Below are 109,324 nucleotides of genomic sequence, written 5' to 3' on the forward strand. Positions count from 1 at the left end.
ATCGACGCTGCGCCGGAAGAGAAGGCACGTGGTATCACGATCAACACGGCCCACGTCGAGTACGAGACGGCTTCGCGCCACTACGCGCACGTTGATTGCCCGGGTCACGCCGACTACGTGAAGAACATGATTACCGGTGCGGCGCAGATGGACGGCGCGATCCTGGTGTGCTCGGCCGCTGACGGCCCGATGCCCCAGACCCGCGAGCACATCCTGCTGGCGCGTCAGGTCGGTGTGCCGTACATCATCGTGTTCCTGAACAAGTGCGACATGGTCGACGACGAAGAGCTGCTCGAACTCGTCGAGATGGAAGTGCGCGAGCTGCTGTCGAAGTACGACTTCCCGGGCGACGATGTGCCCATCGTCAAGGGTTCGGCGCTGAAGGCGCTCGAAGGCGACCAGTCGCCGATCGGCGAGCCGGCGATCTTCGCGCTGGCCGATGCACTCGACAGCTACATCCCGACGCCCGAGCGCGCCATCGACAAGCCCTTCCTGCTGCCGATCGAGGACGTATTCTCGATCTCGGGTCGCGGCACGGTGGTGACGGGTCGCGTCGAGCGCGGCGTGGTCAAGGTCGGTGAGGAAATCGAGATCGTCGGCATCAAGGCCACGGTCAAGACCACCTGCACCGGCGTGGAAATGTTCCGCAAGCTGCTGGACCAGGGTCAGGCCGGCGACAACGTTGGCGTGCTGCTGCGCGGCACCAAGCGTGAAGACGTCGAGCGTGGTCAGGTGCTGTGCAAGCCGGGTTCGATCAAGCCGCACACCCACTTCACCGGTGAAGTGTACGTGCTGTCGAAGGAAGAAGGCGGACGTCACACTCCGTTCTTCGCCAACTACCGCCCGCAGTTCTACTTCCGTACCACGGACGTGACCGGTTCGATCTCGCTGCCCGAAGGTACCGAGATGGTGATGCCGGGCGACAACGTGTCGATCACCGTCAAGCTGATCGCCCCGATCGCCATGGAAGAAGGTCTGCGTTTCGCGATCCGCGAAGGCGGTCGTACGGTTGGCGCCGGTGTCGTCGCCAAGATCATCGAGTAAAGGCGGTCGTACGGTTGGCGCCGGTGTCGTCGCCAAGATCATCGAGTAACAACCATTCGTGCGGAGCCATAGGGTTCCGCACTATCGCTCTTTGGGAACAAGATCATGCAAAGCCAGAAAATCCGCATCCGTCTGAAAGCTTTCGATTACCGTCTGATCGACCAGTCGGCGCTTGAAATCGTCGATACCGCCAAGCGCACCGGCGCCGTCGTGCGTGGCCCCGTCCCGCTGCCGACGCGTATCGAGCGTTTCGACCTGCTGCGTTCGCCGCACGTCAACAAGGCATCGCGCGACCAGATGGAAATCCGTACTCACCAGCGTCTGATGGACATCGTCGATCCCACCGATAAGACCGTCGATGCGCTGATGAAGCTGGATCTGCCGGCCGGTGTGGATGTCGAGATCAAGCTTCAGTAAGTCCAGGCTTGCATTTCTTTCGATAGGGCCGGTATAATCCGGCCCTTGTGCCTTTTGGCGCAATTTATTTGTTCGACCCCCGGTCAATCGAAACCGGGAATCAGGAGAAAAAAATGAGTCTAGGCCTTGTAGGGCGCAAGGTCGGCATGACTCGCATCTTTGCCGAAGATGGTAGAACCATCCCGGTGACGGTGCTTGACGTGTCCGACAACCGTGTGTCCCAGATCAAGACGCCTGAAACCGACGGTTACTCCGCGGTTCAGGTGGCTGTGGGTAAGCGTCGCGCTAGCCGCGTCGTCAAGTCTCTCGCCGGGCATCTTGCCAAGGCGGGTGTCGAGCCCTGCCGCATTCTGCGCGAATTCCGCGTGGATGCAGAACAGATCGCTGCCTTCAAGGCGGGTGATGCTGTTGGTGCAGACCTGTTTGCAGTCGGCCAGAAGGTCGATGTGACGGGCGTGAGCATCGGTAAGGGTTTTTCTGGTGTCCAGAAGCGTCATAACTTCGCATCGAACCGCGCGTCGCACGGTAACTCCGTGTCGCATAACTCGCCGGGTTCGATTGGTATGGCGCAGGATCCAGGTCGTGTGTTCCCGGGTAAGCGCATGGCCGGTCAATACGGCAATGTTCAGCGCACCACGCAAGGTCTCGAGATCGTGCGTGTGGATGTCGAGCGTCAGTTGCTCCTCATCAAGGGTGCGGTTCCGGGCTCCAAGGGTGGCGACGTTGTCGTTCGTCCCGCGATCAAGGCTTGAGGGCGGATACGCAATGGAACTGAAACTATTGAATGATCAGGGTCAAGCTGCGTCGACGCTGCAGGCGTCGGATGTGCTGTTTGGTCGTGAATACAACGAAGCGCTGATTCACCAGCTCGTGACTGCCTATCTGGCAAATGCGCGCTCGGGCAATCGTGCGCAGAAGGGCCGTGCGGAAGTCAATAAGTCGACCCGCAAGCCGTTCCGCCAGAAGGGTACGGGTAACGCCCGTGCCGGTATGGCGTCCAGCCCGCTGTGGCGTGGCGGCGGCAAGATCTTCCCGAATTCCCCTGATGAGAACTTCTCGCAGAAGGTCAACCGCAAGATGTATCGCGCCGGCGTGGCGGCGATTCTCTCGCAGCTGGCTCGCGAAGACCGCCTTGCCGTGGTCGAGGATTTCAGCGTCGAGGCGCCGAAGACCCGCATGCTGGTGCAGAAGCTCAAGGGTATGGGTCTGGACTCCGTGCTGGTGATTACCGATGGCCTGGACGAGAACCTGTTCTTGTCCTCGCGTAACCTGAATCAGGTGTTGGTGCTCGACGTTCACGAAGCGGATCCGGTTTCGCTGGTGCGTTTCCCTAAGGTGCTGGTCACCAAGGGTGCGCTGGCCAAGATGGAGGAGTCGTGGCAATGAGCGCAATTAGCCAGGAACGTCTGCTGCAGGTTCTGCTCGCACCGCAGATTTCGGAAAAGGCGACTTACGTCGCCGACAAGAATGAACAGGTTGTGTTCAAAGTTGCTTCCGATGCCACCAAGCCCGAAGTGAAGGCAGCTGTAGAGCTGCTGTTCAAGGTCGAGGTCAAGTCGGTTCAGGTCCTGAATGTCAAGGGCAAGGTCAAGCGCTCCGGCCGTACGATCGGTCGTCGCAAGGACTGGAAGAAGGCCTTCGTCTGCCTCAAGCCCGGCCAGGAAATCAACTTTGTGGCCGGGGAGTAATCAATCATGGCACTGGTAAAACTCAAGCCTACTTCCGCCGGCCGTCGTTCGATGGTCAAGGTGGTGAACCCTGATCTGTACAAGGGTCGTCCGTTCGACGGGCTGCTCGAGAAGAAGATCAGCAAGGCGGGCCGCAACAACACGGGTCGCGTTACCGTGCGTCACCAGGGTGGCGGCCACAAGCAGCACTATCGCGTGATCGATTTCCGTCGCAACAAGGACGGCATCGTGGCCAAGGTCGAGCGTATCGAGTACGACCCCAACCGCTCAGCGAACATCGCCCTGCTGTGTTATGCCGACGGCGAGCGTCGCTACATCATCGCGCCGCGTGGCGTGGTGGTGGGGCAGTCGATCGTCAGTGGCGTCGAGGCGCCGATCAAGGCCGGCAACGCACTGCCGATTCGCAACATTCCCGTGGGTTCGACCATCCACTGTGTCGAGATGATGCCGGGCAAGGGTGCGCAGATGGCGCGCGCGGCCGGTACGTCGGTGCAGCTGCTGGCGCGCGAGGGCGTGTATGCCCAGCTGCGCCTGCGTTCGGGTGAAATCCGTCGGGTTCATATCGAATGTCGCGCAACGATTGGCGAAGTCGGTAACGAAGAGCACAGCCTGCGCAAGATCGGCAAGGCGGGTGCAAACCGCTGGCGTGGTATTCGCCCGACGGTTCGTGGCGTGGCCATGAACCCGGTGGATCACCCGCATGGTGGTGGTGAAGGTCGTACCGGCGAAGGTCGCGTTTCGGTCAGTCCGTGGGGCACGCCTGCCAAGGGTTATCGTACCCGCAGCAACAAGCGGACCGACACGATGATCGTGCAGCGTCGTCACAAGCGTTAAGGGGTAACAGATGGCACGTTCTATTAAGAAAGGCCCGTTCATCGACGCTCACCTTCTGAAGAAGGTCGACGCCGCGCGGGCGAGCAACGACAAGCGCCCGGTCAAGACCTGGTCGCGTCGCTCCACCGTTCTGCCCGACTTTGTCGGTCTGACCATTGCAGTCCATAACGGTCGCCAGCACATTCCGGTCTACGTGTCCGAGAACATGGTTGGCCACAAGCTGGGCGAATTTGCTCTGACGCGTACCTTCAAGGGTCATGCGGCGAGCAAGAAGGCGAAGAGGTAATCATGGAAACCAAGGCAATTCTCCGTGGTGTCCGCCTCTCGGCGCAAAAGGGTCGGCTCGTGGCTGACCTCGTGCGCGGCCGTCCTGTCGGCCAGGCGCTCAATGTGCTGACCTTCTCGCCGAAGAAAGGCGCGAAGATCATCCGCAAAGTGGTCGAGTCTGCAATCGCGAACGCAGAACACAACGACGGTGCTGACATCGACGCACTGAAGGTCAAGACGATTCATGTGGAAGAGGGCACGACCCTCAAGCGCTTCACCGCGCGTGCGAAGGGCCGGGGAAATCGTATTTCCAAGCCGACCTGCCACATTTACGTGACCGTTGGCGAGTAAGGAGTACATATGGGTCAGAAAATACATCCCACCGGATTCCGCCTCGCCGTCACGCGTGACTGGACTTCCCGTTGGTACGCTTCGAGCCAGGATTTTTCGAAAATGCTTCAGGAAGATCTGAAGGTTCGGGACTACCTGAAGAAGCGTCTCTCGCATGCATCCGTGGCGCGTGTCGTGATTGAGCGTCCGGCCAAGAATGCCCGCATCACCCTGTACAGCGCCCGCCCGGGTGTGGTGATTGGCAAGAAGGGTGAAGACATCGAAGCGCTCAAGCGCGATCTGCAACAGATCGTCGGGGTGCCGGTTCATGTGAACATCGAAGAGGTGCGCAAGCCCGAGATCGATGCCAAGCTGATCGCCGACTCGATCGCGCAGCAGCTGGAAAAGCGCATCATGTTCCGTCGCGCAATGAAGCGTGCGATGCAGAATGCCATGCGCCTGGGTGCGCAGGGCATCAAGATCATGAGTGCCGGTCGTCTGAACGGCGCCGAGATCGCGCGGACCGAGTGGTATCGTGAAGGTCGTGTGCCGCTGCACACCCTTCGTGCAAACATCGATTACGGTGTTTCCGAAGCCAAGACCACCTACGGCATCATCGGCATCAAGGTCTGGGTTTATAAGGGCGAGATGCTTGGCCGCAACGAGCAGCCGGTGGTCGCTGAACCCGAAGCCGATAACCGCCGTGGCCGCCGTGGCGCGCCCCGTGATGGTGAAGGCCGTCCGGGTCGTCGTCCCGCTCGCCGCGAAGATAGCAGGAGTGAATGATGCTGCAGCCGTCGAGAAGAAAGTATCGTAAGGAGCAGAAGGGCCGCAACACGGGTGTTGCCACCCGTGGCGCCAAGGTGAGCTTTGGTGATTTCGGCCTGAAGGCGGTCGGTCGTGGTCGTCTGACCGCACGTCAGATTGAAGCGGCTCGTCGTGCCATGACCCGCCACATCAAGCGTGGTGGCCGGATCTGGATCCGCATTTTCCCGGATAAGCCGATTTCGCGTAAGCCGGCTGAAGTTCGGATGGGTAACGGTAAGGGCAATCCCGAGTATTGGGTCGCTGAGATCCAGCCGGGCAAAGTGCTCTACGAAATGGATGGTGTTGACGAGACGCTCGCGCGTGAAGCTTTCCGGCTTGCTGCCGCCAAGCTCCCGCTCGAGACCGTATTTGTGACCCGTCAGTTGGGGCAAGCATGAAAGCGAGTGAACTCCGCGCCAAGAGCGCTGATGAATTGAACCAGGAGTTGCTCGAGCTGCTGAAGGCGCAGTTTTCCCTGCGCATGCAACATGCAACACAGCAGCTGGGCAACACGAGCCAAATGGGTAAGGTGCGACGCGACATCGCGCGTGTCCGTACGCTCCTTCGCGAAAAGGCGGGTGTCTAATGAGCGAGCAAGCAGAAAAGGTTCGCCGCGCCCTCGTCGGGCGCGTGGTGAGCGACAAGATGGACAAGACGGTGACCGTTCTCGTTGAGCGTCGGGTCAAGCACCCGCTGTACGGCAAGATCATTACCCGTTCTGCCAAGTACCATGCACACGTCGAAAATGGTGCCGCCACGCAGGGCGACCTCGTCGAAATCGAAGAGTGTCGTCCCTTGTCGCGCACCAAGACCTGGCGTGTCACGCAAGTGCTCGAAAAAGCACGTGTGATCTGATCAGGTTGGTTTGCAATTTTTGCAAGAACAGCTTGGCGCTTTAGCGCCAAGCTGTTATACTTTCAAATCTTGCTCCGGGATTCGTCGGGGCATCCTACCCTGACGGGTTCCAATACTGACCGCGCTGCGGGATAAGTTGGAGATAAATTCATGATTCAAATGCAGTCCAGGCTCGATGTAGCCGACAACACCGGCGCGCGTTCGGTGATGTGCATCAAGGTGCTCGGCGGCTCCAAGCGTCGTTATGCCGGTATCGGTGACATTATCAAGGTTACCGTTAAGGATGCTGCGCCGCGCGGCCGTGTCAAGAAGGGTGATGTCTACAACGCCGTTGTTGTGCGTACCGCCAAGGGTGTCCGCCGTCCGGATGGCTCGCTGGTCAAGTTCGACAACAACGCTGCTGTGCTTTTGAATAACAAGCTTGAGCCCATCGGTACCCGCATTTTTGGGCCCGTGACGCGTGAGCTGCGCTCCGAGCGGTTCATGAAGATCGTCTCGCTGGCGCCTGAAGTGCTCTGAGGAGTCGATGAGATGAACAAGATCCGCAAGGGTGATGAAGTTGTGGTGCTGACCGGCAAGGACCGGGGGCGCCGTGGCTTGGTGCTGCGTCGCGTCGATGACGAGCATCTGGTGGTTGAGGGTGTCAATCGGGTGAAAAAGCATGTTCGCCCGAATCCTCTCAAGGGTGAGGTCGGTGGCATCGTCGAGAAGGATATGCCGATCCATGTTTCGAACATCGCGCTGTTCAATCCCGCATCGCAGAAAGCTGATCGCGTCGGGATCAAGGTGCTTGAGGATGGCCGCAAGGCGCGCTTCTTCAAGTCGAATGGCGAGCTGGTGGATGCCTAAGGAGTGACAATGGCTCGCTTGCAACAAGTTTACAAGGACGCTGTGGTGCCTGAGCTGCTGAAGCAGTTCAGCTACAAGTCCGTGATGGAAGTTCCGCGTATCACCAAGATCACCCTCAACATGGGTGTCGGTGAGGCAGTTGGCGACAAGAAAGTGCTGGAGCACGCGATTGGTGACATGACCAAGATTGCCGGTCAGAAGCCGGTTGCCACGAAGGCTCGCAAGTCGATCGCCGGCTTCAAGATTCGTGACGGCTACCCGATTGGCTGCATGGTGACGCTGCGTGGACCGAAGATGTACGAGTTCCTCGATCGTCTCGTGACCATTGCGCTGCCGCGTGTTCGTGACTTCCGCGGTATTGCTGCCAAGGGTTTCGATGGTCGTGGCAACTACAACCTGGGCGTCAAGGAACAGATCATTTTCCCGGAAATCGAGTACGACAAGATCGACGCGCTCCGCGGTATGAACATCAGCATCACGACGACGGCCAAGAGTGACCAAGAAGCGCGTGCGCTTCTGGGTGCATTCAAGTTCCCGTTCAAGAATTGAGGGTGATATGGCGAAACTGGCTCTGATTAATCGTGAAGAGAAGCGTCGCAAGACGGTGGCGAAATTCGCTGCCAAGCGCGCTGCGCTGATTGCACAGATTAACGATATGAAGCTGTCGGACGAAGAACGCATGACGGCTCGTCTTAACCTGCAGCAACTGCCGCGCAATGCAAGCCCGGTGCGTGAGCGTAATCGTTGCGCGCTGACGGGGCGGCCCCGCGGTGTTTTCCGCAAGTTTGGTCTGTGCCGTAACAAGTTGCGCGAAATTGCATTCCGCGGCGAAGTGCCTGGCATGACCAAGGCGAGCTGGTAAGGAGAATAGATAATGAGTATGTCCGATCCTATCGCCGACATGCTGACGCGTATTCGCAATGGGCAGCAAGCCCAGAAAGCGAACGTGAGCATGCCTTCGTCGAAGCTGAAGGTCGCAATCGCCAAGGTGCTGCAGGACGAAGGCTATATCGACGGCTACGTCGTGCGCGAGTCTGCAGGCAAGGCCGAGTTGGAGCTTGCCCTCAAGTATTATGCGGGCCGTCCCGTGATCGAGCGTATCGATCGCGTGAGCCGTCCGGGGTTGCGCGTATATAAGGGCAGCGATGACCTGCCGCGCGTGATGAATGGTCTGGGTGTTGCCATTGTGTCGACCCCCCAAGGTGTGATGACCGATCGTGCTGCCCGTACCAATCGGGTTGGCGGTGAAGTCATCTGCCTCGTGGCCTAAGGAGGAATCTTATGTCTCGTGTAGCTAAGAATCCGGTCGCCATTCCGAGTGGTGTCGAGGTTACGATCTCGGCAGCCGAAGTTGCGATCAAGGGGCCGCTGGGTACGGTTCGTCAGGCACTGAGCGCGGCGGTTGTGCTCGAACGTGACGGCGACAATCTGGTCTGCAAGGCACGCGAAGGTGTGCCCAATTCCGGTGCGATGTCGGGTACCGTGCGTTCGCTGGTGAACAACATGGTCATCGGCGTGACGAAGGGCTTCGAGCGCAAGCTCAACCTGGTGGGCGTCGGTTATCGTGCCCAGGCCCAGGGCGACAAGTTGAATCTCTCGCTGGGTTTCTCCCATCCCGTGGTGCATCAGATGCCCGCCGGTGTGAAGGCTGAAACTCCCACTCAGACCGAGATCGTGATCAAGGGTATCGACAAGCAGCAGGTCGGTCAGGTTGCGGCCGAGGTACGGGCATACCGCGCTCCCGAGCCCTATAAGGGCAAGGGCGTCCGTTATTCGGACGAAGTGGTTGTGCTCAAGGAAACCAAGAAGAAGTAAGGCGGTTCGTCATGAACAAAAAAGAAACTCGTCTTCGCCGTGCGCGTAAAACTCGCGCCAAGCTCGCGGAGCTCAAGGCGGTGCGCCTCACCGTGTATCGTTCGAATGCGCACATGTACGCGCAGGTGATTTCCGGTTGTGGCTCCCGCGTGCTCGCGGCAGCGTCGACCGTGGAGCCTGCGGTTCGTGCCGAGCTCGCCAACGGTGGCAATAAACAAGCAGCAGCAGTGGTCGGCAAGTTGATTGCCGAGCGTGCCAAGGCTGCCGGGATCGAGACGGTTGCGTTTGACCGCTCGGGCTTCCTCTACCATGGCCGCGTCAAGACGTTGGCTGAGGCTGCCCGCGAAGGCGGCCTTAAGTTCTAAGCGAGGATTCGAATGGCTAAGCAGCAAACCAAGCGCCCGCAAGCCTCCGACGAGCGCGACGACGGAATGCGTGAAAAGATGGTCGCGATCAATCGCGTGACCAAGGTTGTGAAGGGCGGCCGGATTCTCGGTTTCGCCGCTCTGACCGTGGTCGGCGATGGCGATGGCGGCATCGGCATGGGCAAGGGCAAGTCGCGTGAAGTGCCGGTTGCGGTGCAGAAGGCAATGGACGAAGCCCGGCGTAAGCTCTCCAAGATCTCCCTCAAGAACGGTACGCTCCAGCACACCGTCATTGGCAAGCATGGCGCCGCTTCGGTGCTGATGCAGCCGGCACCCCAGGGTACCGGAATCATCGCCGGCGGTCCGATGCGTGCCGTGTTCGAGGTGATGGGCGTGACCGACATCATCTGCAAGTGCATCGGTTCGACCAACCCGTACAACGTGGTTCGAGCCACGATCAACGGGCTGATGGCGATCAACACCCCGGCGGAAATTGCTGCCAAGCGTGGCAAGTCTGTCGAAGAGATCCTGGGGTAAGCGATGACCGACAAGAAGATTAAGGTCACCCTCGTGAAGAGCGTGATCGGTACCAAGCAATCACACCGTGCGACCGTTCGTGGTCTGGGCCTGCGTCGCCTGCACCACTGCGTCGAGTTGGTCGATACGCCGGAAGTTCGCGGCATGATCAACAAGGTGTCCTATCTGGTTAAGTACGAGGCTTGATATGCGCCTGAATACGATTAAACCGGGCGCTGGCTCGAAGTTTGCCGCCAAGCGCGTCGGACGCGGCATCGGCAGTGGCCTGGGCAAGACCTGCGGTCGCGGTCACAAGGGGCAGAAGTCCCGTGCCGGTGGTTTTCACAAGGTCGGTTTCGAAGGTGGTCAGATGCCCCTTCAGCGCCGTCTGCCGAAGCGCGGCTTCGTGTCCCTGACGCGCGCCCGCAACGCCGAGGTTCGTCTGTCCGAGTTGGCTGCTTTGCCGGTCGATGAAGTCGATCTGCTGGTTCTGATGCAGGCCGGCGTCATTCCGGCTGATTCGCTATCCGCAAAGGTCATTCTTTCGGGCGAGATCAGCAAGAAGGTCGTGCTGCGTGGCGTCGGGGCAACCGCCGGTGCGCGTGCTGCCATCGAGGCGGCCGGCGGCTCGGTCTCTGCAGAGTAAGCAAAGGTACGATTGTGGCCAAACCAGCTGCCGCGGTAGGGAATGCCGGGCGCTTTGGTGATCTCAAGAACCGGCTGTTCTTTCTGCTCGGTGCCTTGATTGTTTATCGCCTGGGCGCACATATTCCTGTTCCCGGAATCGATCCCCAACGACTTGCGGAGCTCTTCCAGTCGCAGTCGGGGGGGATCCTTGGGGTCTTCAACCTTTTCTCGGGCGGAGCGCTTTCGCGCTTCACGATCTTTGCGCTCGGGATCATGCCTTACATTTCTGCCTCCATCATCATGCAGTTGATGACGGTCGCGGTGCCGCAGTTCGAGGCGCTGAAGAAGGAAGGTGAGGCTGGTCGGCGCAAGATCACCCAGTACACGCGTTACGGTACCCTGGTGCTGGCGTTTGCGCAGTCCCTCGGGATTGCAATGGCACTTGAAGGGCAGGCTGGACTGGTGCTTGATCCGGGCCTGATGTTCCGCCTGGTGAGCGTGGCGACGCTGGTCACGGGAACGATGTTCCTGATGTGGCTGGGTGAGCAGATCACCGAGCGTGGTATCGGCAACGGCATCTCGATCATCATTTTCGCCGGCATTGCGGCGGGGTTGCCGAAATCGATTGGCGGGTTGTTCGAACTGGTTCGTACCGGGGCGATGCATCCCTTCACGGCGTTGCTGATCTGCGTATTGGTGGTGGCCGTCACCGGCTTCGTGGTGTTCGTGGAGCGTGGGCAGCGAAAGATTCTGGTCAATTATGCCAAGCGGCAGGTCGGCAACAAGGTGTACGGGGGACAGAGTTCCCATCTGCCCCTGAAGCTGAACATGTCAGGCGTGATCCCGCCGATCTTCGCGTCGAGCATCATTCTCTTTCCGGCGACGCTGGGTCAGTGGTTCGGAGCTTCCGAGAGCATGCGATGGCTGCGTGACATCTCATCGACACTGGCGCCAGGGCAGCCGATTTACGTGATGCTGTATGCGTTGGCAATTGTGTTCTTCTGCTTTTTCTACACGGCGCTGGTTTTCAATGCCCGTGAAACAGCAGACAACCTGAAGAAAAGTGGTGCTTTCGTTCCGGGAATTCGTCCGGGAGATCAAACCGCACGGTATATCGACAAGATCCTGATGCGACTGACCCTCGCGGGTGCGGTTTACATCACCTTGGTCTGTCTTCTGCCGGAGTTTCTGATTCTGAAGTGGAACGTGCCTTTCTACTTTGGCGGAACGTCACTGTTGATCATCGTGGTGGTTACGATGGACTTCATGGCCCAGGTGCAGGCGTACGTGATGTCGCACCAGTATGAAAGCCTGTTGAAGAAGGCAAACTTCAAGGGAGCGGGACTCCCAATCAGGTAAGTGGCGATGGCGAAGGAAGACGTTATCGAGATGCAGGGGGAGGTTCAGGAGAATCTTCCCAATGCAACGTTCAGGGTGAAGCTCGAGAACGGGCATATGGTTCTCGGACATATCTCCGGGAAGATGCGGATGCATTACATCCGGATCCTTCCCGGGGACAAGGTAACGGTTCAACTGACGCCGTATGACCTGACCAAGGGTCGGATCGTATTCCGGACCAAGTAGAAGATATTAGAAACAGGAGCAAAGCATGAGAGTTCAGGCTTCAGTAAAGAGGATCTGCCGTAATTGCAAGATCGTCCGTCGCAAGGGTGTGGTGCGGGTCATCTGCACGGATCCGCGACACAAGCAGCGCCAGGGTTGATCTTGTCAGTCCCAGGTATTAAAATTTAATGTTTAGCGTTTTGGGGTAAACGAATGGCCCGTATTGCTGGGGTAAACATTCCCAACCACAAGCATGCCGAGATCGCGCTGACCGCTGTCTATGGGATCGGCCGTTCGCGTGCTCGGAAAATTTGCGATGCTGCTGCCATCGGCCGCTCGGTGAAGGTCAAGGATCTCACCGAGTCGGACATGGAGAAGCTGCGCGATGAGGTGGCTCGGTTTGTGGTGGAAGGCGACCTGCGTCGCGAAGTGACCATGAACATCAAGCGTCTGATGGACCTGGGTTGCTACCGTGGTGTCCGTCACCGTCGTGGTTTGCCGTGTCGCGGTCAGCGCACCAAGACCAATGCACGTACCCGCAAGGGCCCGCGCAAGTCGATCGCCGGCAAGAAGTGATAGGATTTTATTATGGCTAAGACTGCAACAAAGGTCCGCAAGAAGATCAAAAAGAACGTGGCAGAAGGGATCGTCCACGTTCACGCGAGCTTCAACAACACGATCATTACGATCACTGACCGTCAAGGCAATGCGCTTTCCTGGGCAACCGCTGGCGGCGCTGGCTTCAAGGGTTCGCGCAAGAGCACGCCGTTTGCTGCTCAGGTCGCTGGCGAAGCGGCTGGCAAGGTGGCGCTGGAATGCGGCATCAAGAATCTTGAAGTGCGCATCAAGGGTCCCGGCCCCGGGCGTGAGTCTGCTGTTCGTGCGCTGAATGCACTGGGGATCAAGATCTCCAGCATCACCGACATCACGCCGATTCCGCACAACGGCTGCCGTCCGCCCAAGAAGCGCCGTATCTGACAAGGAGTTGAAACGTGGCTCGTAATCTCGACCCGAAGTGCCGTCAGTGCCGTCGCGAGGGTGAAAAACTGTTCCTGAAGGCTGAGAAGTGCTTCACCGATAAATGTGCCATCGAGCGTCGCGCCTATGCGCCCGGCCAGCATGGTCAGCGTTCCGGTCAGCGTCTTTCCGGCTATGGCGTTCAGCTGCGCGAAAAGCAGAAGATCCGCCGACTCTATGGTGTGCTTGAAGCGCAGTTCCGCCGGGTCTATTCCGAAGCGGATCGCCGTCGCGGTCAGACGGGTGAAAACCTGCTGCAACTGCTCGAAGGACGTCTCGACTCCGTGGCCTATCGGATGGGCTTCGGCGGTTCGCGTGCCGAATCGCGTCAGGTCGTGCGTCATAACGGCGTGCTGGTTAACGGCAAGCGCGTGAATATTCCGTCGTACCTGGTCAAGCCGGGCGACGTGGTTGAACTCGTTGAGCGCGTTCGCGGTCACCTGCGTGTCAAGGCTGCGCTTCAGGCCGCCGAGTCGCGCGGTTTCCCGGAGTGGATCGAGATGGATACCAAGGCTGGTAAGGGTGTCTTCAAGGCCTATCCGCAGCGTAGCGAACTGCCGCCCACAATCAATGAAAGTCTGGTTGTGGAACTGTATTCCCGGTAATCGGGAATCGAGCTTCTAGTTCCGAGGAAATGTAGATGCAAAGCAATGCACTGCTGAAACCACGCATCATCGACGTCCAGAGTATCTCGCCGGTTCAGGCGCGAGTCACGATGGAGCCGTTCGAGCGTGGCTTCGGCCATACCCTGGGAAATGCGCTGCGGCGCATTCTCCTTTCCTCGCTGCCTGGGCACGCAGCGACGGAAGTGACGATCGAAGGCGTCCTGCACGAGTACTCGACGCTGGACGGCATGCGCGAAGATATCGTCGACCTGCTGCTCAACCTGAAGGGCGTGGTGTTCAAACTCCACAACCGTAGCGAGGCGACGCTCAGGCTCGTCAAGTCGGGTGAGGGGCTCGTGACTGCGGCAGATATCGAGACGGGTCATGACGTCGATATCATCAACCCGGGGCATGTCATTGCGCATCTTGCACCGGGTGGCAGTCTCGACATGCAGATCAAGATCGAGGAAGGGCGCGGTTACGTGCCCGGCAACAGTCGCCCGGCAAATGCCGAAAGCAAGACGATCGGACGCGTCGTACTCGATGCGTCGTTCAGCCCGGTGCGCCGCGTCAGCTATCTCGTAGAGAGCGCTCGCGTGGAGCAGCGTACCGACCTCGATCGTCTGGTGATCGATATCGAGACCAATGGCGCCGTCGATCCTGAAGAGGCGATTCGGTATGCCGCTCGCGTGCTAATGGATCAGTTGTCGGTGTTCGCGGATCTCGAAGGCACGCCCGTCACTGACGTGGTCAAGCCTGAAGTGACGATTGATCCGGTACTGTTGCGTCCGGTGGACGATCTCGAATTGACGGTGCGTTCGGCCAACTGCTTGAAGGCCGAGAACATCTATTACATCGGCGATCTGATCCAGCGTACCGAGACGGAACTGCTCAAGACCCCGAATCTGGGGCGCAAGTCGCTGAATGAAATCAAGGAAGTGTTGGCCACTCGCGGGCTGACCCTGGGGATGAAACTGGAAAACTGGCCGCCGGCCGGGCTTGAGAAGCTCGGTTAAACGGTATCAGTGAAGTGAGGAATTAATATGCGTCACCGTAATGGTCTTCGCAAGCTGAACCGGACCAGCAGCCATCGTCAGGCGATGTTCCGTAACATGGCCAACGCGTTGCTGCGCCATGAAGTTATCAAGACGACCCTTCCGAAAGCGAAGGAACTGCGTCGCGTGGTTGAACCGATGATTACGCTGGGCAAGAAGCCGAGCCTTGCAAATCGTCGTCTGGCCTTCGATCGCCTGCGTGATCGTGATATGGTCGTCAAGCTGTTCGACGCGCTGGGTCCCCGTTACGCTGCGCGTAATGGCGGTTACCTGCGTATCCTGAAGTGCGGTTTCCGTGATGGCGACAATGCACCGATGGCCTACGTCGAACTGCTGGATCGTCCCGATGGCGAACTTGCGGTTGAAGAGGAAGCTGTTGCTGCCTGAAGCGGGTCTTTGTAAAATTCGCTTGGTATAAGAAAAGGTCGGGGATACCCGGCCTTTTTTTTGTCCATTCGTTCGCAACGGGGAAATGCAGATGAGCGTGATTCTGGTGACCGGTGGCGCCGGCTATATCGGTTCGCATACGTGTCTCGAGCTACTCAGAGACGGGCACGAGGTGGTCGTGGTCGACGATTTTTCGAACGCTTCGCCACTTGCGCTGGCACGTGTCGAGGCCCTCGCAGGGCGCCGTTTCCTCGGTGTTGCCGAGATCGACGTGCGCGATCGTGTGTCCCTGCGTGCGGTCTTTCGTGCGCATCGAGTCGATGGCGTCATCCACTTTGCCGCGAAGAAGGCGGTGGGCGAGTCCGTGCGCGAACCATTGGCGTATTACGATAATAATCTGGGTGGTCTGGTCGCCTTACTCGACGTGATGGGCGATGAAGGGGTGAAGCGGATCGTCTTCAGTTCCTCGGCCACAGTGTATGGCGATCCGGCCTCGGTGCCGATCACCGAAGACTTTCCGACTTCAGCCACCAATCCCTATGGCCGTACGAAGCTGATGAGCGAGCAGATCCTGTCTGATCTCGCGGCAGCCGATCCGCAGTGGAAGGTGGTGTTGCTGCGCTACTTCAACCCCGTGGGGGCGGATGAAAGCGGGCGCATCGGAGAGGATCCGAGGGGGATCCCGAATAACCTGATGCCCTACGTAAGCCAGGTGGCGGTGGGGCGGCTCAAGGAGCTCCAGGTGTTCGGCAGTGACTATCCGACAGCGGACGGTACGGGGGTACGTGACTATATCCATGTGGTCGATCTGGCGCGAGGGCATGTGGCTGCCGTGGAACGCTTTGATGCCCTGCCTTCGGTGGCGGCAATCAATCTCGGCACAGGCTGCGGATACAGCGTACTGGATGTGGTGCGTGCGTTCGAAAGGGCATGCGGCCGCCCCATTCCCTACCGGATCGTGCCGCGCCGGGCAGGCGATGTCGCGCAGTGTTGGGCAGACCCGACTCTCGCACGGGAACTGCTGGGCTGGCAGGCCAGCCGCGGCCTGGATGAAATGTGCGAAGACGCCTGGCGGTGGCAGCAGGCCAACCCCGAGGGATACCGCGATCGCTAGCGCGCGAGGTGTTACCAGTTGCGGCGGATGCGGTTCTTGTATTGGACGTCATGCGGCAGTACGCCCTGCATGGCATCGAGATGGACACGAAAAGCCTCGGTCGCCTTGGCGAGGTCAGCCGGTGAGAGATGAGGCAGTTCGCGTTGGCGTGCGGTCATTCTGGCCAGTTGCTCGAAGGCGAGCTTGCGTGCGCCTTCGTCCGCCGGGAGGAATACGCCCAATCCGGCATCCTTGAGCGTCTTGAGGAACTGGATGCGGCGCTCGACCCTTTCAGCGTATTGCGCGCTTGCCGTATGTTGGGGCTCTGTCATGGCAGTATCCGATCAAGTGGTCCTGCCCCTATCCTCGTGCCGAATCGTCGGTTGGGCAAGCGCTGGTGACGAGTCGAGTGTAAAGGTTCATGTCGCTTCAGGCGAAAGTGCTTTGGCAAGGTAGCGGCCGGTGTGGCTGGCCGGGCAGGCGGCGACGGCTTCGGGAGGCCCTGCGCACACGATCAGGCCTCCGCCGCTGCCGCCTTCCGGGCCGAGGTCGATGATCCAGTCCGCCGTCTTGATCACGTCGAGGTTGTGTTCGATGACGACAATGGTATTGCCGTGATCGCGCAGGCGCAGGAGGACTGTCAGCAGCAACTCGATATCCTGGAAATGGAGGCCAGTGGTGGGCTCGTCGAGGATGTAGAGTGTGCGTCCCGTGTCTCGCTTCGACAGTTCGAGTGCGAGCTTGACACGCTGGGCTTCACCCCCTGACAGCGTTGTCGCACTTTGCCCGAGGCGGATATAGGAGAGCCCCACGTCGGCAAGGGTTTCGAGCTTGCGCGCAATGGCGGGGACGGGACGGAAAAATTCGAGCGCCTGTTCCACGGTCATTTCAAGGACGTCATGGATGGTGCGGCCCTTGTAGCGAATTTCCAGTGTTTCGCGGTTGTAGCGTTTGCCATGGCAGATATCACAGGGCACGTACATGTCGGGAAGGAAGTGCATTTCCACCTTGATCATGCCGTCGCCCTGGCAGGCTTCACAGCGGCCCCCCTTTACGTTGAACGAGAAGCGTCCGGCACTGTAGCCTTTCGCCCGGGCATCCGGTACGCCAGCGAACAATTCCCGGATCGGAGTCATCAAGCCGGTGTAGGTCGCGGGATTGGAACGTGGGGTGCGGCCGATCGGCGACTGATCGACGGTGATGACCTTGTCGAAGGCTTCGAGCCCCTCGACCGCGTCGCAGGCAGCAGGCTCGCTGTTCGATCCGTATAGCGTCTGCGCCGCCATTGCCGCCAGGGTGTCGTTGATCAGGGTGGATTTTCCCGAACCGGATACGCCGGTCACGCAGGTAAACAGGCCCACCGGCACCGTGCAATCCACGCGCTTCAGATTGTTGCCGCGAGCGCCACGAAGATGAACCAGGCGCGCCGGATCAGGCGCCACGCGTTTGGGCGGAACAGGGATCCGTCGCCGTCCCGACAGGTAGTCGGCGGTGACCGACGACACCGAAGCCATGACCTCCTCCGGTTTGCCGCAGGCCACGATGTGACCACCATGTTCGCCGGCGCCCGGGCCCATGTCGACGAGATAATCGGCGCTGCGGATGGCATCCTCGTCATGCTCGACCACGATCACGGTGTTGCCGAGGTCGCGCAGCCGGCGCAGCGTTTCGAGCAAGCGGTCATTGTCTCGCTGATGCAGGCCGATGGAGGGCTCGTCGAGCACGTACATCACGCCCGTCAGGCCCGAACCGATCTGGCTGGCGAGTCGAATCCGTTGCGCCTCTCCACCCGAGAGCGTGTCCGCGGAGCGATCGAGAGACAGGTAATCAAGCCCGACATTGTTCAGGAAACTGAGGCGGTCCGAGACCTCCTTGACAATCTTCTCGGCAATGCGCGCGCGCTGCCCGTCCAGCTTCAATTGGTCGAAAAAGGCCTTGCATTCGCCGAGTGGCAGACGACTGACGGCGGGTAGCGGCTGGCCGCCGATCAGCACATGGCGTGCATCGCTGCGCAGCCGACTGCCTTCGCAGGCGGGGCAGGTGCGTGTACTGCGATACTTGAGCAACTCCTCACGTACCGCAGCGGAGTCGGTTTCCCGCAAACGACGTTCGAGGTTGGGAATGATGCCTTCGAACGGGTGCTCCTTTGCGACCATGCGTCCGTTGTCGGCCATATACACGAAGGCGATCCTGTCCTTGCCCGAGCCATGCAGAATGATCTCGCGAACCGTGGGCGGCAAGGCCTCGAATGGCGTCTCGATGTCGAAGTCGTAATGCGTCGCGAGGCTGGACAGCATCTGGAAATAGAACTGATTGCGCCGGTCCCAGCCCCGGATTGCGCCCGACGCGAGTGACAGGTCCGGGTGCGCAACGACACGCTGCGGATCCAGGAAGCCGATCTGCCCGAGACCGTCGCAAGTCGGGCAGGCGCCGGCGGGGTTGTTGAAGGAAAACAGGCGTGGCTCCAGTTCTCCGAGGGCGAAGCTGCACACCGGGCATGCAAAACGGGCAGAAAACAGGTGTTCGTTACCGGTGTCGATCTCGAGCGCAATCGCACGTCCATCGGCATGGGTGAGCGCGGTTTCGAACGATTCGGCGATCCGTCCACGCATATCGGAACGGACCTTGAAGCGATCGACGACCACATCCACCGTGTGGCGCCGCCCTTTTTCCAGGGCAGGCATGGTGTCGAGCTCGTATACCTCGCCATCCACGCGGACGCGCACGAAGCCCTGCGCACGCAGTTCGGAGAACAGGTCTTGCTGCTCGCCTTTGCGTCCCGCGACGACGGGGGCGAGGATCATCAGGCGCGTATCGGCTGCCAGACCGAGAACATGATCGACCATCTGGGCGACGCTCTGGGCTTCGAGCGCATGCTCGGGGTGATCCGGGCAGTGAGGTGTGCCGGCCCGGGCATACAGCAGGCGCAGGTAGTCGTGAATCTCGGTTACCGTGCCGACGGTGGAGCGCGGGTTGTGGCTCGTCGCCTTCTGTTCGATCGAGATCGCCGGAGACAGGCCTTCGATCAGATCGACGTCCGGCTTTTCCATCAGCTGCAGAAACTGCCGGGCGTAGGCCGACAGCGACTCCACGTAGCGACGCTGCCCTTCCGCGTACAGGGTGTCGAAAGCGAGAGACGATTTTCCCGAGCCGGACAGGCCGGTAATGACGGTCAGCCGGTTGCGCGGAAGGTCGAGATCGACGTTCTTGAGATTGTGCGTGCGGGCACCGCGGATGCGGATGTCGTCCATGAGCGTGGCTGCGCAAGGGGTAACGTGAAACTATATAAGAGAGAAGGCGCTCCGGGCCAATGTTAGAATGACTTCCTTTTTGCCGCAGCCCGCATGTCCTCAACTTTACGCGATCCGATGACGCCCGCCGAGCGTCGGGCGGGAATCAGCCTCGCTTCCATTTTCGCACTGCGCATGCTGGGCTTGTTTCTGATACTGCCGGTGTTCGCCGTTCACGCCCATACCGTGCCGGGTGGGGACAACCTGACATTGGTGGGGCTCGCGATCGGTGCATACGGCGCGACACAGGCTTGCCTGCAGATTGCGTTTGGCGCGGCGTCTGACCGATTCGGTCGCAAGCCGGTCATCCTGTTCGGTCTGTTGTTGTTCGTCATCGGTAGTGCAGTGGCCGCCACTGCAGGCGACATCTACGTCATCATCGCCGGGCGGGTGCTGCAGGGCGCGGGTGCAATTTCGGCTGCCGTCACCGCACTGGCAGCCGACCTGACCCGTGATCAACATCGCACCAAGGTGATGGCGATGATCGGCTCCAGCATTGGGCTGGTGTTTGCCGGATCGATGGTGGCTGCGCCCTTGCTGTATTCCGTTATCGGCATGAGCGGCATTTTCTGGCTAACTGCGGCGCTTGCCCTGGTGGCAATGGCGGTCGTGGTGTGGGTCGTGCCCGAGGCGCCGCCGGTACCGCGTGCGAACGCCGGCAGTTTTGCCGATATTCTGCGCGATGCGCAGTTGATGCGCCTGAATTTCGGCGTGTTTGCGCTGCATCTGATCCAGACCACGATGTGGGTGATGGTGCCGGCGGCACTGGTCAAGTCCGGCGGCCTTGCGCTCGTCGATCACTGGAAGGTCTATCTGCCGGCAGTGCTGCTGTCATTTGTGGCGATGGTGCCGGCGGTCATCGTTGCGGAGCGTCACAACCGCCTCAAACAGGTGTTCAATGGCGCGGTCCTGCTGCTTGCCGTGGTCCAGTTCGGGCTCTACTTGTGGAACGACAGCCTGTTCGCGATCGCCTTGTGGCTGACGCTGTTTTTCGTCGCCTTCAATATCCTGGAGGCAACGCAGCCGTCGTGGATTTCGCGCATCGCGCCGCCCGCGGCTAAAGGAACGGCGCTCGGCGTCTATAACACCCTGCAGTCCATTGGGCTGTTCGTCGGCGGATTGCTCGGCGGCTGGCTCGGACAACGATTCGGTACGGCAGGTGTCAGCCTGGCCTGTGGGGCGCTGGCGCTGGTCTGGTTAACGCTGTCTTCCACCATGAATCCTCCTCCGGTCCGCGCGGTTGCCGCGCCGGCCCGGAGTTGACATACCACTGAAAGGAGAACGGGATGGCATCCCTGAACAAAGTCATTCTGATCGGCAATCTGGGCAAGGACCCCGAGACCCGCTATGCGCCGAGCGGCGACGCGATTACCAACCTGACCCTGGCGACGACCGAGACCTGGAAGGACAAGTCGTCCGGAGAGCGCCGCGAGGCGACAGAGTGGCACCGTGTGGTGTTCTTCGGCCGGGTTGCCGAAGTCGCAGCGCAGTATCTGCGCAAGGGCAGTCAGGTGTATGTCGAAGGCCGGCTGCAGACGCGAAAATGGCAGGACAAGGACGGACAGGATCGCTATACGACCGAAATCCGCGGCGACGAAATGAAAATGCTTGGTAGGCGCGAGGGTGGTGGCGATGCGCCGATGCGTGGAGCGGACGCTGGCGGCTACGATGCACCGACATCAGCGCCCGCGCGTCAGCCTGCGGCAGCGCCTGCGCCGAAGCCAGCCACCGGCGGCTTCGGTGACTTCGACGACGATATCCCGTTTTAACGCGCGGTTGATCGCGTCTTCTCATTCGAACCCGGCATGCCATCGAGGCTGCCGGGTTTCTTCTTTTGGCGAGCGGTGGTTCAATACGTAATCTGGATATTTTCTGGAGCAGGCCGCCTTGAATCGTCGTCAATGCATGCGTTTACTCGTCGTGAGTGCAGGAATGCTGCCCATGCTGAACGCGTGCATGCCGCCTCCGGAACCTTTGCGCTTCGGCGCCAACGCCTGGCCCGGCTATGCTTCACTGCGCGCCGCCGAGGTTCTCGGGCTGATTACCCCGGCGCAACTTCAGGTGCTGGATTTCCCGAGTACATCAATGGTGCTGTCGGCATTTCGCAACGGCATGATCGATGTTGCCGGTCTGACCCTGGACGAGGCGCTGATGCTTGCAGCCGAGGAGCAGGCGCCACGAATCATTCTCGTTTTCGATTTCTCGGCGGGAGCCGATGTTGTTCTCGCCCAGCCAGGCATCGTCAGCGTGGCCCAGTTGAAAGGGGCGAGGGTGGGGGTCGAAACGGAGGCCTTGGGGGCGTACCTGATCGGGCGAGCACTCGCCGGCGCCGGGTTGTCCGCTGAGGATGTCGATATCGTCTCAATCCCGCTTGATGGTCACGAATCAGCCTTTGTTGCCGGCCAGGTGGATGCACTGGTGACCTTCGATCCGGTACGTTCGAGCCTGCTGGCACGTGGGGCGAAGCTCCTGTTTTCGTCGCGTGCGATACCGGGAGAGATCGTCGACGTGCTGGTGGTGCGCGCGCCCTTGCTGGCAAGGCGCAAAGCCGACTTGCGCGCACTGGTCGATGCCCACTTTGCCGGCAGAGCGCGGATGCTGGCCAATCCGGCGGATGTCGCTGCCAAGCTGGAGGCCCGACTGTCTTTGTCCGAGGCACAGTTCCGCGCAGCGCTGGGCTTGATGGAAATGCCCGATGTGCCCGCCAACAGGCGTCTGCTCGGCCAAGGGGAGGGGGGGCTGGCGGCGACGCTGGAGCGCATGGGCCAGGTCATGCGTTCGCTGGGGCTGCTGGAGCAGGTGCCCGTGCTGGACGCACTGCTGGTCCCCGACCTGATTCCGGAGTACTGACATGGCACCGCGGACCCCTTTGCGACACATGTTGCTGATCTTGCTTGCAGGGGTTGGACTGGTCGTGGCGGTGGGGCAGTTCACCTTCATCATCCAATCGTATTCCCGCGAATCGCGCGCACAGGTGGGCGCCTTGCTCCGACACGCTGGCGGAACGTTGGCCGCCAACCTCGAAGCCGCCATGCAGAAGGGCGACGACCGTTTCGTCGATCACCTGATCGCGCAGCAGATCACCCTTCCCGATCTGCTCTATGCTGCCTTGGTCGATGCGGATGGACGCGTGATCGCGAGCAGCCTGCCCGGTCTGCGCGGGTTCGGGCTGGAGCGGTCAGTCCATGGCGCCCCGCCACAAGCGATGGTGGATGAGGTGCGCCGCACACGCAGCGCGCAGCTTGCCGAGGATGTCGCGCGGCAGCGCCTTTGGGGCATCTTTCCGGTGCGGCTGCCGGCGGGCAAGGGTGAGCTCAGGGCGCCGCAGGTGGCCTATGTTGTGTTGCTCTCCGATGTTGCCCGTCTAGAGCACGCCGCGGTGCGCAATGCCTTCAGTCAGAGCATGGTCGTACTGGTGCCGATCCTGCTTTTGTCACTGGCCATCTGGGCGATGCTGCGAGTCCTGTTGACTGACCGCATTGAGCGTCTGCTGGCCTACTCGCGCTCGCAGGCGAGTGGCGGCGAGCTTCCCGAGCCGGTGTCCGGAGCCGATGAGCTGGGGCAGTTGGGAGAAGAACTGGGATGCCTGATGCGCGAGGTGCTGGCCTCGCGCGATTTCCATGTTCGCCTGCTTGAAAGCATGCCCAATCCCATCTGGCGGGCCGGCGCCGACGGCCGGCGCAGTTTCTTCAATCGGGCGTGGCTCGATTTCACCGGGCGTTCGCTCGACCAGGAGTGTGAGGACGGATGGACGGAAGGTGTTCATGATGACGATCTTGCACGCTGCCAGGCGGTTCAGGCGGCTGCGCTGGAACGGCGGGCGCCCTTCGTGATGGAGTACCGTCTACGCTTCAACGACGGCAGCGAGCACTGGATTTCTGATCATGGCCAACCGGTGTTCGCGAATGATGGCGGGTTTCTGGGCTATCTGGGAAGTTGCTACGACCTGCAGCAGGTGAAGTCCGCGACCGCGGCGGTTGCTGCAAGTGAAGAACGTTTTCGCGCGCTGGTCGAGCATACCCTGGTGGGCGTATTTCTCATTCGCGACGGACGTGTCGTGTATGCGAATCCCCGTCTGGCGGAGTGGTTGGGCTATCGCGCGGACAGCATTGTCGGTGTGCCGGTTGCCGCGTTGCTGCATCCCCAGGACCTGCCGCTTGCCGAAGAGCTGATCCGGCGCCGCGAGCAGGGCGATACTCGCTACACGTCCAACATGCTGCGGGCGAAGCGGCGCGACGGGAGTCACTTCTTCATTGAGGTCTATGGCACCCGGATGCAGCATGATGAGGGGGCTGTGATCATTGGCACGGTACTGGACGTCAATGCGCGTGAGGAAGCGCTGTCTGCGCTGAAGGCGGCAACCGAGGTCGTGGAGGCGAGTCCGACGATTCTGTTGCGTTGGAAACTCGAGCCCGGATGGCCCGTATTCTACGTATCGGAGAATGTCGATCGCTGGGGATACTCTCGTGCGCAGGTGCTGGCGCCGGACTTCGCCTTTGCGTCGCTCGTCCATCCCGACGACCTGCCCCGCGTAAGCGATGAGCTGGCGCACCATATCGCTGCCGATGTGCGGGAATACGTGCAGGAATACCGCATCCGGACTGCGGATGGCGTCTATATATGGATTGAGGGCTTGATCCGAGTCAGTCTGGACTCGGAGGGGCGGCCGCATTACTGCGAGGGATTGGTAACGGACATCTCCGCACGGAAGGAAGCGGAGCTCGAGGTCAGGCAGCTCAACTCGGAGCTGGAAGCCAGGGTGGTGCAGCGCACGACGGAACTCGAGCTTGCCAACAAGGAGCTGGAAACCTTCACCTACTCCGTTTCCCACGACTTGAAGGCACCGCTGCGTGGAATCGACGGTTACAGCCATCTGCTGCTTGAGGACCATGCCGATCGTCTCGACGATGAAGGCAGGGCCTTCGTCAACAACATTCGCGCCGGGGTGAAACAGATGGCACGGCTGATCGATGATCTGCTTGCCTACTCGCGCATGGAACGGCGCAGCCTCCAGCGCGCAGAGGTCAACCTTGGCGCAGTTGTGCGTGGCATACTCGGCGAGCGGGCCGGCGAGCCTGATATGACGCTGGCGGAAGTTGACGTCGACGTTCCTGATATCGCGGTCCAGGCCGATCCAGAAGGGTTGGCGCAGGTGCTGCGCAACCTCGTCAGCAATGCCCTGAAGTATTCCCGTCATGCCGACCCGCCCCGGATCGGCATTTGTGCCCGCAAGGAAGGCACAGTCTGCCATCTGTATGTTCGCGATAACGGAATCGGTTTTGACATGAAATTTCACGATCGCATTTTCGAGATATTCCAGCGCCTGCAGCGGGCTGAAGACTATGCCGGCACGGGCGTGGGGCTCGCGATCGTGCGCAAGGCAATGCAGCGAATGGGAGGGCGGGTGTGGGCCGAGAGCGCGCCCGGAAACGGTGCCACTTTTCATGTGGAGTTGCCGCTATGAGTGAGCTACCGACAAGCGCTCGACCAATCCTGCTGGTCGAGGATAATCCGGCCGACCTCGATCTCACGCTGCGTGCGTTCAAGCGCCGGCACCTCGTCAACCCGGTACTGGTTGCGCGCGACGGCCAGGAAGCGCTCGATTTCGTGCCGCGATGGGAGGCCGGGGAGGCTTTGCCGCTGGTCATATTGCTCGATCTCAATCTGCCAAAGGTCCATGGACTTGAAGTGTTGCGTGAGTTCAAGGCCCGCGAAACGACGCGTTCAATACCGGTGGTGGTATTGACGACCTCCGACGAGGATCGGGACATTGGCAGGGCCTATCAGCTCGGTGCCAACTCCTACATCATGAAACCGGTGGATTTCGAGAACTTCGCCAGTGTCGCGGCCCAGATAGAGCTCTACTGGTGCGCGCTCAACAAGCCCTCCAGCCCGGCCTGACGACGCATGCCAGATAACGTGATTCGACTGCTGTACATCGAAGACAATCCGGTCGACGCCGATCTGGTGAGGCGGACCTTGGCGCACGATCTGCCGAAGGCCAGGGTGAGCGTTGCGGGCACGCTGGCGGAGGGCCTGCGTGCCCTGGAGCACGATGGCGCCTTCGACATCGTGCTCGCCGATCTGTCCCTGCCTGATGGCAGCGGGATGGAGTTGCTCGGCATCGTGCGCGGGCGCGGGCTTGGACCGGCTTTCGTCGTCCTGACCGGCTCGGGTGACGAATCGGCAGCCGTGGCGGCGCTCAAGTCGGGGGCTGACGACTATCTGGTAAAGGGGGCGGACTATCTCGCACGGCTTGCGGGCACGATCAGGTTTGCGATTGCGCGAGCCCGCGAGGAGCCGCTAGGCCATCGGCGTCCGATTCACGTCCTTTATGCCGAGCAATACCCGTTCGATGCCGAGATGACATTGCGCAAGCTTGCGCAATCGGCGCCACACCTTCGATTCGACCTGGTGCGTGGCACCAAGGCTGTCATCGACCGGCTCAGCGCGGGGCGCGATGTGGCGAGCTATGACCTGCTGCTGCTCGACTATGCGCTGCCGGGCATGAATGCGCTTGATCTGACCAAGGCCCTGCGCCGCGATCTCGGGCTCGACATTCCGATCGTGATCGTTACGGGCCAAGGGTGCGAGGAGTCGGTGGCGCAAGCCTTGCGTCTGGGGGTGTCGGACTATCTGATCAAGCGCGAGGGCTACCTCAACGAGTTGCCGCTGGTCATAGACAGTGCCTTTCGCCAGGCCGAACTGGTGCGTGAGCGCACCGCACTGAAAGCGATTGCAGAGCGTTTGCGCCTTCATTCCGCTGTCATCGAGAGCACCCACGACGGCGTATTGATCACCGATCTCGAGGGGGCGATCGTTTCTGTCAATCAGGCCTTCACGGAGCTTACCGGCTATACGCGCGACGACAGCATGGGGCGCAATCCCCGCTTCCTGAGTTCCGGGCGTCATGACCGCGGCTTCTACCAGACCATGTGGGCGACGCTGCTTCAGACTGGACGGTGGCAGGGTGAGCTCTGGAACCGTCGCAAGAATGGCGAGCTCTATCCCGAATGGTTGACGCTGAGTGCCGTATGCAACGAAGCGGGTGAAGTCACCAACTATGTCGGAGTGTTCACAGATATCAGCAAGCTCAGACAGACCGAGGCCCGACTGAGCCACCTCTCGCACTATGATCCGCTCACCGACCTGCCCAATCGGCTATTGGTCATGTCTCGGCTCGAGCACGCGATTGAAGTCGCGCGGCGCAGGAGGGGGCACGTTGCGGCGATATGCCTCGATCTCGATCGCTTCAAGACCATCAATGATAGTCTGGGGCACCAGGCCGGTGATGCGCTCCTGCGTGCGGTCGGTGCGCGCTTGCGTACCCGCCTGCGCGAGGAGGACACGCTCGGACGTTTGGGTGGCGATGAATTCATGATACTGCTCGAGCACGTCGACGCGCCGGCAGCGGCTGCGCTCGTGGCCCATAACCTGATCGAAGGCTTGACCGAGCCGTTCGTGCTCGACCATGGTCAGGAGGTTTTCATGCATGCGAGCATCGGCATCAGCCTCTATCCCGATGATGCCGACGACCATATGGCGCTGGTGCGCAATGCCGATGCCGCGATGTACCGCGCCAAGCAACAGGGCCGCAACACCTACCAGTTCTACACCGAAGATCTGACACGATTTGCCTTCAGGCGTCTGGACCTTGAAACGCGTTTCAGACGGGCGCTCGGCAATGGCGAATTCGTCGTGTTCTATCAGCCGGTGCTGTCGATGGAAGCCGGGCATCTGCTTGGCGCCGAAGCGCTGGTGCGCTGGCAGCCCCCCGGCGAGGACATGATCGCGCCTGCCGACTTCATCCCGATAGCCGAGGAGACCGGACTCATCGTCCAGCTTGGCGAATGGGTGCTGGGAGAGGCCTGTCGACAGGTTTGCCGCTGGGATGCGGCCGGGCTGCTGCTGCCGTCCGTGTCGGTCAATCTCTCGGTGGAACAGGTGCGCCGGCAGGACGTCGGATCAATGTTGCTGCGTGTGCTCGCGCAGACCGGCCTTGCGCCGCAGCGGCTGGAGATCGAGTTGACCGAGAGCAGTCTGATGCAGCAGGGTGAGAAGGCCGCGCAATTGCTCGATCTGCTGAAGCATCAAGGCGTGAGACTGGCCATAGACGATTTCGGGACCGGTTACTCTTCCCTTGCTTACCTGAAGCGATTTGCCATCGACAAGCTCAAGATCGACCGCAGTTTCGTCAAGGATCTTGCCAAGGGCAGCAATGACCTGGCCATTGCCTCGGCCATCGTCGCCATGGCCAAGGCGCTCGAGATCGCCGTCCAGGCCGAAGGCGTCGAAACCGAAGCGCAGTTGGCGCTACTGAAGTCGATCGGGTGCGGCTGTTGGCAGGGTTATGCCTGCAGTCCGCCGGTGTCGGCCAGCGAATTCGAGCGCCGTTTCCTGCGCGCGGGCCTCATCGCATCCGCATAGCGTGCTCGGCCAGCGCATCGGACATGCGCGAGAGTGCCTCGTCCAGTGTGGCGCGGGGGCAGCCGAAATTCAGTCTGACGAAGCCCGGAAGCCCGAATCCCTTGCCATCCGACAAGCCCACCCCGGCATGTTCGAAAAAGGCCGCGGGGTCGTCGATCCCGCTGTCGCGACAATCGATCCAGGCCAGACAGGTTGCCTCCGGGCTGGTCGTACGCAAACCCGGCATGGTGGCAACCGCTTCGAGCACGCGGGCCCGGTTTCCGCGCAGATAGTCGAGCAATGCCCTGCGCCAGGTGTCGCCGTCACGATAGGCTGCTTCTGCGGCCACCATGCCGAGGACGTTCACTTGTGGCACGATGCCGCGCATTGCGCGCCGAAAGCGCCGGCGCAGCTCGGCGTCGGGAATGATCGCAAACGATGCGTACAACGCGGGAATGTTCCAGGTCTTGGACGGCGCCATCAAGGTGATCGTGCGGCGGGCCACCGCGCTGTCGAGCGCGGCAATCGGAATATGTGGACGATGTTCGTCGAGTACCAGGCCACAGTGAATCTCATCGCTGCAGATCACCATGTCGCGTTTTTCGGCGAGATTGGCAATCCACGTCAGCTCGTCGCGATCGAATACACGGCCAACAGGGTTGTGCGGATTGCATAGCATGAACAGCCGCGTGCGCGCGCCCAGCGAGGCCTCCGTCGCTTCGCGGTTCCATTGCCAGCGTCCGTCTTCGAGTTCGAGCGGGCAGGTGAGCAGCTTGCGTTCGCTGTTGTCGGGCGCGAACAGGAAAGGAGGATAGATTGGCGTGGCGGTGAAGACACTGTCACCCGCTTCGCCAACGGCCCGGCAGGCGAGATTGAAGCCGGTCACCACGCCGGGTAACCAGATCAGCCATTCGGACTCGACCTGCCAGCCGTGGTCATTGGCGATGGCGTCGATGACCACGGCATTGAGCGACGGCCAGGCTTCGGTGTAACCGAAGATGCCGTGATCGATGCGCTGATGCAGTGCGTCGATCACGGCTGGCGGTGCGGCGAAGTCCATGTCGGCCACCCAGAGTGGCAAAATGTCGCGCCCTGCGTAGCGGCCCCATTTTTCACCGGGAACGGCTGTGCGATCGTGTGGTCTGTCGAAATTGAAGGTCATGTTCGTGGCTGCTGGCGCTGGAGCGAGGAGTGTAACGTGAGGTTTGTCATGCATCACGTATCGCGCAGTGTGGATACAATTGCGCGAAATAACGAGAAGAAGACGGGACGCTGATCATGAACGATATTACAGTGAATCCAGATGGCATTCATGCCGTCGACTCGGGTTATGGTGACCGGCCGCGAGTGGCCGCGGTGCACCTGATTGTTGATAGTGGCCGGGCCGCGGTGATCGATACCGGGTCCAACGCCTCGGTTCCGCGCATCCTGAGTGCGCTGGCAAGCCTTGGCATTGCACCCGGGGCGGTGGATTGGGTGGTGCTGACACATATCCACCTCGATCACGCGGGAGGCGCGGGCAGTCTCATGTGTGCCTTGCCCAACGCCAGACTGGTGGTGCATCCGCGCGGTGCCCGGCATATGGAGGATCCGTCGCGGCTGTGGGAGGGTGCATCGGCGGTTTATGGTGCCGAGCAGACCTTTCGCTTGTACGGCCGGCTGGTGCCGGTGCCCGCGTCGCGCATTGTTGTCGCCGATGACGGGCTCGAGTTGCCGCTGGGCGCGCGGCGCTTGCGCCTGATCGATGCACCGGGGCATGCCCGTCACCACGTCGCTATCTGGGATTGCCTCGCCCATGTGTTCTTCACTGGAGACATTTTCGGCATTTCCTACCGCGAACTCGATGTGGATGGTCGAGCGTTCATTTTCCCGACCACAACGCCGTCGCAATTCGATCCGGCAGCGATGCACGAGTCGATTGATCGCATGATGGGGTTTGAACCACGCGCGATGTACCTCACGCATTACAGCCGCGTGACCGATGTCGAGCGTCTGGCCGGCGACCTGCATCGTCTCATCGATACCCAGGTTGCGGTTGCGCAGGCCGCGCGCGGAGATGGCGTTGCGCGCCATGTGGAAATTCTTGCCGGGTTGGAGCAGATCGTGCGCGAGGAAACGGCGCGTCAGCACTGGGCCCTTGGTGAAGAGGACGCCCTGGAGCTGTTGCGCATGGACCTCGAGCTCAATGCCCAGGGGCTGGGCGTATGGCTCGACAGTCTGCGTGTCGAGGAGGTGTTGAGCCATTGAGGCGAGGCACGCAGTCAATGGCGGGTGCTGGCGTAAAATCCGTCTTCCTCCCATAGAAGAGCCATGCCATGCAGTCTGCCGCTGCCGTATCTCCCATGTCCGCCACGGAGGTTGATCTCGAGCGTCGCTTCGGCGGCGTTGCCCGCCTGTATGGTGACCGGGCGCTCCCACGCCTGGCGTCGGCTTCGGTCTGTGTGGTGGGCATCGGGGGGGTCGGGTCGTGGGTGGTCGAGGCGCTGGCGCGCAGTGGCATCGGCCATCTGACGCTGATCGACCTCGATCACGTGGCGGAGTCGAACATCAACCGGCAGGCGCATGCGCTGGATTCCACGCTGGGGCAGGCCAAGGTCCTTGCCATGCGCGCGCGTGTCCTCGACATCAATCCCGTGTGCCAGGTGACGACAATAGACGATTTTCTGACCCCCGAGAACGTCGCCGATTTGCTCGCCGGGTTCGACCTGATCGTCGATGCCATCGACAACGTGCGCGCCAAGGTCGCCATGGCGGCGCATTGCAGGCAGCACCGTATGGCCCTGATCATGGCTGGAGGGGCGGGGGGAAAGACGGACCCGACGCGCATCCGGGTGGATGATCTGTCACGAACCGAGCAGGATCCGTTACTGGCCAAAGTGCGGGCACAGCTGCGAAAGGTTCATGGCTTTCCACGTGATCCACGGCGAAAATTCGCCATCGAGGCGGTCTATTCATGCGAGCCGCTGCGCTACCCTTCCGCCGCCGCTTGCGAGACAGGCAGGGGTCCGCAAGGGCTGGCGTGTGCCGGTTACGGTTCGAGCATGGCGATGACGGCAAGCGTCGGCTTGTTCGTCTCGGCCCGGGCGCTGAATCATTTGCTCGAGACTGTGGTCTGAAGCCACTTACAGCAAACGGAAATCTCCATGAACCACGACACGACGGCGACAAGCAGGGGGGTGATCCTGTTTGGACATGGCGCACGCGACCCGGAGTGGGCGGGGCCGATGCAGCGCATTCGCCAGAGAATGCTCGAGCAGGCGGGCGACCAGCAGGTCGAACTGGCTTTTCTCGAATTCATGCACCCGACCCTCGATCTTGCCGTCGATGCGCTGGTCGCACGTGGCGTTACGCGGATTACCATCGTGCCTGTGTTCCTTGCCCAGGGCGGTCATCTGAAGCGTGATCTGCCAGTATTGATCGACGCCGCACGGCAGCGTCACCCAGCGTGCGAGTTTCGTCTGGGCACGGCGGTCGGTGAGGCCCCGCGCGTCATTGACGCCATTGCGGAGTACGCCCTGATCGCGCTCGACTGAGCGCTTCGCTGGTGTGGTGCGTGGCTGACCTGGACGGGCGGGATGCTTGACGGTCTTAATTATAAGAATATACTTATATACATGACCAAGCTTACCGTCCCCTTCCTGTTGTCCGCCCTCCTGTGCACTACGGCACTGGCACAGGCGGACGTGCCGACCCTGTTGATCGAGTCCCGTCCGGTCGGGACCTCCCAGCCCGCCGAGGCCACCATAGAGGCTGTTCGTCAGGCCACGCTTGCCGCGCAGGTTTCCGGCCGAATTGTCGAGATGCGGGTGGATGCGGGTGATCGAGTCCAGCGCGGCGATGTGCTGTTGCGTATCGATGCTGCGGAGGCAAGCCAGGCCGTGGCCGGCGCGCAAGCCGGTGTGGCCCAGGCCGAGGCGGTCAGGATCAAGGCGATAAGCGATTACGAACGCACCCGCAGTCTGTTCGAGCGCAAGTTCGTCAGCCAGTCGGCGCTCGATCAGGCGCGTACTGCGCTGGATGCGGCCGATGCGCAACTGCGCAGCGCGCAGGCCGGGCGTGGACAGGCGTCGACCGTTGAGGGTTACACCCGAATCGTGGCGCCGCTGTCCGGTCTGGTGGCCGAGCGTCATGTCGATGCCGGTGAAATGGCACAGCCCGGAACCGCGCTGCTCACGCTGTACGACCCGTCGGCGCTGCGTGCGGTGGTCGATCTGTCCCAGCAGCGCCTGTCCGAACTCGGTAAGCCGCCATTCCGAGCCCGAATCGAGCTGCCCGATATCGGACGCTGGGTGGACGCTGCCGCCGTCACCGTGCTGCCGGCTGCGGACGCACGCACGCACACCGTGCAGGTCCGGGTGGAACTTCCCGCCGGTTCCGAGGATGTACTGCCCGGCAGCTTTGCCCGCGTGCACTTTTCATCCGCCGCGCAGGCGCGTCTCGTCGTGCCATCCACTGCCATCCTGCGGCGTGGTGAATTGACCGCAGTCTATGTGGCCGACGGCAAAGGCGGCTTCGGCTTGCGCCAGCTGCGTCTGGGCGAAGCCGCCGGAAGCGAGGGCGGCGTCGAGGTGCTGGCCGGACTACGCAGCGGTGAAACCATCGCGCTCGATCCCGTGCGGGCTGGCATCGCGGTCAGCGCCGCGGGCCGGCATTGAGCAGGCGGGCGGACATGAGCGCATCTCTCGGCTTGTCCGGTCGCATCGCGGCCGCCTTTCAGCGCAATGCCCTGACGCCGCTGATCGCCATCGTTCTCCTGCTCGCCGGCCTGTTCGCCACGCTGGTCACGCCCAAGGAAGAGGAGCCGCAGATCGACGTCACCATGGCCAATGTCATCGTGCCGTTTCCAGGGGCCTCCGCGCAGGATGTCGAGGCACTGGTCTCCCGTCCGGCCGAGCAGGTGTTGTCGCGCATGGCAGGGGTCGAGCACGTGTATTCGGTGTCGCGCCCCGGCATGGCCGTGATCACCGTGCAGTTCGAAGTTGGCGTGCCCAACCAGACCGCACTGGTGCGCCTGTACGATACCGTGCACTCCAACCGCGACTGGCTGTCACCGCAGCTTGGCGTGGGGGAGCCGCTGATCAAGCCCAAGGGCATCGATGATGTGCCCATCGTGAGCCTGACGCTGTGGACAGCGGATGTCGAGCGCGCGGCCTTCGACCTGAAACAGGTGGCACGCGCCGCCGAACTCGAGCTCAAGCGGCTGAAGGGTACGCGTGACGTCACCACGATTGGGGGGCCGGGGCGCGTCATACGGGTGATGCTCGATACCGAGCGCATGAATGCCCACCATGTGACCGCTCAGGATCTGCGCGCGGCATTGCAACTGGCGAATGCCTCGCAGCCGGCCGGCAATCTGGTAAGCGACAATCGCGAAGTGCTGGTTCAAACGGGCACTTATCTCGAGTCGGCCGAGGACGTGCGCAGACTGGTGGTCGGGGTGACCGATAGCAGGCCGGTCTATCTGCGCGATGTGGCCACGGTCGACGACGGTCCCGAGCAGCCTTCCAGCTATGTGTGGTTTGGAACCGGCGCTGCTGACAAGACGGGCCAGGCAGGGGTATTCCCGGCGGTGACGCTGTCGATTTCCAAGAAGCCGGGCGCCAATGCCGCCGATGTCGCCGATGCGGTGATCCAGCGCATGACCGCGCTGCACGGATCGCTGGTGCCGGATGGTGTCGAGTTCAGTGTGACCCGCAATTACGGCCAGACGGCGAACGACAAGGCGCAGAAGCTCATTGGCAAGCTCGCGTTCGCCACCGCCGCCGTCGTGGCATTGGTGTTTTTTGCGCTTGGGCGGCGCGAGGCGATCATTGTCGGTATTGCTGTATCGCTCACGCTGGCGGCCACCCTTTTTGCATCGTGGGCATGGGGCTTCACGCTCAACCGGGTCAGCCTGTTTGCGCTGATCTTCTCGATCGGCATCCTGGTCGATGACGCCATCGTCGTGGTCGAGAACATTCACCGCTGGCATACGCTCGAGCCGGATACGCCGCTGTGGAAACTGATTCCGAAGGCTGTCGACGAGGTGGGCGGTCCGACCATTCTTGCAACCTTCACCGTGATTGCCGCATTGTTGCCGATGGCGTTCGTGACGGGGCTGATGGGGCCTTACATGAGCCCGATTCCGATCAACGCGTCGATGGGCATGTTCATCTCACTGGCGGTGGCGTTCATCGTCACACCGTGGCTGGCGCAGAAGCTGCTCAAGTCGGTCGACGCGCATCACGATGAAGGTGGAGACAGGCTGACACGCAGGCTCGACGGCATCTTCCGCCGCATCATGACACCGATGCTCGACACGCGCACTGGTGGGCGGGCGCGCCTGCGCCTGTGGCTGATCGTGCTGGCGCTGGTCGGCGGATCCCTGGCACTGCCGGTGTTCCAGTTGGTGGTGATGAAAATGCTGCCCTTTGACAACAAGAGCGAGTTTCAGGTCGTGCTCGACATGCCGGTCGGCACGCCGGTGGAAGAAACGGCGCGCGTGTTGCGTGAAATCGGCGCCGAGCTTGCGACGGTAGACGAAGTGACCGACTGGCAGGCCTATGCCGGCACCGCGAGTCCGATCAATTTCAATGGTCTGGTGCGTCAGTATTACCTGCGCAGCGCGCCCGAGCAGGGCGATATTCAGGTAAACCTCGTCGACAAGGCGCACCGAAGCCGCAAGAGCCACGAGATTGCCGTTGCAGTACGCGACCGAGTGACCGCGATTGCGCTGCGCAATGGCGGCAATGCCAAGGTCGTCGAAGTCCCGCCGGGCCCCCCGGTGATGTCGCCCATCGTGGCCGAGATCTACGGTCCCGATTACGCGGGTCAGATCGAGGCTGCGAAGCGCGTGCGGGCCGAGTTCGAGGGCACGCCGGATATCGTGGGCGTGGATGATTCGATCGACGAGGCGGCGCCCAAGTTGGTCTTGCGTGTCGACCAGGCAAAGGCCGCCCGCATGGGCGTCTCGCAGTCGGATATCGTCGAGGTGGTCAGACTCGGTCTCGCGGGTGAGGATGTCACGCCGGTCCACGGTGGCGACAACAAGTACGAGATCCCGGTGCGCATCCGGTTGCCGGCGACCCGTCAATCCGATGTGTCGTCGCTGCTGGCGATGAAGGTTCGCGCTCGTTCGGGTGTGCTGGTTCCGGTATCCGAACTGGTCGAGGTTGCCGAGACGCGGCGCGAACAGATCCTGTATCGCAAGGATCTGCTGCCGGTCGTGTATGTCACGGGCGACATGGGGGGCAATCTCGACTCCCCGCTCTATGGCATGTTCGATATTCGAAGCAAGGTCAAGGACATGGCGCTTGCGGGTGCGCCGGGGCTGGCGGGCACACTGGGCGAATGGTTCATTCATGCCCCGTCCGACCCGTACGCCGGTTATCAGCTGAAGTGGGATGGCGAATGGCAGATCACTTACGAAACTTTCCGCGACATGGGACTGGCCTACGCCGTCGGATTGATCCTGATCTATCTGCTGGTGGTGGCGCAGTTTCACAGCTATCTGGTGCCGCTGATCATCATGGCGCCGATTCCGCTCACCCTGGTTGGGGTCATGCCCGGACATGCGCTGTTCGGGGCTCAATTCACCGCGACCTCGATGATCGGCATGATCGCGCTTGCCGGCATCATCGTGCGCAACTCCATTCTGCTGGTGGATTTCGTCAATCAGCAGGTGCGTGAAGGTGTCGAATTCGGCGAGGCGGTCATTCGCGCCGCGGCGGTGCGTGCCAAGCCGATCGGGCTGACCGGTCTGGCGGCGATGATTGGCGCCATCTTCATCCTCGATGATCCGATCTTCAACGGTCTGGCGCTGAGCCTCATTTTCGGCGTGTTCGTATCTACCGTGCTCACCCTGGTCGTGATCCCGGTGCTGTATTTCGCGGCGATGCGCAAGCGTCTGCCCCAACTGACGGGAGAATCCGCATGAAACTCACCACCAACCAGTACGTGCGCATTTTTGCTGGCGCTTTTGTGCTGATTTCGCTCGCACTCGGCGTAGAGGCCTCGCCGCTCTTTGTGAACAGGAATTTCCTGTGGTTTACGGTCTTCGTCGGCGCAAACCTGTTCCAGAGCGGATTTACTGGCTTGTGCCCGCTGGAGAACATCTTGCACAAGCTGGGCGTCAAGGATCGGTATTGATGATTCCCCTGCGCTGTAAACGGTCGTCGCACGGAGGGACTGTCGGGGCGCTACAATCGCGCTGTTTCCATTCAGACCGGGCCGTCTTTCATGAACGATCATGCCTCGCCTCCAGATCGGCGCCTTGACCGGCGCATCCCACTCGGGTGTTCCGCCGCGATTCTGCTTGCCGGCGGACAATCGATTGTTGCCGAGTGTGTGGAACTGGGCGTGGGCGGCATGACCCTTCGTGCCGCCTACGTACCCGGCGAATATGAGGTGATCGAGGTTGCAGTCATGTCGCCCAGCGAGCGGGTGGAACGTCCGCCGCTGGTCACCCGGCTGAAGGTCATGCGCTGCCATGCGCTGGGTGACGGACGGTACGAAATCGGCGGTGCCATCGTGCGCGTGGTGGGATGATGGCGTCGATGCTGTTGCCCAGTGTCTGCGGCACCGTGCGCTCAGCCTTGTCTGCGGCGTAGCAGCAGCCACACGGAAAGCAACAGGATTGCGCTGAAGCTGAGCAGTGACCAATTGGCCAGCGACCATCCGAGAAAGGTCCAGTCGATCGCGCTGCAATCGCCGGCACCGCGGAACAGCATCGGCAACACTTCCGTGAGCGGGAAGCTCTCCATCAGGTACTCCAGACCGGGGCCGCATTCGGCGATGCCGGGTGGGTGAAGCTGCAGCCAGCTCTGGTTTGCGGCCACGCCCGCGCCCCCGACGGCACTCGCGCCAATCAGTATTGCGTAGACGCGCTGACCCCAGCTGTGCGGCCCATGCAGACCGCCAACAAGCGCGATCAGGCCGACTGCGACCAGTGCATAGCGCTGCATGATGCACATCGGGCACGGGTGCAGGCCCACCACGAGTTGCAGGTAGAGGCCGAAACCGAGCATGGCGGCGCACAGGGCGAAGAGCCCGAACATCAAGGGGCGGAAGGGGGTTCTGGACAGGGGCATCGGGTTGTTCCGGGACGAGGCTTGAAAAAGCGGGATTGTAGGTGATTCGTGTGCAGCGACGCTTCGTAATCATTCGCGGCAGAAAGTTCCGTTGCCCGCTGCCGGATGCTTGGCTGAACAACCGGTTCAGCTGCGGCGTGTCAGTTGCCGGACAACGACTCGCCGGGCAGTGCGCTGATCAGCATGTCGATGAAAGCGCGTGTTTTCGCCGGCATCAGCCGTCGCCCGGGGAACACGGCCCATACTGTGTTCGACGGCAAGCACCAGTCCGGCAGAACCCGGCGCAATTCGCCTCGGCGCAGGTAGGGCGCGGCAAAGTAATCGGGCACGGCCGCAATCCCGGCCCCCGCGCGTGCCATGCGAATGAGCAATTCGGGCGAGTTCGCCGTGATGCGGCCGGCCGGCATGATCTGCAGTCGTTCCTCGCCGCGCTGCAAGGTCCATTTTACCGGCTCGCCATTGCCACCCAGAAGGCGCAGCGCGGAGTGCGACGGCAATTCGGCAGGCGCTTCAGGGGTGCCGTGGCCGGCGAGATAGTCTGGCGCGGCATACAGGCCGTTGGTGGTGGTGGCCAGTCGGCGTGCGGCAAGCAGGCTGTCTTCGGGAAGTTCGCCGATGCGAATTGCGAGATCGAATTTTTCGCCGAGCAGATCGACCCGTCTCGGCGACAGGTCGAGTTCCAGTGAGATGGCCGGATGAAGTCCGACGAACGCGCCCAGCATGTCGGTCAGCAGCAACGTAGCGAAATCGCTCGGCATCGACACCCGCAAACGCCCGCTCGGCTGTGCCTGCCGGTGTGCGGCGAAGCTTTGCACCGCCTCGACTTCCGCTGCGACCTGGCGTGCGTGTTCGAGCAGGGCCTGGCCGAATTCGGTCAGTTGCAGCCTGCGCGTCGTGCGCTGGATCAGGCGCTCGCCGAGGCGCTCCTCGAGCAGGTTGATGCGGCGCGACACGGTCGACTTTGGCAGGCCGATCCGGTCTGCGGCGCGGCTGAAGCTGCCCAACTCGATTACTCGGGCAAAGATTAACAGGTCATTGGCGTCAAATTGTTCCATTTTCGGGATAATCTTATCCGATTTGAGGTCTTATCGGCATGATTGTTCAGGAATAGAGTGCATCCATCGAAACCACTCATGAAGGAGCACAAGATGAACATCCTCCAGATCAATGCCAGCGCCCGCAGTGAAGGTGCAAACTCCACCCGTGTCGCCAATGCGATCGTCGAGCGCCTGCTTGCGGCGTCGCCGACGGCCCAACTGACGATCCGCGATCTGGCCACGAACCCGCATCCGGTTCTTGACGAGGCTGCACTCGGTGCCTTGTTCACCCCGGCCGACAAGCGTACGCCGGCGCAGGCCGCGCGTGCCGCACTGGACGACGCCCTGATCGCCGAGTTGCAGGCGGCCGACGTGCTCGTGCTTGGTGTGCCGATGTACAACTTCGGTATCCCGGTTCAACTCAAGACCTGGGTGGATGCCGTGGCCCGTGCCGGCGTCACGTTCCGCTACACGGAGAATGGGCCTGAAGGGCTGGTCAAGGGCAAGAAGGTTTATGTGGCGCTGGCGCGTGGCGGCCGCTATCGTGGCACCGAGCTGGATTCGCAGGTGCCCCACCTGAAGGCTTTCCTGGGCTTCCTTGGTATGACCGATGTGGAGTTCATCTTCGCCGAGGGATTCTCGATGGGGCCGGATGCCGCTCAGCAGGCAATGGCTGACGCCGAGGCTGAAATCGCCCAGGTACTGGGCTGAGCATGAGGGGGGCGGATTGCCCCCGAGCGACAGGGGAAGACGACATGAAGACTGACAATATTCGCCCGGCCTTAGATGCCGAGATCGTGCTGCAGCCGCGCACGGTCGAGCAACTGGTCACCGGGCATCCGACCTCCGACGGCGCAGGGGTCAAGCTCACCCGTGTTCTGACCCAGCCGCTGCAGCGGCGGCTGGACCCCTTCCTGATGCTCGACGCCTTCGGCAGCGACAATCCGCACGACTATATCGCCGGCTTTCCCGATCATCCTCACCGCGGTTTCGAGACCATTACCTACATGATCGCAGGTCGCATGCGGCATCGCGACAGCGCGGGCCATGAAGGCTTGCTGGAAAACGGCGGTGTGCAGTGGATGACGGCCGGTCGCGGCGTGATCCACTCCGAAATTCCGCAGCAGGAAGAAGGTGTGATGGAGGGTTTTCAGTTGTGGCTGAACCTGCCCGCCCGCGACAAGCTGTGCCCGCCGTGGTATCGCGATTTCGGCGCTGCGGAGCTACCCCGGTTCGAGACCGGAGATGGCGCGGCGGTGACCGTCATTGCCGGCACCAGTCATGGCGTGAAGGGTGCGGTGACGCGGGATGCCACGGCGCCACTGTATCTCGACATCCACCTTGATGCGGGTGCCACCTTTACCCAGGCGCTGCCGGCCGCACACACTGTCTTTGCCTACGTCTATCGGGGTGAGGTGGAGATCGGCAGCACGGTGGTGGCTGCGCAACGCATGGCCATCCTGGCGCAGGACGACGGCGCCGATGGCGTCGTGATCCGCAGTGAAGTGCCGGCGCGCTTGCTGCTCATCGCCGGCCGGCCACTGAACGAGCCAATCGCACAATATGGCCCGTTCGTGATGAACACCGAGCAGGAAATCTATCAGGCCTTGCGCGATTTCCGCGAGGGACGGCTGGGCGACCCCGCCGACGCATGAACGCGGATGCGTACGCATCCGCGCTCTGCGGCCGGCACTGGTCGCGTTTGCCCAAGCTCACCGAATCGCGCCGCCGGTCTGCTCAGGCCCGCGCCAGCGCCTCCAGCGCCCGGACCTGCTGCAGAATGGGGTCGGGAATCGGCTGCCGACCGGCGAGCATGGCCTGGACGACTGCCACATTGTCGGCGATGGACGGGCTGTCCGGCAGGCCGGAGAGCGGGGGCGCGCCACCTTCTTCGCCGGCAACGCCGATGCGCGCCACACCGTCGACGTACACCTTCATCTCGGGGCAGCGCCTCGGGTTGGCGTAGATCTCACCCTCTGTTCCGCGCAACAGCATGGCGTGTCCACCGTCGGCGCGCAGGAATTCGTCCATACGCTCCAGGTATTCCGGGTGCGTGACCGCGACCACTCTGACGCTACGGCCGCGGCAGGGGTCGAGCAATTTGGCCATCGTATGTGCGCTGCTGCGAACGCCCATGCGCTGCCGCAGTGCGAGCAGTCTGTCGAGACCGGGCAGCAGCGCGCTTACCTGGATGCACGACAGTCTGTGCGTTGCCAGCTGCGCACCGGCCTCCGCGGGGTCGCGTGCCGGGACGGTTCCCAATGCGGCCAGCAATTCGAAAGGGCTGACCCGGGTTTCGAAGTCGTGGCGGCCCTGGATGAGCACCGGCACGCCTGCGCGCGCGAGCAACTGGGCGACGAGCGGCATCAGGTTGGGTTGACGACGCGCGCCGTTGTAAGTCGGCAGGACCACGCATCGTGGGCCGGGTGGCACCTCGATCTGCGCCCCTTGCGCATCCATGGCCTGCTTGAAGCCGAGCAACTCGTCGAGCGATTCGCTCTTGATGCGCAATGCGATCAGGATCGCACCGAGCTCGAGGTCGGCCACGCTGCCATCGAGCATGCCACTGAAGAGCGCGGTGGCGGCATCGCGCTCGAGTGAGCGCGCGCCCTTGGCGCCACGCCCGATTTCCTTGATCATGGGAGCACAGTTCATACGGCGGGATTATCCGCTGCCCTTGCCGCTTGCGGTAGGGTTGCGGACTGTCCGCGGTGTGATTTCATGCGAATTTCTCACGGAGCGCGAAACAAGATGGAAGTCGGATTCATCGGACTGGGCCTGATGGGCCGCCCCATGGCCCTGAACCTGATCAAGGCAGGGCATACGGTGCACGTGTGGAGCCGGCGCCGCGAGTCGATGCAGCCCTTGCTGGATGCCGGCGCCGGTGATTGTGCCAGCGCGGCGGATGTCGCCCGCCGTGCGTCGGTGACCATCAGTATGGTGGCCGATGCACCGGACGTCGAACAGGTCACGCTGGGTGTCGGCGGTGTGGCCGAAGGCGCACGTGCTGGTCATGTCCATGCCGACATGAGCACGATTGCACCGGCTGCCGCGCAGGCGATTTCGGCCGCACTCAAGGCGCGCGGCGTCGACATGATCGATGCGCCGGTGTCGGGAGGCGAGGTCGGCGCCATTGCAGGTTCGCTCACCATCATGGCTGGCGGCGATGCGGCGGCGTTCGAGAAGATCAGGCCGGTGTTCGAAGCCATGGGCAAGTCGGTGACGCTTATCGGCGATGCCGGTGCGGGCCAGGTCGCCAAGGCATGCAACCAGATCCTGACCGGCGTCGGCGTCGCGGCCGTGGCCGAGGCGCTCAACTTTGCCACCCGCAGTGGCGTCGATGCGGCGAAGGTGCGTGAGGCACTGCTCGGGGGCTTCGCCTATTCGCGCATCCTCGAAAATCACGGCCAGCGCATGCTGGATCGAAATTTCCGCCCCGGTTTCAAGGCCTGGATGCACCAGAAGGACATGCGTATCGTGCTTGAGGAGGCGCATCGCCTTGGCCTGGCGCTGCCTTCGTCGGCGGCTACCGCGCAGATGTTCAATGCGATGGTAGGCAGCGGGCTGGGCGAGGACGATTCGATCGCCATGCTCAAGCTGCTCGAGCGCATGAGTGGCGGGAGCGGTGAATGAAGGTTGGACTGGTCGGTCTCGGGGCCATGGGCATGCCCATGGCACGTCACCTGATGGCCGCCGGGCATGCGCTGGCGGTGTGGGCGCGGCGCCCCGAGTCCGCTGCAGTGCTGGCGCGCGAAGGCGTTGCGGTATGCGCGACCCCCGCTGCGCTGGCGGCGCGCAGCGAGATCGTGATCAGCATCGTGACCGGCAGCGTTGACGTTGAGGCGCTGATCACGGGCCGGGATGGCCTGGCGCAAGGCTTTGCCGCCGGCGCGATCCACGTCGACATGAGCACCATTGCGCCGGAAACGGCGCGTCGCATGGCCGCACATTGCGCGGGCATCGGCGTCGGCTGGCTCGATGCGCCGGTGTCGGGCGGTGCGCAGGGCGCGCTCGACGCCACGCTGGCGATCATGGTGGGCGGTGACGAGGCGACGCTCGAACGCGTGCGCTCGCTGCTCGAGGTGCTGGGCACGCGCATCGTGCATGTCGGACCCGCGGGCGCCGGTCAGGTGGCCAAGGCGTGCAACCAGATGGTCATGGTGTCGGCCATCCAGGCGTGTGCCGAGGCCATGCATCTGGCCAGAGCCCATGGCGTCGATGTCGGCGCGGTACGGAAGGCGCTGATGGGTGGCTCGGCCGCATCACGCATGCTCGACCTGATGGGCGGACGCATGGTGCGTCGTGATTTCGCTGCGGGCGTCGAAGCCCGCCTGCACCACAAGGACTTCGGCATCCTGATGCACGAAGCCGTGACGCTGGGCGTTCCGCTGCCGGTGGCGGCGCAGGTGTGGCAGCAACTCAACGCGCTGATGGCGTCCGGTATGGGGGGCGACGATACCGCGAGCCTGCTGCGGGTGCTGGAGGAAACCCGGCGCACGGACTGAGTGCGCGCGCTCAGTGCTGCGGCACGGGCGGCGCCAGCTCTGTGACGCCGGCCGCGCGCATGCCCTTGAGCAGTGCGGTCAGGGCGTCACCGGGCAAGGGGCGGCTGGACAGAAATCCCTGGTACATGTCGCATTGCCAGTGTTGCAGCAGGCGCAGCTGGTCGAGTCGCTCGACGCCTTCGGCGACAACGCTCAGGCGCAGGCTGTGGGCCATGGCGATGATCGTCTGCGCGATGGCCGCATCGTCGGGCTCGTCGACGATGTCCTTGATGAAGGAGCGGTCGATCTTCAGGCGATTGATCGGAAAGCGCCTCAGGTAGGCGAGGCTGGAGTAGCCGGTCCCGAAGTCGTCCACCGCGATCGAGACCCCCAGCGCCTTGCACCGGCTGAGCGTGTCGGAGCTCCGTTCGGGGTCGCGCATCACCAGGCTCTCGGTGAGCTCGAGCTCAAGACAATGGGTCGGCAGGCCGGTGGCCTGCAACACGCTGGCGATCTGCGCGGGCAGGTCGGGCTGGTCGAACTGGCGTGCCGACAGATTGACCGCGACGGGGACCTCGATCAGGCCGGAGACGCGCCAGGCGTGGGCCTGTGCGCACGCGGTGCGCAATACCCAGTCGCCGATGGGCACGATCAGGCCGGAGTCTTCCGCGATCGGGATAAACGCGTCAGGCGGCACCAGTCCGCGTTCCGGGTGTTGCCAGCGCAATAGCGCTTCCATGCCGGTAATCTCGCCGCTCGCGACATCGAGTTGCGGCTGGTAATACAGCACGAACTCCTTGCGTTCGAGCGCGAGGCGCAGTTCGTTCTCGATCATGAGGCGTTCCGAGGCGCGGCGCGACAGTTGCTGATCGAAGAATCGATAGGCGTTGCGACCGGCTTCTTTGGCCTGGTACATCGCGGCATCGGCATGCTTGATGAGGGTTTCCGCGTCGGCGCCGTCGTCGGGGTAGATAGCAATGCCGATGCTGGGCGAGATGGTCAGGCGCTGTCCGCGAATGTCAAATGGATCTCTCAGGGCGGCGAGGATCCTGCTCGCGACTTCGACGACCCGGCCGCGGTCGTGCAGCGACGGCAGCAGGATGACGAATTCGTCGCCGCCGGTGCGAGCCACGGTGTCGTCAGCGCGGACGCAGCTCATGAAGCGTCGAGAGACGGCCTGCAGCAGCAGATCTCCGGCCTGATGGCCGAGAGAATCATTGACGTATTTGAACCGGTCGAGATCGAGAAAGAGCAGGGCGAGCTGCCTGTCCTGGCGTTTGCAGCGCTCGAGGGCATCGCTCAGGCGCTGGCCCAAGTAGTTGCGGTTGGGCAGTTCGGTCAACGCATCGTAGTGGGCGAGAAAGCGGATGCGGGATTCGGCCGCCTTGCGTTCGCCGATGTCGCTGGCGATGCCGAGGTAGCCCCGAATGGTCCCATCCGGACCGTGCAGTGGTGATACCGAGAGGCTGGCAGGGAAGGTCTCGCCGTTCTTGCGGCGCAAGGTGAGCTCTTGCTGCGTGGATACGATGCCGTCGCGGGCGTCTCCGACCAGGGCCAGGAATCCCTTTCCATGCATGCGCTCGAGGCGGTCGACCTCTTCCGCCGGATAGAGCAGTACGGGGGTCGCACGACCACAGACTTCGGCCGCCCTCCATCCAAAAATCCTCTCGGCTGCGGGGTTGAACAGCTCGATCAATCCCTCAGGATCGGTCGACACGATGGCGTACTCCGACCCGTCAAGGATGGCCCGCTGCAGGGTCGTGGTGTTGCGCAGGCTGCGTTCGGCCTCCGTGCTGCGGGCAATCTCGGCCTGCAGGGCGCTGTTGCTGCGCTCGAGTTGGTGGTTCATGTGTTCGAGCGCACTGGTCTGGCGTAGCACTTGCCGCCTGACGCTGCGGCTGCGCGACTGCAGCAGGATGACCAGCGCAGCGCCCAGAAAACCGATGAGGGGGCCCCCCCAGCGCAGCGTCTCCACCGACGCGCTGGGCTTGAGCAGGTAGTGTCCGGCAAGCGGAGAGACCTCGACGAGCCAGTGCTGCTGCCCGACGCGGATCTGCTCTACGTACATCATCGCCGCCGGGCGCAGGTCGGGATCCTGATAGATCGGTGTCGGGTGGCTGCCGGCCAGGTCGATGATCTCGATGCTGACGTCTCGCGCGTCGCGGCGATTGCCGAGCAGGCCGGGCACGAAAGATTGCGGGTCGACGATCCTGCGCCCTGCGGGCGTGTCCAGCTCACGCTGTATGCGTTCGACCTGTTGCGCAGCGGCGCGCTGAAACCTTGAAATGCCCTGGGCTTGCTCCATCTCGTGGGCCTGGCGTTCAACCTCGCCGATGACGGACCACAGGGCAATGAAAACGATCACCGGCAGTCCCAGTTGTGCCAGCGAGGCCAACACCGGTAACAGGGACGGCCGCTTCATCTTGAGGGTCATCGTGGCGCTGCTGCCATTGGCACCATGTCGCTCACGAGCGTGCATCCGCGCGCGGACGACCGTACCAGCGGAAGCGCTCGATCACGTCGGCCATCTCCGCAGCCGAGAGCAATACCGGTTCGCCCAGTTGCAGCGTGCGCCAATACTGTTCGCACAAGGTCTCGAACTCGATCGCCTGCGCCAGTGCATGGGCGAGATCGCGCCCGTATACGACCATGCCATGGTTCGACAGCAGGCAGGCGCTGCGACCGGTCAATGCGTCAACGACGCGATCGGAAAGGGCCTGCGTACCGAATGTGGCGTAGGGCGCGCAGCGGACGTCGGTGCCGCCGAAGCGCGCAATCATGTAGTGGAAGGCGGGGATGCCCCTGCGCTGACAGGCGAGAGCTGTCGCAAAGGGGGCGTGAGCGTGCACGATGGCGCCTGCCTGCGGAAAGGCGGCATAGATATCGCGGTGCAACTGCCATTCGGACGAAGGCGCCAGCGGTCCCCTGCTGGTACCGCTGCTATCCAGTTCGGCCATGTCCGCGGCCGTGCAGGCCGTGGCGGCGATACCGCTGGGCGTGATGAGGATGCGCTTATTCCAGCGCACGCTGGCATTGCCCGAGGTGCCGACATTGAGCCCCGCCTCGCCCATCGCGATCGCGGTTGCGAGCAATTCGTCGCGCAAGCCGGTTTCGGTCACGCTCACGCGTTGACCCCGGCATAGGCGGCGCGCAGATCCGAGGGTGCGATGACCCCGCGTTCGGTGATAATGCCCGAGATCAATGCGGCCGGCGTGACATCGAAGGCTGGGTTCGCGGTACGGGTGCCGGGCGGCGCCAGCTGCACGGTCACGGGATGACCGTCCTCCTGGGCGCCCGGACCGGTCACGCTGCAGACCTCGGCGGCGCCGCGGTCCTCGATCGGGATGGCCGCGCCATCGGCGCAGGCGAGATCGAGTGTCGAGTGGGGCGCAGCGATATAGAAAGGCACGTTTGCTGCACGCGCGGCCAGCGCCTTGAGCAGCGTGCCGACCTTGTTGGCGCTGTCACCGTTGGCGGCGATGCGGTCGGCGCCGGTGATCACGACATCCACTTCGCCATGCATCAGTAGGTGACCTGCGGCGTTGTCGGCGATCAACAGGTGCGGTACCCCCGCCTCGCGCAGCTCCCACGCGGTGAGCAGCCCCTGGTTGCGCGGACGGGTTTCACTGACGATGACTTCGATGTCTATGCCGGCGCCGTGGGCGGCATAGACCGGCGCGAGTGCGGTGCCCGCGCCGAGGGTCGCCAGCCAGCCGGCATTGCAGTGGGTCATCACCCGCAGCGGGCGTCCGCCCTGGGCAGGGTGTGTGCGCAGCAGGGCCAGTCCGTGCTCACCGATCGCCTCGCAAGTGGCCGCATCATCAGCACAGATCGCGCTCGCCGCCGCCCACGCCGCTGTCACGCGTTGCGCTGCAGGCAACGGCCTCAGGCGGCTAGCCATGCTTTGCAGTGCCCAGTGCAGATTGACCGCGGTGGGGCGGGTGGCGGCGAGCAGGGCAAGGGCGTGGTTGAGTGTTGTGTCTTCGGCGCCGTCACGTGTCAGTGCGAGGGCAAGGCCCATGGCGGCTGTTGCCCCGATAAGCGGCGCGCCGCGGACCTGCATCGAACGGATTGCATGCGCGACCTCGTCGAGGGTGCGCAGACGGACCTGCCTGCGCTGCCACGGCAGCGCGGTCTGGTCGAGGATCAGCAAGCTGTCGCCATCGCGGCACAGCGTTGGAACGGGTTGCACAAACATGGTGTGGATGATGGGAGCCTGATCCCGGTTTGTCGCGGTGAAATTGCCGCATGCAGACGCTGCAGACCCCTTTCTCCTGCTCTCAAGGGCAAGTTAAGGCTCGGAATGTGCCAGTCCTCGGACGTCTTCGCAAGTCCGGCTTCGTTTCGGGATGACGCTTGCCATCTTCGGCCGCTCTGCGAGAATGCGGAAACGACCAATGCCCATCTGTCCGGACGCTCATGCCGCACTTTCCCGCTCCACTCCAATCCCGCCTGCCGGCGGTGGGGACGACCATCTTTACCGTGATGTCGCGCCTGGCGCAGGACACCGGCGCCATCAACCTGTCGCAGGGTTTCCCGGACTTCAACGCCGAAGACGCCTTGTTCGATCGGGTTTCGCACTGGATGCATGCCGGGGCCAATCAATATGCGCCGATGGCGGGCTGTCTGCCGCTGCGCGAAGCGATCGTGCGCAAGGTCGAAGCCCTGTATGGCACGGCTTACGACGTCGAACACGAGGTCACGGTTACCGCTGGCGCCACCCAGGCGCTGTTCACCGCGGTGGCGGCGCTGGTGCATGCAGGGGACGAAGTCATCGTGTTCGAGCCCGTGTACGACGCTTATGGCCCCGCAGTCGAACTGGCCGGCGGAAAGCTTGTGCGCATGCAGTTGCGGGCGCCGGACTATCGTCCTGACTGGGCTGCGGTGGCGGCAGCCATCGGGCCGCGGACGCGCATGATCATGATCAATTCGCCGCACAACCCGACCGCAACTGTATGGTCCGCCGACGATTTGGCCAAACTGGCTGCGCTGACACGCGGCAGCGGCATCATTGTGGTGTCGGATGAGGTATACGAACACATCGTGTTCGACGACCAGCCGCATCGTGGGTGTGCCGCACATCCGGAATTGGCTGCACGCAGCATCGTGGTGTCGAGTTTCGGCAAGACCTATCACGTCACTGGCTGGAAGGTGGGCTACGTGGTGGGGCCGCGCGAGTTGATGGCAGAGTTTCGCAAGGTTCATCAGTTCAACGTGTTCACGGTCAATACGCCGGTGCAACTGGCGCTGGCCGACTACATGGCCGACGCCGAGCGCTACCTGCGACTGTCGGCCTTCTATCGGGCCAAGCGCGATCATTTCTGCCATGCGCTGGCCGGCTCCGGATTCGAGTTGCTGCCGTCGCATGGCACCTACTTCCAGCTCGCGCGCTACCGCGCGCTGTCGGACAGGCCCGATACCGATTTCTGCAATTGGCTGACGCGCGATGTCGGCGTGGCGGCGATTCCGTTGTCGGCGTTTTTCGCCGACGGGCGTGACGAAGGGGTGATCCGCTTCTGTTTCGCCAAGAACGAGGCCACGCTCTCTGCTGCCTGCGAGCGCCTTCGGGGCGTCGAGCCGATGGCCGGGCGCTGAACCGGATGCGGCGCCGGTTCGCACGACGCGCGTGGTAAACTGCAAAGCCTCTTCATCTGCCCGTCATTCCTGTCCATCGTGCGCAATCTGCTGATCTTCTTGCTGGTTCTGGGTGGTATCTGGTGGGTGCGTCGTGCCCTGCAGCGCATGGGCGATGCCGCGCGGAAAGCGAGGAGGCAGGACCGGCTCGATGAGCCGGAACGCGTACTGGCCTGCGCCCATTGTGGCGTACATGTGCCGGAGAGCGAAGGCGTGCGCGACGGCAGCGGCTTCTACTGTTGCGAGGCGCATCGTCAACAGGGTGACACGGGCCGGGGAGGCTGAACTTGGCCGAGTCCCGGGGCGCCGAGGTCGATCCTTCCCGCCAGCAGTCGCTGCGCTACTTCAATCTGTTTCGCCTCATCATGTCCGGCATCTTCATTGTTGCCGGGCGCGAGCTCAATCTGGGCAGCGAGCATCCGTCGATCTATCTTGTCGGATCGGTGTGCTATCTCGCCTCCATTCTCGCGCTCGGTTTTCCGGATGCGGCAAGATTCTTCGGCTTCAATCGCCTGGTGACGCTGCAGGTCGTGCTCGACGTGATCCTGCTTACCGTGATCATGTGGGCCAGTGGTGGATTCCGCAGTGGCATGCCGGTGTTGATGATGATCATGCTGGCCGGCGCGGGGCTGGTGGCCGAAGGGCGCATGGTGCTTTTTCTGGCCGCCGTGGCCACCGTCGCCGTGCTGGCGGAAAACGGCTGGCGCTATATCGCCGACGGTACCCCGGGTGATTTCCTGCAGGTGGGCATTACCTGCGTGGCCTTCTTCGGTATCGCTCTGGTGGCGCGCTTGCTCGCCCAGCGAGCAAAGTACAACGCGACGCTGGCGCAGGCGAGAGGCGAGGCGCTCGTCAGTCAGCAGGCGGTCAATGAGCGCATCATCCGCGACATGCGCGATGGCGTGATCGTGCTGGGGGCCGATGGTGTTGTACGCCAGGCCAATCCCCAGGCCGCGGCACTGCTCGGCCTGCAGCGCATCGAGGGGCTGATGCTGGCCGATATCGACCACGGTTTTGCCGATTGCCGCGAGCAGTGTTGTGGTGCCGATGGCCGCATGATGCGCCTGGGCGCTGCCCGCCGGCTGCTGCGCTGCCGCGTGATGGAGGCCGACACGGAGGCCGCCGTGGGCGGCGATGCGCTGGTCTACATCACTGATTTCGAGGACATCCAGCGTCAGATGCAGCAACTCAAGCTTGCTGCACTAGGCCGTCTGACCGCCAGCATGGCGCACGAGATCCGCAATCCGCTCTCCGCCGTGAGCCAGGCAGCCGAGCTCTTGCAGGACGAAAAGCGTGCCGACATGCAGGCCCGGCTGGCACGCATCATCAACGACAACGCCAGTCGTATCGAACGCATGATTCGCGACGTGCTGGCGCTGGGGCGCAGGGAGCAGGCATTGCCCGAGGCTCTGCCACTGGCGCCCTTCGTGGCTGAAGTCGTTGATGCGCAGGGCTTGCGCGGCGACGCCGAATGCGCCGTGTTCGACATCGACATCGACCCTGCGCTGACGCTGGCGATCGACCGTGCCCACCTGCACCAGATACTCGACAATCTGCTGTCCAATGCCCGCCGCTATTGCACCGGGAAAGCCGGTGCGGTGCGCGTCCATGGCGCCATCGGTGAGGACGGCCTGGTCTGCCTGCATGTGCGGGATGATGGCCCGGGCATCGAAGAGGCATTGCGGGTGCAGGTGTTCGAGCCATTTTTCACTACCCACGCAAAGGGGACAGGACTCGGGCTTTACATCGCGCGTGAGCTTGCCGAGGCGAACGACGCCACGCTCGAGTTGCGGCCGGAGACGTCCGGTGCCCACTTTGTGCTGACCGGACGGAGTCGCCCATGAACAGTCAGGATCGTCGCAACCGGAGCGCCAGTGTTGACGTGCTGGTGGTGGATGACGAAGAGGACATTCGCGAACTCCTCGAGTTGTCGCTGTTGCGCATGGGTCTGGGGTGCGATGCCGCGGGCACGGTGGCCGAGGCACGGGCGCTGCTTGCCGAGCGGCGGTATCGCCTATGCCTGACCGATATGCGCCTGCCTGATGGTGACGGCCTCGAGTTGGTGGAGTTCATCCAGCACCATCAGCCGGGCCTGCCGGTGGCGGTCATCACCGCGTTCGGCAGTATCGAAACGGCCATTCGTGCGCTAAAGGCGGGGGCCTTCGACTTCGTCACCAAGCCGGTGGAACTGAAGGCCTTGCGCGAACTCGTCACCCACGCCCTCAAGCTCCAGCCGCCGTCGGGCGAGGCCGCGCCCGACGGACGGCGCAACCTGATCGGTTCTTCTGCGGCGCTGGCACAGTTGCGGGTGCAGGTGGACAAGCTCGCCCGCAACCAGGCGCCGGTGTTCATCCATGGCGAGTCGGGTACCGGCAAGGAGGTCATTGCGCGCCTGATCCACGGTCTGGGCGCGCGTGCGGCGGGTCCATTCGTGCCGGTGAATTGCGGCGCGATCTCCCCCGACCTGATGGAGAGCGAGTTCTTCGGACACCGCAAGGGCAGTTTTACCGGCGCGACCGCCGACAAGGAGGGCCTGTTTCAGGCCGCGCATGGCGGCACCCTGTTCCTCGACGAAGTGGGTGAGTTGCCGCTTGCGATGCAGGTCAAGCTGCTGCGTGCGATTCAGGAGCGTGCGGTGCGACCGGTGGGGGCGCATGCCGAGGTGGCGGTGGATGTACGCATTCTGTCGGCCTCCCATCGCGATCTGGCGCAGCTGGTCAATGAGAACCGATTTCGCCAGGATCTGTACTTTCGCATCAACGTGATCACGCTGCGGGTGCCGCCGCTACGCGAGCGGCGCGAGGATATTCCCGCCCTTGCGGAACATGTGCTGGCGTTGCTTGCGCAGCGTGAGGGTGGGCCGGTACGCAGCCTTGCAGCCGGTGCATTGGCGGTGCTGCAGCAACATCCGTTTCCGGGAAACGTGCGCGAGCTCGAGAATCTGCTCGAACGTGCCTGTGCCATGTGCGATGGCGAGGAAATCACGACGGCCGATCTCGACCTGCATCCCACCGAGGGGCTGACCCAATCGATGCAGCTCGGCAGATTCGAAGATGACGGCGAGGACGACTCCGACGACGAACGCATCCGTATCCTGCGTGCCCTCGACGAGACACGGTGGAACCGGTCGGCGGCTGCACGCCAATTGGGCATGACGCTGAGGCAGTTGCGTTACCGTTTGCAGAAATGGGGTATGGACTGAGCGCAGCGGGCACGGCCGGCTTCAGCCGGCGAGATCCTCGAGCAGGTTGATGGTGCGATTGGTGGCGCCGCGGTTGATGGCGGCAAAGTCCAGCCCCGCTGCGGACATTGCCTCGAGCCGTGGTCGATTGGCGAGCAGTTCGAGCGCAGCGCGCATGCCGTCTTCCGGGTTCGACCGTCTCTCTGCGGCGCCATGTGCGATCGCCTGTTCGGTGACCTGGGCGAAATTGAAGGTGTGCGGGCCGACCAGCACTGGTGTACCGACGGCGCAGGCCTCGATCAGATTCTGCCCTCCGAGCGGGAGCCAGCTGCCGCCGATCAGCGCGATGTCGGACGCAGCGTAGTAGGCAAACATCTCGCCCATCGAGTCGCCCACCCAGACCCGCGTGTCCGTGGATACGTCCGTGTTGTCGCTGCGGCGCTGGGTCTGGAGGCCCTTGGCGGCGGCCAGTGCGGCAACCGTGTCGAAGCGCTGGGGGTGGCGCGGGACGACGATCAGCAATGCCTCGGATGGCGCCAGCTGCTTGAAGGCATCCAGTAGCGGGCCCTCTTCGCCATCGCGCGTGCTTGCTGCCAGCAGTAGCGGCCGCTTGCCGCAGCGTGTGCGAAAGATGTGCGACAGGGCGGCGGCCTCTGCTGGCGGTGTGCTGTCGAACTTGATATTGCCGGTGATGCTGACGCGACGCGCGCCGAGCGCACTCAGACGTGCCGCGTCCGCAGCCGTCTGTGCGCCCAGTGCGCTCAGGGCGCCGAGCGTCAGCGCGGTCAGCGACGGCAGGCAGGCATATCGCCGCGCCGACCGATCCGAGAGGCGGGCATTGGCCAGCAGCACGGGTATGTGAAGGCGGCGACAGGCTGCGAGCAGGTTGGGCCACAGTTCGGTTTCCATGATGACGCCGAACTGGGGGTGAAAGTGGCGCAGGAAGCGACGGGCAAAAAAGCCCAGGTCGTAGGGGAGATACACGCGCAACACCCGCGGCGAGTCGGCAAAAAGGGCCTTCGAAGTCGCCCGCCCGGTGGGCGTCATGTGCGTGAGGATGATGGTGTGCTCCGGCCAGCGCCCCAGCAGCGCCTTGATCAAGGGTTCGGCGGCCCGCGTCTCACCCACCGATACCGCATGGACCCAGATGCTCGCCCCCGGGGTGCGTACATCGTAGATGCCGAAGCGCTCTCGTACGTGCTTCAGGTAGGCCGGCTGTTTGCGGGCGCGCCACAGCAGGCGTAGCAGGGCCAGTGGAAGCGCAAGAAGCCACAGCAACGAGTAGGAAATACGATGGAGCATCAAGGCCGATTGGAACGGAACGGCGAAAGTATAAGGGCGTGACGTGGTAGTCGGGCAATCGTCATGAGGGTCGTGAGATAATCCGCGCGTCTTCAAATCCCGTTTTCAATAAACCATGAAAATCCTCGTCACCGGCGCAGCCGGCTTTATCGGCATGCACACCTCTCAGCGCCTGCTCGCCCGCGGCGACGAGGTGGTTGGTCTCGATAACCTCAACGACTACTACGATCCCACGCTCAAGGAGAGTCGGCTGGCACGCCTGACGCCGCATCCGGCCTTCCGTTTCGTCAGGATGGATGTCGCCGACCGCGCCGGCATGGAGCGACTGTTCGCCGAGGAAAAGTTCGATCGCGTCATCCACCTCGCCGCACAGGCCGGCGTGCGCTACTCGCTGCAGAACCCGCATGCCTACATCGACAGCAATATCGTCGGTTTCATGAACATCCTCGAAGGCTGCCGCTACGGCAAGGTGCAGCACCTCGTGTACGCGTCGAGTTCCAGCGTGTACGGCGGCAACACCAGGATGCCGTTCTCCGAGCACGACAGCGTCGACCATCCGGTAAGCATGTACGCGGCCACCAAGAAGGCCAATGAGCTGATGGCTCACACCTACAGCCATCTGTACGGCCTGCCCACCACGGGACTGCGCTTCTTCACCGTGTATGGGCCGTGGGGACGGCCGGACATGGCCCTGTTCCTGTTTACCAAGGCGATTCTAGAAGGCCGGCCGATCGACGTCTTCAATCACGGCAAGATGAAGCGCGACTTCACCTATGTGGACGACATCGTCGAAGGCGTGCTTCGTACCCTCGATCACGTTGCCGAACCCGATGCCGGCTTCAATGCCGATCAGCCGGATCCTGGTCGCAGCAAGGCGCCGTTCCGTGTATTCAACATCGGCAACAACAATCCGGTCGAGCTGATGGCCTTCGTCGAGGCGATCGAAAAGGCGCTCGGACGCAGTGCGCAGAAGAACTTCATGCCCTTGCAGGATGGCGACGTGCCCGCAACCTATGCCGATACTTCGGAGCTGAACGAGTGGACCGGCTTCATCCCCGCCACCAGCGTGAGTGACGGCGTCGGCCGCTTCATCGAGTGGTACCGGGGCTATTACGGCGCCTGAGCAGGGGTGTGGCCCCGCGTCTTGCGGGGTCAGCCGGCAAATGCCGAAAACCGTGCCGGTCTGAGCCCGGCCGCAGTCAGGTCGTCGGCAAAATCCGCGCTGGCGAGGTAGGCCAGTTCGACCTCGCGCGGGGTGGTGAGGCTGTCGCAGGCGAGCAGTGCGGCATCGACCCGGCCGGGGTGAACATGCACCAGCGGGCGTGGGCCGAGTACGGTGAGGAAGGCCTGCATGCGGGGCCGGAAAGGGTGCGTGGCAGAAAAGTCATGCAGCCCCGAGAAGCCCGCGTTGGTCGCGATTCCGGCAGCGTCCGCCAGACGTTTGAGTGGGCGTCCCAGCTGCGCGATGAACAGGGCCTTGGGTGTGGCGACGCCACGACGGATACAGGCGCCTGCGGGTTCCACGCAGTTTCTCAGCCAAACCGTTCCGGCCGCGTAGCGGCGCTGCACTTCGGTCACGACCGCCTCACGAACTGTCGGCAACAGGTGCACATGCTGATGGCCGTCGATATAGTCCGGCGCTGCGTTCCAGCGTGCCTCGAAGGCATCGAGCTGGGCACGCAGTTCGTCACGTACGGCCTGTGCCGGCAGGGCGTGAAGGAGGGCGCGCGGCAGCAAGCGGGAAAGCGGCGGCAGGCGGCCGGCAGTCGTCAGTCCCTTTGCCGCGCTCAGGGGCCGGTGATCGGTAAGGGTAAGATGCAGGCCGACGTCCGCGGGACAGCTGGCGACGGTGTCCTTGAGGATGGCTGCGGCACGTGCCCAGTCGGCGCAGTTGGTCATGCAACTGGTAGCCGACAGGCAGCCGGCGGCAATGAGTTCAATAATGGCGTCACTGACGCCCGGCGCCAGGCCGAAGTCGTCTGCGCACAGCACGAATGGTTTCGAAGCGGAAATATTTGACATTGCAATCCGTTGTAACAGGTGATCGGTCAACGCACCAGCGGGGTGCCTCGTTTACCGTGTATTCCTCCGCGCCGGAGGTTCTTCGTGCGAGTGTGCGACCGTGTCACGTCCTGATCTGAATGAAGCGCTTGCCACCCCCGCCGTCAAGGCGAGAGTTGAGCGCCCCTTGCTGTCCGTGGTAATCCCGCTGTTCAACGAGAGCGGTTCGTTGCCGGCCCTGCACGCGCGCTTGCGTGCCGTGCTCGATACCATGGACCTGGCCGGCTACGAACTGGTCTTCGTCGATGATGGCAGCCGCGACACGACCTTTGCCGAAGTGGCCGCCCTCGGGGTCATGGATCCGACGGTACGCGGGCTTCGCTTTGCGCGCAATTTTGGCAAGGAAGCCGCCATGGCTGCCGGATTGCGCGCCGCGATCGGCGACGTGATCGTGTTGATGGACGGCGATCTGCAGCATCCGCCCGAACTCATTCCGGAGATGATGGCACGCTGGCATGGCGGGGCGCAGATGGTCACTGCCGTACGTGGCTCGCGCGACACCGATCCCTGGTTGCGGCGGCAATTGTCGCGCGGTTTCTACAGCCTGTTCCGGCGCGTCTCCGAGGTTGCGCTGGCCGAGGGCGGTGGGGATTTCCGACTGTTCGATCGTGCCGTCGTCGACGCCATCAACAGCCTGCCCGAGCGCACGCGATTCATGAAGGGCATTACCAGTTGGGTCGGGTTCCGTCAGGAAACGGTCGATTTCGAACCCGCCGAGCGTGCGGCAGGTGCGTCGGCGTGGTCGCTGCTGCGCCTGCTGCGTTACGCCATCGATGGTTTTTCCGCTTTCAGCACGCTCCCGCTGAGGGTGTGGTCGCTGATTGGCATTGGCATGGCGGCATTGTCCGGCACCTATGGTTTGTGGCTCGTGCTGCGCACCATGGTGTGGGGCATCGATGTGCCCGGCTACGCGTCCATCATGGTGGCGGTGCTGTTCATGGGCGGGATCCAGCTGATCAGCCTGGGCGTGCTGGGCGAGTACGTTGGGCGAATTTTCACCGAGGTCAAGGCTCGTCCCCTGTATCTTGTTTCGGACCGGATCGGATTTCAGGAGCAGGCACGTTGAGCAACGCGGCAACAGGTACCGCCAACGGGCGTTGGATCGGGGCAGTATCGGGATTCGGGGCACTGTCCGGCGCCCGGCTTGGGTGGGGGGTGCTGGCCGGCATGAGCCTCTTCGTGCTGCTGTGCTTCAACCAGTACGGCATCAGCAACGACGAGGAGGTGCAGCATGTCTACGGTCGCTTGCTACTTGACTTCTATGGGTCGGGTCTGGTCGATCAGTCGGCCTTTGCCTACAAGAACCTTTACCTCTATGGCGGATTGTTCGATCTGATTGCGGCCGGACTCGAGCGCATGTTGCCCGGCGTCAATGTGTGGGACATGCGCCATCTGCTGTCGGCTCTCTTCGGACTTGGCGGGCTGGCTGGAACCTGGTTGCTGGCACGACGCCTGGCAGGAGACTGGGCGGCATTGGCGGCACTGGTGGTACTGGCGCTGACCGGTGCGTGGACCGGCGCCATGTTTACCCATACCAAGGATGTGCCGTTTGCCACCACGATGATCTGGTCGCTGCTGTTCATCGTGCGCATTCTGCCCACGCTTCCGCGCCCGGCATGGCGTGACGTGGCGGGTCTCGGGTTCGCCATCGGGTGTGCGTTCGGTTTGCGGGTCGGTGCCGTGTTTGCGGTGTTCTATCTTGGCGTTGGCATGCTGGCTGCGGCCTGGCTTGGTGCGACCGGTCTGCAAGACCGGATCCGTTTCCTTGGCAGTTCGTTGCGCGCGGTATGGCCCGCTGCGCTTATTGCACTCGTGTTGATGGGGATTTTCTGGCCGTGGGCGATGAAGTCGCCGAGCAACCTGTTCAAGGCCATGACCGCGTTTTCCCATTTTTCCTTCGAACTCAACACCATTCTGGGTGGAAAGGTTATGGCCAACGGCGATGTGCCCGGCTATTACCTGTCGTGGTACCTGCTGGTACGACTGCCCGAACTCTTCCTGCTCGGTCTGGTACTGGCCGTGCTGACGGCGCTGCGGGCCTTGCCCGGTTTGCGTCATGCGGCCGGGCGTAAGGCAGCTTTGCCGTGGCTGCCGCTCGCGCTGGCGGCGATGGTGCCGCTGAGCTACACGCTGCTTGCCGCACCGCCGCTGTACAACGGCATTCGCCACTTCACGTTCCTGCTGCCGCCGCTGGCGGTTCTCGCCGGCGTCGGACTGACGCATGCCTGGCAGCGTGCCGCACCATTCGCGCGCGGCCGGCAATTCGCCACGTTTGGCTGCGTCGTACTGGCGCTGGGGCACGGGGCGGCGCTCGTCCGCCTGCATCCTTATGAATACGTTGCCTACAACGGGATTGCCGGCGGGCTACCCGGTACCGTGGGGCAGTGGGAGCAGGATTACTGGGCCGCGAGTCTGCGCGAAGCGGCGCTGGATCTCAATGCCTATGTGGCACGCAAAGGCCTCATCGGACAACACCTTACCGTCGCGGTATGCGCAGAAGAGGTGCAGGCGCAGCAGTGGCTGAGTCCGGCGCTTGAGGTCACCGATGACTGGAGGGACGCGGACTTCTACCTGTCGCCGACGCAGATGGGTTGCGATCGGGTCCTCAAGGGGCATCTCGTCGCCTCGGTGGTGCGTGAAGGTGTACCGCTGGCGGTGGTGCTCGATCGTCGCCACCTGGAGGGCGAGGATCGCATTCCGGAATGACTACGGTGACGGGATTTGGTCGTTTCCTGCGCTTTGCCGCGGTCGGTGCGGTGGGGACGGCGGCGCACTACGGTTTGCTGTTGGCGTTGGTGGAGGGCCTCGGCGCTGCACCGCTGCCTGGGTCGATCGCGGGCTTCCTGCTCGGGGCTGTCGTCAATTACGCGATCGGTCGCCGCTTCGTTTTCGCGTCCGAACGTGCGCATGTCGAGGCCTTCCCGCGCTTCATGACCGTTGCCGGCATCGGTCTGTGCTGGAATGCGGCGCTGATGTACATGTTTGTCGATGTATTGGCGCTGCATTACCTGGTGGCACAACTGCTCACCACCGGCTTGCTGCTGCTTTGGCACTACGCGGGCAACGCGCGATGGACCTTCGGTCGCCCCAAGGCGGTCAAGGCCGCGCGCGCGGATGCCGGCGAAGGCGTTTGAGAGAACGGGATGACCGGCACATCCTTTTCGCCGCCGGCCATCCTGCGGGCTGAAACCTACAGCGGTAGCCCGTCAAACATGGCGTAGGTATTGCGCAGCCAGGTCTTGACCCGCTGGCGCTCGAGCATGCCCAGTGCATCGCTGCCGTTGCGGGTGTTGATGGCGGCCCAGAAACTTGCGTCCTGGCGATCGATCTTGCGCATGCAACCCTCATGCAGTTCGGGCAGGCTGACCACGTGCGCACCCATGGCCAGTGCATCCTTGAGCGCTGCGGACTCGTCCAGTTGGGAAAAGTCGCTGCCCCGGCCGAGATTGCGGACCACGAAGTAGTTGGGTCCGGCGCCGTGCGTGGCCACCAGTTTCCCCAGCAGGTCGACCGAATCCTTGCCGGCATCGGCCAGATGCCAGAAATTGACCGCGATCCCCATTTCCGCCAGGAGCGGCAGCAGGTCCGAATCCTTGATCCAGCGTGCCAGCGGGGCGGCCGTCTGTGCGGCGAGATCAACGATCACGCTGTTGTGCTTTTCTTCATCGTCGGCGACGTCCTCGAAGGTGCTCGCAATCGCGTCCAGTTCCTCATAACTGTCGACGATGACCGGCGCGGCGTAGTCGCCATAGAAGCGGGTGAAGGTCGTGTGCGAGCGGTCGGTATCGAAGCCGGTGAAAGGGCGCTCGCGGTCGATGAAATACTGCGCCAGCGCCCGTGACGCGACCGATTTGCCGACGCCGCCTTTTTCGCCGCCGATGAAGTTGAGTGAGCGCATAGATTCGTCCTGTTGATTGGGAAGCAAGAGCCGGATGGCAGGTGGCCGCACGGGTCAGTGTAGCAGCTGCAGATGGCCGATTTTGAGGGCGACATGTTGCAGATGTCGGTTGTTTAGCAAGAAGCATGCGGAGCGCAAGCGGCGCGGGGGCGTGCGCACGGGCAGCCCGTTGCGCCGCCTTGCGGGCGCGGCGCAGGAAACCTGCGCGCGAGGAGGCCCACCACGGTGCGGCCGTGCACCGGCGAGGTGCGTCGACCTGCTTCCTGTCTCCTGCACCCGGTGTCTATTGCGGACCGCTCAGAAAGGCCGCCTCCTCCTCACACAGTGTGGTGATCAGGTCGGCGATGGCGCGCACCCGCGGGGAGCGGCGGACGTCGGCATGCTGCACCAGCCAGATTTCGCGGGGAGGCGTCGGATCGGGCGTCGGAATCCGCACCAGGCGCGCGTCATGGCCTGCCAGATAATGCGCAAGGCAGGCAACGCCCAGCCCCGCCTGCGCTGCGCCAAGCAATGCAATCTGATCGTTGCTGCGCAATACGAAGCTGCGCTTGCCTGCGTAACGCTCGAACCAGATCTGATGTGGCTGGTGCCGCAGATTGTCGTCTAGCCCGATGAATGTCCACTCCGATTCGTCGCGCACGCGGGCGTAGTCGGGATGCGCATATAGCCCGAAACCGAGCTTTCCCAGCGAGCGCACCACCAGCCCGGGATCTCGCGGACGCCCCAGGCGGACGGCCAGGTCGGCTTCACGACGGGACAGATTCACCTCTCTCAGGTCACTGACCAGCTCCAGCGTGATGCCAGCCCAGTCCGCATGACGGGCCGCGATGCGCGGCACCAGAAACAGGCTGGCCAGACTGGGTGGCAGCGAAACCCTTACTGTCCCGCGCAGGTTCCCGGCGCCGACCGCCGCGCGTTCGAAGGCGAATGCCTCGTCCTCCATGCGCTCGGCAAGGCCAAGCATGTCTTCGCCTTCGGCCGTCAATTGCCAGCCACGTGGGAGGCGATCGAAAAGACGCAAGCCGAGCGCCTGCTCCAGGCTGTCGACCCGGCGTGCAACGGTCGAGTGTTCGACCGCAAGCTTGCGCGCGGCACCAGACAGGCTGCCCTCGCGCGCAAGCGCCAGAAAGTAGCGGATGTCTTCCCAGTGCAATGCCGGTTCGGGTGATTTGTGCACAGATAATTCCTGTTTTTTGCTAATTGCCGAGTGTTTTTTAGCCTCCTACCATCGTTTGCACAAGGTCAACTCAATGGAGTGCAAGCATGATTTCCAACACATCCACGCGGCCGCTGCTGCTCGGCGGCCTTTGCATGCTGGCTGCGGCGCTGAGCTGGGGCGGCATGTTTCCGGTGGCAAAGGCCACTTTGCAATTCGTTGATCCCTACTTCCTGACACTGATCCGGTACGGCATCACGGCCCTGATCATGGTGGCGATCCTGTGGGCAGTTGAAGGGCGAATCGCATTGCGCACCGACGGCCGGGGCTGGTCCCTGTTCGCGTTTGGTTGTGCCGGATTCTGCGGATTCGGCCTCTTCGTGTTTACCGGTCTGCGCGCGTCGTCGCCGGCACACGGCGCCATCCTGGTTGCGCTGATGCCCTTGCTGACCGTGATCGTCAACGCCGTCATGTCGCGAATGCTGCCGCCATGGCATACCCGGCTCAGTATCGTGATGGCCTTTCTCGGCGTGGCCATGGTGGTGGCCGACGGCCATCCCTCGGCGCTGCTCGAGTCGCGTTCGGCGGGGGCGGATGGACTGATCCTGGCCGGCGTGTTGTCCTGGGTGATCTACACGCTCGGCGCGCGAAATTTCACGGGCTGGTCTCCACTTCGCTACAGCGCATTGACCGTGAGCTTCGGAATGGGCGGGGTCGCGCTATGCACGGCGGTCGCGCTTTCTGCTGGCGCCGCGCAGCTGCCGCGGGCTTCCGGGCTGGCGGACGTGATTCCACACTTCGCCTATATCATCGTGTTTGCCTCGGTCGTGGCGGTGATCGGGTGGAACGAGGGCGTGCGACGCCTGGGGCCGGTCAATGGTGTGCTCTTCATCAACTTCGTGCCCATCACCGCCTTTGTCATCCAGGCCGTACAGGGGCAGCCGGTGGGTGGGTGGGAGCTGGGCGGCGGCGGCCTGGTCATCCTTGCGCTTGTGCTGAACAACCTTCTGCAGCGCCCGCCCCGGACCCGGGCGCCAGCTTCGATTTGCTCGCAAACGGCATGAACGTCTGCGCGCATTGAGCTGACCCATGCCCATCGGGCACATCGTGTCCGCGCCGGCCGCCATCGCTCAGGGTGGGTGACCGAGCCGCTCCCGGGGTTGCCGGAGGAGGCGTTCTGAACCTTCATCTGTTGTTCATATGAACGTCAATGAAGCGCAACAGGGCGGTGTGATGATGTTCAAATGAACAACGGGCACATCCTTCGCACAACAGGTCAGCCAGCCGAGTTGCTGTCGGCCGAGGATCGCATGGGGGCCATCCTCGCCCGGGTCGGCGTTCACGGCTTCCAGTCGATCGATGCGCTCGCGGCCTTGTTCGGCGTGACCACCCAGACCATCCGCCGCGATGTGAATGCCCTGTGCGATCGGGGTCTGTGCCGCCGCCGGCATGGCGGCATCGATGTCTTGCCGGAGGGGGAGAACGTTGCCTATCCGGCGCGGCAGATCCTGGATCGCGAGGCCAAGCGCCGTATTGCCCGTTGCGTGGCCGATGCCGTGCCGGAGAATGCAAGCCTGTTCTTCGGCATCGGCACCACGCCTGAAGAATGCGCGCATGCGCTGGCTGACCGGGCCGGTCTGAGGGTCATGACCAACAATCTGAATGTCGCGCTGGCGCTGCGCGGCAACCCCTCATGCGAGCTGACGATTGCCGGTGGCCGGCTGCGCAAGCTCGATTGCGACGTCATCGCCGGTGAAGCGCACGGCTTCTTCTCGCGCTTCTCGGTCGACATCGGCATCTATGGTGTCGGCGGTGTGGCCGAGGACGGCAGCCTGCTCGATTTCAATCATGACGAAGTGCGCATGCGAACCGAGCTCGCGAGCCATTGCCGACGGCGTTTCCTCGTGCTCGACCATTCCAAGTTCGGCCGCGGCGCCATCGTACGCGGCGGGCATATCACCGAGGTCAGCTGCGTATTCACCGACCAGGCGGTGCCGTCCCCGATCGCGGCAATGCTCGAGGCGGCCGGCGTCGCGCTGATCGTTGCACCCCCATCCCATCCACCCACCCTCTGAAGGAAGATCCGACCATGTACTTTCCGAACCTGCGACGTCTCGTTGCCGGCATGGCCCTGGCCGTGACGGCTGTCGGCACCATCGGCATCGCCCATGCCGAGGAGCATGCGATCTGTTACAACTGCCCGCCCGAATGGGCCGACTGGGGCTCGCAACTGAAAGCGATCAAGACGCGTCTCGGTATCGAGGTGCCGCCGGACAACAAGAACTCGGGGCAGTCGATCGCCGCGCTGATCGCCGAGAAGGCCAATCCGGTGGCTGACGTCGTCTATCTCGGCGGCATTGCGGCCGATCCGGCGCGCGACGCCGGCGTGCTGACGCCCTACAAGCCCAAGGGCTGGGAGAAGATTCCTGATGGCCTGAAGGATCCGAACGGCCATTGGTTCGCCATCCATTCCGGCACCCTGGGGCTGTTCGTCAATACTGCAGCACTCGGTGGCAAGCCGGTACCGCAACGCTGGTCCGACCTGCTCAAGCCTGAATACAAGGGCATGGTCGGCTATCTCGACCCGACTTCAGCCGCGGTCGGGCAGCTCGGCGTCATGGCGATCAATCTGGCGCTCGGTGGCAGCTACGACAACCTCGACCCGGCCATCGCCTTCTTCAACAATCTGTCGAAGAACCAGCCCATCGTACCCAAGCAGACCTCCTACGCCCGCGTCATCTCCGGCGAGATCCCGATCCTGATCGACTACGATTTCAATGCCTACCGCGGTCAGTACGGCGACAAGGCCCCGACCCGTTTCGTCATTCCGCAGGAAGGGACGGTCGTGCTGCCCTACGTGATGGGGCTGGTGAAGGGCGGGCCTCAGGCTGCGAACGGTCGCAAGATCCTCGACTTCGTGCTTTCGGATGAAAGCCAGACCATGTGGGGCAACGCCTATCTGCGACCGGTGTTCGCCGAGCACCTGTCGGCCGAAGCGAAGGCGCGATTCCTGCCCGAGTCCGACTATGCGCGTGCCAAGCCGGTCGACCTGAAGAAGCTCGCTGCCGCGCAGCCGATGATCGTTGAACGCTATCGCAATGAAGTGAAGTAATTCCCGCCGCTCCTGCACGTGGCGCATGTGCGGCGCGTGCAGGGCGATTGCGAGTGTGCTCATGATCTATCTTCTCCTCCCCGCGGCCGCCTTTTTCGGGGCATTTTTCCTTCTGCCGATGTGCAGGCTGTTCCTCGTCGGCGGCAGCGGCACACGCGGCTGGTCGGCCTACACCGCCATCCTCACCGATCCGGTCTACTTCAACGCCTTGCTCGCCACGCTCGGTGTGGCAGCCGCCACGACCGTGGCCACGCTCCTGATCAGCGCGATTGCGGGCGTGTTTCTGCAGCGCCACCGCTTTCCCGGCAATGCGCTACTGGTGTCGATGCTCACCTTGCCGCTGGCCTTTCCCGGCGTCGTGATCGGCTTCATGGTGATCATGCTGGCCGGTCGCCAGGGCTTGATCGGCGCGCTCACCCAGGCGCTTGGCGGCGATAAATGGGTGTTCGCCTATTCCCTTGGCGGCCTGTTCATGGGCTATGTGTATTTCTCCGTGCCCCGCACTATCCTCACCGTGATGAGCGCGACCGAGAAGCTCGACCACCGGCTCGAAGAGGCCGCGCGCTCGCTGGGGGCCTCGACCTGGCGGGTGGTGCTCGACGTGATCCTGCCCGGGCTCAAACCGGCATTCATCTCCGCCGGCGCGATCTGTTTCGCGACCGCAGTGGGCGCCTTCGGCACAGCGTTCACGCTGGCGGCGCGCATCAATGTGCTGCCGATGGTCATTTATACCGAGTTCACTCTGTCGGCCAACATCGCCATGGCGGCGGCGCTGAGCTTCGTGCTCGGTGCGGTGACCTGGCTGGTATTGGCGCTGGCGCGGACGGCTGCGGGCTCCACCGTGGCGGCAGCAGGATGAGGGCGCAACGATGAGAAGTCACAAGATGCTCTTCGGCTTGCAGCTGGGTTTCACCCTGGCGGTGTGCGCCTTCCTGATCGTGCCGGTCGTGCTGTCGATTCTGGCCGGCCTCACGTCCAACTACTTCGTCGGCCTCGAAAGCGGGCTGACCCTGCGCTGGGTGTTCGAGGTGTGGGACGGCTACCGCGATACGATCTTCCGTTCGATCGGCATCTCGCTCGCCTGCCTGCTCGTCACCCTGGTGCTCGGCGTACCCACCGCCTATGTGCTGACGCGCTCGGGCTCGCGTCTGAGCCGGGTGGTCGAGGAACTGCTGATGCTGCCGATTGCAGTGCCCGGCCTTGCCACTGCTCTCGCGTTGATCTCGGCCTATGGCGGGATGGGGAGCTTTCGCACCTCATGGACCTTCATTCTGGTCGGACATGTGCTGTTCACCCTGCCGTTCATGGTGCGTTCGGTGCTGGCCGTGCTGGCGTCGATCGACCTCAAGACCCTGGAGGAGGGCGCGGCCTCGCTGGGTGCGGGATTTCGCCAGCGCTTCTTCGACATCGTGCTGCCGAACTGCCGCAACGGCATTCTTGCCGGCTCGCTGATGGTGGTGACACTTTCCATCGGCGAGTTCAACCTCACCTGGCTGCTTCACACCCCCTTGACCAAGACCCTGCCGGTTGGTCTGGCGGACGCCTATGCGTCGCTGCGGCTCGAAATCGGCAGCGCCTACACCCTGATCTTTCTGCTGATGATCGTGCCGTTGCTGCTGGCCTTGCAGGCCATTGCCCGTCCGCGGCGCAAACGATTCATCCGCGACGATCCCGTTCCGGAGTCGACATGACACGCCCTGCTTCCACGAAACCCCTGTCGATCAGCCTGAAATCCTGCGCCAAGACCTTTGCCGACGGCACTCGCGTGCTGGAGCCGCTCGATCTCGACATCCATGCCGGCGAGACGCTCGTGCTGCTCGGGCCTTCCGGCTGCGGCAAGACCACCACGCTGCGCCTCATCGCCGGCCTCGAGCAGCCGGATGCCGGCGGCAGGGTGTTGTTCGACGGGGTGGACGTCACCGCGCAGAGCATCGAATTGCGCAATGTCGGCATGGTGTTCCAGTCGTATGCGCTCTTCCCCAACATGACGGTGGCCGGGAACGTCGGCTACGGCTTGCGTATTCGCAAGCTGCCGGCGGCCGCGCAGCGCGCACGGGTGGCCGAGATGCTGGCGATGATGCGCATCGAGGCGCTGGCCGACCGCAGCATCGACCAGCTCTCGGGTGGCCAGCGCCAGCGGGTGGCGCTGGCGCGCGCGCTGGCGGTGCAGCCTCGCGCGCTGCTGCTCGACGAACCGCTGACCGCGCTCGATGCCCAGTTGCGCGACGCCCTGCGGGTCGAGATCAATCAGCTCTTGCGCGAACTCGGCATCACCGCGATCTACGTCACCCACGACCAGGCCGAAGCGATGGCGCTGGGCGATCGCATCATCGTGATGTCGCATGGCCGCGTTGCCCAGACCGGTACCCCGCGCGAGATCTATCACCAGCCCGCTTCGCACTTCGTTGCCGGCTTCATTGGCACGATGAACCGGCTCAGCGGCGAGATGGGGGCCAATGGCTTCGTGTGTGCCGCTGGCATCGTGCCCTGGTATGGCGGGCACAGTGCGGCCGATGAGATTCTGTTCCGCCCCGAGGATGTACGGATTGCGGAGGAGGGCGAGCCTGCCGATCTGGTCGGCTCGGTCGCCGCCGCCTTCTTTCTGGGAGACCGTACCCGGCTGTTCGTCGACGTTGGCGACCGCCAGCCGCTGGTGATGGAAAGCACGGCGCGCTGCACCCGAGGGGTCGGGGAGCAGGTTCGCCTGCGGGTGGACCCGCAGGGCGTGCTCGACCTCTCATCCCAACGCGGCAGTCTCTGAAGGAATGCGACGATGCTGATCGCGCAGATTACCGATACCCACATCAAGCTTCCCGGCAAACTCGCCTACCGTCGCGTCGATACCGCGGCCATGCTGCAGCGCTGCGTGGCCGATGTGCTGAAACTCGATCCGCAGCCGGACCTGATCGTGATGAGTGGCGACCTCGTCGACCTTGGACGGGCAGAGGAATATGTCTTCCTCAAGACTCTGCTTGCTCCGCTGAAACAGCCGCTCGTGGTCGTGCCGGGCAATCATGACGACCGCGATGCCTTGCGCGCGGCCTTTGCCGCGGATGGCTACCTGCCGGCAAGCGGCTTTCTGCAGTTCGTGATCGAGAACCGCTTCCCCTTGCGCATCATCGGGCTCGATACCCTGGTGCCGAACTCGGGGCGCGGCGAACTGTGCAGCGAACGCCTCGAATGGCTGGATGCGACGCTCAGTCAGGCCACCGACAAACCGACGCTGGTCGTCATGCATCATCCCCCGTTCGTCACCGGCATCGGCCACATGGACGACATCGGCCTCACCGGGCGCGAGGCCTTTGCCGAAATCGTCTCGCGTCATCCGCAGATCGAGCTTATTCTGTGCGGCCATCTGCACCGCAACATCCAGACCACCGTGGGCGGGCGCCGGGTGCTGACCAGTCCGAGCCCGGCGCATCAGGTGGCGCTGGATATCCGTCCCGACGCGCCGAGCCGCTTCCGGATGGAGCCGCCCGGCTACATGCTGCACTGGTGGGCCGACGGCCACATCGTCAGCCATGGCGCGGTGGTCGGCGACTATGACGGGCCGTATCCATTTTTCGATGCGGACGGACAGCTCATCGACTGAGCGGGTCTGCCCCAAAACCTTTCACACACGATCACTCCAATGTCTCTTGCGCTCTTCGATCTCGATCACACCATGCTCGACGGTGACAGCAACACCCTGTGGCTCGAATACCTGGTTGAACATGGCCATCTGCCCGCCACCGTACTGGCGGCCCAGGCCGACTACATGGTGCGCTACGCCGCAGAACAGCTCGACATCTCAGACTACTACGGCTTTCATCTGGGACTGCTGGGGCAGCGCCCGCTGAGCGACTGGCTGCCGGTGCGCGCGGCCTTCGTCGCATCCAGCATCGCACCGCGCATCAGTGTGGAGGCGCTGGTCGCGCTGGCCGAACATCGTGCGCGGGGCGACACGCTGGCGATCATCACTGCAACCCACAGTTTCATTGCGGAGGCGGTTGGCGAACTGCTCGATGTGCCTGTCATTGCGTCGCGGGCCGAAGTGCGGGACGGTATGCTGACCGGGCGCATCGACGGGCCGATCTGTTTTCGCGAGCACAAGCAGCCCTGCCTGATGGCCTGGCTGAAAGCCCGGGGGATGCGCGCGGAAGCGCTCGATGCCTGCCGTTTCTACAGCGACTCGGCAAACGATCTACCCTTGCTCGAAGCCGTGAGCCATCCTGTCGTCGTCAATGCCGACGAGCGTCTGGGTGCCATTGCGAAATCGCGCAAGTGGCCGGCCCTGAGCTGGCGCTGCGCCTGATCGCGGGAGGGGCGGGCGCGAGGCCGTCGAGCCCCGGCGCGCCCCACCATTCACCCTCAGGCTCTGAAGCGGGCCGTCACTTCAGTGATGCGCTTGCCGAACTGGCGGGCGGTTTCGAGGTCGCCCTGTAGCATCTCGTCGGGGCTGCTGTCAGACGGCGACTGCGCCATTGCGCCGCTGAAGGAGCCGACGAAGTTCAGGTCGTTGCGCTGTGCCGCCTTGGTGTTGCTCGGCATCATGCCCGTGCCCACCCAGATCCCGCTGTGCTGCATCGCCAGCGTAAACAGGTAGTGCAGGGTGGACAGCTTGTCGCCGTTCATCGTCGCGCTGTTGGTGAAGCCGGCAAAGACCTTGTCCTTCCACTGCTGGCTGAACCACGCCTTGGATGACGCGTCGGCGAACTTCTTGAACTGCCAGCTCACCGTGCCCATGTAGGTCGGGCTGCCCATGACGATGGCGTCTGCCGCTGCAAGCAGATCCCAGCCGCCTTCGGGCAGGTTGCCTTCGGCATTGATAGCGACGAGCGTAGCGTCAGCGCCTTCGGCAACCGCTTCTGCCATGCGCTGGGTGTGACCGTAACCGGAGTGATAAACCACGACGACTTTACTCATTTCATGCTCCTTGAGGCTGCTTTGGGTTGGGTTACTGCAATCCGACCACCGCATGTTGCGGGCGGTGGTCGAGGTTCATGGGAGAGGGGTCAGGCGGCAGCGCGACGGGCGTCCACACTCCAGGCGCCGGCACCGAAGGCGGCAAGGGTGAAGAGACCGCCTGCGACGGCGATGTTCTTGTAGAACAGCAACTGCTGGACGAACTGCTGTTCGGCCGCAACGCCCCAGTAGTTGTGGAAGAAGAACGATGCGACCAGCGTGAACAGGGCCAGTGCCAGGGCCGCCAGACGGGTGCCAAAGCCGGCGATGAGCGCCAGACCGCCAGCGATTTCCACGATCAGTGCGAGCGCTGCGGCAACTTCCGGCAGCGGCAGTCCGACCGACGAGATGTAGCCGACGGTGCCGGAGAAGCCGGTCAGCTTGCCGATCCCCGCAGGGAGAAAGAGTGCGGCGAGCAGCAGGCGGCCGATGAGGCTGAGGGGGTTCTGAAGGGTGTTGAGCATGGCGATTCCTTTATCGGGTTCTGTTTGAGATTGAGGGTTTGGGGTTGAGGGTGTGGTCTGTGTTGTTCAGGCGGCAAGGTCAAAAACCAGCACTTCGGCGTCGTGACCGCCGCCGAGTGCGATTTGCGTCTCGTTGTCGAGCAGGGCTGCGTCGCCGGTCGACAATGTCTGACCATTGACCTCGAGCGTGCCGCGCACCAGATGCACATAGCCCTTGCGTCCCGCCGCCAGCGTCAGTTCAGCGCGTTCGTCGCCGTCGAACAGTCCGGCGTAGAGCGCCGCATCGGCGTGAATCGTCACCGAGTCCTGCGCGCCGTCCGGCGAGGCGATCAGGCGCAGCGTGCCGCGCTTCTGCGCTGCCGGGATCGATTTCTGCTCGTAGCTCGGCGCAATGCCGGTCACGTTCGGTTCGATCCAGATCTGCAGGAAGTGCGTGGTCTGGTCCTGCGCATGGTTAAACTCGCTATGGGTGACGCCGGTGCCGGCGCTCATGCGCTGCACATCGCCGGGGGGAATGCCCTTGATGTGGCCCATGCTGTCCTGGTGGGCGAGTTCGCCGGCCAGCACATAGCTGATGATCTCCATGTCGCGGTGGCCGTGTCGGCCGAAACCGGTGCCCGCCGCCACGCGATCTTCGTTGATCACGCGCAGATTGCCCCAGCCCATGTGCGCAGGGTCGTAGTAGCCGGCAAACGAGAACGAGTGCTGACTCTTGAGCCAACCGTGATCGGCGTGGCCGCGGTCTTGCGATTTGCGTAAGGTCATCATGTCTGGATCTCCTTGTTGATGGGATCCATTGTGGCGGCGAGGGGTGCGGTGATGAGTCTGCGGATTTGATGGCATCATTCAAATGATTTGAACGAAGGAGTGGCCCATGTTGATGCCCCGCGAGGTCCTGACCCCTGATGCGCTGGCCATGCTGCAGACCATTGAGCGCACCGGCAGCTTTGCCGCGGCCGCGCGCGCAATGAACGTGGTGCCCAGTGCGCTGACCTACCGCGTGCGACAGATCGAGGATGCGCTCGATGTGCTGCTGTTCGACCGCCGTTCGCGCCAGGCCAGGCTCACCGAGGCCGGCGCCGAACTGCTGCGCGAAGGCGGACGGCTGCTGGCCGACATCGACGCCGTGGCCAATCGCGTCAAGCGTGTTGCGACCGGTTGGGAGGCGCAGTTCACCATCGCGGTGGACAGCATCATCAACCGCGTGACGGTGATGGAATTGTGCGAGGCCTTCTTCGCCATGAACCCGCCCACGCGGCTGAAGCTGCGCGACGAAACCCTGTCGGGCACGCTGGAGGCGCTCACCTCGGGGCAGGCCGACCTTGCCTTTGCCGGTATGGGGGTGGAGTCGGGGAGCAGCGCCGGCCTTCAGCGCGAGAACATCGGCGAGGTCCGTTTCATCTTCGCCGTGGCGCCGCATCATCCGCTGGCGGGCGAAGCCGAGCCCCTGAGCGACGAACTGATTCGCCGCCACCGCGCGGTGGCCATTGCCGACTCGAATCCGCGCGGGGCAGGCATCACCACCGGGCTGCTTCCCGGTCAGGACGTGTTCACCGTCACCAGCCTGGCGGCCAAGCTCGATGCGCAGGTCCGCGGCATGGGGGCGGGCTTTCTGCCGGTCTGCCTGGCGCAGCCCTATGTCGATTCCGGTCGCTTGGTAGTCAAGGCGGTCGAGCGCACCGAACGTCAGGTCCAGATCAGTTACGTCTGGCTCAAGCGCGAACGCAGCGAACCGGGCCGCGCGCTGCAATGGTGGCTCGAGCAGTTGAAGCGCCCGGTGACACGCAGGGCGCTGTTGGGCGAGCGGTCCGGCGTCGGCATCTGAGCGGCACTGGCCGCGCCTCGCGCGAATGGAATCCGGCCCGCCCTCAGCGCGTGATTTGCGCCAGCCCCGGTGCGCCGACGGGCGCCTTTGCCAGCCACGGAATCAGCGCGCTGCGTGCGGACAGTTCGTCCGCCACCCGGCGAATGAAGGGAATCTCGTATTCTCCGCGCTGGCTCAACAGCGGATCGTGCGTGCCGCTGGCGAGCAGCGACTGGTTGATCACCCAGGCAAACGGCTTGATGCCGGCCCGTGCCAGGTCGCCCTGCAGGCGCTCGGCTTCATGAACTGGCGTCGCCTCGGGCAAGGTGACGATCAGAACATGCGTGAATGCCCCGTCGCGCAGGCGCGGCAGCAACTCCCGGACCGATTCCGGCATGTCGCCCCGGGTGCGCATCACTTCGCGATGGTAGGCCTCGGCCGCGTCGAGCAGCAGGATGGTGTGGCCGGTCGGTGCGGTGTCGAGCACCACGAAGCCGTTCTTGCCTTGGTCGACGGTGCGTGCAAAGGCGCGAAACACCGCGATCTCCTCGGTGCACGGCGAGCGCAGATCCTCTTCCAGCATGGCGCGTCCGGCCGCATTCAGATTGCTGCCGGCCGTGGCCAGCACTTCCCGGGTGTATTGCGTCACCTCGAGGTCCGGGTCGATGCGGGTGACCGTCAGCCCGGGTACGCTGTCGTCGAGCGCGGCCGCCACATGGGCTGCCGGATCGGTGGTCGACAGCACGACCTTGTTTCCGCGCCGGGCCAGTGCCAGCGCGATGGCGGCAGCAACCGTGGTCTTGCCCACACCGCCCTTGCCCATCGTCATGACGACACCATGACCGGCGCGGGCGATGTCGTCCACGAGCCCGGCAACACCGGGGGGCAGCGCGGTGGCAGGGGGCTCTGCGGTACGCGGTGTGACCGCCGTGTCGGGATGCGCCATCAGTCGCAGCGCCTCCAGTCCGACCGTTCCCCGGGGCAGAAAGGGAATGGACACGCGCGGGAGTGCAGCGAGGCGCGGGGACATGCGTGCCAGGGCGTCGGCGGCGCGGTGCGACATGGCCTGCGCGACCGCGTCGTCGGACGTGCCGGACGCGAACACACCGTTGATTGCGCACAGCTGGTTGCCGATGCCGAGCTCGGCCAGTTCTCCAAAGGTCCGGTTCGCTTCCCGCAACGAAGCCTCGTCCGGGCGACTCACCAGGATGACGGTGGTTTCCGCCGGATTGGCCAGTCGCTCGACGGTGGCGGCATACAAGGCCTTCTGCTTTTCCAGCCCGGCCAGCGGGCCGAGGCAGGATGCGCCACCCGTGGTGGAGTCGATGAATTCGTTCCACGCCGACGGCAGCGTGAGCAGCCGCAGCGTGTGTCCGGTGGGCGCGGTATCGAAGATGACGTGGTCGAAGCCGGCCGTCGCCGCGGGGTCGCCAAGCAGCTTGGAAAATTCGTCGAAGGCGGCGATTTCAACCGTGCACGCGCCGGAAAACTGTTCTTCCATGCTGCGGATGGCCGCATCGGGAAGAATGCCGCGGTAGGGCGATACCATGCGCTCGCGATAGGCGTGCGCTGCCGCTTCCGGGTCGATGTTGAGCGCGAACAGGCCGGGGGCATCCGGCACGGCGGTCGGTGCCTGACCCAGCGCAATGCCGAGCACCTCGTCGAGGTTGGAGGCCGGATCGGTGCTGACGATCAGCACCCGCTTGCCCGCGTCCGCCAGCGCGAGGCCTGTGGCGCAGGATAGCGAGGTCTTGCCGACGCCACCCTTGCCGGTAAAGAACAGGTAGCGCGTGTGAACGTCGGGCAATGCCATGATCTGCTCCCTCGCCTCAGCAGCAGCCGGAGTCGGGCGAGCAGCACGGGCTGCCGGCCTTGATGCGGGGCTTCTCGTCGCGTGTCAGCGTGATGCCGAGCTTCTGCGCCAGCTGCAGGCGCGACGGGTACATGCCGGTCGACACGATGTGGCCATCTACCGCAAGGATGGGCAGGCGCTCCATGCCGGCTTCCATCTCCTTGACCACCGCCGGGTTGGCCACGAATGCCTGTGGCGCCTGACCGAGGTTGTGGCGTTCAACCACGATTCCGTGTTCTTCGACCCACTTCAGGTCGGCCGCAAACTGGGCCAGCACGGGGTCGACATCGACGCCACACACACCGGTGGAGCAACACATCGCGGGGTCGAAGACTTCGAGTTTTGTCATGACGATCTCCTTGGAGACTAACGGGCCTCGTACCAGCCCTTGGACGAATTTACCACCTTCACCACCAGCAACATTACCGGCACCTCGATCAACACGCCGACCACCGTCGCCAGCGCCGCACCGGATTCGAAGCCGAAGATGCTGATCGCCGCCGCCACTGCGAGCTCGAAGAAGTTTGACGCACCGATCAGCGCAGACGGGCAGGCCACATTGTGCTTTTCGCCGACGGCACGGTTGAGCCAGTAGGCCAGTGCCGAATTGAAGAACACCTGGATCAGGATGGGCACGGCCAGCAAGGCGATGATCAGCGGCTGCCTGAGGATCGCCTCGCCCTGGAAGGCGAACAGCAGGACCAGCGTCAGCAGCAGCGCCGAGATCGACCATGGTCCGATCTTCTCCATCGCGGCATCGAACGCGGCCTGACCTTTCGCCAGCAGCATCTTGCGCCACACCTGCGCGAGGATCACCGGGATCACGATGTACAGCACCACCGAGGTGACCAGCGTCGCCCACGGCACGGTGATCGCCGAGATGCCCAGCAGCAGGCCGACCAGCGGGGCGAAGGCGAACACCATGATGGTGTCGTTGAGCGCCACCTGCGACAAGGTGAACAAGGGGTCGCCGTTGGTCAGCCTGCTCCACACGAAAACCATCGCGGTGCACGGGGCCGCCGCCAGCAGGATCAGGCCGGCCACATAGCTGTCGAGCTGTTCGGCAGGCAGCATCGGCGCAAACAGGTGGCGAATGAAGAGCCAGCCCAGTAAGGCCATGGAGAACGGCTTTACCAGCCAGTTCACGAACAGGGTCACGCCGATGCCGCGCACATGCTGCCTCACTTCATGCAGCGCGCCGAAATCGACCTTGACCAGCATCGGGATCACCATCACCCAGATCAGCAGTCCGACCGGCAGATTGACCTGCGCGTATTCCATGCGGCCGATGGTCTGGAACACGCCCGGCGCGAACTGCCCCAGCGCAATCCCGGTGACGATGCACAGAAACACCCACACCGTCAGGTAACGTTCGAACACACTCATTGGTGCACCAGCGGCGACCTTTGCGGTGACTTCACATTGTGCTGACATCGTTCACAACTCCAGCGCGCTGCGGACAACGGGCACCAGCCGCGCGCGAATGTCGTCGCGCACCTTGATGAAACTCTCCAGCGACTCGCCGTGCGGATCGTGAAAGGGGACGTGCATGCGCGGCACCGCGCGCGGGAAGATCGGACAGCTTTCCTTGGCGTTGTCGCACACCGTCACTACCAGGTCGATGGGCTCGTCGATGAGGGCGTCGATGGTCTTCGGATAAAGCCCCTCGGTCGGCAGACCCGCGGCCTTCAAGGCCTCGATGGCGCCATCGGCAACCTTGGGCTGCGGCAATGTGCCGGCGGACAGGGCTCGCACCCGATCGCCGAGGTCGTGGTTGAGGATCGCTTCGGCCATCTGCGAGCGACAGGAGTTTCCGGTGCACAGCACCAGTACGGTCTTGATGTCGTTCATTGTCTGCATTGACTCGGTAAGGTGGGGTCACTCGCCCTGCTTGCGCAAGTCGCCGATCGTGTCCAGCTGGCGCTGCAGCGACAGACGGTCGAGCTTGGCAAACGGCAGGTTGGTAAAGAGTGCAATACGGCGATTCAGCATGTGCAGTGCCTTGGATACGGCATGACGCTTTGCGGTATCGTCACCCGTTTCCGCCGCGGGGTCTTCGATGCCCCAGTGCGCCGTCATCGGCTGACCCGGCCACACCGGGCAGACCTCGCCGGCGGCGTTGTCGCATACGGTAAACACGAAATCGAGCCTGGGCGCATCCGGGCCGGAGAACTCGTCCCAGCCCTTGCTGCGCAGTCCCTCGGTTTTGAGCCCCTGCTGCTTGAGCAGTTCGAGAACAAAGGGATTGACCGTGCCGTTGGGATGGCTGCCGGCGCTGAAGGCATTGAAACGGCCCTTGCCGACATGGTTCAGAATGGCTTCGGCCAGAATGCTCCGTGCCGAGTTGCCCGTGCACAGAAACAGGACGTTGAGCGGGCGTTCCATGATCAGGACTCCTTGCAGATGTTCGTGTTTGTTTCGAGGTTTCGACGTTTCGCCGTCGTGTCGCAAGCGCTTGCCCTGGGCAGGCAGGCTTCGCCCTGGCAACAGTTGCTGGTCAGAAAAGCGATCAGTTCGTCCATGGTCGGAAACTCGGCCGTGTAGCGGATGAAGCGGCTCTCCTTCTGCCCGCGAATCAGCCCCACCCGGCTCAGATGCGCAAGGTGGAAGGACAGCGTCGCCGGCGCCATGCCGAGCTGTTCCCCGATCGCGCTTGCAAAAATGCCCGCCGGGCCCGCTTCGACCAGCAGTCTGAAGATGCTCAGGCGCGATTCATGGCCCAGGGCAGCAAGGAGTTCGGCAGCGTTTAATGTTTCCATACTTCGAATATTATCGAATTGTTCGCTGTGGATGATGAAGTTTTTGTTGCAGGAGCATCTGTGCAGGTTGGCGCGGTTCGTGAGAGGCTCGCCGGGGGACTGAAGAACTACTGCAGCAGATGATGAGGGAATCTGCAGTGGTGCAGTGGAATAGCAGGCAACTTGTCAGAATTGCTTTTTCGCTGAATTACTCGGTTGACCGTCGCTGACGACTGAAATTGACAGCGGTTCAAGCAGGTGGCTGATGGTATCGATACTCCTGCGTTCGACCGCCATAGCCGTAGGCTGCGGCGCGCACATCTTGGACGTAGATGTAGCTATTCTCATGCAGCGGCCCGATCAGGCGCGCGAAGCCGGCGAAGGTTTCGGTGATGTACTGCGCCTTTTCATCCTTGGTGTTGGTCTCGTCGGTGATCTTGATGTCGAAATAGACGCTGTTCATGGCGTGTTCAACTAGCGAGTTGCCCGCGATCAGCCAGTTTCCCGGCGCTACGTAATCGATGACGATGGCCGTAACCGAACGTTTCTTCTTCAGGATGCGCTCGGTAGCCTCGATCAGCATGTCGGCGACGGCTTGCGTCAGTTGCGGCGAGGGTGAAGCGCTGAGCTTGACGGTGAGGATGGGCATCGAGACTCTCCTTATTGCTTACGAATTGGCGGGCTGAAGCAGCGTGGCTAGGCCGTGGCCGAAAGACCATTCGTCGCGCTCCGTGGTGGTGATGACGACCATCAGGTCGGCCGGGCGCAGGCCGGGGCTGGCCTGTAGACGTGCGGCCAGGCAGCGATAGAATGCGGCCTTGGTCGCGGTGCTGCGCGGCCGGCCGGCGGTGATTTCAACCAGCACGAAATCGGCGCTGCGAGGGCCGCCAAGGTAATGCGGGTCATAGCGCAGTTTGTCGGTGGCGAGTTGGTGAATTGTCTGGAAACGGTCGTCGGGCGGTACGTCGAAGGCCTCGACCATGGCCTGATGAATGCCATCGGCCAGGGAGTCGAGGTAAGGCAGCGGTTTGCCCCGGCACAGGCTGATGCGGACGAGCGGCATGGCGATCTCCTCAGTTAGCGGGGGGAATGGCGTTCAGCCGCTGGATGGCAGAGTGCGCGGCCGGCCAACCGGCGTAGAAGGCGAGGTGAGTGATGGTCTCGATCAGTTCCTCGCGCGTGACGCCGTTGACCAGCGCCCGTTCGAGATGGCCGGGCAGCTGCTCATGTCGGTAGAGTGCCAGCAGCGCGGCGACGGTGATCAGCGAACGGTCGCGCTTAGAAAGCTCGGGGCGCTCCCAGACGTCGCCGAAGACAACATCGTCGGTGAGTTGTGCGAGTTTGACGGCTTCGTCGCCCATGGCCTGGCGGCCGTAGCTCAGCAGGTTGGTCATGGTGTGCTCCTTGTGGGTGATTGACGAGGGCAGCATATTTCTGCACGATTGTTCCGTCTATCGAAAATATTTGGATCAATGATTCTGAAAATATGAATGATCGTTTGCCACGCATCCACTTCGATCTGGATGCGCTCCGAAGTTTCGTGACCGGTGTCGATCTCGGCGGTTTCGCGCGGGCAGCGGATCGGGTGGGGCGCTCTGCATCGGCGGTCAGCGCCCAGCTCAAGAAACTGGAAGACCAGATCGGCGCGCCGATCCTGCGCAAGGCTGGCCGCGGACTGGAACTAACGCCGACTGGCGAGCGCTTTCTCGGCTACGCGCGCCGGCTGCTGGCGCTGAATGACGAGGCCGCGATTGCCGTGCGCGGCATGAGCCTGTCCGGCAGCGTGCGGATCGGGCTATCAGAGGATTTCGGCGAGCATCTGCTGTCGCGCATGCTCGGCGACTTTGCCCGGGCACACCCACAGGTGGCCGTGGAAGTACAACTGGCGCGCAACATGGAACTCGTGCGCTTGATGAATGATGGCCGCCTCGACTTAGCATTGGCCTGGGAAACCGGCAGCGGGCTGCCTCACGGCGAGAGTCTCGGGCAGTTCCCCTTGTGCTGGATCGGACCAAGCGATCATCCTCTGAACACAGACGCTCGGACGCAGGCCTTGCCGCTGGTCGTTTTCGAAGCGCCCTGCGTGATGCGTAGCGCTGCGACGGCGGCACTTGATGCGGCGGGGCTGTCCTGGCGCGTCGCCGTGACCAGCATGAGCCTGGTTGGGGTATGGACGGCAGTCGGCGCCGGGCTGGGCGTCACGGTGCGCTCGCGCTTCGGGCTACCGCACAATCTGGCGGTGCGCGACGATCTGCCAGCCTTGCCGCCGGTTGTTCTCAAGCTCTATCGGGCCTCGGAAAGACAGTCCGATGCCGTGAATCAGCTGGCATATATTGTGGTCGACGCTATTGCTGACTTGGGTAGAGATAAACAAGGCTGCGCCACGCTGCAAAAGTCGAATATCTCACCACATTAAAATCCAATGCAGTGTTGATTCTCTGCTGAGTAAGCGTGTCCGTATTGTTGTGTTAAGCAGCCGTCTGCATCTGTTTTGCTGGCCGGTGGCTCCGGTCGAATCCCAGTCATTCGCGCCCTTCCTGCAAGACCCTTCCGGCCATCCACCGCGAGGCATCATTTTCGCGATACGGTTTTCGGCGTCTCGGGAACCCGCCAGGCGGCCGAAAACGATCTCAACAGATACCGAACTGCGCCTCTCCCCTCGCCGGCCGGTCTAGTGCAGGAGCAGACGGGCCAGATCTTCGGGATTACCCGCGAGCAGGTTCGACCTGCACGCGGCAGGCCGGATTTGCATGTTCGAACCAGGTCATCGGTGCTTGCGGTATTCCGCAACCAGAACCTTGGCTTTCAGCATCATGATGTCTTTGAGCATGCGCACCTTCCGGCCGTGCTCCTGATGGGCCAGATCGTAGATCTGCTTTTTCAGCGTTTCGTCACTGTCGTCAGGAAGACTCAGGGACCATTGCGTGAAGAAGGCGTCATAGCCATCAATCGTCTTGATCAGCTCGAACCTGAGCTTCTCCCGGTCTTTCGACGGGATGGATGCCAGCGCTTCGTCGATGTCTGAATCGTAATCATGACTTCGCTGATTGTTCGACACGGGAAAATGGATGATCTGGGACATGGGTGCATTCGCCTATCCGTTGATTCCAGAGAATGGCCTCTGGCCGTCGGTCATGAGATGCTTGCGAGCAAGACTTGGCGTGCCTTGCTGATCCGTACGAACTGTTCGTGATTGCCACCGGCGTCCGGGTGCGCCTTCTGGGCGAGCCGCCGAAACGCGGCATTGACCTCACGCCGTTCAAGTTTTCCCTGGGTCGGCAGATCCAGAGCCTCCCGATGCTGCTGCTCGTCTACGGGCTGGCGCCCGCGTTGCCGGCTTGAGAAGCGCGAAAATTCCTCGTTCATCCGCTGCTGGGCAGCGCGGCGCATGTTCAGAGAGCCGCGCCGCAGCTCCACCTGATCGTCTTGCCAACGCTGGCGCGACATGACGATACATGCGGCGAAGGCGATTCGGCCGTGCGCTTCGAGTGCGTCAAGATCGAACGGGCCCACCATGTCGAACGGCTCTTCCAGCCATGCCCTCCGACCTTTTGGGCCCGCTTCGACACGGCCGAGCGTTGCGGTGGTGACCAGGCCGTGCTCGCCGTTCCAGATCACCCATTCATCATCGTCCGCAGTGGCGCCAGTGTCATACATGCCTCACCTCTCGGGTGTTGGCATCGTGATATCGACCTGGCGGTGTGCTTCCGCGCTGGAGCCATCCACTTACTGCGGCCCCTGCGTGTGGGCGGTTTGTGGGATGATTTGAAGCAAACATGACAAGAATCGCCCCTCTGGAAGCTGTATCCAGAGGAATAGCAAATTGCGCACCCGGAATGGCCTGCAGGCGTTGCCACGCGCACCGGCATCCGGGTTGGGTGAGCAGTCGAGGCGCGTTCCGCCGTATGCGTTGATCGACGTCGCGGCATACGGCGCGATCACGTCTTACGTGGCGGGGCCGTCCTGCAGCCACCCCGCAATTTTCTTCGCGTCCGGCAAGCCACCGGCGTGTACGAGCTTGCCGTCGATGACCAGCCCTGGTGTGCTCATGACGCCGTAGCCGACGATGGTGGCCATGTCGTCGATTTTCTCCAGCTTGATGGCGATGCCGGCCTGATCGGCAGACTGCTGCACCATTTCGGCCAGCGTCTTGCAGCGGGCGCAGCCGGGGCCCAGAACCTTGACGTCTTTCATGATGTGCTCCCTACAGAACGAGATTGAAAATGTAGCCCACCAGCAGGATGCCGCCGGCGACGACGCCTGCGAACGTGGCGATGAGGCGGGGTTTGAGTGCCTTGCGCAGGATGATCATCTCGGGCGCCGACAGCGCGATGACGCTCATCATGAAGGCGAGCACGGTGCCCAGTGCGGCGCCCTTGCCGATGAGGGCCTCGACGATGGGGATGATGCCGGCGGCGTTGGTGTACATCGGCACGCCGAGCACGACGGCGGCGGGCACGGCCCACCATACGTCCTTGCCCATGAACGAGGCCATGAAATCCTGCGGCACGTAGCCATGTATGCCGGCGCCCAGTGCGATGCCGGCGATGATGTAGGGCCACACCTTGGCGACGATCTCGCGGATGTGGGCAAGGCCCGCTTCTCCACGCTCGATCCAGGTCATGGTGTCGTGCTCGTAGTGCTGATCCGTCCGCGCCTGTATGGCCTGCACCCAGTCTTCGAGATGGCATTCCATGTGGAGTTTGCCGATGACGATGCCGGAGACGATGGCGACCAGCAGCCCGAGGCCGAGATACAGCGCCGCGACCTTCCAGCCGAACATGCCGAACAGCAGCGCCAGCGCGATTTCGTTGACCATCGGCGCGGAGATCAGGAAGGAGAAAGTCACCCCCAGCGGCACGCCGGCCGACAGGAAACCAATGAACAGCGGCACGGCCGAGCACGAGCAGAAGGGGGTGACGATGCCGAGGGTGGCGGCCAGGATGTTGCCCACGCCGGCACGGCGGCCGGACAGCAGCGCGCGGGTGCGTTCCGGGGCGAAATAGGTCTGCACGACGCCCATCACGAACACGATGCCGGTCAGCAGCAGCAAGACTTTCGGGGTGTCGTAGAAGAAGAAGTGAAGCGCTTCGCCAAAAGCGGTGTCGCGGCTCAGGCCGAGCAGGCGCAGAACACTGTCGGCAAAATCGGTGAGGTGCGTATAGGCCGCGATCCACACGATGGTGGCAAGGGCGATGCCGGTTGCCCAGCGCAGTGAGCGCTGCGGGTCATTCGCGGGGTGGGGGGCGTCGATTTGCATGATGGGCTTCGTTTCGGGTCTTCCTGCTGTAGAAGACGTAGCCGGTGCGCAAAGGATGCACCCTTGCGCAGCTATCTTTCGGCGTGGGTGCGTGGGACGAAACAGCACACTTGGCCGGTGTCGTCGAAGCGTACCTGGCAGGCGCTGACGAGGTGGTCCCTGAGCCGCCTGCGCGCGCGCTGAACACGGGATTTCGCCGCCGGGAGCGTGAGCCCGAGTCGCTCGGCATAGGCTTGCTGCGGGAGCCCCTCGATGTCGCACAGTGTCAGGGCCTCGCGGTCTTCGGCCGAGAGTTCGGCGAGTGCGCGTGGCAGGCAGGCCGAGAGCGCCTCGACAGGGTGTTGCGTCTGTTCGGGCGCCGAGTAGTCGGCTTCGTCCAGCGCGATATGCTCCTTCGCCGCACGATAGCGGTCGATGAGCAGATTGCGCGCGACGTGGAACAGCCAGGCCCGGGGGTTGTCGATCCCGCACAGGCCGTGGCTGCGCAACATGGCGCGCAGGAAGATCTCCTGTACGAGATCCCTGGCTTCGTCGGCATTGGCAATGCGGCCGCTCACGAAACGGAGAAGCTCGCCAGCGTGGCTCGTCCAGGCGTCACTGATGCATTTCATGGTAGGGGTGGCTCGGGGGGCTGCACGATGCCAGGTTGTTTGATCCAGTTTCAGTGTAGGCCGAACGTGCGGGTTCACAAGCCATGCGCCTGTGTTTCGTGCCCGCTGAGCCGGGCATCGAGCAGGGTGCGGCCGCGGGCGATCGCGCTCTCCAGTTTCATCGCGCTCACGAAGGGGCTGACGCGTGCGTCAGTCTCGGGGGCGAACAGCGTGAGTTCGTCGCGCATCCGGGTCGCCGCCACGTAGAAGCGATTGTGTTCTTCACTGCGGTCCCAGCCGGCGAGCGGGAAGCTGCCCTCGGCCAGCCCGGGCAGCATGACGGCATCGAACTCCTGTCCTTTTGCCGCCTCGACGGTGCATAGCAAGACGGTCTTGCGCTTGCGCAGTTCGGCCGACTTCTCCTCCGCCTTGCGCAGCCATTGTGCGAACTCGCGCAAGGGCTGGTTGATGCTGCGGGCGGCGGCGACCAAACCATCGACCGAGCGTGCGACCATGTCGGCCGTGCCGGGGTCGATGAAGAGGCGCTTTGCCGTCCCGCGCAGGTCGAGGATGGCGATGGCCCGTGCCAGTGACAGGTGTGCGGGTTCGTCGTCGGGGCTGTCGCGCAGCGCTGCCAGCGCTTGCGTCAGACGCAGGCGGGCATTGCGCTGGGCGGGGGCTTCATCCACGGTTTCCGCTTCTTGCTGCTTCTGCCGCAACATGGCGTTGGCTTCGTCATGGTGTCCTTCGCGACGCAGGCGGGCGATCTGCTCCAGCAGGCGATGTGCCGCCCGGGTTTCAGCTTCGTCCGAGAGATCCGCTGCGGCCTTGTCGGCGACGGTTTGCGGGCGCAGCAGCCGGCCCTTGAGGAAGGCGTCGAAGAGATCGGGCTGGGCGGCGGCGGTCTTGAGGTCTTCCACCCGACGATCGCCCCATGAGAGCTCCTGCCACAGTTCGAGCGCCTGCAGAACCTGGAAACGCTTGTCCGCGCCAGGGATGGATTCGTAGTCTTCGAGTGCAAAGGCGATCACGCCGCGCAGCATGAGAATTTCGGGGCGCAAGAGGTAGCTTTGCAGCCCCTCGAGGCGCCATCCGAGCCCGGCCTGCAGCAGGGCGTTCTCGATCGCGATCGACTGGTGCGGCGCGCGCAGGATGACGGCACAGGCATCGAGCCGCTTGCTGCGTTGCTGCCAGTCGAGCAGTGCGGTAACGAGTTTCGCGGCTTCGTCTTCGTCGTCGGTGTAGCGCACCAGCTGCAGTCGTGCATCGTGGTCGCGACGGGATGCGACTGCCTTGTTCTTCAGAAAGTGCGTGGCCATGGCCATCGCCGGGCCGTGGCGGAAGGTAGCGGTGAGCGGCAGGCGCTGCACGCCGTGCCAGTTCGCACCCAGGCGTGTGCGCAGAAAACTGGCGTCGGCACCGGCCCAGCGGTGGATGACCTGATCGAAATCGCCGGCGCCGGTGAACCAGGCGCGGCCGTGCTCGATCAGATGCTCGAGACAGGTCAGCGCGGCTGGGTTCATGTCCTGCAACTCGTCGACGATGACTACGCGATAGCCGGGCAGGCTGACCGGCACCTGACCCTGGGTGAGCAGCATGGCCAGATCGTAGGTGGCGTCGAACTCGGTGCGCCAGCGGCAACCGTCTCCATCGCCGGCGCGGGCCTTCTCCAGCTGGCGGAAGAGGGCGAACAGGCCTTCGGGCACATTGAGCGCTTCGGCGCGGGAGGCGACGGTGTCGTCGTCGTCGATCTCCGGCGAGACCTGTTGCGCCTTCAACTGGCGAACGATCTTCAGAAAGTCGGCGATCGGGGCGTTGTGTTCGGGCAGCCAGAGTTCGCGCGGGGTGCGTCGTGCCGCGTTGATGCGCTGGACGTCGGTCACGGCGCTGCGCACATGCGGCGCCACGTCCTCGAAATCGGGCAGGTACGGGGTGTCGCGTCCCTCGTGATCAAGCAACACCTGGCGCGCGAACGCGTCGAAGGTCGCGCAGCGCACACGGCGCGCCAGCTTGGCGTCGAGACCGATTTCGATCAGGCGCGATCCCAGCACCCGTGCGGCTTCGCTTGAAAAGCACAGGGCGACGATGTGCTCGGGCGATACGCCACGCCTGACCGACTCGGCAATGCGCAATGCCAGCGTGGTGGTCTTGGCCGCGCCGGCATTGGCCATGGCAATGATGTAGCGCGCACTGTGGGTCTGGATCGTACTTTGCTCTGCGGTGGGCACGAAACCGGCGGGCTGAAAGCGGGGGGCTGCCTTCATGCGGTTTCGGCGCCGTCCCGCGCCAGTGTCTGCAGCAGGATCTCGAATGCGTCCGCCGGCAACGGCCGGGAAAACAGATAGCCTTGTGCGTAGTCGCACCCCGCGCTGCGCAGCAGGTCGCGCTGCGCGTCGGTCTCGACGCCCTCGGCGACCACCTTCATGCCGAGCTTGTGCGCCATCACGATCATCGCTTCGGCAATGGCCAGGTCAGAGGCGTCGGTGGTGAGATCGCGAACAAAGGAACGATCGATCTTGAGGTAGTCGATATCGAACTTCTTCAGGTAGGACATGGCCGAGTACCCGGTGCCGAAGTCGTCGATGCTGACCTGCACCCCGGCGTCGCGGAAGGCCAGCAAGGTGTCGATGACGGCGGGGCGGGTGTCGAGCAGCAGCCCCTCGGTGATTTCCACCGCCAGCACGCTTGCCGGCAGACCGTGCTGCCGCAGGTAGTCGATCCACTCGGTGCTCTTGCCGCCCATGAATTGCCGGGGAGACATGTTGATGCTGATCTGGACGCTTTGCGCAGTGTCTGTGGCGGCGTGCCATCGCGCTGCCATCGCCATGGCCTGCTCGAATACCCAGTGACCGATGTCGACGATGACGCCGATGTCTTCCGCGATCGGGATGAACTCGTCTGGGCCCAGCAGGCCCCGTGTCGGGTGCTGCCAGCGTACCAGGGCCTCGGCCTTTACGATGCGGTTGTCGGTGAGGTCGACGATGGGCTGGTAGTGCAGCACCAGCTGCTTGTCGGCCACCGCGTGGCGCAGGTCGTTGCCGGTCTCGAGGCGGCGCATGGCGCTGACCTGCATCGGCTGGGCGAAATGGCAGAATCCGTTGCGGCCCTGGGCCTTGGCCGCGTACATGGCTTGGTCCGCATAACTGAGCAAGGTGTCGATCTCGGTGCTGTCGTCGGGGTAGAACGCGATCCCGATACTGGCCGATACGTAAGCCAGCTTGCCGTCGAGTTCGAAGGGCATCTGCATCTGGTCGATGATGTGTTGCGCTACCGTGGCGGCGGCCGACTTGTCGTCCATGTCCGGCAAGACCACCACGAACTCGTCGCCGCCCAGCCGCGAAACGGTATCGCTGGCGCGCAGGACCTTGTGGATGCGTGCGGCGGCCTCGATCAGCAGCTTGTCGCCGAGGTCGTGGCCGAGGGTGTCGTTGATCTCCTTGAAGCGGTCGAGATCGATGAACAATTGCGCCAGCCGCGTGCCATGGCGTTGGGCACGTTTGATCTCTTCCCGCAGACGATCATGGAACAGGCGCCGATTGGGCAGCCCGGTCAAGGCATCGTAGTTGGCCTCGCGCCAGATCGCCTGTTCCATGCGCTTGCGTTCGGAGATGTCGAGCAGGACGCCCACCAGCCCGCCCAGCTCGCCGCGCGCGTCGTTGAAGGTGGCTTTGTAGAACACCACATCGCGCCGGGTGCCATCCGCATACACGACATTGGTTTCATAGGTCTGTGTGCCGCGCTGATCGAACAGACGCTTGTCGGCCGCGAAATACTGGTCCGCCAGATCCTTGGGCGAGATGTCATACACCGTACGGCCGATGAGTTCGGTCCGCTTCTTGCCGAGATAATCTTCGAAGGCCGTGTTGCAGCCCAGGTAGCGGCCGGTGCTGTCCTTGTAGAACACCGGGCTCGGGATGGTATCGAGCAGTTGCGCGATGAAGCGCAGCTGATCCGCTACCGCACGTTCTGCCTGGCAGCGCTCCGACACGTCGAGCAGCATGCCGATGATGGCGGGGCGGCCGGAGTAAGTCGTGGCAACACCGAAGACTTCGACATCCAGGGTACTGCCGTCCTTGCGCATACCCTCGAAGCTGTAGAAGCTTGCCTTGGCATCGCCCGATATGCGGCGATCGATCTCCCGTTTCGCCAGAGGCTGGTCGCGGGGAGCGGTCAGGTCCATCGGACCCATGCCCGAACACAGTGCTTCCTGCGTATAGCCGAACAGCGCAGCGAGACGCGGATTGACGAAGACGAAGCGACCGTCCTGAATGACGTAGATGCCGATCAGCGCATTGCTGAAAAGCCCCTTCAAAAGCGGGGCCGCCTGTTGCATCAGGCTGTCTTCGAGGTGCGCCGAGGTGCTCACTTCAGCGCGTCAACCCGGTCGTGTGTGCACGGCAGATTCCATGGCCAGCTGTCTTTGCCGCGTGGCAGGCACAACCGTCGGGCTGCGTCAGGTGGTGCACCTGGTGCAGAACACGTCGCCGGATTCGGTCATGCTGTTTCGCCATGCGGCATTGTCGCACAAGCATCACGTGCGGAGGAGTCCGTCAAGGCGGGCGAGCCAGCCGTGGCTAGTATCTTGCTGGTACGTACATCTCGGGCGGCACGGGCGCGCGCAGGTAGTCGGGGTTGTGCACCCGCGCCGGCATTTCCACCGGCTCGCGCGGGACCTCCTCGTAGTGGATCTGCTCCAGCAGGTGGTGGATGCAGTTGAGGCGCGCCTTCTTCTTGTCGACCGCCTCGATCACCCACCACGGTGCTTCGGCGATATGGGTGCGTTCGAGCATCGTTTCCTTGGCCTTGGTGTAGTCCTCCCAGCGGCGGCGCGACTCCATATCCATCGGCGACAGCTTCCACTGCTTGAGCGGATCATGGATGCGCATCTGGAAACGCAGGTTCTGTTCTTCGTCGGTGATGGAGAACCAGTACTTGATCAGGATGATGCCCGATCGGATGAGCATCTTCTCGAACTCGGGTACGGTGCGGAAGAACTCCTCGTATTCGTCCTCGGTGCAGAAGCCCATGACCTTTTCGACGCCGGCGCGGTTGTACCAGCTGCGATCGAAGAGGACGATCTCCCCACCCGCCGGCAGGTGGCTCACATAACGCTGGAAGTACCACTGCGTACGCTCGCGCTCGCTCGGCGCGGGCAGGGCAGCAACACGGCAGACGCGCGGGTTGAGGCGCTGGGTGATGCGCTTGATGACGCCGCCCTTGCCGGCCGCATCGCGGCCCTCGAAGATCACCACGACCTTGAGTTTCTTGTGCACGACCCAGTCCTGCAGCTTGACCAGTTCGCCCTGCAGGCGAAACAGCTCCTTGAAATAGAAACGCCGATCGAGCGTGCTGCTGTCGAGATCCGGATGGACGGGCATGTCGCCATACAGCTGGTTCATGCGATTGTCGTCGATCTCCATCTCCAGCTCCTCGTCGAAGCTGTCGAGCATTTCGGTGTAGGCACGGTGACTGGCGTCGTTGTTCTGTGCAGGGGGCTTGCGGTGCATGGCGGCTCCTGTTCTGTGCGCGGGCGAGAATGTAAGTGCCCCTGTGCGGGTTGGCCCGACGACGGGCCTGGGGCACCGGCGCCACCGCGGGGTGTCGCCTTGGTCGGACATGCTATGCCCGTTACGTTACCGTTACAGGTCGGTACGCGCTGCCGCAGGAATACCGCGTCAGACCGCTGCAGCGATGTCGCCATCGCGGATGGCGTCGAACCACCACTGCGTCAGCGCCCGTGCCGTGCCGAGCGCGGCGAGTTCGCGGTCTACGGCGTCGTGGTTGCCCCACACGACGTCCGCCAGCATGCCTTCGTTCACCTGCGATTCGATATCGCTGCAATATAGTCCGAGCTCACGCTGTACGTAGAAGCCATAGGTCCGGCAGGCCACCGGGCGCTGCGCATAGACCGGGCAGGCGCCGGTGGTCTCGTCGAGCATGGGGCAGACGACGGGGCGGGTTTGTGTGCTGGCCAGTGCTGCCATCTTGAGGTGGATGTCTTCGCGCTGCGCGCCCGTCATCGCATTCAGACCCTGCAGAAGCAGCTGCCACTCCGCTTCTGTCAGCGTGGGGATGTCGGCCAGTCGCCGGCAGCAGCTGTCGCAGCCCTTGCCGCACAGCCAGGCTTCACGTTCGGCGCGGATGGCGTGCACGCGGGTATCGATCGCGGCGTGAAGCTGGAACAGTCGCTTGTCTTTGTGCACGGAGGATCCCCCGGTGAGGCGCATGCTGGCGCGGGCGGGCGATTGTACGCCGCACAGTGCGGCGTACTCACGAGGATGGAGAAAAAGGGGCATCGGGAATGGCGGCGGTGCGCCCGCCCACGCGATCCGCCAGCACCCTGGCCGACCCCGCGGCGAGCGTGAAACCGAGTGCGCCGTGACCGAGGTTGAGCCAGATGCCGGTACGTTTCGAAGCGCCGATGATGGGCATGCCGGTCGGCGTCGCTGGACGCAGGCCGCTCCATTCCCGCGCTTGGGCCAGATCTGCCGCCATGCCGAAACATGCCGCGGTCTCGCGCTTCAGGGTGTCTATTCTGGCACGCTGAATGCTGCGGTCGTGACCCACGATGTCTGCCATGCCGGCGACCCGGAGATGATCTCCGATGCGCGCATAGACGACTTTCCGCTGAAAGTCGGTGATGCTGATCTCCGGTGCTTCACGGTGCGCCACAAGCGGGGCACTGATGCTGTAGCCCTTCACCGGGTAGATCGGCACGCGCACCCCGACGCTGTGCAGCAGGCTCGTGGCATCGGCACCGTTTGCGATCACGCAGGCGTCACCCCGGATACGTCCATGGTCGGTCTGCAGTGCGTGATAGCGGCCAGACGCCAGTTCGATGCGCTCCACTCGTTCGGCCATTCGAAACGTCACCGCCCCCGGGCCCCGTCGCAAACCCTGCTCCAGCGCTTGGCACAATGCCAGGCAATCGCCCACTTCCTCGCTTGGGGTATGGATGCCGCCGGCGAGGTGTGGTGCCATTCGCTCAAGCGCCGGTTCGACGTCGAGGCAGGCGCGCACATCCAGTGCAAACTGTTCGCCGTCGGCGCCGGGGCTGGATGCCAGCAGGCGGCGCGCAGCGGCGAAACTGGCCGGGTTCCGGTGGAGTACCAGCTTGCCATTGCGCCGCCATGCGAAGTCGAAGCCCGTCGTTTTTCGCAGATCATCCATGAGGCGTCTGCTGTAGAGCGACAGGGGCAGCAGGCTGGCGATCGAGGCGGCCTGATCGCGGCCATTGCAAGCGCGCAGGAACTGCCCGATCCATGACCATTGCCTGCTGTCGAAAGCCGGTTTGAAGCGTATGGGGGCATCGCTGCGCAGCATCCAGCCGGGGATCTTGGCCAGCACTCCCGGTTCGGCAAGCGGCGCGACGTAGCGGTAGGAAAGCTGACCGCCGTTGGCATGGCTTGCGCCCTGCCCGACGCGATCGCATGCGTCGACCAATGTCACCTGATGTCCGTCCGCGCGGAGATACCAGGCGCTGGTCAGACCGATGATGCCTCCTCCTACGATCGTGATATCCATGTCCTCATGCTCAGCTATGTGCGGGCTTGCCGCGATTCAAGGGGGGTGGGGTGTTCATCCCGCTTCTACCCATTAATGTATGTCTTGCGGGATGGAAGACAATTTCGGATGATTGTGTATCCCATGTCTTTTGAGCATAGCGAGTGCGACTGCGACATATCGAAGTGTTCCGGGCGGTCATGCTCAGCGGCTCGGTAAGCGGTGCGGCGCGCATGCTGCATGTGTCGCAACCGGTCGTGTCGCGGGTACTCCGGCATGCTGAGGCGACGCTCGGCTTCGCGCTCTTCGAGCGCACCGGTGGACGCCTCTCTCCCGCGCCCGAGGCCGAGGCGCTGTTGGTTCAGGTCAAGCGTGCCTATGCCGAAATCGAACGTATCGACACGCTGGCGGCCAATCTTCGGCGTGGTGCGTCGGGGCTGCTGCGCGTGGCGGCGACGCCGTCGCTGGCTTCACAGCTGCTTCCGGATACCCTGTGCGCCTTGGGGGCGAAACACCCTGACGTGCAATGCGACCTGTGGGCGATCCACACCCGCGACATCGAGGAGCATCTGCTGGCGCTCGAAATCGACGCCGGTATTGCGCTCGAACCACCGGCGCATGTCGCGATCAGCGCATCGGTACTGTGCGAGAGTGAAGTCATGCTGGCGGTGCCATGCGCCTGGCTGGAAGGGCGTCGCGTGGTCGATGACTTCGGGTGGCTGCAGTCGCGCCCCTGCGTCACGCTTTCGGACGCGACCCCGCTGGGCGAAGCCTTGGCCACGTTGCTCGATGCTGCCGGGTGGCGGGTGCGGGAGGCGTTTCGAGTGCAGACCTACGTTCTGGCCGGCGCACTGGTGGAAAAGGGGTTGGCCTATGCCTTTGTCGATGGATTCACGGCCGCCACGCTCGACCCGGCACGCGTGTCGCGAGTCCGGCTCACGCCCACCGTTCCGGTTCAACTCAGGCTCATGCGGGCGGCGAACGCGGCGCCTTCGGTCCTGCTCGGCAGTTTTGGCCACATGCTGGGCATTGCGGCCACGAAGCAGCTCGAGCAGCTCGCTGCCAGCATGAAGCAGGCGCCACTGGATCTTCGTGGCGGTGCCGGCCGTCAGGGCGACTAGGCTTCGAGCGCTGACGCAAGTTCAATCAGGCTTGCGCAGGAGACATCCACGGTCGTGCCGGCGACTGTCTCGCCCTTGCCCGGCCCGTATTCGTTCGGGCGCGCGATGAAGGCGGTTCGCAAGCCGGCCTCGGCTGCGGCCGCGAGGTCGGCGGTGTGGGCTGCCACCATCATGGTTTCGGCGGGGGTGAGGTCGAAGGCATCGGCAGCGGTGAGATAGACGACCGGCTTTGGCTTGTAGTCGCGCGCGAGTTCGGCGCCGAGGATGGCATCCCAAGGCAAGTCGTTGCGGCGGGCGAGGTCTACCATCAGCGAGATGTTGCCGTTCGAGCACGGGGCGAGCCGGAACTTCGCCTTGAGGCGATGCAAGCCCTGCGCCACATCCGGCCAGGCGTCGAGCCGGTGCCATGCGAGGTTGAGCGCGTGTCGTGTCGCTTCTTCGACCCGGTCCAGTCCGGCACGTTCGAGCACGATATCCAGATTGCGGCGGTGCAGGCGGTCGAGCTTGCAGAACGGGATACGACCGCAGCGGACCTCCTCCATGGCAGGCTCGTATTCGTTGCGCCAGGCATCGGCGAATGCCAGCCAGTCGGTGTCGATGCCATGCGGTGCCAGCGCCGCGCGGGTTTCGCGTGCAATGGAGCCGCGCCAATCGACCAGGGTGCCGAAGACATCGAAGACGAGCGCCTTGACCTGATGCATGCTTCCCCCGGGGCGTTGTTCGTCAAGTCTGTGCGCTGTGCGCCAGACCCATTGCCGCTGCGGCATCGCGTTTCTCGACGACCTTGAGCACCAGCAACAGGGCCGTGCCGACCACCATGACCGCGGCTGCCAGGTAGAGGCCGGCGTTGTAGCTGCCGAGCTGCGCTGCGAGCCAGCCGGTGGCGGCCGGGCCGATGATCTGCGCGGCGCCGTAGGAGAGCGTCATCTTGCCCATCATCTTCGCCGGGCGTGTCGGGTAGTAGCGGCCGGCCATGGTCAGCACCAGGCTCACCATGCCGATGAAGGTGCCGCCGAACAGCAGCGCTCCGAAGATCGCGGCAAACAGTCCGCCCACCATCACCGGCAGCAGGATGCCGACGATCTGCAGCACCGCCGCCAGTATCAAGGCGTTGAGATCACCGGTGCGCCGCGCGATCAGGTCCCAGTTGAAGCACGCCGGCGTGGCAGCGATGCCGATGGCCATGAATACCAGCGTCCCCTGGCCGCCGAGGCCGGGCAGGCGGTCGACGATGGCGACGATGAAGGTGGCACTGACCACGTAGCCGACACCGGCACAGAAATAGGCCGCCATGAATATACGCATGAACAGCGGGCTGGGCGGCTTGTCCACCAGCTTCTGACCGCTCTTGGTCAGACCGCTGCTGTCCGGAGGGGGGAGCCAGCGCAGCGCCGGATACAGCAACAGGCAGCCGATGACGGTGAACGCGAACCACTGCTCGCGCCAGTCGAGCCAGCGGCTCATCACCGCCACCGCAATCGCACACCCGGCGATGCCGATGCCGATGCCGGCGAAGTGGATGCCCAGCTCGCTGCGGTGGTTGTGACGGATCAGCCAGTTCAGGATCAGCCCGGTGCCGAGCAGCATGCCCGCGGCACTGCTGAGGCCGGCAAAAAAGCGTGAAATCGCCCACACGGTGACATCGGTGCTGAAGCCCATCAGCGCCGTGCTGAGGATCGCGACCACCATGCCGATGCGGTACAGCCTGTCCTTGAGTACGAGGTCGCTGATCAATGAGGCGATGATCGCGCCGCCCAGGTAGCCGGCATAGTTGATGGCGGCCAGCCACCCCGCTTCGGCCACGCCGAGCCCCGCCTGCTGCTGCATCAGCGGCAGAAGAGGCGTGTACGAAAAGCGGGCCACGCCCAGCACCAGAATGAGACTGAAGATGCCGGCGCTGAGTACTTTGAGGCGTTGTCTCTGATCGCTCATGGTCTGCGTCTATGGTTCTTTGTACCGCTACCTTAGACAGGCTAAGATATCTGTGCAAATGATTTGTTTAGATTTGAGTGTTCTGTATTGGAGATATTGTCATGGAGCTCGTCGCGCTACGCACGTTTCAGGCGGTGGTCGAAGAGGGCGGCATTCTGGCCGCCTCGCGCAAGCTCAACACCGTGCAGTCCAATGTGACCAACCGCATCCAGCGCCTGGAGCAGGAGCTTGGCGCGGAGCTGTTCTTTCGCAAGGGACGCGGCATGGAGCTGGCGCCGTCGGGGCGGGTGTTGCTCGATTACGCACGCCAGATGCTGCAGCTCGAACGCCAGACCAGTGCCGCCGTACGCCAGGTGGGTGAGAGCACCGGCGAACTGCGCGTGGGGTCGATGGAGACCTTTGCCGCGCTGCACCTGCCGGCGGCGATGAAGGCGGTGCGCGCCGCCCACCCTGGGCTCGAGCTGCGGGTGCAGACCAGCACCAGTGCGTCACTGGCTGAAATGGTGCTCGAACACAAACTCGATTGCGCCTTCGTCGCCGGGCCGGTCATGCATGCCGAGCTTCGCTTCGACGAACTGGTGGTGGAAGAACTGGTCCAGGTCAGTGCGCCTGGCACCAACCCGGTCAGCCAGCCGCTGATCGTGTTTCGCGAGGGCTGTGCCTACCGAACGCGCGCGCTGTCGTGGCAGCGCGCGTCGGGCAATGCGATGGCCGATGCGATGGAGTTCGGCACGCTCGAGGGGATTCTCGGCTGCGTTGCCGTCGGCCTGGGGTGGACCTTGATGCCGCGGCGGGTGGTCGAGCAGTCCGTGCATTTTTCCGGGCTGGTGATCGAAACCCTGCCCGAGGAGTTTGCACGCGTGCCGACCGGCATGATCCGACTGCGCTCGGCCTTGCCGATGGCCGCGCTGGAAACCCTCGCGGGTGCCGTGCGCACGGCGAACTGAGGGCGCGCGACAGGCACGGAAGACCAGGGCACGGCAAACGGCGCAGGCGTCCGCTTACGAGGCCTCGTCGATCCGGGTCGACAGGTCGAGCCAGGTTTCCTCGTGGGCGTCGAGTTCCTCGGTCAGTTTCTGCACCTGGATGCCGATGTCGCCGATTTCCTGCGGCGGCAGCGGCGTGGCGAGGCGGGCTTCGAGCGCGTGTTTCTGCGCCTGCAGCTCGAGGATGCGCTGCTCGACCTTGCCCAGGTCGCGTCGCAGCGCCTTGATTGTCTCGGCGCTTGGCTTGGCCGCGGCTTTTGGCGGGGCCACGACCGCAGCGGTTTCCTTCTCCGGCCCCTTCAGGGATTCCTTGAGCGCTTCGCGGGCGCGTCTGGCCTCGTCGAGCAGATAGCGCTGGTAGTCGTCGAGGTCACCGTCGAAGGGTTCGATGCCGCCGTGCGACACCAGCCAGAATTCGTCGCACACCGAGCGCAGCAGCGAACGGTCGTGGCTGACCAGCATCACCGTGCCTTCGAACTCGTTGAGTGCCATTGCCAGTGCCTCGCGGGTGGCGAGGTCGAGGTGGTTGGTCGGCTCATCGAGCAGCAACAGGTTGGGGCGCTGCCACACCAGCATGCACAGCACCAGGCGTGCCTTCTCGCCGCCGCTCATGGTACCGACGGCCTGCTTGACCATGTCGCCGCTGAAGTTGAAGGTGCCGAGGAAGTTGCGCAGGTCCTGCTCGCGCCCGCTCTGGCCCGCGGGCAGGCCCTCGCGAGCCATGCGCACCATGTGCTCGAGCGGGTTGTCCTGCGGCCGCAGCACGTCGAGTTCCTGCTGCGCGAAATAGCCGATGTTGAGGCCCTTGCCTTCGGTGATTTCGCCGGCGGTGGCCTTGAGCGCACGGGCGATGGTCTTGACCACGGTCGACTTGCCCTGTCCGTTGGCGCCCAGAATGCCGATGCGCTGGCCCGCCATCACCGATTTGCTGACATTGCGCACGATAACGGTAGGCGGCGTTCCGGCAGGGGCGTCTTCGGGCGGCGGATAGCCGAAGCAGGCGTGCTCCATGGTGAGCATCGGGTTGGGCAGGTTGGCCGGCTCCTTGAACTCGAAGGTGAAGTCGGCGCTGGCCAGTACCGGCGCCAGGCGTTCCATGCGGTCGAGCGCCTTGACCCGGCTCTGCGCCTGCTTGGCCTTGCTCGCCTTGGCCTTGAAGCGGAGGATGAACTTCTGCAGGTGGGCGATCTTGTCCTGCTGCTTGGCGTAGGCGTTCTGCTGCAGCTCCATTTGCTGCGCTCGGGTGTCCTCGAAGGTGCTGTAGTTGCCGCCGTAGCGTGTGAGCTTGCTGTTGTCGATGTGCAGCGTGACATTGGTGATCGCGTCGAGAAACTCGCGGTCGTGGCTGATCACCACCAGCGTGCCGTCATAGCGCTTGAGCCAGGCTTCGAGCCACACCAGGGCGTCGAGGTCGAGGTGGTTGGTCGGCTCGTCGAGCAGCAGCAGGTCTGATGGGCACATCAGCGCGCGTGCCAGCTGCAGGCGCATGCGCCAGCCGCCGGAAAAACTGTTGACCGGATTGCACAGTTCGGTGGTCTTGAAACCGAGGCCCAGAATCAGCGCCTGCGCCCGGGCCTGCGCGTCATGCGCACCCGCATCGTGCAGCGCCATGTAGGCATAGGCCATGCGCTCGCCATCATCGCCGGCCTCTGCTGCCGCCACTTCCTTCTGTGCTGCGAGCAGGGCAACGTCGCCTTCGATGACGAAGTCGGTCGCGGACTGGTCGGTTTCGGGCATGTCCTGCGCCACCTGCGCCATGCGCCAGTGCGCGGGAATGCTGAAGTCGCCCGAGTCTTCGTGCAGGGTGCCGTTGAGCAGCGCAAACAGGGACGACTTGCCGGCGCCGTTGCGCCCGACCAGGCCGACTTTCTCTCCCGGGTTCAGGGTGACCGATGCATTGTCGAGCAGCACCTTGGCGCTGCGGCGCAGGGTGACGCTCTTGAGGGTGATCATGCTGGTGAAACTCCGGTGGATGTTCTGACGGCAGCTTGCTGCCGTCAGAACGGTAAATCGATGATGTGGCGCAAGTTCCTCCGCTGCCATGCGGGTAAGCGCATATGCGTCCGCACGGGTAGCAGGCCAGGGCCGCGAAATCTTGCCGGGCGGCCAGGCGCCGACGGAACGGGGCATCGGGCTGCTGCCGGTTCGACGCGTGGGCGCAAGTATAAAGCAGTCGATCGGGGATGTCGGGCGCAACGCGTCGTGGGCGGGGCCGACCGCAACCGCAGCGCGTGTCGATTCTTGTTCTTGCTCAAGGATTCAGGTGTCGGACGAAGGCACGATGCGCAGCCATGCGTAGCCGGCCGCATGAAAAGTCCGGACCAACCCTGATGGAAGAGACCACGATGTTCGATACCACTGTCTACCCCTTTGATGCGCGTGGCGTTGCCAAGCGCTTTCGCCATGCCGCCATCTTCGGCGCACTCGAAGCGTTGGCCGATGGCGAAACCATGCGCTTCGTCAATGACCATGACCCCCTGCCGCTGCTCGAACAGATCCGCCAGCGCTATGGCCGCCAGGTCGGCATTGCCTATATCGCTCGCGAGCCGGGCAACATCGTCATCGACTTCAGTGTCCAGGTCGGTGAGGCGACGGCGGCCGATGCAGGCGCCGGTAGCGCTGCCGGAAGCTGTGGCGGCGGCAATGGTTGCGGTTGCTCGGGCGGCTGAATCGACTCAGGTCCCGCGTCGTGGCCGGAACTGGCGGGTGTCGCGGTAGTAATCGGCACACTCGCTGTCCGCCACCACGCCCGGCACGCCCAGCAAAGGCAGGGGCGACAGCGAGCGGGGCGTGAGATCCGTGTCGTGCCCGGCAAGGTGGGCGGCCAGCCACGCATCGCATTCGGCCTGCGCCTCGGGCGGCGGAAGGTACAACCAGTGTGCGTCGACGACGCGGTAGATGGCTTTGGCGCACAGGCCGACAAAGGGGTTGCGCAACTGGTCCCAGATGCCGTGGCCGATGACGAGAAAACGGGTTGTCGCCAACAGTTGTGCTCGCTGGCGCCAGAACACCTCCTCCCACGCATGTGCGGCAAGCCCGTCGATGATCGCGGGCGCGGACGACACCACGACGATGCCGCACTCGTCGAACTGGGTCAGTGCATCGCGCAGCGGTCCGCGTCCGCTGACGGTTGCGGTGTGACGCAGCCCTTGAGCGCGCAGGTGCAGGGCATTGCAGCAGTGCTTGGTGCGCGGCCACACACACCAGGCCAGCGCATTGAAGTAATCGTGCCAGTCGTGCGCACGTGTCGGTACTTCTCCGGTGTTGAAGATATGTTCCTCGTAGGCAGTCAGCCCCGGCGTCGGTGGCACGAAGCGGATGGGCATGCCGCCGCCGCTGCGTGTGCCTTGCTGCAGCAGGGCGTCGAGGTGTTCGGGCGGCGGTAGCACTGCGTCGACATGTCGCCCGAGGCGTTCCGCGATGGGCTCGAAGAGGGGGCGCCCGGCGAGGGCGGCGGGCGCATCGGATGTGAACGACATCCCTGTTCCGTTCCTGAGTGAAAGCCGTCCTGCCACGGCGGACGATGGCGTGAGTCGAGAAGCGCAAGGATAACAGCCGTACGCGCAGACGATGCGAGCGGCTTGCGCCGGGTATCACGCCGTCACATTGATGTAACACGGCTGCGCGATGCTCTCAGGGTTTCGGCCCGCGTCCTGCTTCCGTGCCTGCCCGGGCACGCGGTTGGCATCGTGGTGCTGATCCCCCCGATCGAACCGGCGTGCGCTGAATATGTCCTCCAGAATGCCGTACAAGCCTTTCCCCGCGCTCAAGCTGCCCCTATTGGTCGAGGGCGTACGCAGTCTTCCGCCGACTTCGCACGAGGCAGAACGCTGGCATGTGGAATGGCGGGCTCCCGATGGCAGCAGACTCGTATTGCGCCCGGTGTGTCCGGCCGACGTCGGCAAGTCGCGCGCCTTCCTGCGCGACCTGTCCTTCGGTGCGCGCTATTTTCGCTTCGGGCGGGGGGATTTCCAGTTCGCCGAGTCGGAACTGCGTGCCTTGTGTTGCCCGGATCCGAAAGAGTGCGCCGACTTCATCGTGCTGGCCTGCACCGGTGCCGACGAAACCGAGATTGCCGCCGCCCGCTATTGCATCGAGCCCGACGGTCGGCAATGCGAGTTCGCCATCGTAGTGGCGGATGCCTGGCAGCGCAGCGGGGTCGGACGCAAATTGATGGACGTGCTGATCCGGAGTGCCGGCAACCGCGGTCTCCGCACCATGAACGGACAGGTGCTTGCCAGCAATACGCGCATGCTCGCGTTTGTCGAGCGTCTGGGCTTCGAAATCGAGGCGTGCCCGTCCGGTTCGCCGGTGCGCACGGTCCGCAGGGCGCTTGCGGCCGATGCCTCGAAGATGGGGTGAAATGGCTGAATTGATCGCTGTCAATCCATTCCCGGGGTGGGCTCGCTAGCATGTCCGAATGGCCGACGCGACTGCAATGAGTCGGTCTCTCAACCCCAGGAATTGACGGAGATGACAGATGAACAAGAACACCCTGATCGTGGCTGCAGCGCTTTCGATTTTGCTTGGCGCATGTGGTGAGCAGGATTCGGGCGCGGCGAAGAGCGCGGCCGCACCAGCCGCGGCTGCCCCCGCTCCGGTAGCCGCCGCGCCGGCGCCGGCCCCCGCACCTGCAGCGCCCGCAAATGCAGCAGGCGAGAGCGTCTATAAGAAGGTCTGCGCCCTGTGCCATGCGGCGGGCGTGGCCGGTGCACCGATGCCGGGCAACAAGGACGACTGGGGCCCCCGTATCGCCAAGGGCATCGACATCCTTCACAAGCACGCGCTCGAGGGCTTTACCGGTGAGAAGGGGATGATGCCCGCCCGAGGTGGCGCGGCGACCCTCAAGGATGAAGAAGTGATGGCCGCGGTCGATTACATGGTTGGCAAATCGCAATAATCGCGTCCGGCGGGGCCGGTGAGAGAGGGAGGTCCGTCGGACCTCTCTTTTTTTTTGCGATTCAGCGCAGATGCGCAGCGTGGGCGGCGTCGCGCAGGCGGGCAATGACGTTGGCGTCGATGTCGGCCATGGTCACCACGCGTCCGCGGTACTGCCGAAGGCCGGCAGATCGGAGACCCGCATCGGTCCGCGGGCGCCCGCGCCCAGCACGAAGCGGGCATGGTCGACGTCGAGCCGGTGGCCGTTGCGATGATCGGCCACATGACGCCTGGGGCTGCGGTGGTTCATTGCGAAGCGAACCCCAGTTGCGGGTCTCGCAGCAAGGCCTCGATCAGTACGGACAGGTTGTCGGCCGGGCTGGCATCGGTCCGCGTCAACGGATCTGCGACAGCGCGGCCATCTGCGAGATGGAGGTGGTTGGGGCGGGTCGCCAGTGCCGGGTGCGTTGGTGCGGTGTCGATGCCCATCTCGACCGCTTGATCGCCCGCCTGAAATGTCCAGCGCAGCGAATAGGCGTCGGCTGCGGCGTAACGCACGGTCAGCTGCACACCGTTGTCCAGACTGAGCGCGAGCGCATCCTGTGTGAGCTGAGGTGTGCCCTGCAGTCGGTCGCCGAAGCGGACCATGAGGTACTCGAGCAGTTCGGGGTGTTGGCTCATCAGCGATTGACCTCCTTCAGGCGGGCGGCCAGGGCCGCGCGTGCCGCTTCGCAGGTGTCGTCCAGAATGCGCGCGGCGAGATAGCGCTCGTAGGCCGGATGTTCCCCAAGCGTGCCGTCCGCGATGCGCGCGAGCAGTGTGGCTTCGTCGGCGGCGCCGGCGCGCGCAAGCACCACCCGGCGGTGCTCTCGCGTCTCGTAGATCACTTTTGCGGTCTGCTGCAGTTCTTCCGCAATTTCGGGTGACATGTTGTCGTAGATGCTATCCATGGCTTACATCCTCTTGTCGTGCAGGGCGCCGCCGTCGAGGATCACCATGTCGGGCGTCACCTCGTCGAAGCGCAGCACCTTGCCGCCTTCGCTGGCGGCAAATTTGCGTGCGTCGTCTGCGCTGGCGAACGAGGCGATGGTTGGCCCCATCGAGCCGGTACGGCGCGACCCGTGTACATAGGTGGCCGTTCTGGCGTCGATCCAGTGGCCCTTGGGGTTCTCCCAGTCGGCCTTGGCCATGTCCTGTACGTACATCGCGCTGACGCGACGTGCCTGCTCGGGCTTGAGGTAGATCGAGAACATCTCCACCGTGTCGCAGAAGAAGTCGGGCTGAACGATGCTGTCATAGTGGATCTGGGCCTTGGGGCCGGGATAGTCGGCCAACAGCATGCCGTCGAGCGCGCAACTGGTGCTGCGGTCGATGTCGACGGCGAGAATGTGGCTGTCGGTGCCCTTGTCGGCGCCACAGGCCGCCAGCAGGCCGGCGGCGAGCAGCACCGTGAGGGCACTGCGCAGACGGATGAAGAGGGAAGAGGTCATGGTCATACTCACTTTCCGGCTTGGATCCGGTGTCATCGGGGACGTCATTTCCTGAATCGCCACGCGGCAATGCCGAGCGGCAGCGCGATCCAGGCGAACATGACGGCGCCCAGTAACGCGGGGTGGGCCAGGTTGGGGGGAAATACCGTGGCGAGGCCGTAGAGTGCGCGCACGTCCTCGAGCGAAAAAATATTCAGGATGCGGAACACGTCGGCCGGGTTGAGCAGCAGCAGGTAGGGAAAGAGCTCGCTGCCCAGCCTGCCGCCAAGCTCCCCGCCGCTGACCACCAGCGCACCGAGCAGCAGCAGGTCGAACACCAGCACGAAGAAGAACCACATCGCGATCGCCAGGCCGGAAGCGCGGGTGCGGTCGGACGCGAACACCGACAGCATCACCGCAAGGCTGAGAAAGGCGCAGCCGAGCAGCACCGAGCTGAGCATGAAGCCGAAATAGTGGAACAGCGCGTCGAGCTCGAGCTGCGCGGACAGCACCACCGCCACCAGTCCGAAACCGGCCACCGTGGAAAAGGTGAGCGCCGCGGCCAGACCGAAGTACTTGCCGAGCAGCAGCTCCACCCGGGTAATCGGCATCGACAGCAACAGGTCGAGCGAGCCGCGCTCGCGTTCGCCGACGATGGCGTCGAAACCGAGGATCAGCGCGATCAGCGGAATCAGATAGATCACCAGGCTGACCAGGCTGGCGATGGTGACGTCGATCGAGCGAAAGCCGACCGCGCCCTGTTGCGCGGCGCCGAAATAGGCAATCACCAGTGCGAAGGCGGTGAATACCAGCGCGACCGCGAGCACCCAGCGGTTGCGGATGCGGTCCCAGAATTCCTTGCCGGCGATGGTGGCGATCTGTGCGATGTCCATGTTCGCCTCCTTAGTCCGAAAAGCCGAAGAACACGTCTTCGAGCGAGGGTTCGCGCACGGTGAGGTCGCGCACCCGTCCATCGAGTCCGGCCAGGGCTTCGATCACCGCCATCTTCGATTCGCGCCGGCACTGCACCGCGACGTGATCGTCGCGGGCCTCGATGGCGATTACCGGCAGGTGGCCGAGTGCGCTGCGCACCGCGTCAAAGTCCTCGGACGCAACGTGAACACTGAACCACAGCGGCAGATCCATCTGTTCGCGCAGCGCCTGTACCGTGCCGCTGGCCTGCACCTTGCCGGCCGCCATGATGGCAAGGCGATCGACCCGCTCCTGGATCTCGGCGAGGATGTGCGAGGTGATCACCATGGTGACGCCCTCGCTCTTGAGCTGGCGCAGGATGGCGTAGAAACCGCGGATGGCTTCGGGGTCGAGGCCGGTCGTGGGTTCGTCCAGGAACAGGATGCGAGGCTTGCCAAGTAAGGCCTGGGCAAAGCCGAGGCGCTGGCGCATGCCCTTGGAGTATTCACGTACGCGCCGCTTCGCTGCATGGGCAAGCCCCACGCGCTCCAGTGCGGGGGGGCAGTCGGCAAGCGGCGCGGCCTTCAGGCGGGCGAAGAACTGTAGCGTCTCCAGCCCGGTGAGGTTGTCGTACAGCACAACGTTTTCCGGCAGGTAGCCGACGCTGCGGCGCACTGCGCGAAAGTTGCCGCCGCCGACGACGGCACCGTCGATGCGGATCTCGCCTGCGGTGGCGGGAATGAGCCCGAGCATCATCTTGAACATCGTGCTCTTGCCCGCGCCATTGTGGCCGATGAGGCCGAACAGCTCGCCGCTGCGGACATCGAGGTCGACGCCGTCAACGGCGTGGATCGCACCGTAGTGCTTGCGGACCCCGCGGGCGACGATCACGGCGTCTTCCGAATCAGTCGGGGTGGGGGAATTGTCTGCCACGCCATTGGCTCCAGTCAGGGTGGGTCGGCTGCATATGCGGCTTAGGGTCGACGATGCTCGGTGCGCGCAACAGCGGAAACTGCTGTGACACCAGGCGCAGGGTCTGCACCGCCGGGCTGGCGAGCAGCAGCTTCATCATCGGGTGGCGCCAGGACAGGCGGTCCACCATGTCGTTGGCTTCGTACTGCACGTCGCCGATGCCGTCGCCGTTGCGATCCCAGCCGACGTAATTGCTCCAGTAGTTGCCGCCTTGCTTGCCCCAGATCTCGTCGCGTGCGGCGACGTACTTGATCTGGGTGCGGTTGGAGATGAAGTCGTTGCCTTCGGCCTGGTTGCGGTAGGACCCGGCCCACAGGTGCACGCCGACATCGTTGTCGACCACCAGGTTGTCGCGCAGGGTGTTGAACTCGGCGTCGTAGATGAAGAAGCCGCGTGCGTTGCCCGCCACCACGTTGTTCTCGATGATCGAATCCTGGATGGTGCGCAACATGATGCCGTGGTCCGAGTTGCCCCAGGCGCGGTTGTTGCGGATCACCTGGTTGCGCGTCATCATCAGCGCCAGTCCGCCACGGTTGTAGTACGAGTCGTTGTCTTCCCACACGTTGTTGTGGGAGTTCATGTAATGGGTGCCGTAGCGCACGTGGTGGATGCGGTTGCGCGCGAACAGCGCGTGATGCGACACATCCACGTAGATGCCGTCGCGCACGAAGCTGATGTTGTTGCCGATGATCTGCGCGCCTTCGGTGTTGTAGAGCTGGATGCCATTGCCGCGGTGCTGCGACATCAGGTCGCGCTTGCCGGCGATCAGGTTGTCGCGGACCTCCACGTTCTTCGAGGTCTCGATCCACAGTCCGAACAGGTTGTAGACGAGGTCGCAGTTGAGCACGCGGGTCGCGTCCGAGCCGGGCTGCAGGTAGATACCGGCGTTCTGCTTTTCGAGATCGGCACCGGAATTGATCACGATGAGGCCGTCTATCGTCACCTGCGGGCTGCGGATGCGGATGGTGTCGCCGCGATGGCTGCCATCGAGCGTCGGGCGGTCGATACCCTTGAGCGTGAGCGGCTTGTCGAGGACGAGGTTCTCGCGGTAATGCGCGCGTTCGATGCTCACCGTGTCGTTGGCGGCGGCGGCGTCGATGGCGGCCTGGATGGATTCGCCCGGGCGCACCGTCCACGTGGCGGCAAGCACCGGGGTGCACAGCCACAACAGCAGAACGGGGAGGGCGAAGCGGGACATGATCGGTGTGAATCCTTGTGTGGTTTGAATGGGGCGCTCAGACGCTCACCAGTCCGAGGCTCTTGAGCGACAGGAAGAGCACGGCGCCGATCAGCAGGTTCTTGAACGAGACGTAGCAGATCATGTCCATCAGCGTCGCGCTGCGGTAGGCCGCGCCCCACCACGGACCTTCCTTGACGTAAGGCTTGGCGCCGAGGCGGACGACGACTTCGAACACGCTCCAGCCGAACCACCAGCCGATGATGGCGCCGGCATCGAGCCGTCCCATGGCTGCGAGCACCCAGACCACCGATGCAGCCAGTCCAAGTGCGAGGCCTGCCGCCTGGATGGCACGCTGGCGCTGGAAGCCGGTTCGGCTCCAGGGCCACAGGTGGTCCCAGAGCTCGGCGCCAAGGCGGCCGACGAGGCCTGTCTTGCCGGCATAGGGCGGGTCCATCGGCTCGGTTGGCATTTTCGGATCAACCATTTTGCTTCCCCATGATCGTGGTCAAGTTGGCGATCATTTCGCGGTCGCGACCGGCTTGATCGGAATGTAGTAGCCGTCGGCGCCGATCGGTGTCAGCGGGAGGCCGGCCTTGGTGCGGCGCTTGCGTTCCTGCGACAGCGGGGGACAGGCGTGGTCCTCGTAGTAATAGACCATGCAGTCCATGCACAGCAGGCATTCGCGCTGGTCGATGCGACCGTCCTTGTCGATGGCCTGTGAGCCGCAACCCACGGCACAGGCCTTGCACGAGTCGCACTCCTGCTTGCGCTTGAGACCGAACCAGCGAAAGGTCGAGGGCATCGCAAGGCCGGCGCCGAGCGGGCACAGGTACTTGCAGAACGGCCGCTCGGTGAAGATCGACAGCCCGAGCAGGGCGCTGGCAAACAGGGTGTAGGGCCAGCTGCGGTTGAACAGGCCGACGAGGAAGGTGGTCTTGAACGGTTCGACCTCGGCCAGCTTCTCGGCCAACCCCATCGAGAACATGCTCACCGCCAGCAGGCCGAAGAAAACGCCGTACTTCACCCACTTGAGTTTGTCATGCAGGGGCTTCGGCAGCTTGAACTGGTAGCGCTTGAGCCCGACCCAGCCGCCGAGCTTGTACAGCAGCTCGGACAGCGAACCGAAGGGGCAGGCCCAGCCACAGAACAGGCCGCGGCCCCACAGGAACACGGTGATGATGATGAACCACCAGAAGATGAAGATGAACGGATCGGACAGGAACAGCTCCCACTGCCACTGGAACAGCAGGGCATGGAACCAGGTCAGCACCTGGGTGATCGAGGGCTGGGCCAGCAGGCCGAAGCCGACGAAGCCGATGCTGATCACCCAGCCGACGTACTTGAAGGCATTCACCGGCCACTTGTTCTTGCGCGTCGAGCGCCGCACCAGGGTGTCGCGCCGAGAATAGACGACGGCGATGGCGACGAGGAAGGCGGTGAAGGCAATGATGGTGACCAGGCGCTCCTTCCAGATCTTCAGCCATACCGGGTCGGGCTTGACGATCTCGGGGCGGCCACCTTCCATGTAGGCACCCGGCAGCCAGTATTCACTGTCGAAGTTGGCGAAGGTCTTGGCGCCGGTGGCCTTGTCCATCTTGTTGGCGAGGAATACCAGCTTCCATGGATAGGCGGCCGAGAAGGCGCCCGAGCGCACGATGAAGATGGCCGATTCGCTGAAGGCGGGCGCACCGGCGGCGGCGATGCCGTAGAGGTTGAAGTAATCGGTGTCACGGAAGGTGAAGGCGTCCCGTTCCTGGCGCACCTGAACACGGTCGTAGATGCCGCCGCGCACGAAACCCGAACCCTTGAACGACTCGATGCCGGCGCTGCGCACGATGAATATTGCATGGTCGCCGGGTTGCAGCCGGCTCATCAGGCTATTGTACGGGCCGTCGCCAAGCACGGCGCGGCCGACGGTGGGCTGGTTGAGATAGCCGAACCAGAGGTCGATGTAGGGCTGGCCGCGGTGCGGCAGGCCGACCTCTTCGGCGGTCACGGTGAGGCGCTGCACGCTGCCGTCTTCTACCAGTTGCTGCCAGCCCGGTCTGGCGCCACTGTCGATGAATGTCGCCTGCGGGCGGATGGTCGGCTTGAGGATGCCGACCTGCTTGGCCACTTCGCCGCCGGACAGCATCATCACCTGGTTCTGCGCGATCACGGTGACGGTCGCGCCGGTGATGGCGTCGAGACCGATGATGTCGTGCTCGGGGCGTGAGCGTCCGATCTCGATGTTGTCGCCGACGAACTTGCCCAGGTACTGGTTGTTGAATTCGACCAGCGCTTCCTCCGGGATGCCCAGCAGCAGAATCGGCTCGGAGTGCTTGAGCACCTTCACCCCGGTAAAGTGACCCGTGGTGTCCATGCCGATCAGCGTGACCACCGGCTTGCCCGAGTAGGCCGGGATGTCGGTGATGTCGGTCGACAGCATGACGTAGCCGAGCAACTGCTTGCCGCCGTCTGTGCTGCGATAGGCCTCGACATACGGGGGCTGACCCTTGCGCTCGGAGAAACTGTCGGCGCCCGGCATCACGTCGGCACAGGCGACGTAGTCGCACATGCGCGGCGAGGTGCTCAGTTCGGGCGGAAGATGCGCTTCATACGAATTGGCGAAGGCCGATCCCGCGCAGGCTCCGAGCGTGAGCGCGAGCGCCAGATTGCGTAGTGCTGCGAGGGCAGACATTCAGGGACTCCTCGAGGGAAATCAGATGATGCGGAAAGACTAATTTGCCAGGGCGACGGGTGCCTTGTTTCGAATCAAGTTGGCCGACGCGGTGAAAAAAAGCGGGAGGCCAAGGCCCCCCGGAATCTGCTTGTCATCACCCGGCCTTGCAGGCTTCACCCTGCAAGGCCGTGGCTTTCGGTCAGGCCTCGACGATCATGCGCGAACGCATCTCGAGGTGCAGGGCGTGGCAGAAATTGGTGCAGTAGCACCAGTACACACCCGGCTTGTCGGCGATGAAGGTCACCGACTGGGTCTGTTGCGGATTGACGATGAAGTTGATGTCGTACTTCGGAATCGCCATGGCGTGGGTCAGATCTTCCACCTTGTCGAGGTTGGTCAGGATGATGGTGACTTCATCGCCCTTCTTGACCTTGAACTCGCGCAGGCTGAAAGCCGGTGCCTGACTCGTGAGCCTGACCGTGACCTTCTTGCCGTCGCGGAACACGCCCGAGTCCTTCGGGTCCTTGGTCGCCAGCGGGAAGTCGTCGAGGTTGTAGATCTGGCGGGTCTTGATGATGTCGCGGCGGATGATGATGGAGTCGTGCGGCTCGGAATACACCGAGTGGTCGGCCACCAGTTTCATCTTGTCGCCGCTGATGTCGATCAGCTGCGCGGTTTCGGCATGGAGCGGGCCGACCGGCAGGAAGCGGTCCTTGGAGAACTTGTTGTCGGAGACGAAGAAGCGGCCGTCGGAATCCTTGGTTTCACCCATCGAGGTGAAGCCATGGCCCGGCTGATAGTGCACGTCGATACGGTCGAGCACCACCTTGGCGGCGGTGTCGCCCTTGAACGACTTGATCGCGGCTTCCACATTCCACTTCACGATCTGGCTGTCGAGGAAGAGCGTGGTGTAGGCATTGCCCTTGTTGTCGAAACCGGTGTGCAGCGGGCCGAGGCCGATTTCCGGCTCGGCAACCACGGCCTGGCGGGCTTCGGGCAGTTCGCCGTCGAACCACTTCAGCACCAGGGCATGCTCGATCACGGACGCAGTCGGCGACAGCTTGCCGGAGCAAGCGTAGTACTTGCCGTCGGGGCTGATGTTCACGCCGTGCGGATTCTTCGGGATCGGCACATAGCAGGTCAGTGCGGTCTTGGGATCGGTGTTCGAGGCCCGGGTCGCGTCGACCACCGGCACCTTGGAGCTGCCGATGGTGGTGAATTTACCGGCCTTCACCGCCTCTTCGATGCGCGCGATGTTGAAGAACAGGCAGGCGTCCATCTCGGCGCTCATCATGCCTTCGTAGTGGATGCCCATCTCGGTGTTGTACTGGTTGGTTGCAGCCAGCTTGCCGTCGTAGGAGGTCGCGACGAGGTCGCAGTTGCCGTCGATCAGCGCCTGCCAGCGCACCTCCATGGTCTCGGCATCGACGCAGGTGAACAGCGACTTGTACTTGCTGCCGTCTTCCATGTCGCGGCCGTCGTTCGGCAGCGGAATCGAGAACTCTGCGCCGCAGAACACGCGGGTGGTGTGGTTGACGGCAGCATCGACCGGATCGCGCTTGTCGGGGAAAGTGCCGTGGAAGCCCTGGACGTTGGGCAGTTCGGTGATCTTGTCGGTTTCCATCGTATCCATGCGGATACGCGCCAGTCGGCCGTGGATCTTGTCATTCACGAACATGTACTTGCCGTCGTAGGTGCCGTCGGTGTACGAAGGGTGAACGTGGTGGGTGTCACCGGTGGTGTACTTCGGCGTGCCGTTGGGCTTGGTGCCGAGGATGGCCTTGGATTCGTTGGTCGTGCCCCAGCCCACCAGGCAGTCCATGTTGAATACCGGGATGCGCTTCAGCTCACGACCGGAAGGCAGGCCGTAGATGCGGACTTCACCCGAATGGCCGCCGCTGGAGAAGGAGTAGTATTCATCGAGCTGGCCGGGAGCAACTTCATACTTGCCCACATCGGCGTGTTCGACTGCGGCCGCCGGTGCGGTTGCCGCCGCCGGTGGCGGGGCCGACTCCTTGTTGCAGGCGGACAGTCCGACCGACAGACCGGCGCCGGCCAAACCGGCAAAGGCTGCGGTGTTGAGGAATTTGCGCCGGCCAGGATCGGGCATCGCATCGACCGGATTCATCTTTTCTTCGTTCATGATCGTGTAGCTCCCGCTTCAAGTGTGGTGGGCTGCGTGCACAGGCGCCGGGTAGCTGTTGGCCCCGTGGCTGAGGGCTTGTACACAAACTGGCGCCTGCGACACTGTGTCCTGTGACGATTTGTCGCAGGTGCACTGTAGGGAGCGTGGATCGGTGAATCCTTGATTTGTGACAAGGACGAAAATTTGTCCAGATCGTCCTTTGGTGGCGTTTTCCTTCAGAGCGTCTGCGTGCATGCAATCGAGTCCACTACGATGCCCGCCGACGGGCATCGCCTGTGCCACCTGAAGGCGAGCTCGGCGAGGTGCGCACCGACCGCAGTCGGCTATCGGTGTTGGCGATGGCATTGCGCGCGACGCCTGTTTTTCCGCGGCGGGCGCAATCGTGACGACCGGGTTACTATCGTCGGCCATCAACCGGCTAAGGCCGCAACCAGGTTCTGATGACCACGACTGCCGGGCACGCGCTCAAAGCCGATCTGCTGTTGCTGACCGCCACGCTGCTGGCCGCTGCGGGCTGGGTGTTTTCAAAGGAGTCGCTCGCCGGCCTGCCACCTTTTTTCTTTGTCGGCACGCGCTTCATGCTGGCCGGTTTGGTGCTGGCGGCCTTCAGCTGGTCGCAGTTGCGAGTGCTTGATCGCGGCGCGCTGGGGCGAGCCGCACTGGTGGGCGGGCTTTTTGCAGCGGCAATGTCGCTGTGGATTCTCGGTCTGCAGTACGGGCGCCATCTGGGCGAAGGGGCGTTCATCGCCAGTCTGGGGATCGTGCTGGTGCCGGTGTTCGCGCGCATCTTCTTCGCTGAACGGCCCCCTCCAAGCACCTGGGTGGCATTGCCGGTGGCACTGCTCGGGTTCGCCTGTCTGTCGCTGGCTCACGGGTTCCGGATCGAGCCCAGCCAGTGGTTCTTCTTCGGTGCCGCGCTGATCTTTGCCTTTCTGTTCAATCTCAATTCGCGCGTGGTGCGCGGCGTGCCGGTGCTGGCCCTGAGTGCGATCCAGGTGCTGATCGTCGGCGCACTCGTGCTGCCGGCATCGGTGCTGTTCGAGTCCTGGCCCGCGGCAGTACCGACGTCGATCCTGTTCTGGTTGCTGGCCAGCGCAATCATCGCCACCACCTTGCGCTTTCTGGTGCAGTTGCACGGGCAGAGCCTCACCACGCCCAGCCATGCAGCGGTGATCCTGATGCTCGAACCGGTGTGGACGGCGCTGGTGGCGGCGTGGTGGTTTGGCGAGTCGATGAGTGCAATGCAACTGGCGGGCTGCGGACTGATTGGACTTGCACTGGTCATCAGCCGCTGGCGCTGGATCAAAGGATTGCTCAAGGCCGTGTTCTGAGTCCGGCACGTCGAAGCTCAGGCTGATGTGGCGGATTGTGGTGCTCTTCCGAGCCGATGGCGATATGCTGACACTGTCGACGCTGCAGGGCGGTGGCGCGACGCCGACCTGATCGTGGACGGGTATGGATATGCCTGAGTCACGTGGATCACTCCGTTCAATATGCAACAGGAGGGCCGTCGATGGAGGTTTACGAGGCTGATGTCGTGATCGTGGGTGCAGGCGGTGCAGGCTTGCGCGCAGCGATTGCGGTGGCTGAATCCGATCCGGCGCTGAAGATCGCACTGGTGTCCAAGGTCTATCCGATGCGCAGCCATACGGTCGCGGCGGAGGGCGGGTCGGCCGGCGTGGTGCAGTCGCATGACAGTTTCGAGCACCATTTCAACGATACGGTATCCGGCGGCGACTGGCTGTGTGAGCAGGATGTGGTGGATTACTTCGTCGCCCAATGTCCGGAAGAAATGGTGCAGCTCGAGCACTGGGGCTGCCCGTGGAGCCGCAAGCCCGACGGCCATGTAAACGTGCGCGCATTCGGCGGCATGAGGATCGAGCGCACCTGGTTCGCCGCCGACAAGACCGGCTTCCACATGCTGCACACCCTGTTCCAGACCTCGATCAAGTACCCGTCGATCAAGCGTTTCGACGAGTATTTCTGTGCCGATCTCATCGTCGAGGACGGGCGTGCGCAGGGTGTCGCGGTCATCGAGATCGCCTCTGGCGAATTCACCCTGATTGAAGCCGGTGCGGTGATCTTTGCCACCGGTGGTGCGGGGCGGGTATTTCGCGAGAATACCAACGGCGGCATCGTCACCGGCGACGGCATGGCGCTGGCCTATCGTCACGGTGTACCGCTGCGCGACATGGAGTTCGTCCAGTACCATCCGACCTGCATGCCCGGCACCGGGCTGTTGTTTACCGAGGCCTGTCGCGGCGAGGGCGGCTTCCTGCTCAACAAGGACGGTTATCGCTACCTGCAGGACTATGGCCTCGGGCCGGCCGAACCCGAGCCGCGCAACAAGGCGATGGAGCTGGGGCCGCGCGACCGCCTGAGTCAGGCCTTCTGGCACGAGCAACAGAAAGGCCGCACCATCGACGGGCCGCAGGGCGCGGTGGTGCATCTCGACCTGCGCCACCTGGGCGAGAAGAGGCTGCGTGAACGCCTGCCGCAGATTTACGAACTGGCCGAGGAGTTTCTCGGTGTCGACCCGGCGCTGACCCCGATTCCGGTGCGGCCCGCGGTGCATTACACCATGGGCGGCATTCTCGTTGACGGCCGCTGCGCCTCGCCCTTGCCCGGCCTGTATGCCGCAGGAGAATGCTCCAGTGTCGGCATCCATGGCGCGAACCGGCTGGGGTCGAACTCGCTCGCGGAGTTATGCGTGTTCGGCAAGGTCGCCGGGCTCGAGGCGGCCGCCTTTGCGAAATCGGCTACGCGGCGCGATTCAGCCACTTTGCTTAAGCAGGCGCAGAAGGTCGAGCAAGACGCGCGCGCCCTATTGACCCGGACCGACGGCACCGAGCGCATCGCCCAGCTGCGCCGTGAGATGGCGACGACCATGGAAAGTGGCTGCGGCATCTACCGTCTGGCCGATACCATGCAGGCGGCCTGCGACACACTGGATGAATTGCGCCAGCGCTTTCGCAATGTCGGCATCCAGGATAAATCGAGTGTGTGGAACAACAACTGGTTGCTCACGATCGAGCTTGGTTTTCAGCTCGATGTGGCGCAGGCGATGGCCTGTTCGGCGCTCAATCGCAAGGAGTCGCGAGGCGCCCATCAGCGTCTGGATGGTTTTGAACAACGTGACGATGAGCAC

General features: G+C 63.3%; 122 protein-coding genes (1 of these 122 running past the window's edge). 73 read left to right on the plus strand and 49 right to left on the minus strand.

All coding sequences use genetic code 11. The annotated features are described in order from the left end of the window. The 31 genes from tuf to galE all read left to right on the plus strand — a co-directional run. Positions 1-1,044: elongation factor Tu (gene tuf, locus J5J83_RS18250; RefSeq protein ID WP_212351366.1), on the plus strand; the 1,044-nt coding region annotated here is incomplete at its 5' end. A gap of 105 nt (positions 1,045-1,149) precedes the next feature. Continuing rightward, entirely contained in the window at positions 1,150-1,461 is a 312-nt protein-coding gene (gene rpsJ, locus J5J83_RS18255) for a 30S ribosomal protein S10 (RefSeq protein ID WP_108949535.1), read from the plus strand. A 113-nt stretch (positions 1,462-1,574) separates the two neighbouring features. Then, positions 1,575-2,213, plus strand: coding sequence for a 50S ribosomal protein L3 (rplC, locus tag J5J83_RS18260; RefSeq protein ID WP_212351367.1), 639 nt, complete (start codon positions 1,575-1,577; stop codon positions 2,211-2,213). 13 nt (positions 2,214-2,226) lie between these two features. Beyond that, complete coding sequence (gene rplD, locus J5J83_RS18265) at positions 2,227-2,847, plus strand: 50S ribosomal protein L4 (RefSeq protein ID WP_212351368.1); 621 nt, start codon at positions 2,227-2,229, stop codon at positions 2,845-2,847. A 5-nt stretch (positions 2,848-2,852) separates the two neighbouring features. Next, positions 2,853-3,149, plus strand: a complete 297-nt coding sequence (gene rplW, locus J5J83_RS18270; protein WP_349251954.1) for a 50S ribosomal protein L23 — start codon at positions 2,853-2,855, stop codon at positions 3,147-3,149. Positions 3,150-3,155: 6 nt separating this feature from the next. After that, positions 3,156-3,983, plus strand: a complete 828-nt coding sequence (gene rplB, locus J5J83_RS18275; RefSeq protein WP_212351370.1) for a 50S ribosomal protein L2 — start codon at positions 3,156-3,158, stop codon at positions 3,981-3,983. Between the two features lie 10 nt (positions 3,984-3,993). Continuing rightward, complete coding sequence (gene rpsS, locus J5J83_RS18280; RefSeq protein ID WP_108949530.1) at positions 3,994-4,269, plus strand: 30S ribosomal protein S19; 276 nt, start codon at positions 3,994-3,996, stop codon at positions 4,267-4,269. Positions 4,270-4,271: 2 nt separating this feature from the next. Continuing rightward, on the plus strand, positions 4,272-4,601 hold the full coding sequence (gene rplV, locus J5J83_RS18285; RefSeq protein WP_249115777.1) for a 50S ribosomal protein L22: 330 nt from the start codon (positions 4,272-4,274) through the stop codon (positions 4,599-4,601). Between the two features lie 9 nt (positions 4,602-4,610). Next, the gene (gene rpsC, locus J5J83_RS18290; protein WP_108949528.1) at positions 4,611-5,366 is read left to right on the plus strand and encodes a 30S ribosomal protein S3; all 756 of its coding nucleotides are present in this window, start codon (positions 4,611-4,613) and stop codon (positions 5,364-5,366) included. Beyond that, positions 5,366-5,785 (plus strand): 50S ribosomal protein L16, encoded by a 420-nt coding sequence (gene rplP, locus J5J83_RS18295; RefSeq protein ID WP_212353397.1) that lies wholly within the window; start codon positions 5,366-5,368, stop codon positions 5,783-5,785. Before rpsC ends, rplP begins: the two co-directional genes overlap by 1 nt. Beyond that, positions 5,782-5,973 carry a 50S ribosomal protein L29 gene (gene rpmC, locus J5J83_RS18300; protein ID WP_212351371.1) on the plus strand — a complete coding sequence of 64 codons (192 nt, stop codon included), beginning with the start codon at positions 5,782-5,784 and terminating at the stop codon, positions 5,971-5,973. Before rplP ends, rpmC begins: the two co-directional genes overlap by 4 nt. Further along, complete coding sequence (gene rpsQ, locus J5J83_RS18305) at positions 5,973-6,242, plus strand: 30S ribosomal protein S17 (protein ID WP_212351372.1); 270 nt, start codon at positions 5,973-5,975, stop codon at positions 6,240-6,242. Before rpmC ends, rpsQ begins: the two co-directional genes overlap by 1 nt. A 150-nt stretch (positions 6,243-6,392) precedes the next feature. Then, positions 6,393-6,761, plus strand: a complete 369-nt coding sequence (gene rplN / locus J5J83_RS18310; protein WP_004258229.1) for a 50S ribosomal protein L14 — start codon at positions 6,393-6,395, stop codon at positions 6,759-6,761. Between the two features lie 12 nt (positions 6,762-6,773). Next, positions 6,774-7,091 (plus strand): 50S ribosomal protein L24, encoded by a 318-nt coding sequence (rplX, locus tag J5J83_RS18315; RefSeq protein ID WP_212351373.1) that lies wholly within the window; start codon positions 6,774-6,776, stop codon positions 7,089-7,091. A 9-nt stretch (positions 7,092-7,100) separates the two neighbouring features. Further along, on the plus strand, positions 7,101-7,640 hold the full coding sequence (gene rplE, locus J5J83_RS18320) for a 50S ribosomal protein L5 (protein ID WP_212351374.1): 540 nt from the start codon (positions 7,101-7,103) through the stop codon (positions 7,638-7,640). Positions 7,641-7,647: 7 nt separating this feature from the next. After that, on the plus strand, positions 7,648-7,953 hold the full coding sequence (gene rpsN, locus J5J83_RS18325) for a 30S ribosomal protein S14 (protein WP_212351375.1): 306 nt from the start codon (positions 7,648-7,650) through the stop codon (positions 7,951-7,953). 12 nt (positions 7,954-7,965) lie between these two features. Next, positions 7,966-8,361, plus strand: coding sequence for a 30S ribosomal protein S8 (gene rpsH, locus J5J83_RS18330; RefSeq protein ID WP_212351376.1), 396 nt, complete (start codon positions 7,966-7,968; stop codon positions 8,359-8,361). Between the two features lie 11 nt (positions 8,362-8,372). Beyond that, the gene (gene rplF, locus J5J83_RS18335; protein WP_212351377.1) at positions 8,373-8,906 is read left to right on the plus strand and encodes a 50S ribosomal protein L6; all 534 of its coding nucleotides are present in this window, start codon (positions 8,373-8,375) and stop codon (positions 8,904-8,906) included. An 11-nt stretch (positions 8,907-8,917) separates the two neighbouring features. Beyond that, positions 8,918-9,271, plus strand: a complete 354-nt coding sequence (rplR, locus tag J5J83_RS18340) for a 50S ribosomal protein L18 (protein WP_212351378.1) — start codon at positions 8,918-8,920, stop codon at positions 9,269-9,271. Between the two features lie 12 nt (positions 9,272-9,283). Continuing rightward, positions 9,284-9,808 (plus strand): 30S ribosomal protein S5, encoded by a 525-nt coding sequence (gene rpsE / locus J5J83_RS18345; RefSeq protein WP_212351379.1) that lies wholly within the window; start codon positions 9,284-9,286, stop codon positions 9,806-9,808. A 3-nt stretch (positions 9,809-9,811) separates the two neighbouring features. Further along, positions 9,812-9,994 (plus strand): 50S ribosomal protein L30, encoded by a 183-nt coding sequence (rpmD, locus tag J5J83_RS18350; RefSeq protein WP_212351380.1) that lies wholly within the window; start codon positions 9,812-9,814, stop codon positions 9,992-9,994. 1 nt (position 9,995) lies between these two features. Next, a complete protein-coding gene (rplO, locus tag J5J83_RS18355; RefSeq protein ID WP_212351381.1) occupies positions 9,996-10,433 on the plus strand; it encodes a 50S ribosomal protein L15 in 438 nt (145 codons plus the stop codon). Positions 10,434-10,447: 14 nt separating this feature from the next. Continuing rightward, a complete protein-coding gene (gene secY / locus J5J83_RS18360) occupies positions 10,448-11,773 on the plus strand; it encodes a preprotein translocase subunit SecY (protein ID WP_212351382.1) in 1,326 nt (441 codons plus the stop codon). A gap of 6 nt (positions 11,774-11,779) precedes the next feature. Beyond that, positions 11,780-11,998, plus strand: a complete 219-nt coding sequence (infA, locus tag J5J83_RS18365) for a translation initiation factor IF-1 (RefSeq protein WP_212351383.1) — start codon at positions 11,780-11,782, stop codon at positions 11,996-11,998. Positions 11,999-12,023: 25 nt separating this feature from the next. Next, positions 12,024-12,137 carry a 50S ribosomal protein L36 gene (gene rpmJ / locus J5J83_RS18370; protein ID WP_212351384.1) on the plus strand — a complete coding sequence of 38 codons (114 nt, stop codon included), beginning with the start codon at positions 12,024-12,026 and terminating at the stop codon, positions 12,135-12,137. A gap of 53 nt (positions 12,138-12,190) precedes the next feature. Next, positions 12,191-12,553 (plus strand): 30S ribosomal protein S13, encoded by a 363-nt coding sequence (gene rpsM, locus J5J83_RS18375; RefSeq protein ID WP_212351385.1) that lies wholly within the window; start codon positions 12,191-12,193, stop codon positions 12,551-12,553. A gap of 12 nt (positions 12,554-12,565) precedes the next feature. Next, positions 12,566-12,955, plus strand: a complete 390-nt coding sequence (gene rpsK / locus J5J83_RS18380; RefSeq protein WP_212351386.1) for a 30S ribosomal protein S11 — start codon at positions 12,566-12,568, stop codon at positions 12,953-12,955. A 14-nt stretch (positions 12,956-12,969) separates the two neighbouring features. Further along, positions 12,970-13,599, plus strand: a complete 630-nt coding sequence (gene rpsD, locus J5J83_RS18385) for a 30S ribosomal protein S4 (RefSeq protein WP_212351387.1) — start codon at positions 12,970-12,972, stop codon at positions 13,597-13,599. Positions 13,600-13,634: 35 nt separating this feature from the next. Then, complete coding sequence (gene rpoA, locus J5J83_RS18390) at positions 13,635-14,615, plus strand: DNA-directed RNA polymerase subunit alpha (protein ID WP_212351388.1); 981 nt, start codon at positions 13,635-13,637, stop codon at positions 14,613-14,615. 27 nt (positions 14,616-14,642) lie between these two features. After that, positions 14,643-15,041, plus strand: a complete 399-nt coding sequence (gene rplQ, locus J5J83_RS18395) for a 50S ribosomal protein L17 (protein ID WP_212351389.1) — start codon at positions 14,643-14,645, stop codon at positions 15,039-15,041. 91 nt (positions 15,042-15,132) lie between these two features. After that, positions 15,133-16,155, plus strand: coding sequence for a UDP-glucose 4-epimerase GalE (galE, locus tag J5J83_RS18400; protein ID WP_212351390.1), 1,023 nt, complete (start codon positions 15,133-15,135; stop codon positions 16,153-16,155). Between the two features lie 11 nt (positions 16,156-16,166). Here galE and J5J83_RS18405 read toward each other — a convergent pair whose 3' ends face one another. Both J5J83_RS18405 and uvrA read right to left on the minus strand, forming a co-directional pair. Beyond that, the gene (locus tag J5J83_RS18405; RefSeq protein ID WP_212351391.1) at positions 16,167-16,466 is read right to left on the minus strand and encodes a hypothetical protein; all 300 of its coding nucleotides are present in this window, start codon (positions 16,464-16,466) and stop codon (positions 16,167-16,169) included. A gap of 87 nt (positions 16,467-16,553) precedes the next feature. Beyond that, positions 16,554-19,385, minus strand: coding sequence for an excinuclease ABC subunit UvrA (uvrA, locus tag J5J83_RS18410; RefSeq protein WP_212351392.1), 2,832 nt, complete (start codon positions 19,383-19,385; stop codon positions 16,554-16,556). 93 nt (positions 19,386-19,478) lie between these two features. Between uvrA and J5J83_RS18415 the strand changes: the two genes are divergently transcribed. The 6 genes from J5J83_RS18415 to J5J83_RS18440 all read left to right on the plus strand — a co-directional run bounded on the left by J5J83_RS18415 (position 19,479) and on the right by J5J83_RS18440 (position 27,851). Next, positions 19,479-20,687 carry an MFS transporter gene (locus J5J83_RS18415; RefSeq protein WP_249115778.1) on the plus strand — a complete coding sequence of 403 codons (1,209 nt, stop codon included), beginning with the start codon at positions 19,479-19,481 and terminating at the stop codon, positions 20,685-20,687. A 23-nt stretch (positions 20,688-20,710) separates the two neighbouring features. Further along, entirely contained in the window at positions 20,711-21,193 is a 483-nt protein-coding gene (gene ssb, locus J5J83_RS18420) for a single-stranded DNA-binding protein (protein WP_212351393.1), read from the plus strand. A gap of 172 nt (positions 21,194-21,365) precedes the next feature. Continuing rightward, complete coding sequence (locus J5J83_RS18425; RefSeq protein ID WP_212351394.1) at positions 21,366-22,274, plus strand: ABC transporter substrate-binding protein; 909 nt, start codon at positions 21,366-21,368, stop codon at positions 22,272-22,274. A 1-nt stretch (position 22,275) separates the two neighbouring features. Further along, on the plus strand, positions 22,276-24,888 hold the full coding sequence (locus tag J5J83_RS18430; RefSeq protein WP_212351395.1) for a PAS domain S-box protein: 2,613 nt from the start codon (positions 22,276-22,278) through the stop codon (positions 24,886-24,888). Then, on the plus strand, positions 24,885-25,325 hold the full coding sequence (locus tag J5J83_RS18435) for a response regulator (protein WP_212351396.1): 441 nt from the start codon (positions 24,885-24,887) through the stop codon (positions 25,323-25,325). The genes J5J83_RS18430 and J5J83_RS18435 overlap by 4 nt, the downstream gene beginning before the upstream one ends. Before the next feature lie 6 nt (positions 25,326-25,331). Then, positions 25,332-27,851 (plus strand): EAL domain-containing protein, encoded by a 2,520-nt coding sequence (locus J5J83_RS18440; protein ID WP_212351397.1) that lies wholly within the window; start codon positions 25,332-25,334, stop codon positions 27,849-27,851. On the opposite strand, the gene J5J83_RS18445 is transcribed toward J5J83_RS18440, so the two are convergent. Then, positions 27,835-28,992 carry a PatB family C-S lyase gene (locus J5J83_RS18445; RefSeq protein WP_212351398.1) on the minus strand — a complete coding sequence of 386 codons (1,158 nt, stop codon included), beginning with the start codon at positions 28,990-28,992 and terminating at the stop codon, positions 27,835-27,837. The two genes, J5J83_RS18440 and J5J83_RS18445, sit on opposite strands and share 17 nt — an antisense overlap. A 116-nt stretch (positions 28,993-29,108) precedes the next feature. Here J5J83_RS18445 and J5J83_RS18450 point away from each other — a divergent pair, with 116 nt between their 5' ends. The 7 genes from J5J83_RS18450 (at position 29,109) to J5J83_RS18480 (ending at position 36,356) form a co-directional block, all read left to right on the plus strand. Beyond that, positions 29,109-30,077, plus strand: coding sequence for an MBL fold metallo-hydrolase (locus J5J83_RS18450; RefSeq protein WP_212351399.1), 969 nt, complete (start codon positions 29,109-29,111; stop codon positions 30,075-30,077). A 68-nt stretch (positions 30,078-30,145) separates the two neighbouring features. Beyond that, positions 30,146-30,946 carry a tRNA threonylcarbamoyladenosine dehydratase gene (locus J5J83_RS18455; protein ID WP_249115779.1) on the plus strand — a complete coding sequence of 267 codons (801 nt, stop codon included), beginning with the start codon at positions 30,146-30,148 and terminating at the stop codon, positions 30,944-30,946. A 27-nt stretch (positions 30,947-30,973) separates the two neighbouring features. Beyond that, the gene (locus J5J83_RS18460) at positions 30,974-31,363 is read left to right on the plus strand and encodes a CbiX/SirB N-terminal domain-containing protein (protein WP_212351400.1); all 390 of its coding nucleotides are present in this window, start codon (positions 30,974-30,976) and stop codon (positions 31,361-31,363) included. An 81-nt stretch (positions 31,364-31,444) separates the two neighbouring features. Continuing rightward, positions 31,445-32,485 carry an efflux RND transporter periplasmic adaptor subunit gene (locus J5J83_RS18465; RefSeq protein WP_212351401.1) on the plus strand — a complete coding sequence of 347 codons (1,041 nt, stop codon included), beginning with the start codon at positions 31,445-31,447 and terminating at the stop codon, positions 32,483-32,485. A gap of 14 nt (positions 32,486-32,499) precedes the next feature. Next, a complete protein-coding gene (locus J5J83_RS18470) occupies positions 32,500-35,745 on the plus strand; it encodes an efflux RND transporter permease subunit (RefSeq protein WP_212351402.1) in 3,246 nt (1,081 codons plus the stop codon). Next, a complete protein-coding gene (locus J5J83_RS18475; protein WP_212351403.1) occupies positions 35,742-35,957 on the plus strand; it encodes a DUF2892 domain-containing protein in 216 nt (71 codons plus the stop codon). Before J5J83_RS18470 ends, J5J83_RS18475 begins: the two co-directional genes overlap by 4 nt. Before the next feature lie 90 nt (positions 35,958-36,047). Continuing rightward, positions 36,048-36,356, plus strand: a complete 309-nt coding sequence (locus J5J83_RS18480; RefSeq protein ID WP_212351404.1) for a PilZ domain-containing protein — start codon at positions 36,048-36,050, stop codon at positions 36,354-36,356. Positions 36,357-36,397: 41 nt separating this feature from the next. Here J5J83_RS18480 and J5J83_RS18485 read toward each other — a convergent pair whose 3' ends face one another. Beyond that, positions 36,398-36,865 (minus strand): disulfide bond formation protein B, encoded by a 468-nt coding sequence (locus tag J5J83_RS18485; protein WP_249116068.1) that lies wholly within the window; start codon positions 36,863-36,865, stop codon positions 36,398-36,400. A gap of 173 nt (positions 36,866-37,038) precedes the next feature. Further along, positions 37,039-37,953 carry a LysR family transcriptional regulator gene (locus J5J83_RS18490; RefSeq protein WP_212351406.1) on the minus strand — a complete coding sequence of 305 codons (915 nt, stop codon included), beginning with the start codon at positions 37,951-37,953 and terminating at the stop codon, positions 37,039-37,041. Between the two features lie 93 nt (positions 37,954-38,046). Here J5J83_RS18490 and J5J83_RS18495 point away from each other — a divergent pair, with 93 nt between their 5' ends. Continuing rightward, entirely contained in the window at positions 38,047-38,646 is a 600-nt protein-coding gene (locus J5J83_RS18495) for an NAD(P)H-dependent oxidoreductase (protein ID WP_212351407.1), read from the plus strand. 44 nt (positions 38,647-38,690) lie between these two features. Beyond that, positions 38,691-39,590 (plus strand): pirin family protein, encoded by a 900-nt coding sequence (locus J5J83_RS18500; protein ID WP_212351408.1) that lies wholly within the window; start codon positions 38,691-38,693, stop codon positions 39,588-39,590. Between the two features lie 82 nt (positions 39,591-39,672). On the opposite strand, the gene ybiB is transcribed toward J5J83_RS18500, so the two are convergent. Next, entirely contained in the window at positions 39,673-40,590 is a 918-nt protein-coding gene (gene ybiB / locus J5J83_RS18505) for a DNA-binding protein YbiB (protein ID WP_212351409.1), read from the minus strand. A 96-nt stretch (positions 40,591-40,686) separates the two neighbouring features. Between ybiB and J5J83_RS18510 the strand changes: the two genes are divergently transcribed. After that, complete coding sequence (locus J5J83_RS18510) at positions 40,687-41,568, plus strand: NAD(P)-dependent oxidoreductase (RefSeq protein ID WP_212351410.1); 882 nt, start codon at positions 40,687-40,689, stop codon at positions 41,566-41,568. Next, positions 41,565-42,440, plus strand: a complete 876-nt coding sequence (locus J5J83_RS18515; RefSeq protein ID WP_212351411.1) for an NAD(P)-dependent oxidoreductase — start codon at positions 41,565-41,567, stop codon at positions 42,438-42,440. Before J5J83_RS18510 ends, J5J83_RS18515 begins: the two co-directional genes overlap by 4 nt. 10 nt (positions 42,441-42,450) lie before the next feature. Here the strand turns inward: J5J83_RS18515 and J5J83_RS18520 are convergent, their stop codons facing one another. The 3 genes from J5J83_RS18520 to mtnA are packed head-to-tail and all read right to left on the minus strand — an operon-like array spanning position 42,451 to position 46,617. Beyond that, complete coding sequence (locus tag J5J83_RS18520) at positions 42,451-44,853, minus strand: EAL domain-containing protein (RefSeq protein WP_212351412.1); 2,403 nt, start codon at positions 44,851-44,853, stop codon at positions 42,451-42,453. 31 nt (positions 44,854-44,884) lie between these two features. Continuing rightward, complete coding sequence (locus J5J83_RS18525) at positions 44,885-45,544, minus strand: class II aldolase/adducin family protein (RefSeq protein ID WP_212351413.1); 660 nt, start codon at positions 45,542-45,544, stop codon at positions 44,885-44,887. Continuing rightward, positions 45,541-46,617, minus strand: coding sequence for an S-methyl-5-thioribose-1-phosphate isomerase (gene mtnA / locus J5J83_RS18530; protein WP_212351414.1), 1,077 nt, complete (start codon positions 46,615-46,617; stop codon positions 45,541-45,543). Before mtnA ends, J5J83_RS18525 begins: the two co-directional genes overlap by 4 nt. Positions 46,618-46,838: 221 nt before the next feature. Between mtnA and J5J83_RS18535 the strand changes: the two genes are divergently transcribed. The 4 genes from J5J83_RS18535 (at position 46,839) to J5J83_RS18550 (ending at position 51,255) form a co-directional block, all read left to right on the plus strand. Continuing rightward, complete coding sequence (locus J5J83_RS18535; RefSeq protein ID WP_212351415.1) at positions 46,839-48,014, plus strand: pyridoxal phosphate-dependent aminotransferase; 1,176 nt, start codon at positions 46,839-46,841, stop codon at positions 48,012-48,014. A gap of 126 nt (positions 48,015-48,140) precedes the next feature. After that, complete coding sequence (locus J5J83_RS23190) at positions 48,141-48,338, plus strand: PP0621 family protein (RefSeq protein WP_349251955.1); 198 nt, start codon at positions 48,141-48,143, stop codon at positions 48,336-48,338. A gap of 2 nt (positions 48,339-48,340) precedes the next feature. Further along, positions 48,341-49,897 (plus strand): PAS domain-containing sensor histidine kinase, encoded by a 1,557-nt coding sequence (locus J5J83_RS18545; RefSeq protein WP_249115780.1) that lies wholly within the window; start codon positions 48,341-48,343, stop codon positions 49,895-49,897. Beyond that, positions 49,894-51,255: a sigma-54 dependent transcriptional regulator gene (locus tag J5J83_RS18550; RefSeq protein WP_212351417.1), complete on the plus strand. Its 1,362-nt coding sequence runs from the start codon at positions 49,894-49,896 to the stop codon at positions 51,253-51,255. The genes J5J83_RS18545 and J5J83_RS18550 overlap by 4 nt, the downstream gene beginning before the upstream one ends. A 21-nt stretch (positions 51,256-51,276) precedes the next feature. Here J5J83_RS18550 and waaA read toward each other — a convergent pair whose 3' ends face one another. Beyond that, positions 51,277-52,536 carry a lipid IV(A) 3-deoxy-D-manno-octulosonic acid transferase gene (gene waaA / locus J5J83_RS18555; RefSeq protein ID WP_212351418.1) on the minus strand — a complete coding sequence of 420 codons (1,260 nt, stop codon included), beginning with the start codon at positions 52,534-52,536 and terminating at the stop codon, positions 51,277-51,279. 115 nt (positions 52,537-52,651) lie between these two features. On the opposite strand from waaA, the gene J5J83_RS18560 reads away from it, so the two are divergent. Further along, positions 52,652-53,659, plus strand: coding sequence for an NAD-dependent epimerase (locus J5J83_RS18560; RefSeq protein ID WP_212351419.1), 1,008 nt, complete (start codon positions 52,652-52,654; stop codon positions 53,657-53,659). Between the two features lie 29 nt (positions 53,660-53,688). Here the strand turns inward: J5J83_RS18560 and J5J83_RS18565 are convergent, their stop codons facing one another. After that, entirely contained in the window at positions 53,689-54,558 is an 870-nt protein-coding gene (locus J5J83_RS18565) for a ChbG/HpnK family deacetylase (RefSeq protein ID WP_212351420.1), read from the minus strand. Between the two features lie 100 nt (positions 54,559-54,658). Between J5J83_RS18565 and J5J83_RS18570 the strand changes: the two genes are divergently transcribed. Genes J5J83_RS18570 through J5J83_RS18580 form a run of 3 tightly spaced genes read left to right on the plus strand, consistent with a single transcriptional unit; the run spans position 54,659 to position 57,731 of the window. Continuing rightward, positions 54,659-55,663 (plus strand): glycosyltransferase family 2 protein, encoded by a 1,005-nt coding sequence (locus J5J83_RS18570; RefSeq protein WP_212351421.1) that lies wholly within the window; start codon positions 54,659-54,661, stop codon positions 55,661-55,663. Further along, complete coding sequence (locus J5J83_RS18575) at positions 55,660-57,303, plus strand: glycosyltransferase family 39 protein (protein ID WP_349251920.1); 1,644 nt, start codon at positions 55,660-55,662, stop codon at positions 57,301-57,303. Before J5J83_RS18570 ends, J5J83_RS18575 begins: the two co-directional genes overlap by 4 nt. Further along, positions 57,300-57,731, plus strand: a complete 432-nt coding sequence (locus tag J5J83_RS18580; RefSeq protein ID WP_212351422.1) for a GtrA family protein — start codon at positions 57,300-57,302, stop codon at positions 57,729-57,731. The genes J5J83_RS18575 and J5J83_RS18580 overlap by 4 nt, the downstream gene beginning before the upstream one ends. A 56-nt stretch (positions 57,732-57,787) precedes the next feature. Here J5J83_RS18580 and J5J83_RS18585 read toward each other — a convergent pair whose 3' ends face one another. Then, on the minus strand, positions 57,788-58,495 hold the full coding sequence (locus J5J83_RS18585; RefSeq protein WP_212351423.1) for a mobilization protein: 708 nt from the start codon (positions 58,493-58,495) through the stop codon (positions 57,788-57,790). A gap of 283 nt (positions 58,496-58,778) precedes the next feature. Then, positions 58,779-59,672, minus strand: coding sequence for a LysR family transcriptional regulator (locus J5J83_RS18590; protein WP_212351424.1), 894 nt, complete (start codon positions 59,670-59,672; stop codon positions 58,779-58,781). Between the two features lie 86 nt (positions 59,673-59,758). Between J5J83_RS18590 and J5J83_RS18595 the strand changes: the two genes are divergently transcribed. The 8 genes from J5J83_RS18595 (at position 59,759) to J5J83_RS18630 (ending at position 67,057) form a co-directional block, all read left to right on the plus strand. Next, entirely contained in the window at positions 59,759-60,715 is a 957-nt protein-coding gene (locus tag J5J83_RS18595) for a DMT family transporter (protein WP_212351425.1), read from the plus strand. A gap of 180 nt (positions 60,716-60,895) precedes the next feature. Then, a complete protein-coding gene (locus tag J5J83_RS18600; protein ID WP_249115781.1) occupies positions 60,896-61,726 on the plus strand; it encodes a DeoR/GlpR family DNA-binding transcription regulator in 831 nt (276 codons plus the stop codon). A 14-nt stretch (positions 61,727-61,740) separates the two neighbouring features. Continuing rightward, the gene (locus J5J83_RS18605; protein ID WP_249115782.1) at positions 61,741-62,763 is read left to right on the plus strand and encodes an extracellular solute-binding protein; all 1,023 of its coding nucleotides are present in this window, start codon (positions 61,741-61,743) and stop codon (positions 62,761-62,763) included. Positions 62,764-62,824: 61 nt separating this feature from the next. Continuing rightward, positions 62,825-63,622, plus strand: a complete 798-nt coding sequence (locus J5J83_RS18610) for an ABC transporter permease (RefSeq protein ID WP_212351426.1) — start codon at positions 62,825-62,827, stop codon at positions 63,620-63,622. Positions 63,623-63,632: 10 nt separating this feature from the next. After that, on the plus strand, positions 63,633-64,454 hold the full coding sequence (locus J5J83_RS18615) for an ABC transporter permease (RefSeq protein WP_212351427.1): 822 nt from the start codon (positions 63,633-63,635) through the stop codon (positions 64,452-64,454). Further along, positions 64,451-65,524 carry an ABC transporter ATP-binding protein gene (locus tag J5J83_RS18620; RefSeq protein ID WP_212351428.1) on the plus strand — a complete coding sequence of 358 codons (1,074 nt, stop codon included), beginning with the start codon at positions 64,451-64,453 and terminating at the stop codon, positions 65,522-65,524. The genes J5J83_RS18615 and J5J83_RS18620 overlap by 4 nt, the downstream gene beginning before the upstream one ends. Positions 65,525-65,536: 12 nt before the next feature. Beyond that, positions 65,537-66,355: a phosphodiesterase gene (locus J5J83_RS18625; protein WP_212351429.1), complete on the plus strand. Its 819-nt coding sequence runs from the start codon at positions 65,537-65,539 to the stop codon at positions 66,353-66,355. 39 nt (positions 66,356-66,394) lie between these two features. Beyond that, positions 66,395-67,057 carry an HAD-IB family hydrolase gene (locus J5J83_RS18630; protein ID WP_212351430.1) on the plus strand — a complete coding sequence of 221 codons (663 nt, stop codon included), beginning with the start codon at positions 66,395-66,397 and terminating at the stop codon, positions 67,055-67,057. A gap of 56 nt (positions 67,058-67,113) precedes the next feature. Here the strand turns inward: J5J83_RS18630 and J5J83_RS18635 are convergent, their stop codons facing one another. The 3 genes from J5J83_RS18635 to J5J83_RS18645 all read right to left on the minus strand — a co-directional run bounded on the left by J5J83_RS18635 (position 67,114) and on the right by J5J83_RS18645 (position 68,939). After that, the gene (locus tag J5J83_RS18635; protein WP_212351431.1) at positions 67,114-67,668 is read right to left on the minus strand and encodes a flavodoxin family protein; all 555 of its coding nucleotides are present in this window, start codon (positions 67,666-67,668) and stop codon (positions 67,114-67,116) included. 89 nt (positions 67,669-67,757) lie between these two features. Continuing rightward, positions 67,758-68,171, minus strand: a complete 414-nt coding sequence (locus J5J83_RS18640) for a DoxX family protein (protein WP_212351432.1) — start codon at positions 68,169-68,171, stop codon at positions 67,758-67,760. A gap of 66 nt (positions 68,172-68,237) precedes the next feature. Then, positions 68,238-68,939, minus strand: a complete 702-nt coding sequence (locus J5J83_RS18645; RefSeq protein WP_212351433.1) for a pirin family protein — start codon at positions 68,937-68,939, stop codon at positions 68,238-68,240. A gap of 106 nt (positions 68,940-69,045) precedes the next feature. On the opposite strand from J5J83_RS18645, the gene J5J83_RS18650 reads away from it, so the two are divergent. Continuing rightward, positions 69,046-69,996: a LysR family transcriptional regulator gene (locus J5J83_RS18650; protein WP_212351434.1), complete on the plus strand. Its 951-nt coding sequence runs from the start codon at positions 69,046-69,048 to the stop codon at positions 69,994-69,996. A 43-nt stretch (positions 69,997-70,039) separates the two neighbouring features. Here J5J83_RS18650 and arsA read toward each other — a convergent pair whose 3' ends face one another. The 9 genes from arsA to J5J83_RS18695 all read right to left on the minus strand — a co-directional run bounded on the left by arsA (position 70,040) and on the right by J5J83_RS18695 (position 75,959). Further along, a complete protein-coding gene (arsA, locus tag J5J83_RS18655) occupies positions 70,040-71,788 on the minus strand; it encodes an arsenical pump-driving ATPase (RefSeq protein WP_212351435.1) in 1,749 nt (582 codons plus the stop codon). A gap of 16 nt (positions 71,789-71,804) precedes the next feature. Beyond that, on the minus strand, positions 71,805-72,176 hold the full coding sequence (gene arsD, locus J5J83_RS18660; protein ID WP_212351436.1) for an arsenite efflux transporter metallochaperone ArsD: 372 nt from the start codon (positions 72,174-72,176) through the stop codon (positions 71,805-71,807). A 17-nt stretch (positions 72,177-72,193) separates the two neighbouring features. Then, positions 72,194-73,261, minus strand: coding sequence for an ACR3 family arsenite efflux transporter (gene arsB, locus J5J83_RS18665; protein ID WP_212351437.1), 1,068 nt, complete (start codon positions 73,259-73,261; stop codon positions 72,194-72,196). A 3-nt stretch (positions 73,262-73,264) separates the two neighbouring features. Further along, a complete protein-coding gene (locus J5J83_RS18670; RefSeq protein ID WP_212351438.1) occupies positions 73,265-73,678 on the minus strand; it encodes an arsenate reductase ArsC in 414 nt (137 codons plus the stop codon). Between the two features lie 27 nt (positions 73,679-73,705). Next, positions 73,706-74,215, minus strand: coding sequence for an arsenate reductase ArsC (locus tag J5J83_RS18675; RefSeq protein WP_212353419.1), 510 nt, complete (start codon positions 74,213-74,215; stop codon positions 73,706-73,708). Beyond that, positions 74,215-74,586 (minus strand): metalloregulator ArsR/SmtB family transcription factor, encoded by a 372-nt coding sequence (locus J5J83_RS18680; RefSeq protein ID WP_212351439.1) that lies wholly within the window; start codon positions 74,584-74,586, stop codon positions 74,215-74,217. The genes J5J83_RS18675 and J5J83_RS18680 overlap by 1 nt, the downstream gene beginning before the upstream one ends. 229 nt (positions 74,587-74,815) lie before the next feature. Continuing rightward, positions 74,816-75,214, minus strand: coding sequence for a 4-oxalocrotonate tautomerase family protein (locus tag J5J83_RS18685; protein WP_212351440.1), 399 nt, complete (start codon positions 75,212-75,214; stop codon positions 74,816-74,818). 18 nt (positions 75,215-75,232) lie between these two features. Continuing rightward, positions 75,233-75,628: a tautomerase family protein gene (locus J5J83_RS18690; RefSeq protein WP_212351441.1), complete on the minus strand. Its 396-nt coding sequence runs from the start codon at positions 75,626-75,628 to the stop codon at positions 75,233-75,235. Positions 75,629-75,638: 10 nt separating this feature from the next. Further along, the gene (locus J5J83_RS18695; RefSeq protein WP_212351442.1) at positions 75,639-75,959 is read right to left on the minus strand and encodes a carboxymuconolactone decarboxylase family protein; all 321 of its coding nucleotides are present in this window, start codon (positions 75,957-75,959) and stop codon (positions 75,639-75,641) included. 20 nt (positions 75,960-75,979) lie between these two features. Here J5J83_RS18695 and J5J83_RS18700 point away from each other — a divergent pair, with 20 nt between their 5' ends. After that, a complete protein-coding gene (locus J5J83_RS18700; RefSeq protein ID WP_212351443.1) occupies positions 75,980-76,981 on the plus strand; it encodes a LysR substrate-binding domain-containing protein in 1,002 nt (333 codons plus the stop codon). A gap of 348 nt (positions 76,982-77,329) precedes the next feature. Here the strand turns inward: J5J83_RS18700 and J5J83_RS18705 are convergent, their stop codons facing one another. The 10 genes from J5J83_RS18705 to J5J83_RS18750 form a co-directional block, all read right to left on the minus strand. Continuing rightward, positions 77,330-77,647, minus strand: a complete 318-nt coding sequence (locus tag J5J83_RS18705; protein WP_212351444.1) for a hypothetical protein — start codon at positions 77,645-77,647, stop codon at positions 77,330-77,332. A gap of 50 nt (positions 77,648-77,697) precedes the next feature. Next, the gene (locus J5J83_RS18710) at positions 77,698-78,183 is read right to left on the minus strand and encodes a J domain-containing protein (RefSeq protein ID WP_349251921.1); all 486 of its coding nucleotides are present in this window, start codon (positions 78,181-78,183) and stop codon (positions 77,698-77,700) included. 327 nt (positions 78,184-78,510) lie between these two features. Beyond that, positions 78,511-78,759 (minus strand): thioredoxin family protein, encoded by a 249-nt coding sequence (locus tag J5J83_RS18715; RefSeq protein ID WP_212351446.1) that lies wholly within the window; start codon positions 78,757-78,759, stop codon positions 78,511-78,513. A gap of 10 nt (positions 78,760-78,769) precedes the next feature. Continuing rightward, positions 78,770-79,825 carry a permease gene (locus tag J5J83_RS18720; protein WP_212351447.1) on the minus strand — a complete coding sequence of 352 codons (1,056 nt, stop codon included), beginning with the start codon at positions 79,823-79,825 and terminating at the stop codon, positions 78,770-78,772. A 71-nt stretch (positions 79,826-79,896) separates the two neighbouring features. After that, on the minus strand, positions 79,897-80,436 hold the full coding sequence (gene sigZ, locus J5J83_RS18725; protein ID WP_212351448.1) for an RNA polymerase sigma factor SigZ: 540 nt from the start codon (positions 80,434-80,436) through the stop codon (positions 79,897-79,899). Positions 80,437-80,510: 74 nt separating this feature from the next. Next, positions 80,511-82,679, minus strand: a complete 2,169-nt coding sequence (locus tag J5J83_RS18730; RefSeq protein WP_212351449.1) for an ATP-dependent helicase — start codon at positions 82,677-82,679, stop codon at positions 80,511-80,513. Beyond that, positions 82,676-84,781 carry an EAL domain-containing protein gene (locus J5J83_RS18735; RefSeq protein ID WP_212351450.1) on the minus strand — a complete coding sequence of 702 codons (2,106 nt, stop codon included), beginning with the start codon at positions 84,779-84,781 and terminating at the stop codon, positions 82,676-82,678. The genes J5J83_RS18730 and J5J83_RS18735 overlap by 4 nt, the downstream gene beginning before the upstream one ends. Positions 84,782-84,989: 208 nt before the next feature. Beyond that, positions 84,990-85,922 (minus strand): polyphosphate kinase 2, encoded by a 933-nt coding sequence (gene ppk2 / locus J5J83_RS18740; protein ID WP_249115784.1) that lies wholly within the window; start codon positions 85,920-85,922, stop codon positions 84,990-84,992. Between the two features lie 168 nt (positions 85,923-86,090). Then, entirely contained in the window at positions 86,091-86,618 is a 528-nt protein-coding gene (locus tag J5J83_RS18745) for a YkgJ family cysteine cluster protein (RefSeq protein WP_349251922.1), read from the minus strand. A 67-nt stretch (positions 86,619-86,685) separates the two neighbouring features. Then, on the minus strand, positions 86,686-87,939 hold the full coding sequence (locus tag J5J83_RS18750; RefSeq protein ID WP_212351452.1) for a D-amino acid dehydrogenase: 1,254 nt from the start codon (positions 87,937-87,939) through the stop codon (positions 86,686-86,688). Between the two features lie 143 nt (positions 87,940-88,082). On the opposite strand from J5J83_RS18750, the gene J5J83_RS18755 reads away from it, so the two are divergent. Further along, the gene (locus J5J83_RS18755; protein ID WP_212351453.1) at positions 88,083-89,039 is read left to right on the plus strand and encodes a LysR substrate-binding domain-containing protein; all 957 of its coding nucleotides are present in this window, start codon (positions 88,083-88,085) and stop codon (positions 89,037-89,039) included. On the opposite strand, the gene J5J83_RS18760 is transcribed toward J5J83_RS18755, so the two are convergent. After that, on the minus strand, positions 89,036-89,740 hold the full coding sequence (locus J5J83_RS18760; protein WP_212351454.1) for a haloacid dehalogenase type II: 705 nt from the start codon (positions 89,738-89,740) through the stop codon (positions 89,036-89,038). The two genes, J5J83_RS18755 and J5J83_RS18760, sit on opposite strands and share 4 nt — an antisense overlap. 22 nt (positions 89,741-89,762) lie before the next feature. Then, positions 89,763-90,971, minus strand: a complete 1,209-nt coding sequence (locus tag J5J83_RS18765) for a YbfB/YjiJ family MFS transporter (protein ID WP_212351455.1) — start codon at positions 90,969-90,971, stop codon at positions 89,763-89,765. 101 nt (positions 90,972-91,072) lie between these two features. Here J5J83_RS18765 and J5J83_RS18770 point away from each other — a divergent pair, with 101 nt between their 5' ends. Then, on the plus strand, positions 91,073-91,918 hold the full coding sequence (locus tag J5J83_RS18770; protein WP_212351456.1) for a LysR substrate-binding domain-containing protein: 846 nt from the start codon (positions 91,073-91,075) through the stop codon (positions 91,916-91,918). 54 nt (positions 91,919-91,972) lie between these two features. Here the strand turns inward: J5J83_RS18770 and J5J83_RS18775 are convergent, their stop codons facing one another. Then, positions 91,973-93,910: an ATP-binding cassette domain-containing protein gene (locus tag J5J83_RS18775; RefSeq protein WP_212351457.1), complete on the minus strand. Its 1,938-nt coding sequence runs from the start codon at positions 93,908-93,910 to the stop codon at positions 91,973-91,975. A gap of 392 nt (positions 93,911-94,302) precedes the next feature. Here J5J83_RS18775 and J5J83_RS18780 point away from each other — a divergent pair, with 392 nt between their 5' ends. Beyond that, positions 94,303-94,626: a DUF2249 domain-containing protein gene (locus J5J83_RS18780; RefSeq protein ID WP_212351458.1), complete on the plus strand. Its 324-nt coding sequence runs from the start codon at positions 94,303-94,305 to the stop codon at positions 94,624-94,626. A gap of 6 nt (positions 94,627-94,632) precedes the next feature. Here J5J83_RS18780 and J5J83_RS18785 read toward each other — a convergent pair whose 3' ends face one another. Further along, entirely contained in the window at positions 94,633-95,436 is an 804-nt protein-coding gene (locus J5J83_RS18785) for a DUF3025 domain-containing protein (protein ID WP_212351459.1), read from the minus strand. Between the two features lie 250 nt (positions 95,437-95,686). Here J5J83_RS18785 and J5J83_RS18790 point away from each other — a divergent pair, with 250 nt between their 5' ends. Together J5J83_RS18790 and J5J83_RS18795 are read left to right on the plus strand one after the other, a co-directional pair. Beyond that, positions 95,687-96,319 (plus strand): GNAT family N-acetyltransferase, encoded by a 633-nt coding sequence (locus J5J83_RS18790; protein WP_212351460.1) that lies wholly within the window; start codon positions 95,687-95,689, stop codon positions 96,317-96,319. A 118-nt stretch (positions 96,320-96,437) separates the two neighbouring features. Then, positions 96,438-96,857, plus strand: a complete 420-nt coding sequence (locus J5J83_RS18795; protein ID WP_212351461.1) for a c-type cytochrome — start codon at positions 96,438-96,440, stop codon at positions 96,855-96,857. 132 nt (positions 96,858-96,989) lie between these two features. On the opposite strand, the gene J5J83_RS18800 is transcribed toward J5J83_RS18795, so the two are convergent. The 10 genes from J5J83_RS18800 to nosZ all read right to left on the minus strand — a co-directional run bounded on the left by J5J83_RS18800 (position 96,990) and on the right by nosZ (position 106,173). Next, on the minus strand, positions 96,990-97,145 hold the full coding sequence (locus J5J83_RS18800) for a hypothetical protein (RefSeq protein WP_212351462.1): 156 nt from the start codon (positions 97,143-97,145) through the stop codon (positions 96,990-96,992). After that, a complete protein-coding gene (locus J5J83_RS18805) occupies positions 97,142-97,516 on the minus strand; it encodes a hypothetical protein (RefSeq protein ID WP_212351463.1) in 375 nt (124 codons plus the stop codon). Before J5J83_RS18805 ends, J5J83_RS18800 begins: the two co-directional genes overlap by 4 nt. Continuing rightward, a complete protein-coding gene (locus J5J83_RS18810; protein ID WP_212351464.1) occupies positions 97,516-97,785 on the minus strand; it encodes a hypothetical protein in 270 nt (89 codons plus the stop codon). The genes J5J83_RS18805 and J5J83_RS18810 overlap by 1 nt, the downstream gene beginning before the upstream one ends. Positions 97,786-97,788: 3 nt before the next feature. Further along, on the minus strand, positions 97,789-98,325 hold the full coding sequence (locus J5J83_RS18815) for a nitrous oxide reductase accessory protein NosL (RefSeq protein WP_212351465.1): 537 nt from the start codon (positions 98,323-98,325) through the stop codon (positions 97,789-97,791). Between the two features lie 44 nt (positions 98,326-98,369). Beyond that, on the minus strand, positions 98,370-99,197 hold the full coding sequence (locus J5J83_RS18820) for an ABC transporter permease subunit (RefSeq protein WP_212351466.1): 828 nt from the start codon (positions 99,195-99,197) through the stop codon (positions 98,370-98,372). Positions 99,198-99,207: 10 nt separating this feature from the next. After that, positions 99,208-100,107: an ABC transporter ATP-binding protein gene (locus J5J83_RS18825; RefSeq protein ID WP_212353425.1), complete on the minus strand. Its 900-nt coding sequence runs from the start codon at positions 100,105-100,107 to the stop codon at positions 99,208-99,210. Positions 100,108-100,120: 13 nt separating this feature from the next. Next, positions 100,121-101,386: a nitrous oxide reductase family maturation protein NosD gene (locus J5J83_RS18830; RefSeq protein WP_212351467.1), complete on the minus strand. Its 1,266-nt coding sequence runs from the start codon at positions 101,384-101,386 to the stop codon at positions 100,121-100,123. A 37-nt stretch (positions 101,387-101,423) separates the two neighbouring features. After that, a complete protein-coding gene (locus J5J83_RS18835) occupies positions 101,424-101,852 on the minus strand; it encodes a transcription regulator (protein ID WP_212351468.1) in 429 nt (142 codons plus the stop codon). A 33-nt stretch (positions 101,853-101,885) separates the two neighbouring features. Next, positions 101,886-104,048 carry a NosR/NirI family protein gene (locus J5J83_RS18840; protein WP_212351469.1) on the minus strand — a complete coding sequence of 721 codons (2,163 nt, stop codon included), beginning with the start codon at positions 104,046-104,048 and terminating at the stop codon, positions 101,886-101,888. A gap of 181 nt (positions 104,049-104,229) precedes the next feature. Beyond that, positions 104,230-106,173, minus strand: coding sequence for a TAT-dependent nitrous-oxide reductase (gene nosZ, locus J5J83_RS18845; protein ID WP_212351470.1), 1,944 nt, complete (start codon positions 106,171-106,173; stop codon positions 104,230-104,232). A gap of 443 nt (positions 106,174-106,616) precedes the next feature. On the opposite strand from nosZ, the gene J5J83_RS18850 reads away from it, so the two are divergent. Further along, positions 106,617-107,507, plus strand: coding sequence for a DMT family transporter (locus J5J83_RS18850; RefSeq protein ID WP_212351471.1), 891 nt, complete (start codon positions 106,617-106,619; stop codon positions 107,505-107,507). Positions 107,508-107,689: 182 nt separating this feature from the next. Further along, positions 107,690-109,324, plus strand: the 5' portion of a protein-coding gene (frdA, locus tag J5J83_RS18855) for a fumarate reductase (quinol) flavoprotein subunit (RefSeq protein ID WP_212351472.1). 156 nt of this gene lie beyond the right edge of the window; 1,635 of the gene's 1,791 nt are visible here — the first part of the coding sequence; the start codon lies at positions 107,690-107,692; its stop codon lies beyond the right edge, outside the window.

Source organism: Azoarcus sp. L1K30 (assembly GCF_018122735.1).
Taxonomy (GTDB): Bacteria; Pseudomonadota; Gammaproteobacteria; order Burkholderiales; family Rhodocyclaceae; genus Parazoarcus.

Excerpts from the sequence above, each read along its gene's own strand:
- rpsJ (WP_108949535.1), top strand. The coding sequence starts at position 1,150 with ATGCAAAGCCAGAAAATCCGCATCCGTCTGAAAGCTTTCGATTACCGT.
- rplC (WP_212351367.1), top strand. The coding sequence starts at position 1,575 with ATGAGTCTAGGCCTTGTAGGGCGCAAGGTCGGCATGACTCGCATCTTT.
- rplD (WP_212351368.1), top strand. The coding sequence starts at position 2,227 with ATGGAACTGAAACTATTGAATGATCAGGGTCAAGCTGCGTCGACGCTG.
- rplB (WP_212351370.1), top strand. The coding sequence starts at position 3,156 with ATGGCACTGGTAAAACTCAAGCCTACTTCCGCCGGCCGTCGTTCGATG.
- rpsS (WP_108949530.1), top strand. The coding sequence starts at position 3,994 with ATGGCACGTTCTATTAAGAAAGGCCCGTTCATCGACGCTCACCTTCTG.
- rplV (WP_249115777.1), top strand. The coding sequence starts at position 4,272 with ATGGAAACCAAGGCAATTCTCCGTGGTGTCCGCCTCTCGGCGCAAAAG.
- rpsC (WP_108949528.1), top strand. The coding sequence starts at position 4,611 with ATGGGTCAGAAAATACATCCCACCGGATTCCGCCTCGCCGTCACGCGT.
- rplP (WP_212353397.1), top strand. The coding sequence starts at position 5,366 with ATGCTGCAGCCGTCGAGAAGAAAGTATCGTAAGGAGCAGAAGGGCCGC.
- rpmC (WP_212351371.1), top strand. The coding sequence starts at position 5,782 with ATGAAAGCGAGTGAACTCCGCGCCAAGAGCGCTGATGAATTGAACCAG.
- rpsQ (WP_212351372.1), top strand. The coding sequence starts at position 5,973 with ATGAGCGAGCAAGCAGAAAAGGTTCGCCGCGCCCTCGTCGGGCGCGTG.
- rplN (WP_004258229.1), top strand. The coding sequence starts at position 6,393 with ATGATTCAAATGCAGTCCAGGCTCGATGTAGCCGACAACACCGGCGCG.
- rplX (WP_212351373.1), top strand. The coding sequence starts at position 6,774 with ATGAACAAGATCCGCAAGGGTGATGAAGTTGTGGTGCTGACCGGCAAG.
- rplE (WP_212351374.1), top strand. The coding sequence starts at position 7,101 with ATGGCTCGCTTGCAACAAGTTTACAAGGACGCTGTGGTGCCTGAGCTG.
- rpsN (WP_212351375.1), top strand. The coding sequence starts at position 7,648 with ATGGCGAAACTGGCTCTGATTAATCGTGAAGAGAAGCGTCGCAAGACG.
- rpsH (WP_212351376.1), top strand. The coding sequence starts at position 7,966 with ATGAGTATGTCCGATCCTATCGCCGACATGCTGACGCGTATTCGCAAT.
- rplF (WP_212351377.1), top strand. The coding sequence starts at position 8,373 with ATGTCTCGTGTAGCTAAGAATCCGGTCGCCATTCCGAGTGGTGTCGAG.
- rplR (WP_212351378.1), top strand. The coding sequence starts at position 8,918 with ATGAACAAAAAAGAAACTCGTCTTCGCCGTGCGCGTAAAACTCGCGCC.
- rpsE (WP_212351379.1), top strand. The coding sequence starts at position 9,284 with ATGGCTAAGCAGCAAACCAAGCGCCCGCAAGCCTCCGACGAGCGCGAC.
- rpmD (WP_212351380.1), top strand. The coding sequence starts at position 9,812 with ATGACCGACAAGAAGATTAAGGTCACCCTCGTGAAGAGCGTGATCGGT.
- rplO (WP_212351381.1), top strand. The coding sequence starts at position 9,996 with ATGCGCCTGAATACGATTAAACCGGGCGCTGGCTCGAAGTTTGCCGCC.
- infA (WP_212351383.1), top strand. The coding sequence starts at position 11,780 with ATGGCGAAGGAAGACGTTATCGAGATGCAGGGGGAGGTTCAGGAGAAT.
- rpmJ (WP_212351384.1), top strand. The coding sequence starts at position 12,024 with ATGAGAGTTCAGGCTTCAGTAAAGAGGATCTGCCGTAATTGCAAGATC.
- rpsM (WP_212351385.1), top strand. The coding sequence starts at position 12,191 with ATGGCCCGTATTGCTGGGGTAAACATTCCCAACCACAAGCATGCCGAG.
- rpsK (WP_212351386.1), top strand. The coding sequence starts at position 12,566 with ATGGCTAAGACTGCAACAAAGGTCCGCAAGAAGATCAAAAAGAACGTG.
- rpoA (WP_212351388.1), top strand. The coding sequence starts at position 13,635 with ATGCAAAGCAATGCACTGCTGAAACCACGCATCATCGACGTCCAGAGT.
- rplQ (WP_212351389.1), top strand. The coding sequence starts at position 14,643 with ATGCGTCACCGTAATGGTCTTCGCAAGCTGAACCGGACCAGCAGCCAT.
- galE (WP_212351390.1), top strand. The coding sequence starts at position 15,133 with ATGAGCGTGATTCTGGTGACCGGTGGCGCCGGCTATATCGGTTCGCAT.
- J5J83_RS18405 (WP_212351391.1), bottom strand. The coding sequence starts at position 16,466 with ATGACAGAGCCCCAACATACGGCAAGCGCGCAATACGCTGAAAGGGTC.
- uvrA (WP_212351392.1), bottom strand. The coding sequence starts at position 19,385 with ATGGACGACATCCGCATCCGCGGTGCCCGCACGCACAATCTCAAGAAC.
- J5J83_RS18415 (WP_249115778.1), top strand. The coding sequence starts at position 19,479 with ATGTCCTCAACTTTACGCGATCCGATGACGCCCGCCGAGCGTCGGGCG.
- ssb (WP_212351393.1), top strand. The coding sequence starts at position 20,711 with ATGGCATCCCTGAACAAAGTCATTCTGATCGGCAATCTGGGCAAGGAC.
- J5J83_RS18425 (WP_212351394.1), top strand. The coding sequence starts at position 21,366 with ATGCTGAACGCGTGCATGCCGCCTCCGGAACCTTTGCGCTTCGGCGCC.
- J5J83_RS18430 (WP_212351395.1), top strand. The coding sequence starts at position 22,276 with ATGGCACCGCGGACCCCTTTGCGACACATGTTGCTGATCTTGCTTGCA.
- J5J83_RS18435 (WP_212351396.1), top strand. The coding sequence starts at position 24,885 with ATGAGTGAGCTACCGACAAGCGCTCGACCAATCCTGCTGGTCGAGGAT.
- J5J83_RS18440 (WP_212351397.1), top strand. The coding sequence starts at position 25,332 with ATGCCAGATAACGTGATTCGACTGCTGTACATCGAAGACAATCCGGTC.
- J5J83_RS18445 (WP_212351398.1), bottom strand. The coding sequence starts at position 28,992 with ATGACCTTCAATTTCGACAGACCACACGATCGCACAGCCGTTCCCGGT.
- J5J83_RS18450 (WP_212351399.1), top strand. The coding sequence starts at position 29,109 with ATGAACGATATTACAGTGAATCCAGATGGCATTCATGCCGTCGACTCG.
- J5J83_RS18455 (WP_249115779.1), top strand. The coding sequence starts at position 30,146 with ATGCAGTCTGCCGCTGCCGTATCTCCCATGTCCGCCACGGAGGTTGAT.
- J5J83_RS18460 (WP_212351400.1), top strand. The coding sequence starts at position 30,974 with ATGAACCACGACACGACGGCGACAAGCAGGGGGGTGATCCTGTTTGGA.
- J5J83_RS18465 (WP_212351401.1), top strand. The coding sequence starts at position 31,445 with ATGACCAAGCTTACCGTCCCCTTCCTGTTGTCCGCCCTCCTGTGCACT.
- J5J83_RS18470 (WP_212351402.1), top strand. The coding sequence starts at position 32,500 with ATGAGCGCATCTCTCGGCTTGTCCGGTCGCATCGCGGCCGCCTTTCAG.
- J5J83_RS18475 (WP_212351403.1), top strand. The coding sequence starts at position 35,742 with ATGAAACTCACCACCAACCAGTACGTGCGCATTTTTGCTGGCGCTTTT.
- J5J83_RS18480 (WP_212351404.1), top strand. The coding sequence starts at position 36,048 with ATGAACGATCATGCCTCGCCTCCAGATCGGCGCCTTGACCGGCGCATC.
- J5J83_RS18485 (WP_249116068.1), bottom strand. The coding sequence starts at position 36,865 with ATGTTCGGGCTCTTCGCCCTGTGCGCCGCCATGCTCGGTTTCGGCCTC.
- J5J83_RS18490 (WP_212351406.1), bottom strand. The coding sequence starts at position 37,953 with ATGGAACAATTTGACGCCAATGACCTGTTAATCTTTGCCCGAGTAATC.
- J5J83_RS18495 (WP_212351407.1), top strand. The coding sequence starts at position 38,047 with ATGAACATCCTCCAGATCAATGCCAGCGCCCGCAGTGAAGGTGCAAAC.
- J5J83_RS18500 (WP_212351408.1), top strand. The coding sequence starts at position 38,691 with ATGAAGACTGACAATATTCGCCCGGCCTTAGATGCCGAGATCGTGCTG.
- ybiB (WP_212351409.1), bottom strand. The coding sequence starts at position 40,590 with ATGAACTGTGCTCCCATGATCAAGGAAATCGGGCGTGGCGCCAAGGGC.
- J5J83_RS18510 (WP_212351410.1), top strand. The coding sequence starts at position 40,687 with ATGGAAGTCGGATTCATCGGACTGGGCCTGATGGGCCGCCCCATGGCC.
- J5J83_RS18515 (WP_212351411.1), top strand. The coding sequence starts at position 41,565 with ATGAAGGTTGGACTGGTCGGTCTCGGGGCCATGGGCATGCCCATGGCA.
- J5J83_RS18520 (WP_212351412.1), bottom strand. The coding sequence starts at position 44,853 with ATGACCCTCAAGATGAAGCGGCCGTCCCTGTTACCGGTGTTGGCCTCG.
- mtnA (WP_212351414.1), bottom strand. The coding sequence starts at position 46,617 with ATGTTTGTGCAACCCGTTCCAACGCTGTGCCGCGATGGCGACAGCTTG.
- J5J83_RS18535 (WP_212351415.1), top strand. The coding sequence starts at position 46,839 with ATGCCGCACTTTCCCGCTCCACTCCAATCCCGCCTGCCGGCGGTGGGG.
- J5J83_RS18550 (WP_212351417.1), top strand. The coding sequence starts at position 49,894 with ATGAACAGTCAGGATCGTCGCAACCGGAGCGCCAGTGTTGACGTGCTG.
- waaA (WP_212351418.1), bottom strand. The coding sequence starts at position 52,536 with ATGCTCCATCGTATTTCCTACTCGTTGCTGTGGCTTCTTGCGCTTCCA.
- J5J83_RS18560 (WP_212351419.1), top strand. The coding sequence starts at position 52,652 with ATGAAAATCCTCGTCACCGGCGCAGCCGGCTTTATCGGCATGCACACC.
- J5J83_RS18565 (WP_212351420.1), bottom strand. The coding sequence starts at position 54,558 with ATGTCAAATATTTCCGCTTCGAAACCATTCGTGCTGTGCGCAGACGAC.
- J5J83_RS18580 (WP_212351422.1), top strand. The coding sequence starts at position 57,300 with ATGACTACGGTGACGGGATTTGGTCGTTTCCTGCGCTTTGCCGCGGTC.
- J5J83_RS18585 (WP_212351423.1), bottom strand. The coding sequence starts at position 58,495 with ATGCGCTCACTCAACTTCATCGGCGGCGAAAAAGGCGGCGTCGGCAAA.
- J5J83_RS18595 (WP_212351425.1), top strand. The coding sequence starts at position 59,759 with ATGATTTCCAACACATCCACGCGGCCGCTGCTGCTCGGCGGCCTTTGC.
- J5J83_RS18600 (WP_249115781.1), top strand. The coding sequence starts at position 60,896 with ATGAACAACGGGCACATCCTTCGCACAACAGGTCAGCCAGCCGAGTTG.
- J5J83_RS18605 (WP_249115782.1), top strand. The coding sequence starts at position 61,741 with ATGTACTTTCCGAACCTGCGACGTCTCGTTGCCGGCATGGCCCTGGCC.
- J5J83_RS18610 (WP_212351426.1), top strand. The coding sequence starts at position 62,825 with ATGATCTATCTTCTCCTCCCCGCGGCCGCCTTTTTCGGGGCATTTTTC.
- J5J83_RS18615 (WP_212351427.1), top strand. The coding sequence starts at position 63,633 with ATGAGAAGTCACAAGATGCTCTTCGGCTTGCAGCTGGGTTTCACCCTG.
- J5J83_RS18620 (WP_212351428.1), top strand. The coding sequence starts at position 64,451 with ATGACACGCCCTGCTTCCACGAAACCCCTGTCGATCAGCCTGAAATCC.
- J5J83_RS18625 (WP_212351429.1), top strand. The coding sequence starts at position 65,537 with ATGCTGATCGCGCAGATTACCGATACCCACATCAAGCTTCCCGGCAAA.
- J5J83_RS18630 (WP_212351430.1), top strand. The coding sequence starts at position 66,395 with ATGTCTCTTGCGCTCTTCGATCTCGATCACACCATGCTCGACGGTGAC.
- J5J83_RS18635 (WP_212351431.1), bottom strand. The coding sequence starts at position 67,668 with ATGAGTAAAGTCGTCGTGGTTTATCACTCCGGTTACGGTCACACCCAG.
- J5J83_RS18640 (WP_212351432.1), bottom strand. The coding sequence starts at position 68,171 with ATGCTCAACACCCTTCAGAACCCCCTCAGCCTCATCGGCCGCCTGCTG.
- J5J83_RS18645 (WP_212351433.1), bottom strand. The coding sequence starts at position 68,939 with ATGATGACCTTACGCAAATCGCAAGACCGCGGCCACGCCGATCACGGT.
- J5J83_RS18650 (WP_212351434.1), top strand. The coding sequence starts at position 69,046 with ATGTTGATGCCCCGCGAGGTCCTGACCCCTGATGCGCTGGCCATGCTG.
- arsA (WP_212351435.1), bottom strand. The coding sequence starts at position 71,788 with ATGGCATTGCCCGACGTTCACACGCGCTACCTGTTCTTTACCGGCAAG.
- arsD (WP_212351436.1), bottom strand. The coding sequence starts at position 72,176 with ATGACAAAACTCGAAGTCTTCGACCCCGCGATGTGTTGCTCCACCGGT.
- arsB (WP_212351437.1), bottom strand. The coding sequence starts at position 73,261 with ATGTCAGCACAATGTGAAGTCACCGCAAAGGTCGCCGCTGGTGCACCA.
- J5J83_RS18670 (WP_212351438.1), bottom strand. The coding sequence starts at position 73,678 with ATGAACGACATCAAGACCGTACTGGTGCTGTGCACCGGAAACTCCTGT.
- J5J83_RS18680 (WP_212351439.1), bottom strand. The coding sequence starts at position 74,586 with ATGGAAACATTAAACGCTGCCGAACTCCTTGCTGCCCTGGGCCATGAA.
- J5J83_RS18685 (WP_212351440.1), bottom strand. The coding sequence starts at position 75,214 with ATGCCCATCCTCACCGTCAAGCTCAGCGCTTCACCCTCGCCGCAACTG.
- J5J83_RS18690 (WP_212351441.1), bottom strand. The coding sequence starts at position 75,628 with ATGCCGCTCGTCCGCATCAGCCTGTGCCGGGGCAAACCGCTGCCTTAC.
- J5J83_RS18695 (WP_212351442.1), bottom strand. The coding sequence starts at position 75,959 with ATGACCAACCTGCTGAGCTACGGCCGCCAGGCCATGGGCGACGAAGCC.
- J5J83_RS18705 (WP_212351444.1), bottom strand. The coding sequence starts at position 77,647 with ATGTCCCAGATCATCCATTTTCCCGTGTCGAACAATCAGCGAAGTCAT.
- J5J83_RS18715 (WP_212351446.1), bottom strand. The coding sequence starts at position 78,759 with ATGAAAGACGTCAAGGTTCTGGGCCCCGGCTGCGCCCGCTGCAAGACG.
- J5J83_RS18720 (WP_212351447.1), bottom strand. The coding sequence starts at position 79,825 with ATGCAAATCGACGCCCCCCACCCCGCGAATGACCCGCAGCGCTCACTG.
- sigZ (WP_212351448.1), bottom strand. The coding sequence starts at position 80,436 with ATGAAATGCATCAGTGACGCCTGGACGAGCCACGCTGGCGAGCTTCTC.
- J5J83_RS18730 (WP_212351449.1), bottom strand. The coding sequence starts at position 82,679 with ATGAAGGCAGCCCCCCGCTTTCAGCCCGCCGGTTTCGTGCCCACCGCA.
- ppk2 (WP_249115784.1), bottom strand. The coding sequence starts at position 85,922 with ATGCACCGCAAGCCCCCTGCACAGAACAACGACGCCAGTCACCGTGCC.
- J5J83_RS18750 (WP_212351452.1), bottom strand. The coding sequence starts at position 87,939 with ATGGATATCACGATCGTAGGAGGAGGCATCATCGGTCTGACCAGCGCC.
- J5J83_RS18760 (WP_212351454.1), bottom strand. The coding sequence starts at position 89,740 with ATGCATCAGGTCAAGGCGCTCGTCTTCGATGTCTTCGGCACCCTGGTC.
- J5J83_RS18765 (WP_212351455.1), bottom strand. The coding sequence starts at position 90,971 with ATGAGCGATCAGAGACAACGCCTCAAAGTACTCAGCGCCGGCATCTTC.
- J5J83_RS18770 (WP_212351456.1), top strand. The coding sequence starts at position 91,073 with ATGGAGCTCGTCGCGCTACGCACGTTTCAGGCGGTGGTCGAAGAGGGC.
- J5J83_RS18775 (WP_212351457.1), bottom strand. The coding sequence starts at position 93,910 with ATGATCACCCTCAAGAGCGTCACCCTGCGCCGCAGCGCCAAGGTGCTG.
- J5J83_RS18780 (WP_212351458.1), top strand. The coding sequence starts at position 94,303 with ATGTTCGATACCACTGTCTACCCCTTTGATGCGCGTGGCGTTGCCAAG.
- J5J83_RS18785 (WP_212351459.1), bottom strand. The coding sequence starts at position 95,436 with ATGTCGTTCACATCCGATGCGCCCGCCGCCCTCGCCGGGCGCCCCCTC.
- J5J83_RS18790 (WP_212351460.1), top strand. The coding sequence starts at position 95,687 with ATGTCCTCCAGAATGCCGTACAAGCCTTTCCCCGCGCTCAAGCTGCCC.
- J5J83_RS18795 (WP_212351461.1), top strand. The coding sequence starts at position 96,438 with ATGAACAAGAACACCCTGATCGTGGCTGCAGCGCTTTCGATTTTGCTT.
- J5J83_RS18800 (WP_212351462.1), bottom strand. The coding sequence starts at position 97,145 with ATGAACCACCGCAGCCCCAGGCGTCATGTGGCCGATCATCGCAACGGC.
- J5J83_RS18805 (WP_212351463.1), bottom strand. The coding sequence starts at position 97,516 with ATGAGCCAACACCCCGAACTGCTCGAGTACCTCATGGTCCGCTTCGGC.
- J5J83_RS18810 (WP_212351464.1), bottom strand. The coding sequence starts at position 97,785 with ATGGATAGCATCTACGACAACATGTCACCCGAAATTGCGGAAGAACTG.
- J5J83_RS18815 (WP_212351465.1), bottom strand. The coding sequence starts at position 98,325 with ATGACCTCTTCCCTCTTCATCCGTCTGCGCAGTGCCCTCACGGTGCTG.
- J5J83_RS18820 (WP_212351466.1), bottom strand. The coding sequence starts at position 99,197 with ATGGACATCGCACAGATCGCCACCATCGCCGGCAAGGAATTCTGGGAC.
- J5J83_RS18830 (WP_212351467.1), bottom strand. The coding sequence starts at position 101,386 with ATGTCCCGCTTCGCCCTCCCCGTTCTGCTGTTGTGGCTGTGCACCCCG.
- J5J83_RS18835 (WP_212351468.1), bottom strand. The coding sequence starts at position 101,852 with ATGGTTGATCCGAAAATGCCAACCGAGCCGATGGACCCGCCCTATGCC.
- J5J83_RS18840 (WP_212351469.1), bottom strand. The coding sequence starts at position 104,048 with ATGTCTGCCCTCGCAGCACTACGCAATCTGGCGCTCGCGCTCACGCTC.
- nosZ (WP_212351470.1), bottom strand. The coding sequence starts at position 106,173 with ATGAACGAAGAAAAGATGAATCCGGTCGATGCGATGCCCGATCCTGGC.
- J5J83_RS18850 (WP_212351471.1), top strand. The coding sequence starts at position 106,617 with ATGACCACGACTGCCGGGCACGCGCTCAAAGCCGATCTGCTGTTGCTG.